96 protein-coding genes, 1 tRNA gene and 3 pseudogenes (1 of these 100 running past the window's edge) are annotated in these 115343 nt (G+C 38.3%); 59 read left to right on the forward strand and 41 right to left on the reverse strand.

The annotated features are described in order from the left end of the window. Positions 1-151 precede the first annotated feature (151 nt). Positions 152-1441 carry a serine--tRNA ligase gene (serS, locus tag ABW51_RS01745; protein ID WP_053465311.1) on the reverse strand — a complete coding sequence of 430 codons (1290 nt, stop codon included), beginning with the start codon at positions 1439-1441 and terminating at the stop codon, positions 152-154. A gap of 171 nt (positions 1442-1612) precedes the next feature. On the opposite strand from serS, the gene ABW51_RS01750 reads away from it, so the two are divergent. Both ABW51_RS01750 and ABW51_RS01755 read left to right on the forward strand, forming a co-directional pair. Continuing rightward, positions 1613-2377 (forward strand): hypothetical protein, encoded by a 765-nt coding sequence (locus ABW51_RS01750; protein WP_053465312.1) that lies wholly within the window; start codon positions 1613-1615, stop codon positions 2375-2377. Between the two features lie 114 nt (positions 2378-2491). After that, positions 2492-2710, forward strand: coding sequence for a YdcH family protein (locus ABW51_RS01755; RefSeq protein ID WP_005628252.1), 219 nt, complete (start codon positions 2492-2494; stop codon positions 2708-2710). Positions 2711-2756: 46 nt separating this feature from the next. Here ABW51_RS01755 and ABW51_RS01760 read toward each other — a convergent pair whose 3' ends face one another. Continuing rightward, complete coding sequence (locus tag ABW51_RS01760; RefSeq protein WP_005628250.1) at positions 2757-3236, reverse strand: threonine/serine exporter family protein; 480 nt, start codon at positions 3234-3236, stop codon at positions 2757-2759. 1 nt (position 3237) lies between these two features. After that, positions 3238-4008: a threonine/serine ThrE exporter family protein gene (locus tag ABW51_RS01765; protein ID WP_053465313.1), complete on the reverse strand. Its 771-nt coding sequence runs from the start codon at positions 4006-4008 to the stop codon at positions 3238-3240. 203 nt (positions 4009-4211) lie between these two features. Between ABW51_RS01765 and ABW51_RS10515 the strand changes: the two are divergent. From ABW51_RS10515 to ABW51_RS01780, 3 genes and pseudogenes are all read left to right on the forward strand, one after another. After that, positions 4212-7461 (forward strand): annotated as a pseudogene (locus ABW51_RS10515) (TonB-dependent receptor domain-containing protein). 99 nt (positions 7462-7560) lie between these two features. After that, entirely contained in the window at positions 7561-8379 is an 819-nt protein-coding gene (locus ABW51_RS01775; protein ID WP_053465314.1) for a Slam-dependent surface lipoprotein, read from the forward strand. Positions 8380-8433: 54 nt separating this feature from the next. Continuing rightward, positions 8434-9873 (forward strand): porin family protein, encoded by a 1440-nt coding sequence (locus tag ABW51_RS01780; RefSeq protein ID WP_053465315.1) that lies wholly within the window; start codon positions 8434-8436, stop codon positions 9871-9873. A gap of 65 nt (positions 9874-9938) precedes the next feature. Here ABW51_RS01780 and ABW51_RS01785 read toward each other — a convergent pair whose 3' ends face one another. Continuing rightward, positions 9939-11201 carry an HlyC/CorC family transporter gene (locus tag ABW51_RS01785; protein ID WP_053465316.1) on the reverse strand — a complete coding sequence of 421 codons (1263 nt, stop codon included), beginning with the start codon at positions 11199-11201 and terminating at the stop codon, positions 9939-9941. Between the two features lie 279 nt (positions 11202-11480). Between ABW51_RS01785 and ffh the strand changes: the two genes are divergently transcribed. Beyond that, positions 11481-12869 (forward strand): signal recognition particle protein, encoded by a 1389-nt coding sequence (gene ffh, locus ABW51_RS01790; protein ID WP_053465317.1) that lies wholly within the window; start codon positions 11481-11483, stop codon positions 12867-12869. Between the two features lie 55 nt (positions 12870-12924). Here ffh and ABW51_RS01795 read toward each other — a convergent pair whose 3' ends face one another. Next, a complete protein-coding gene (locus ABW51_RS01795; RefSeq protein WP_053465318.1) occupies positions 12925-13680 on the reverse strand; it encodes a Nif3-like dinuclear metal center hexameric protein in 756 nt (251 codons plus the stop codon). A gap of 376 nt (positions 13681-14056) precedes the next feature. Here ABW51_RS01795 and ABW51_RS09710 point away from each other — a divergent pair, with 376 nt between their 5' ends. Continuing rightward, complete coding sequence (locus ABW51_RS09710) at positions 14057-14200, forward strand: hypothetical protein (protein WP_005630689.1); 144 nt, start codon at positions 14057-14059, stop codon at positions 14198-14200. Between the two features lie 105 nt (positions 14201-14305). Here ABW51_RS09710 and ABW51_RS01800 read toward each other — a convergent pair whose 3' ends face one another. Continuing rightward, positions 14306-14689, reverse strand: a complete 384-nt coding sequence (locus ABW51_RS01800) for a helix-turn-helix domain-containing protein (RefSeq protein WP_053465319.1) — start codon at positions 14687-14689, stop codon at positions 14306-14308. Positions 14690-14882: 193 nt separating this feature from the next. Between ABW51_RS01800 and ABW51_RS01805 the strand changes: the two genes are divergently transcribed. Then, entirely contained in the window at positions 14883-17807 is a 2925-nt protein-coding gene (locus tag ABW51_RS01805; RefSeq protein ID WP_156262538.1) for an autotransporter outer membrane beta-barrel domain-containing protein, read from the forward strand. A 79-nt stretch (positions 17808-17886) separates the two neighbouring features. Here the strand turns inward: ABW51_RS01805 and ABW51_RS01810 are convergent, their stop codons facing one another. Further along, entirely contained in the window at positions 17887-18918 is a 1032-nt protein-coding gene (locus tag ABW51_RS01810; RefSeq protein ID WP_005626306.1) for a branched-chain amino acid aminotransferase, read from the reverse strand. Positions 18919-19394: 476 nt separating this feature from the next. Between ABW51_RS01810 and ABW51_RS01815 the strand changes: the two genes are divergently transcribed. The 7 genes from ABW51_RS01815 (at position 19395) to cysB (ending at position 26305) form a co-directional block, all read left to right on the forward strand. Next, the gene (locus ABW51_RS01815; protein WP_053465320.1) at positions 19395-20288 is read left to right on the forward strand and encodes a transcriptional regulator GcvA; all 894 of its coding nucleotides are present in this window, start codon (positions 19395-19397) and stop codon (positions 20286-20288) included. Beyond that, the gene (rlmM, locus tag ABW51_RS01820; RefSeq protein ID WP_053465321.1) at positions 20281-21372 is read left to right on the forward strand and encodes a 23S rRNA (cytidine(2498)-2'-O)-methyltransferase RlmM; all 1092 of its coding nucleotides are present in this window, start codon (positions 20281-20283) and stop codon (positions 21370-21372) included. The genes ABW51_RS01815 and rlmM overlap by 8 nt, the downstream gene beginning before the upstream one ends. 35 nt (positions 21373-21407) lie before the next feature. Beyond that, on the forward strand, positions 21408-22577 hold the full coding sequence (sucC, locus tag ABW51_RS01825) for an ADP-forming succinate--CoA ligase subunit beta (RefSeq protein WP_053465322.1): 1170 nt from the start codon (positions 21408-21410) through the stop codon (positions 22575-22577). Continuing rightward, on the forward strand, positions 22577-23458 hold the full coding sequence (sucD, locus tag ABW51_RS01830; protein WP_053465323.1) for a succinate--CoA ligase subunit alpha: 882 nt from the start codon (positions 22577-22579) through the stop codon (positions 23456-23458). The genes sucC and sucD overlap by 1 nt, the downstream gene beginning before the upstream one ends. A gap of 120 nt (positions 23459-23578) precedes the next feature. Further along, on the forward strand, positions 23579-24202 hold the full coding sequence (locus tag ABW51_RS01835) for an L-threonylcarbamoyladenylate synthase (RefSeq protein WP_005638700.1): 624 nt from the start codon (positions 23579-23581) through the stop codon (positions 24200-24202). Between the two features lie 47 nt (positions 24203-24249). Then, the gene (gene rluB, locus ABW51_RS01840; RefSeq protein ID WP_053465324.1) at positions 24250-25323 is read left to right on the forward strand and encodes a 23S rRNA pseudouridine(2605) synthase RluB; all 1074 of its coding nucleotides are present in this window, start codon (positions 24250-24252) and stop codon (positions 25321-25323) included. A 10-nt stretch (positions 25324-25333) separates the two neighbouring features. Continuing rightward, a complete protein-coding gene (gene cysB, locus ABW51_RS01845) occupies positions 25334-26305 on the forward strand; it encodes an HTH-type transcriptional regulator CysB (RefSeq protein WP_053465325.1) in 972 nt (323 codons plus the stop codon). 56 nt (positions 26306-26361) lie between these two features. Here cysB and ABW51_RS01850 read toward each other — a convergent pair whose 3' ends face one another. The 3 genes from ABW51_RS01850 to prmB all read right to left on the reverse strand — a co-directional run bounded on the left by ABW51_RS01850 (position 26362) and on the right by prmB (position 28980). Next, the gene (locus tag ABW51_RS01850; protein WP_053465326.1) at positions 26362-26754 is read right to left on the reverse strand and encodes a hypothetical protein; all 393 of its coding nucleotides are present in this window, start codon (positions 26752-26754) and stop codon (positions 26362-26364) included. Positions 26755-26866: 112 nt separating this feature from the next. Beyond that, a complete protein-coding gene (locus ABW51_RS01855) occupies positions 26867-27931 on the reverse strand; it encodes an MFS transporter (RefSeq protein WP_053465327.1) in 1065 nt (354 codons plus the stop codon). Between the two features lie 104 nt (positions 27932-28035). Beyond that, positions 28036-28980 carry a 50S ribosomal protein L3 N(5)-glutamine methyltransferase gene (prmB, locus tag ABW51_RS01860; RefSeq protein ID WP_053465328.1) on the reverse strand — a complete coding sequence of 315 codons (945 nt, stop codon included), beginning with the start codon at positions 28978-28980 and terminating at the stop codon, positions 28036-28038. A 129-nt stretch (positions 28981-29109) separates the two neighbouring features. Here prmB and smrB point away from each other — a divergent pair, with 129 nt between their 5' ends. Further along, entirely contained in the window at positions 29110-29613 is a 504-nt protein-coding gene (gene smrB / locus ABW51_RS01865) for an endonuclease SmrB (RefSeq protein ID WP_053465329.1), read from the forward strand. 75 nt (positions 29614-29688) lie between these two features. Here smrB and pta read toward each other — a convergent pair whose 3' ends face one another. Both pta and ABW51_RS01875 read right to left on the reverse strand, forming a co-directional pair. After that, the gene (gene pta, locus ABW51_RS01870) at positions 29689-31824 is read right to left on the reverse strand and encodes a phosphate acetyltransferase (protein ID WP_053465330.1); all 2136 of its coding nucleotides are present in this window, start codon (positions 31822-31824) and stop codon (positions 29689-29691) included. A gap of 67 nt (positions 31825-31891) precedes the next feature. Then, positions 31892-33097 (reverse strand): acetate kinase, encoded by a 1206-nt coding sequence (locus ABW51_RS01875; protein ID WP_053465331.1) that lies wholly within the window; start codon positions 33095-33097, stop codon positions 31892-31894. 220 nt (positions 33098-33317) lie between these two features. On the opposite strand from ABW51_RS01875, the gene yfbV reads away from it, so the two are divergent. From yfbV to purF, 3 genes are all read left to right on the forward strand, one after another. Beyond that, a complete protein-coding gene (yfbV, locus tag ABW51_RS01880) occupies positions 33318-33761 on the forward strand; it encodes a terminus macrodomain insulation protein YfbV (protein ID WP_053465332.1) in 444 nt (147 codons plus the stop codon). Positions 33762-33847: 86 nt separating this feature from the next. Further along, positions 33848-34339 carry a CvpA family protein gene (locus ABW51_RS01885; RefSeq protein ID WP_005670590.1) on the forward strand — a complete coding sequence of 164 codons (492 nt, stop codon included), beginning with the start codon at positions 33848-33850 and terminating at the stop codon, positions 34337-34339. Positions 34340-34349: 10 nt separating this feature from the next. Continuing rightward, complete coding sequence (purF, locus tag ABW51_RS01890; RefSeq protein ID WP_053465333.1) at positions 34350-35867, forward strand: amidophosphoribosyltransferase; 1518 nt, start codon at positions 34350-34352, stop codon at positions 35865-35867. 65 nt (positions 35868-35932) lie between these two features. Here purF and ABW51_RS01895 read toward each other — a convergent pair whose 3' ends face one another. Both ABW51_RS01895 and argR read right to left on the reverse strand, forming a co-directional pair. Continuing rightward, on the reverse strand, positions 35933-36823 hold the full coding sequence (locus ABW51_RS01895; protein WP_053465334.1) for a TIGR01777 family oxidoreductase: 891 nt from the start codon (positions 36821-36823) through the stop codon (positions 35933-35935). After that, a complete protein-coding gene (gene argR / locus ABW51_RS01900) occupies positions 36823-37278 on the reverse strand; it encodes a transcriptional regulator ArgR (protein WP_053465335.1) in 456 nt (151 codons plus the stop codon). The genes ABW51_RS01895 and argR overlap by 1 nt, the downstream gene beginning before the upstream one ends. Before the next feature lie 207 nt (positions 37279-37485). Here argR and mdh point away from each other — a divergent pair, with 207 nt between their 5' ends. Beyond that, the gene (gene mdh, locus ABW51_RS01905; RefSeq protein WP_005691178.1) at positions 37486-38421 is read left to right on the forward strand and encodes a malate dehydrogenase; all 936 of its coding nucleotides are present in this window, start codon (positions 37486-37488) and stop codon (positions 38419-38421) included. Between the two features lie 86 nt (positions 38422-38507). On the opposite strand, the gene lysS is transcribed toward mdh, so the two are convergent. Together lysS and prfB are read right to left on the reverse strand one after the other, a co-directional pair. After that, positions 38508-40016: a lysine--tRNA ligase gene (gene lysS, locus ABW51_RS01910; RefSeq protein WP_053465336.1), complete on the reverse strand. Its 1509-nt coding sequence runs from the start codon at positions 40014-40016 to the stop codon at positions 38508-38510. A 148-nt stretch (positions 40017-40164) separates the two neighbouring features. Beyond that, positions 40165-41263 (reverse strand): peptide chain release factor 2 gene (prfB, locus tag ABW51_RS01915; protein WP_156262539.1). Its coding sequence is split into 2 segments (ribosomal slippage): positions 40165-41187 and positions 41189-41263, totalling 1098 coding nucleotides; the frame shifts between segments, so codons are not numbered across the junction. 132 nt (positions 41264-41395) lie between these two features. On the opposite strand from prfB, the gene dsbC reads away from it, so the two are divergent. The 11 genes from dsbC (at position 41396) to yciH (ending at position 50748) form a co-directional block, all read left to right on the forward strand. Further along, positions 41396-42085, forward strand: coding sequence for a bifunctional protein-disulfide isomerase/oxidoreductase DsbC (gene dsbC, locus ABW51_RS01920; protein ID WP_053465338.1), 690 nt, complete (start codon positions 41396-41398; stop codon positions 42083-42085). Positions 42086-42160: 75 nt separating this feature from the next. Next, a complete protein-coding gene (gene recJ, locus ABW51_RS01925) occupies positions 42161-43888 on the forward strand; it encodes a single-stranded-DNA-specific exonuclease RecJ (protein ID WP_053465339.1) in 1728 nt (575 codons plus the stop codon). Beyond that, positions 43881-44585 (forward strand): thiol:disulfide interchange protein DsbA/DsbL, encoded by a 705-nt coding sequence (locus tag ABW51_RS01930; protein WP_053465340.1) that lies wholly within the window; start codon positions 43881-43883, stop codon positions 44583-44585. The genes recJ and ABW51_RS01930 overlap by 8 nt, the downstream gene beginning before the upstream one ends. Continuing rightward, positions 44585-45277, forward strand: a complete 693-nt coding sequence (locus ABW51_RS01935; protein ID WP_053465341.1) for a 5'-methylthioadenosine/adenosylhomocysteine nucleosidase — start codon at positions 44585-44587, stop codon at positions 45275-45277. Before ABW51_RS01930 ends, ABW51_RS01935 begins: the two co-directional genes overlap by 1 nt. A gap of 38 nt (positions 45278-45315) precedes the next feature. Beyond that, entirely contained in the window at positions 45316-45993 is a 678-nt protein-coding gene (gene cmk, locus ABW51_RS01940) for a (d)CMP kinase (RefSeq protein WP_053465342.1), read from the forward strand. Positions 45994-46089: 96 nt separating this feature from the next. Beyond that, the gene (gene rpsA, locus ABW51_RS01945; RefSeq protein WP_005630739.1) at positions 46090-47739 is read left to right on the forward strand and encodes a 30S ribosomal protein S1; all 1650 of its coding nucleotides are present in this window, start codon (positions 46090-46092) and stop codon (positions 47737-47739) included. Positions 47740-47860: 121 nt separating this feature from the next. Further along, positions 47861-48142: an integration host factor subunit beta gene (locus ABW51_RS01950; protein WP_005629286.1), complete on the forward strand. Its 282-nt coding sequence runs from the start codon at positions 47861-47863 to the stop codon at positions 48140-48142. 80 nt (positions 48143-48222) lie between these two features. After that, entirely contained in the window at positions 48223-48516 is a 294-nt protein-coding gene (locus ABW51_RS01955) for a LapA family protein (RefSeq protein WP_053465343.1), read from the forward strand. Continuing rightward, on the forward strand, positions 48516-49706 hold the full coding sequence (gene lapB, locus ABW51_RS01960; protein ID WP_053465344.1) for a lipopolysaccharide assembly protein LapB: 1191 nt from the start codon (positions 48516-48518) through the stop codon (positions 49704-49706). The genes ABW51_RS01955 and lapB overlap by 1 nt, the downstream gene beginning before the upstream one ends. A gap of 23 nt (positions 49707-49729) precedes the next feature. Continuing rightward, positions 49730-50422, forward strand: a complete 693-nt coding sequence (pyrF, locus tag ABW51_RS01965) for an orotidine-5'-phosphate decarboxylase (RefSeq protein WP_005634817.1) — start codon at positions 49730-49732, stop codon at positions 50420-50422. Positions 50423-50427: 5 nt separating this feature from the next. Beyond that, entirely contained in the window at positions 50428-50748 is a 321-nt protein-coding gene (gene yciH, locus ABW51_RS01970) for a stress response translation initiation inhibitor YciH (RefSeq protein ID WP_053465345.1), read from the forward strand. A 28-nt stretch (positions 50749-50776) separates the two neighbouring features. Here yciH and hda read toward each other — a convergent pair whose 3' ends face one another. From hda to aceE, 8 genes are all read right to left on the reverse strand, one after another. Beyond that, complete coding sequence (gene hda / locus ABW51_RS01975; protein ID WP_053465346.1) at positions 50777-51472, reverse strand: DnaA regulatory inactivator Hda; 696 nt, start codon at positions 51470-51472, stop codon at positions 50777-50779. 65 nt (positions 51473-51537) lie between these two features. Then, positions 51538-52782 (reverse strand): nucleobase:cation symporter-2 family protein, encoded by a 1245-nt coding sequence (locus ABW51_RS01980; RefSeq protein WP_053465347.1) that lies wholly within the window; start codon positions 52780-52782, stop codon positions 51538-51540. A 104-nt stretch (positions 52783-52886) separates the two neighbouring features. After that, entirely contained in the window at positions 52887-53513 is a 627-nt protein-coding gene (upp, locus tag ABW51_RS01985) for a uracil phosphoribosyltransferase (RefSeq protein ID WP_013525717.1), read from the reverse strand. A gap of 139 nt (positions 53514-53652) precedes the next feature. After that, entirely contained in the window at positions 53653-55719 is a 2067-nt protein-coding gene (gene dnaX, locus ABW51_RS01990; RefSeq protein ID WP_053465348.1) for a DNA polymerase III subunit gamma/tau, read from the reverse strand. A gap of 11 nt (positions 55720-55730) precedes the next feature. Beyond that, complete coding sequence (apt, locus tag ABW51_RS01995) at positions 55731-56273, reverse strand: adenine phosphoribosyltransferase (protein ID WP_005650156.1); 543 nt, start codon at positions 56271-56273, stop codon at positions 55731-55733. Between the two features lie 158 nt (positions 56274-56431). Continuing rightward, positions 56432-57856: a dihydrolipoyl dehydrogenase gene (lpdA, locus tag ABW51_RS02000; RefSeq protein ID WP_053465349.1), complete on the reverse strand. Its 1425-nt coding sequence runs from the start codon at positions 57854-57856 to the stop codon at positions 56432-56434. Between the two features lie 100 nt (positions 57857-57956). Further along, the gene (aceF, locus tag ABW51_RS02005) at positions 57957-59846 is read right to left on the reverse strand and encodes a pyruvate dehydrogenase complex dihydrolipoyllysine-residue acetyltransferase (protein ID WP_053465350.1); all 1890 of its coding nucleotides are present in this window, start codon (positions 59844-59846) and stop codon (positions 57957-57959) included. A 63-nt stretch (positions 59847-59909) separates the two neighbouring features. Continuing rightward, the gene (gene aceE, locus ABW51_RS02010; protein WP_053465351.1) at positions 59910-62570 is read right to left on the reverse strand and encodes a pyruvate dehydrogenase (acetyl-transferring), homodimeric type; all 2661 of its coding nucleotides are present in this window, start codon (positions 62568-62570) and stop codon (positions 59910-59912) included. Positions 62571-62872: 302 nt separating this feature from the next. Here aceE and mgsA point away from each other — a divergent pair, with 302 nt between their 5' ends. The 3 genes from mgsA (at position 62873) to ABW51_RS02025 (ending at position 66234) form a co-directional block, all read left to right on the forward strand. Continuing rightward, positions 62873-63331: a methylglyoxal synthase gene (gene mgsA / locus ABW51_RS02015; RefSeq protein WP_053465352.1), complete on the forward strand. Its 459-nt coding sequence runs from the start codon at positions 62873-62875 to the stop codon at positions 63329-63331. A 320-nt stretch (positions 63332-63651) separates the two neighbouring features. Continuing rightward, positions 63652-64647: a hypothetical protein gene (locus tag ABW51_RS02020; protein ID WP_053465353.1), complete on the forward strand. Its 996-nt coding sequence runs from the start codon at positions 63652-63654 to the stop codon at positions 64645-64647. Between the two features lie 96 nt (positions 64648-64743). After that, a complete protein-coding gene (locus ABW51_RS02025) occupies positions 64744-66234 on the forward strand; it encodes a surface lipoprotein assembly modifier (RefSeq protein ID WP_053465354.1) in 1491 nt (496 codons plus the stop codon). A gap of 44 nt (positions 66235-66278) precedes the next feature. On the opposite strand, the gene ABW51_RS02030 is transcribed toward ABW51_RS02025, so the two are convergent. Next, on the reverse strand, positions 66279-67718 hold the full coding sequence (locus tag ABW51_RS02030; RefSeq protein ID WP_053465355.1) for a YdgA family protein: 1440 nt from the start codon (positions 67716-67718) through the stop codon (positions 66279-66281). 252 nt (positions 67719-67970) lie between these two features. Between ABW51_RS02030 and dnaK the strand changes: the two genes are divergently transcribed. Together dnaK and dnaJ are read left to right on the forward strand one after the other, a co-directional pair. Then, a complete protein-coding gene (gene dnaK / locus ABW51_RS02035) occupies positions 67971-69878 on the forward strand; it encodes a molecular chaperone DnaK (protein WP_053465356.1) in 1908 nt (635 codons plus the stop codon). Positions 69879-70105: 227 nt separating this feature from the next. Then, a complete protein-coding gene (gene dnaJ / locus ABW51_RS02040; protein WP_053465357.1) occupies positions 70106-71254 on the forward strand; it encodes a molecular chaperone DnaJ in 1149 nt (382 codons plus the stop codon). A gap of 95 nt (positions 71255-71349) precedes the next feature. Here the strand turns inward: dnaJ and proA are convergent, their stop codons facing one another. Continuing rightward, positions 71350-72603 (reverse strand): glutamate-5-semialdehyde dehydrogenase, encoded by a 1254-nt coding sequence (gene proA, locus ABW51_RS02045; protein ID WP_053465358.1) that lies wholly within the window; start codon positions 72601-72603, stop codon positions 71350-71352. Positions 72604-72623: 20 nt separating this feature from the next. Next, positions 72624-73286 (reverse strand): trimeric intracellular cation channel family protein, encoded by a 663-nt coding sequence (locus ABW51_RS02050; RefSeq protein ID WP_005652973.1) that lies wholly within the window; start codon positions 73284-73286, stop codon positions 72624-72626. A gap of 97 nt (positions 73287-73383) precedes the next feature. On the opposite strand from ABW51_RS02050, the gene ABW51_RS02055 reads away from it, so the two are divergent. Both ABW51_RS02055 and ABW51_RS02060 read left to right on the forward strand, forming a co-directional pair. Next, entirely contained in the window at positions 73384-74184 is an 801-nt protein-coding gene (locus ABW51_RS02055) for a hypothetical protein (protein WP_053465359.1), read from the forward strand. Continuing rightward, positions 74166-75050, forward strand: a complete 885-nt coding sequence (locus ABW51_RS02060) for a DMT family transporter (protein ID WP_442902632.1) — start codon at positions 74166-74168, stop codon at positions 75048-75050. Before ABW51_RS02055 ends, ABW51_RS02060 begins: the two co-directional genes overlap by 19 nt. A gap of 50 nt (positions 75051-75100) precedes the next feature. Here the strand turns inward: ABW51_RS02060 and ABW51_RS02065 are convergent, their stop codons facing one another. The 3 genes from ABW51_RS02065 to ABW51_RS02075 all read right to left on the reverse strand — a co-directional run bounded on the left by ABW51_RS02065 (position 75101) and on the right by ABW51_RS02075 (position 77724). Further along, positions 75101-76303 carry a Bcr/CflA family multidrug efflux MFS transporter gene (locus ABW51_RS02065; RefSeq protein WP_053465361.1) on the reverse strand — a complete coding sequence of 401 codons (1203 nt, stop codon included), beginning with the start codon at positions 76301-76303 and terminating at the stop codon, positions 75101-75103. Between the two features lies 1 nt (position 76304). After that, positions 76305-77003: a 16S rRNA pseudouridine(516) synthase RsuA gene (rsuA, locus tag ABW51_RS02070; protein WP_053465362.1), complete on the reverse strand. Its 699-nt coding sequence runs from the start codon at positions 77001-77003 to the stop codon at positions 76305-76307. Positions 77004-77100: 97 nt separating this feature from the next. Beyond that, a complete protein-coding gene (locus ABW51_RS02075; RefSeq protein ID WP_053465363.1) occupies positions 77101-77724 on the reverse strand; it encodes a DUF1919 domain-containing protein in 624 nt (207 codons plus the stop codon). Positions 77725-77921: 197 nt separating this feature from the next. Here ABW51_RS02075 and ABW51_RS02080 point away from each other — a divergent pair, with 197 nt between their 5' ends. Together ABW51_RS02080 and ABW51_RS02085 are read left to right on the forward strand one after the other, a co-directional pair. Next, entirely contained in the window at positions 77922-80192 is a 2271-nt protein-coding gene (locus tag ABW51_RS02080) for an NADP-dependent malic enzyme (RefSeq protein WP_053465364.1), read from the forward strand. A 284-nt stretch (positions 80193-80476) separates the two neighbouring features. Continuing rightward, positions 80477-82402: an LTA synthase family protein gene (locus ABW51_RS02085; protein ID WP_053465365.1), complete on the forward strand. Its 1926-nt coding sequence runs from the start codon at positions 80477-80479 to the stop codon at positions 82400-82402. A 30-nt stretch (positions 82403-82432) separates the two neighbouring features. On the opposite strand, the gene uvrB is transcribed toward ABW51_RS02085, so the two are convergent. Then, positions 82433-84472 carry an excinuclease ABC subunit UvrB gene (gene uvrB, locus ABW51_RS02090; RefSeq protein ID WP_053465366.1) on the reverse strand — a complete coding sequence of 680 codons (2040 nt, stop codon included), beginning with the start codon at positions 84470-84472 and terminating at the stop codon, positions 82433-82435. A 436-nt stretch (positions 84473-84908) separates the two neighbouring features. Here uvrB and ABW51_RS02095 point away from each other — a divergent pair. Next, positions 84909-84984 (forward strand) — tRNA-Asn (locus ABW51_RS02095). 102 nt (positions 84985-85086) lie between these two features. Here the strand turns inward: ABW51_RS02095 and zevB are convergent. Both zevB and zevA read right to left on the reverse strand, forming a co-directional pair. Continuing rightward, a complete protein-coding gene (zevB, locus tag ABW51_RS02100) occupies positions 85087-86055 on the reverse strand; it encodes a zinc transporter permease subunit ZevB (protein WP_053465367.1) in 969 nt (322 codons plus the stop codon). Between the two features lie 2 nt (positions 86056-86057). Continuing rightward, entirely contained in the window at positions 86058-86678 is a 621-nt protein-coding gene (gene zevA / locus ABW51_RS02105) for a zinc transporter binding subunit ZevA (protein WP_005629791.1), read from the reverse strand. A 324-nt stretch (positions 86679-87002) separates the two neighbouring features. Between zevA and ABW51_RS02110 the strand changes: the two genes are divergently transcribed. The 8 genes and pseudogenes from ABW51_RS02110 to tnpA all read left to right on the forward strand — a co-directional run. Beyond that, positions 87003-87308, forward strand: a complete 306-nt coding sequence (locus ABW51_RS02110) for a type II toxin-antitoxin system RelE/ParE family toxin (protein WP_053465368.1) — start codon at positions 87003-87005, stop codon at positions 87306-87308. A 10-nt stretch (positions 87309-87318) separates the two neighbouring features. Next, positions 87319-87642 (forward strand): HigA family addiction module antitoxin, encoded by a 324-nt coding sequence (locus ABW51_RS02115; protein WP_053465369.1) that lies wholly within the window; start codon positions 87319-87321, stop codon positions 87640-87642. A gap of 164 nt (positions 87643-87806) precedes the next feature. Further along, a complete protein-coding gene (gene ettA / locus ABW51_RS02120) occupies positions 87807-89477 on the forward strand; it encodes an energy-dependent translational throttle protein EttA (RefSeq protein WP_046950035.1) in 1671 nt (556 codons plus the stop codon). A 61-nt stretch (positions 89478-89538) separates the two neighbouring features. Continuing rightward, a complete protein-coding gene (locus ABW51_RS02125) occupies positions 89539-89880 on the forward strand; it encodes a SirB2 family protein (protein WP_053465370.1) in 342 nt (113 codons plus the stop codon). A 4-nt stretch (positions 89881-89884) separates the two neighbouring features. After that, complete coding sequence (locus ABW51_RS02130) at positions 89885-91855, forward strand: tRNA(Met) cytidine acetyltransferase TmcA (protein ID WP_053465371.1); 1971 nt, start codon at positions 89885-89887, stop codon at positions 91853-91855. Next, positions 91852-92025, forward strand: a complete 174-nt coding sequence (locus ABW51_RS10135; protein ID WP_179854398.1) for a DUF5363 family protein — start codon at positions 91852-91854, stop codon at positions 92023-92025. Before ABW51_RS02130 ends, ABW51_RS10135 begins: the two co-directional genes overlap by 4 nt. A 102-nt stretch (positions 92026-92127) precedes the next feature. Then, positions 92128-95568 (forward strand): transcription-repair coupling factor, encoded by a 3441-nt coding sequence (mfd, locus tag ABW51_RS02135; protein WP_053465402.1) that lies wholly within the window; start codon positions 92128-92130, stop codon positions 95566-95568. 175 nt (positions 95569-95743) lie between these two features. After that, positions 95744-95959: pseudogene (tnpA, locus tag ABW51_RS02140) on the forward strand (IS200/IS605 family transposase); the annotation flags it as partial. A 49-nt stretch (positions 95960-96008) separates the two neighbouring features. On the opposite strand, the gene gyrA reads toward tnpA, so the two are convergent. From gyrA to ABW51_RS02160, 4 genes and pseudogenes are all read right to left on the reverse strand, one after another. After that, on the reverse strand, positions 96009-98651 hold the full coding sequence (gene gyrA / locus ABW51_RS02145; RefSeq protein ID WP_053465372.1) for a DNA topoisomerase (ATP-hydrolyzing) subunit A: 2643 nt from the start codon (positions 98649-98651) through the stop codon (positions 96009-96011). 568 nt (positions 98652-99219) lie between these two features. Next, positions 99220-100983, reverse strand: a complete 1764-nt coding sequence (gene ycaO / locus ABW51_RS02150) for a 30S ribosomal protein S12 methylthiotransferase accessory factor YcaO (RefSeq protein ID WP_053465373.1) — start codon at positions 100981-100983, stop codon at positions 99220-99222. A gap of 118 nt (positions 100984-101101) precedes the next feature. After that, a pseudogene (locus ABW51_RS02155) lies at positions 101102-103094 on the reverse strand (TonB-dependent receptor plug domain-containing protein). 24 nt (positions 103095-103118) lie between these two features. Continuing rightward, positions 103119-103595 carry a hypothetical protein gene (locus ABW51_RS02160; protein WP_053465374.1) on the reverse strand — a complete coding sequence of 159 codons (477 nt, stop codon included), beginning with the start codon at positions 103593-103595 and terminating at the stop codon, positions 103119-103121. Positions 103596-103749: 154 nt separating this feature from the next. Between ABW51_RS02160 and ABW51_RS02165 the strand changes: the two genes are divergently transcribed. The 5 genes from ABW51_RS02165 to gloB are packed head-to-tail and all read left to right on the forward strand — an operon-like array spanning position 103750 to position 108090. After that, entirely contained in the window at positions 103750-104742 is a 993-nt protein-coding gene (locus tag ABW51_RS02165; protein WP_053465375.1) for an iron ABC transporter substrate-binding protein, read from the forward strand. Continuing rightward, a complete protein-coding gene (locus tag ABW51_RS02170; protein WP_420920775.1) occupies positions 104742-105755 on the forward strand; it encodes a FecCD family ABC transporter permease in 1014 nt (337 codons plus the stop codon). The genes ABW51_RS02165 and ABW51_RS02170 overlap by 1 nt, the downstream gene beginning before the upstream one ends. Continuing rightward, a complete protein-coding gene (locus ABW51_RS02175; protein WP_082318359.1) occupies positions 105755-106519 on the forward strand; it encodes an ABC transporter ATP-binding protein in 765 nt (254 codons plus the stop codon). The genes ABW51_RS02170 and ABW51_RS02175 overlap by 1 nt, the downstream gene beginning before the upstream one ends. Continuing rightward, positions 106516-107322 (forward strand): methyltransferase domain-containing protein, encoded by an 807-nt coding sequence (locus ABW51_RS02180; RefSeq protein WP_053465377.1) that lies wholly within the window; start codon positions 106516-106518, stop codon positions 107320-107322. Before ABW51_RS02175 ends, ABW51_RS02180 begins: the two co-directional genes overlap by 4 nt. A gap of 51 nt (positions 107323-107373) precedes the next feature. Then, a complete protein-coding gene (gene gloB, locus ABW51_RS02185) occupies positions 107374-108090 on the forward strand; it encodes a hydroxyacylglutathione hydrolase (protein ID WP_053465378.1) in 717 nt (238 codons plus the stop codon). 42 nt (positions 108091-108132) lie between these two features. Here the strand turns inward: gloB and tehB are convergent, their stop codons facing one another. Together tehB and metG are read right to left on the reverse strand one after the other, a co-directional pair. Next, the gene (tehB, locus tag ABW51_RS02190) at positions 108133-108993 is read right to left on the reverse strand and encodes an SAM-dependent methyltransferase TehB (RefSeq protein WP_053465379.1); all 861 of its coding nucleotides are present in this window, start codon (positions 108991-108993) and stop codon (positions 108133-108135) included. Positions 108994-109105: 112 nt separating this feature from the next. Beyond that, the gene (gene metG, locus ABW51_RS02195; RefSeq protein WP_053465380.1) at positions 109106-111154 is read right to left on the reverse strand and encodes a methionine--tRNA ligase; all 2049 of its coding nucleotides are present in this window, start codon (positions 111152-111154) and stop codon (positions 109106-109108) included. A 149-nt stretch (positions 111155-111303) separates the two neighbouring features. Between metG and apbC the strand changes: the two genes are divergently transcribed. The 3 genes from apbC to ABW51_RS02210 all read left to right on the forward strand — a co-directional run bounded on the left by apbC (position 111304) and on the right by ABW51_RS02210 (position 113260). Then, positions 111304-112416, forward strand: a complete 1113-nt coding sequence (gene apbC, locus ABW51_RS02200; RefSeq protein ID WP_053465381.1) for an iron-sulfur cluster carrier protein ApbC — start codon at positions 111304-111306, stop codon at positions 112414-112416. Positions 112417-112640: 224 nt separating this feature from the next. Continuing rightward, on the forward strand, positions 112641-112910 hold the full coding sequence (locus ABW51_RS02205) for an AbrB/MazE/SpoVT family DNA-binding domain-containing protein (RefSeq protein WP_053465382.1): 270 nt from the start codon (positions 112641-112643) through the stop codon (positions 112908-112910). Beyond that, positions 112910-113260, forward strand: a complete 351-nt coding sequence (locus ABW51_RS02210; protein ID WP_053465383.1) for a type II toxin-antitoxin system PemK/MazF family toxin — start codon at positions 112910-112912, stop codon at positions 113258-113260. Before ABW51_RS02205 ends, ABW51_RS02210 begins: the two co-directional genes overlap by 1 nt. A 113-nt stretch (positions 113261-113373) precedes the next feature. Here the strand turns inward: ABW51_RS02210 and ABW51_RS02215 are convergent, their stop codons facing one another. Both ABW51_RS02215 and ABW51_RS02220 read right to left on the reverse strand, forming a co-directional pair. After that, positions 113374-113571 (reverse strand): hypothetical protein, encoded by a 198-nt coding sequence (locus ABW51_RS02215; RefSeq protein WP_053465384.1) that lies wholly within the window; start codon positions 113569-113571, stop codon positions 113374-113376. Then, positions 113559-114221 carry an NAD(P)H-dependent oxidoreductase gene (locus ABW51_RS02220; RefSeq protein WP_053465385.1) on the reverse strand — a complete coding sequence of 221 codons (663 nt, stop codon included), beginning with the start codon at positions 114219-114221 and terminating at the stop codon, positions 113559-113561. The genes ABW51_RS02215 and ABW51_RS02220 overlap by 13 nt, the downstream gene beginning before the upstream one ends. A gap of 113 nt (positions 114222-114334) precedes the next feature. On the opposite strand from ABW51_RS02220, the gene ABW51_RS02225 reads away from it, so the two are divergent. Further along, the gene (locus tag ABW51_RS02225) at positions 114335-115009 is read left to right on the forward strand and encodes an acylneuraminate cytidylyltransferase family protein (protein ID WP_005646563.1); all 675 of its coding nucleotides are present in this window, start codon (positions 114335-114337) and stop codon (positions 115007-115009) included. A 291-nt stretch (positions 115010-115300) separates the two neighbouring features. After that, positions 115301-115343 carry the beginning of a YadA-like family protein gene (locus ABW51_RS02230; protein WP_053465386.1) on the forward strand. The gene runs 11657 nt beyond the window's last position, so 43 of the gene's 11700 nt are visible here — the first part of the coding sequence; it begins with the start codon at positions 115301-115303; its stop codon lies beyond the right edge, outside the window.

A 115343-nucleotide genomic window follows, 5' to 3' on the forward strand; every position in this document is an offset into this window, starting at 1 on the left:
AAAAAAAAAAAAAAAATACAAGATGCCGAAGAAAAAAATTTGGCAGCCAAATGGCGTGTTTTAAACCACAATAACGACTTAACGCCCTATATTTTCCATAAAAAAAAGCGTGGAAATTTTAAAATCCACGCTTTTTTATTTTATAGAAGGATTATTTGCCGATAACTTCTAATCCGCCCATATATGGACGTAGCACTTCTGGCACGGTGATTGAACCATCAGCATTTTGATAGTTTTCAAGCACAGCCACTAAAGTACGACCAACAGCCAAGCCAGAACCATTTAATGTGTGCACTAAGCGAGTTTTCTTATCGCCTTTTGCTTTACAACGTGCTTGCATACGGCGAGCTTGGAAATCCCACATATTTGAGCAAGAAGAAATTTCGCGATAAGTATTTTGTGCAGGTACCCAAACTTCTAAGTCGTAAGTTTTGCAAGAACCAAAGCCCATATCGCCTGTGCAAAGTAAAACTTTGCGGTATGGTAAATTTAATAATTGCAATACTTTTTCTGCGTGACCAGTTAATTCTTCAAGTGCTTCCATTGATTTATCTGGATCAACGATTTGTACCATTTCCACTTTATCAAACTGGTGCATACGAATTAAACCGCGAGTATCACGACCGTAAGAACCCGCTTCTGAACGGAAACATGGCGTATGTGCGGTCATTTTTATTGGTAATTCTGTTTCATCAATAATTACATCACGCACTAAATTAGTGACTGGCACTTCTGCGGTTGGAATTAATGCGTAAGGTTGTTCGCCTTCTAAGGCTAAAGTATGGAATAAATCTTCACCGAATTTTGGTAATTGACCTGTGCCATAAAGTGTGGCGTGATTTACTAAATAAGGCACATAGGTTTCTAAATAGCCGTGTTGTTCAGTATGAAGATCTAACATGAATTGCGCTAATGCACGGTGCATTTTTGCGATTTGACCTTTCATTACGGCAAAACGCGCGCCCGCTAATTTAGCCCCTGCGGCAAAATCTAAGCCATTTGCTTCCTCACCTAAAGTGACATGATCTTTCACTTCAAAATCAAATGTACGCGGTGTACCCCAACGTAAGATTTCTTTATTTTCGGTATCATCTTTACCTAATGGCACTTCGTCTGCTGGTAGATTTGGAATACTTAATGCAATTTGATTGATTTCTGCAAGTACCGCATCTAATTGTGCTTTTGCTTCAGTCAATTGATTGCCCATATTATCCACTTCAGCCAATAATGGTTCGATATTTTCACCACGTGCTTTCGCAGCACCAATAGCTTTTGAACGAGTATTACGTTCCGCTTGTAAATTTTCGGTGGTGACTTGTAAGTTCTTGCGTTGTTCTTCTAATGAGGTGAGTTTTTCTGTATCAAGAATAAAGTTACGTTTTACTTTTAATTTTTCTGCGACTTCCGCTAAATTATTACGGAGCAAATTTGGATCGATCATAGAATTTCCTTACTTTTTTCGTTGAAATGAAAATGACTTTATTCTAGCGTGCTTTATTCAAATAAACCAGTTAAAAGCCAAGGGAAAAGCGAGATTCTGAAAATAAAGCAAAAATAAACCGCACTTTGTGTTAGAATCCACACCTCATTTAGTCTGAATTTTAGGTAAATTATGAGAAAATTTATTCTTTCTTTTCTGTTTATGCTTATCGGTGGTGGACTTGGTTTTGCGGGGGCGCATTTTCACCCGACAAAATGGCAGGTTAGCGCGCAATTTGAAGCGCCAAAAATGAATGAATTGGGTAATTATTTTTCTCTTTTTTCTACATATAGTTTAGTTAGCGGTGATGCTGATGCCGTTGATATGGTAAAAATTGAGCGTAAGGCGACAGATTCTGCGTATCATGAATTTACAAAAATTCTTAATTCACCTGCTCAATTAATGGCTTTTTTAAATCAATCTGATTTTGTGAAAGCGAGAGCTAAAGTTGAAAATCAAACCGTTCAGCAAATTGCCTCACATTTTAAATTTTCCCAAGAAAATAATCTTGATCAATTCATCCTGTCTTCTTTTGATCGTGAAGAAGTGGATCAACTTTTTGTGGAATACATTCGTTATGTGAATAATCAAGCGCGCCAAACATTAAATAATGAATTGATTACAAAATGGAAATCGTTATTTGAACAAGTGAAAAATGCAGCGGACGCTAAAATTGACGTTTCTTGGGAAAACAAATTGAAAATGATGCAATCTGTTCAACCGTTAGATAATAATTTGGTGGCATTTCATTTTGTTCAACAGCCTAATCTTGTAATGGCAGAGAAACCTTATGTTATCTCAACGGGTATTGGTGCTGGCTTTGGAATTATGCTTAGTTTGTTAGCTATGTTGGTTTTAGGTGCAGGAAGAAATAAAAAGGTAAATGAGCAAAAATAATTCGTTCAGAATAAATTTTTGTGATCGCGGTCAAATTTTTAAGATTGAATTTTGTTTCTTTGTAAAGAAAAGCGTAAACTCAAGATCGATTTTAACTAACACAGGAGCGATTTTATGTTTCCAGAATACAGGGAATTAATCACCAAACTTAAAAGTAATGATGCTTATTTTGATCGTCTTTTTGAAAAGCATAACGAATTAGATCATGAAATTAAGAATATGCAGGAAAACATTCAGCTCGCTACTCATATGGAAATTGAGGCTTTGAAAAAAGAAAAATTACGGATTAAAGATGAGCTTTATGAATACCTCAAGAAAAAATCACAAGAATAGTAGAAAGCCGACAAAATGTCGGCTTTTTTGTTGCACTGTTTTAAGGTTACACCACGGGTTTTTGTCGATAAAACAATAATCCTGGTAAAGCTAATCCAAATACAATCGCACCTAAGATAAAACTGGTATTAATAAAGGAGCTAATCATTTGTTCAAATAAAGCATCAGAAAAACCAAAATGATGGATTTGTACCATTGAAATCATTGCTTTATAAGCATGAACACCGGGGATCATAGGGATAATTGCGGCAACGGTGAAGGCTTTGGGATGGGCTAAATAACGATGGGAAAGATGCACGCCTAAAAATCCAATTACGCAAGTGGCAAAGAAGGTGGCAAATACAATAGGCATATTAATATGCAGTAATAATGTGCGTGTCACATGCCCAAGTGCGGCTAAAATTGCGCAATATTTTAAGGCTTTTGGCGGCACATTAAATACTAAAGCAAAGCCCACTGCTGGAATCGCGGCAAATAACATATCATCGAGTAATTTCAAGATAAATATTGTGATATCTAATAACATTTTAATGCCCCCAAGTTGTAATATGTAATAGGCTTAATGCGAATACAATGCCAAGACATGCGCCAAAAGTGAGAATAGTCGCAATCGTCCAACGGCCTAATCCCATATTCACATAACCTTTTAATATATCCGCCAAAGAATTAATTAGAGGAAACCCTGGCACAAGTAATAAAACACTAGATGCTAAGGCAATTTGAGGATCGTTACCTAAGTTATATTTTAAGCTCACGCCAGAAATCAGCGAGGCGACAAAAGAGGTGATGGAAAAGACGATAAGGGGATTATAGTGCCGTTTAGAAAATTCTTGTCGCACAAACATGGCGATGGCTGCCGCCACAAAGGTGATGCCACAAATCACCCCGTCTCCGCCAGATAAATGGGCGAATGCTGCACAAGATAAGCCAATCATAAACACCACTAACCATCGGTTGTATTTAAGCGGTTTTAATTGATCCAGTTTTTTTTGTGCGATTTCTAAGTCATACAAATGGTGTTCAACGGCAATCACAATGCGCTGAACATCAGTGACCATTTGCATATTAATGCCTTTATCTGTATTTTTTCGTGCGGTGGTGATGCAATGATTATCTGATAAGGTCGTCAGCACCACTGCATTTGCCGTGAGCGCACATTCCACGCTTTCTACACCAAGTGCTACGCCTAAACGCTGCGCCATTTGCACTACCACAGTGCTTTCTGCCCCATGTTGTAACAAGAGCAGTGCCGTTTGTACGCACACGCGAGTCACCTCACGTTGATATTCGTGTTCCATATCTTTCTTCTTCTATCAAAATATACCTAGAAAGAATTATAAAAATGTTTTCTGAAAAATGCGCAAAAAAGAACCGCACTTGTGATTTAAGTCAAAACTTTTTAGTGAAAAATTTTGTTACATCGATCACAAAATAAACAATTTTTCTTTGCTGATATAAAAAAATAGGACTAGTATTTAAATGATAATTGTTATCGTTAAATATGGAGATTAAAAAAATGAAAAATAAATTTTCCTTTATACTATGCCCTCTCGCCTTGCTTATTCATCAAACTATCTATGCTTCCCCACAAATAAATCAGCTTGATACGATCTCTGTTTTGGGTACTTCTGAAAGTAAAGCCGAAGCAGGTAAAGATAAAATGTTTTCAGAAAACCAAGTAACTGAATATAAAAGCAAAAAAGAAATTGAAACTTACAAAGGTCATTCTGTAGCGGATTTATTAACAGGCACAACGGGCGTATATAGTGGTGATGCACGCAATAGCGGTGCATTGGATCCTAATATTCGTGGAGTACAGGGACAAGGTCGAATTCCCGTTTTAGTTGATGGCACAGAACAAGCGATCACTGTTTGGCGTGGTTTTGCGGGGGTGAGCAACCGTAACTATCTTGATCCATTTTTAATTAGCAGTGTCACTGTTGAAAAAGGCCCAAATTTAAACCGCACTTTAGATAGTGGCGCAGCGGGCACTATTCGTTTAAGCACATTAGAACCTGATGACATTATTAAAAAAGGTGAAAAATTTGGTATCGAATTTAAAGCTGAAACAGCTAACAATTCTATTAAGCAACGTGGTTATCCTATTCCTGTTGGTCAAGATTTCCGAAAACTCGATCATCCTGAAGATATGGGGTTAGGTGCTATTTCAGCTTATTTTAGAACATCCGATCGTTATCCTGCGCGTGCCAAAGGACGCAATAAATTTTTTAATGATAATGCCTATCGACTAGCTATAGCAACAAAAGATGAGCATTTTGAAGGATTATTTGCTTATGCTTATCGTAACAAAGGCAATTATTTTTCTGGTGGAAAGGGTGGTCATAATTATGGTGAGGGAAAAACTTTAGATGAATACGCAAAGGCCCATGATATTAATCCTGATTATTATCGAAGTGATGATCCTTATATTCCCTGGATAGCGATTGTTTATCATCCGAAAAAAGAAGTCCCAAATACGTCTTTTGAATCCGAGTCCTATTTAGGCAAAGCCACAATTAAATTTAATGATCATACAAAATGGAAATTTGGTTTGCGCCATAGCGATATGCATTATGGTGAGATAATGCCTTCTCGTTTATGGCAAACCAGCTATCAACAAGGCACAGTTCTACAATGGCCGCTTGCCAATGTAAAACAAACCGCAGTGAATACAGATTTTGAATATAACCCTGAAAATAATAAATGGGTGAATTTGCGCCTTGGAGCCTATGCTGTATTTAATCATGCCAAAACCAATACTTCAGGCGGAAGCCCTTCCGATATTATTTTTGATGATATGGGATTTAATTCTGTAGGAACTGATCTTGTTGCACCTGAAATTAAACAACCAGGGGAAGAAGGTTATGAAAAATATTTAATAGATAAAGCCGAATATATAAAACAAATGCGTAAAAAATGGAAAGAATACGCTAATTCCAATGATAAAACACCAAATATTAAGGGGGGTTTTTGATACCAAAGAAGCGCAAGCACAATGGTCAAAAGATAATCACTATGGTGTTTATGCCAGCAACCGTTTTGAAGTTACTCCAAAATTAAATTTTGATGTAATGAGTAATTACAAATGGGAGAATCTAAATTCTGAAAATGAATTTACTAAAAACACGCCACTTGCAAACGAGGTATGTGGTGGCTGGGTTGGTGGCGGTAAGAAGAACAGTAAAATATATTGCCCTAGTTGGGATTATTATATGAGTGGCGAACGTCACGGAAAACGTAAAGAATTAAATGTAGGCTTTAATTTCCAATATAGCCCTGTGGATTGGTTAGTGTTAGATGCAGGCGCGAAATATACTCATTATAAATCTCGTGATGATGGATTAAGAAAACAAATTCAAGATAAACAAAGGGAAGAAGTATTTTATCCTGCCGCTTTAGAATTAAGTTATTATGGTTTTGTGAAATTAGACGATGAGATAAGAAAGAGACTAAATACTTATAAAATAGCAAGCAATAAGAAACTAGAATATGAAGATGAATTTGAAGCAAAGAATCCACCACCTGATGATGACAGTGCTTATGACAATTGGCTTAATGAAATGGAAAAATATGTTGATAAAAAATTAGAAAAAGAGAATTTACATAGACCTACAGAAGAAGATCATGCGATCGATAAAGCAGTAAGAAATTCTGAGCCTATATACAGAAGTATATTCTTTGAGAGAGATGAATATGGAAACTTTAACTTTAATGAATCTACTATAAACAAGTATTTCCCAAAAGATAAACTTGATGAAGAAATATATAATAAAGATACAGGAAAAATGGAAAAAGTTATAAAAAATATTACTCTTTCATCAACTTTGGTTAAGAAAAATCCAACACCTGAACAATGGGAAAGAATGAAAAAGGCAAAACGAAGTGCTCATGCTTGGTCTCCATCTTTGGGGATAACTATTTTAGTGAAAGATAATATTCGTTTATATGCTCGTTATACTGAGACTAAAAGAATGCCAAGTATTTTTGAAGATACAATTGGCTATTCAATTATAGAACTCCATCCATTCTATAAGCGAAAACCAGAACATAGTAAAAATATTGAAGTAGGTTATGTACAAGATTTACGCAACTTATTATCTAACGCTCGTCGTGCAGATATTCGTTTAAATTATTTTCATAATTTAACTAAAAATGTATTTGATCGAGATATAAATTATGAACTAAAACAATTTGACAAACGAATTTTATCTGGGTTGGAATTACAAGCTCGTTATGATCAAGGAAATTTCTTTGCTAATTTAGGTGTAGTTTATAATCTAAAAAATAAATTTTGTGATAAAAACTCTACTATTTTAGATAGAGGAGGTTGGGATTATAACGGACTTACAGGAAAAAGAACTAGAGCATTTCCTGAATGTGTAAATGGTGGTAATAATAATGGATATTTAAAACATACAATTGCACCAAAATATTCTATTACTGCAAATTTAGGTATTCGAGCATTTGATGAGCGCTTAGAATTAGGTACTCGCTGGCTTTATCATTCTCAAGTAAAAGACAGCCGTGCAAAATCATTAAGAGATGCGGGCTTCTTAGGAAGCTCTGAAACCAATCGCTGGAATCCAGTATTAGTGGTTGATGCTTATGCTTCCTATAAAGTAAATGAAAACCTTCAATTAGAATTGGTGGGAACAAATATTACTGATCGTTATTATCTTGATCCACTCACACGTTCTAGTATGCCTGCACCAGGAAGAACGATCAAATTAGGTTTCACCGCAAAATTTTAAATGAAAATAATTATCATATTCGTTTTTGTGATATGATGACTTTGGCTCAAGACGATTAATGTCTTGATTTTATAAACCTTCTATAATAAGGAAATTATTATGAAAAAACTAAGTAAAATTGCAGTAGCAGTAATGGCTTGTGGGGTTGTTGGTTTTACACAAGCGCAGGTAGTGGGAAATGTATCAACTGATACAAATCAAACTCGATATATAAAAATCAAGGCAGGAGAAAAAGATGGAAAGGCTGGCGTTGAAATATATGACAGTAGTATTCCTAATGATCCCGCTGTCTTAAGTAAAACAGCAAATAATAAAGGTCAATCAATGGCTTTAATGGCTGAGCGTGCAGACAAATGGATTTCGCATATTACTGGCGTTGCTAAAAAAGATTCCAATGGCGTAGTTGTGGCAAAATTATACAAAATGCCTAAATTGACTTTAATTATGCCAGATCATACTGGGTTAGGAAGATTGTCCTTTAAACAAGTTGGTAATCTAGATACCTACTATGGTGAATGGGAAAATGTGAGTGGTCAAACTACCCAAGAAAAAAATGTCAGTGTTTATTATGCTGGTTCTAATCCGACAAAACGTTTACCAAAAGGTAAAGCTGTTTATCAAGTTAAAGGTATTAATCAATATAATGACTTCAATAGGGCACTAATGACAGGTAAATTCAATGTTGATTTTGATGCTGGAACTATTGAGGGTTCTCTATCTAAACCTGATTTAAAACTCTCTATTCAAAGCCAAATCAATAAATCTAAAGCCACTTTTGAGGGTGAAGCTACAGCAGAAGGTATCACTGGTAAATCAGAAGGTCGTTTCTATGGTGCTAAAGCTGAAGGCTTGGCAGGTATGGCAACCTTTGCTTCAAAACCTGAATACAACACAGCCTTTGGCGGTACTAAAAATTAAGTTTAATAAACAAAAGGCTTGCGAAAGCAAGCCTTATTGTAAACAGGATGTTTTATGTCGAAATTCCCTTTTATTTTTCTTTTTATTCCTTTTTTGGTTCTTGCCGAAAATCAAGAAAAAGATTTCCGCTTACAGCAACAATCTCAATTAAATCAACAACGACAAGAACAACAATTTATTCAACAAGATAAATTCTTTACTACATTAACAATAAACAACCAAGAATTTAAGGTGAGTGATAATATAGAAGAAATAATGACCGCTCTTTTTCTCGCGATTAATCACAAACAAACGAATGATATTGAACATTTATTAATCCGTTATAAACAATTTCCACAAGCAGAACGAGGAATGATTTTATTTGCAGAAGCGAATATTGCATTTAATCAAGGAAATACCAAAAAAGCCATTCAACTTTACGAGCAACTTGTTCAACAAGAACCTGATTTCACACGCGGAAAATTAGATTTAGCTAAACTCTATTTTCTAAACTGGCAAAACAATCAATCTAAAATTCTTTTTAATCAGATAGCATTGCCGCAACAACCAAATGTAATGGCACGTGTAAACCAATATTTATCACAACTTGATTATCGCCAATCGTGGCAAGGATCTTTTTCTTTTGGCACAATTTATAATTCTAATTTAAATCAATCTGGTAATGAAACTAGTAAAGAAATTGTCGAAAATCCTTATCTTGGTACATTAGAATTTACACGAACTAGACCAACTATTCAAAAAAGCACAGGATTTAGTTATGAAGCGGTATTAAATAAATATACTGAAATATTAAATAATCAAGGTATTATTTTTAAAGGATTAGCTTATGGTGAGTTTTATCCGAAAAAATCAGAATTTACTGAACATAATATTTCACTTGGATTAGGATACCGTTTTAAAGATCAAAAAAATCAATTAGATCTCTATCCTTTAGTTGAAAAAACAAGAGCCTATCACCATTGGTATAGCGAAAGAAAAGGGTTTAATATCTCTTATTCAACGATTTTAAATCCGAATTTATACTTTTCTTTGCAAACAGAATATAAATGGGAAAAATATCAAGATCGTAATTTATCTTATCAAGATGGAAAAATTCTCTCTTTCTTTTCTACTTTAGTTTATAGCTTACCAAATGATTGGATTTTATTTGGTGGATTGGATTATGCGAAAAAGTTTTCAACAGAATCAAAAATTGATCAATATGCTAGAAAGGGGATTAGAATAGGTATTAATAAAAGTTTTGAAAGCGGAATTGATATTACTGCGCAAGGTATTTTTAGAAAAATAGATTATCAAGATTATAATGCTCTTTTAGGAAAAACAAGAAAAGACAATGAACAAAAATATTTGTTTACCTTTGCTATTCCTAAATTCAAATTTTACGATATTGTGCCTAGTATCAATTTTATTCATACAAATCATCAGAGTAACGTAGAAATGTTATATCGCTATAAACAGAATGAAGTGGTATTGAAATTTGAAAAAAACTTTTAAAAACAAACCGCACTTTGAGAGATATTTAACTCTAAGTGCGGTTCAATTTGGCGGAGTTTTTATGATTAAAGTTTGACGACTTTCGCTTGTTTAATCATATTATCACCCACTTCAAGAATGGTAATTTGCAAGCCATCAATTTCGCAAACTGTGCCTTCATCGGGAATTTCTTCTAAGTGTTCGAGGATTAAACCATTAAACGTGCGGGCATCTTCTGTATCCAATTCCCAGTTAAACATTTTGTTGAGATCGCGTAGGTTGGCAGAGCCATCGATAATCATGGAACCATCAGATTGTTGCGTTACTTCCTCATCAATGCTTGGGGCAGTGGAAGTGGTAAAATCACCAACGATTTCTTCCAAAATATCTTCCAATGTCACAAGCCCTTTAATATCGCCGTATTCGTCTACCACTAAGCCAATGCGTTCTTTATTTGCACGGAAATTTGCAAGTTGCGTTTTTAATGGCGTGCTTTCAGGAATGAAATACACTTCATCCGCGGCACGAATTAAGGTTTCTTTGGTAAATTCATTTTTTTCAAGGAGCAAGCGGAATGCTTCACGCATGCGCAAAATACCAAGTACTTGTTCATCAAGGCTGCCTTTGTAAAGCACCACTCGGTTATGTGCCGCATGATTGAGCTGGCGCATAATGGCTTTCCAATCATCATCAATATCAATGCCGCCGATTTCGTTGCGCGGAACCATAATGTCATCAACGGTGACGGTTTCCATATCTAAAATAGAAAGCAACATTTGTGGATGTTGTTCATCAGGCGTCGCTTCGCCCGCTTCTGATACGATACTACGAAGTTCCTCACGGCTAATTACTTGTTTTTGCATATCGGGTTTTAATCCCACCAAATGCATTAATGATTTTGTAAAAATATTCATCAGCCAAACGAGCGGATAGAAGATTTTAAGTAATACCGTCAAAATATGGCTGGAAACAAAACCGACTTTTTCCGCGTGCATTGCAGCCACAGTTTTGGGGAAAATTTCAGAAAAGACAAGCATCACGAAAGTGAGCAAACCCGTTGCAATCGCCACGCCGGCATCACCGTATAAACGCATACCAATCATGGTCGCAATTGCCGATGCGCTGATATTCACAAGGTTATTAAAAATAAGAATAAAGCTTAACAAGGTATCAGGCTTTTCTAGCAGTTTTTCTGCTTTTTGTGCGCCTTTATTGCCTTGTTCAGATAGAAAACGAAGACGATATTTATTGAGAGAGAGTAGTCCGGTTTCTGAGCCGGAAAAATAGGCAGATAACACTAAACAGATAATGAGAATAATAAATAAAGTACTAAGGGGAATACTGTCCAAGGGAAAATCCTTTTGTTCGTTAATCAACAAAAAGTGCGGTCATTTTCACCGCACTTTTTACCTGTTATTTAATTTTGCTAAATCAAATGGCTACTAAAATAGCCAAGAGTGAGCAGAATGATACCCGAAATTGGCTAAATAATCATTCTTTTTCCTTATCTCCTATGCTTTCTTTATGAAATCGCCTATTCAAAAAGCCATTTTCATTTGAAATGATGAAAAACGCCTAAATTTCGGTATAATCAGCGCAATTTTTTAAGAAAAACAGGATTGTTAGCCATGTTTGAGAATTTATCGGATCGCCTTTCCAAAACTTTACGTAATATCACAGGAAAAGGCCGTTTAACGGAAGATAATATTAAAGAAACCTTACGCGAAGTGCGTATGGCATTACTTGAAGCAGATGTTGCTTTACCTGTGGTGCGTGAATTTATCGCAAAAGTAAAAGAAAGTGCGCTTGGGGAAGAAGTCAATAAAAGTTTAACGCCGGGGCAAGAGTTCTTAAAAATCGTTCAGCGTGAGCTTGAAAAAGCCATGGGCGAAGCGAATGAGAGTTTAAACCTTGCAACCCAACCACCTGCAGTTATCTTAATGGCAGGTTTACAAGGGGCGGGTAAAACCACCAGCGTAGGTAAATTGGCAAAATTCTTGCGTGAACGCCATAAAAAGAAAGTGTTAGTGGTGTCTGCCGACGTATATCGCCCAGCTGCGATTAAGCAACTTGAAACCTTGGCTCAATCCGTTGGCGTGGATTTTTTCCCATCGGATGTCAAACAAAATCCAGTTGATATTGCTAAAGCGGCGCTTGCTGATGCAAAACTGAAATTCTATGATGTGTTGATTGTGGATACGGCGGGTCGCCTACACGTTGATACGGAAATGATGGATGAAATCAAGCAAGTCCATGCAGCATTAAATCCAATCGAAACTCTTTTCACTGTTGATGCGATGACTGGTCAAGATGCGGCAAATACAGCAAAAGCCTTTAATGAAGCATTGCCGCTTACAGGGGTTATTTTGACGAAAGTGGACGGTGATGCGCGCGGTGGTGCAGCGTTATCGATTCGCCAAATCACAGGTAAACCAATCAAATTCTTGGGTGTGGGTGAGAACACAGAAGCACTTGAGCCTTTCCATCCCGATCGTGTCGCTTCCCGTATTTTGGGCATGGGCGATGTACTTTCCCTTATCGAAGATCTTGAACGTTCTGTTGACCGTGAAAAAGCAGAAAAAATGGCACAGAAATTCAAGAAAGGCGATGATTTCACTTTAGATGATTTCCGCGAGCAGCTTATTGAAATGAAAAAAATGGGCGGAATGATGTCTATGCTTGAGAAATTACCGGGTGCCAAAAATTTGCCTGATCATGTTAAAAATCAAGTAGATGACAAAATGTTTATCAAAATGGAAGCGATCATTAATTCCATGACCTTAAAAGAACGCGCCAATCCAGATATTATCAAAGGATCTCGCCGTCGTCGTATTGCATTAGGTTCTGGCACTCAAGTGCAAGATGTTAATAAATTACTTAAACAATTCGATGAAATGCAACGTATGATGAAGAAAATGCGTAAAGGCGGCATGGCTAAAATGATGCGTGGAATGCAAGGCTTAATGGGCGGAGGCTTAGGCGGTCTTGGTGGTTTAGGCGGAATGTTTAAACGATAATTTCAGAAGATAAAAGTGCGGAAAAAAATAAATATTTTTACCGCACTTTTGTATTTTATGCTGGATTATCTATATCTTTAAATTCTACATCAAAGCCATATTCTTTTGCCAACCATTCGCCTAATGCCTTGATGCCATATCGTTCTGTTGCGTGATGGCCGGCAGAGAAGAAATGTAATCCTTGCTCACGGGCAGAATGAATCGTTTGTTCTGACACTTCACCAGTAATAAATGCGTCGCAGCCTTGTTCTGCCGCAAGATCAATATAACCTTGTCCGCCACCGGTACAGATGCCAATTTTTCGGATTAAGTGCGGTCCGTTTTCAATGCAAATTAATGGTTTTCGATTTAACACTTTTTCTATTTTTTCTGCAAAGTCTTTACCTGTAATAGGTTCTTTTAATTCGCCCCAAACAGGGATACTCACAGAGCCTTTTTCTAATGGTTGTAAATTTTCAATGTCGAGCAGTTTGGATAATTGCGCATTGTTGCCTAATTCTGGGTGCACATCTAATGGCAAATGATAGCCATATAAATTAATGTCGTTCACTAAAAGGGCTTTAATTCGCTTGCCTTTCATTCCTCGAATACAAGGGTTTTCACTTTTCCAAAAATAGCCGTGATGAACCAAAATCGCATCGGCGTTTTGACTGATTGCGTAATCAATTAGAGCCTGACTCGCCGTTACGCCAGTAATGATTTTTTTGATTTCTGTTTTACCTTCGACTTGTAAGCCGTTGGGCGCATAGTCATTGATTTTATCGGAAGAAAGTTTTTGATTAATGAGTTGTTCAAGTTCGAGATTATTCATAATTGATCGTTAATTGGAAAAAGTTGAGATATGGTACAAAATTCCAAAAAAAATGGCTAGTGCGAAGGAGTGGGGGAATGCACTAGCCAAGTTTCATTACTATTAAATTACTATCTAGTATCTAAAACAGGATTCATTATATACATAAATTTATAGCGATCAAGGGGAAATAAGAAATTTTTTATTTTATTTAAAGTGCGGTTTAAATTTCTTACGTTTTTTAATAGTTCAATAAGTCAAATTTATCAGCAAAGAAGAGAAGCTTGGCTTTGGCGAGAGGTGTTAATGATGGTAAGGAAAGCAAAATATTTCGTTGGGATGTGGCGTCGTTGTGCTACAATTCACAGGTTTTTTAATTTAGCAAAAAGGTTTACTTATGAAAAAATGGTTATTCATTATCGCAGGCGCATTGATTATTTCAGCTTGCGCAAATAAGGATGTGTATTTTAACGGCGCAGAAGGTTCTCATTCAGGTGTTAAATTTGATAAAGATTCTCGTCAATGGGGACTAAATCAATAAAAAGTGCGGTTATAAAGAAGCCTATTTTACATTGTAGATAGGCTTTTATTATTTAGATTTTTTAGTTTTCGCACTTATTGCGGCTATCAATAAAATTTCATAATTTTATTTTGATTTTAATAGCTCAATAATCTCTTTTAATGCCTTAATTTCATCGTCTTTTTGAGCTAATAAGGTATCTTTCATTGCCAGTAAACTATTTAATTTTTTATTTTCTGCTGCAAGAATATTACTTACACCAAAATAACTATTATTATTTGTGTGATCACCAATACTAAAGAAAAATGATTTATCTTGGGCAGTAATCAACTCGCCCATATCAATATTAAACACATTCGCAATTTGCTGTAATTTATCTAAATTAATGCTGCTTTGTCCACGCTCAATTTTGGCATATCCATTCGGTGACATTGAAAGCTTCTCCGCCATTTCTTCTTGCGACCATTGATTGATTTCTCTCATTACGCGAATTTTATCGTAGACTTCCATTTTATTTCCTTAAAGTGCGGTTTTACACATTGTTAGGTTAGTTTTTAATATTACTTGTTTATGGTAAAAATTTCCTTGAAGTATATCATTTAGACAATTTTTATCCAAAATTTTATGGAGTCTTTGATGATTAATAATCAGGGTAAGGTAATTCTATTCCACCTGAAAAAATTTCATCTTTAAGTAAAAAATAATGAAACATTGTAAAAATTCCCTTCTTATGAGAAATCGAAAAATCTTATTTATTCTTTTAATTCCTTTAGTTGCACAAGGAAAAGTCATTGAAGAGTCGGGCTATACCTTAGTACATTCACAAACAGGGGATACAATAGAATATACCTACGATGCCGCTACCAAAGACAAACCCTTAAATTCCCTCATCATTGCCGCCAACGGCGGTACGAACAACATTACGATAAAAGGCAAATTGGCAGACGGCTCTGCCGATGCCCCGCCGACGATTGACAATAACTCGATTGGAGGAAATATAAATAAAAACAGTTACAGGTACACATTGGGGTCGCGTCATATCGGCGCGGTGATCTTGGTGGATCAAAGCTATGAGGGCGAAAACAAGGTTACTTTTGAAAACGTAACCATAGCCGCCCATAACGCGAATGTCGGCATTTTGTCTGATGATAAGAGTGAATCCGCAAGCTTGGCGCCGGCGACGCTTACCTTTAAAGGGCGCAACACCATCAATGTAGATGCGGACTTAAATGCCAACTCTAGTAACGACGGTATCCTATTGTTTAATAATGGTGAAAAAATGGGGAACTATCATTTTGTCTCCGAAGAAGGCTCGACGCTGAATATCAACATCAAATCAGGAAAAGATAGAGGACAGGGCATTACCGCCAACCACTATAGTAGCACCAAACCCAACCCTGATTTTCCAAGCATCACCACGATGGAGTTCAAGGGCGATGTGAATATTAAAATCGATAGGAACGGACAGGACGAGGCGGAAAACAACGGTTTTGGCTTCTATTCAAGCAACAGCAGAGGCAATAAGAAGCAGATTCCGCAAGGCTCCAAAATGGAAGCGATTTTCCGTGGGAATGTCGATATCGTTGCAACGCCGGTTTATGACGGGCAAGGCAGACCGAAAAGCATAGGCAGCGCGTTTGCGATTGACGGGAAATACAGCAAAGTCGAGGTTGTCGGTGGGGAAGACAAGGTTGTCAAAATCAAAGGCGATATTTTCGCCTACAACGGCGGCAGCGTGAGCGTAAACCTCGCCAACAAAGATTCTTATTTTGAAGGGGAAGCCCATATCGGGAAAAGGAGCTTTGCCAAAGGGAAAGATATGTTTGCCTTAACCGTGGATGCGGACGGATATGAATTAGCCCCCGATACAGAGTCGATTGAAAAGAAAAAGAAACTGCTGAATTCTAGGCAGAAAGCATTGCCACAAAGAAAAAAATCTTTGGATAACGTAAATAAAAAATTGGATGAAGAAAATAAAGAATTGGATAAACTAAAGAAAGAATTGGCTGAATCAGGTGAAAATGAAAAGAGAAAAGAACTAGAAAAAAAAGTAGCATTGCTAGAGCACAGAATTCAGAACAGAAAAAGGCAAATAGAACGTCTAAAAGAAGACATAGAAGCGGTTGCGGTACTCGAAGAAGAAATCAAAAGATCTGAAGAGTTCTTCGATGAAAACGGTTGGATTAAAGACAGCGCAATCGACGACAAAACAAAAAACACCGTCAACCTCAAAATGAGCAACGGCGCGCGCTGGACGGTTACCAATGATTCGATGCTGAAAGAGTTGGATTTGTCGGAAGACGCGCAGGTCGAATTTAGCGACAACAATAAATTCGTCAAAGTGTCCGTGAGCAATCTCAAGGGCGACGGCGGCGTGTTCAAAATGTACGGCGACATCGTCAAAGGCGAATCGGACAAGCTGATTACCCGAAAAGGCAGCGAAGGGACGCATATTATTGAATATGAAGATAAAGATAAAGCGACTGCGAAAACAACAGGAAAGGAATACCTTAAACTTGTTGAAAATAGAGGCGATAAAAAAGATAACAAAGCGATTTATAAACTGAATGTCCGCTGTACCGAACAAGGGGCTTACTGTTTTTCCATAGGCGAATCTACAGATTCTAAAATAGTCGATATTAAGGCTGACAATAAATACGATTTCTATCTTTATCCAGCCACTTTGAGTTCATGGGCTCAGGCTGCAGTGGTGTTGAATGATTTAATCTATCAATCTAATTTAACTTTAACTGAAAGTTTACATCAACGTTTGGGAGAGGTTCATTTCAATAAAGAGATTGTTAAACAACAAAATGTTTGGGTTAAATCTCTTGGTGGCGAATATGTCGGAACAGAAACTGTGAAAGTGAGAGGATACACAAATCGTTATCGTGGATTAAAAGCAGGTTATGATTGGATTAAAGCAAGAGGAAATTGGATTAATTACAACGGGCTCTCATTTGGATACATCAATTCAACTGCACGATTGAACACATTTGGTGGAAAAATTCATATTTATGGTAAAGAGTTAGGTTTATATTCTGCTTGGCTAAACAAAGAAAACGATCTGTATTTGGATTTTTGGGCAAAAGCTATTAGATATCGTGGTGGCTATAATGTAATTAATTATTCAAATAAAGACATTACATCTCCAAACATCATGGCGTCTACATACATTTTTTCTTCTGAAATGGGGAAACGTTTTAACCTAAGCCAAAATGCTGAACGTGTTATTTATTTCCAACCAGAAGCACAATTAAGTTATCACGCTACGAATGGCTATTCATTTAAAACCTCACATGATGCAAGCGTTAAAACAGAAAGAATGCGTAGTTTAGTGGGGAGAATTGGTTTTCGTGCGGGGATAGATTATTTCAAAGAAAAAAATCTACATCCTTATGTCAAGCTAATGTATGAAAGAGAATTTTTAGGTGAAATGCAACACACATTTAATGAAGTTGCAGTTGAGAGATTCAGTAATAAAGGGAGTTGGTGGGTTTATGGTTTTGGGCTCTCTTATATGAATAAAGCGAAAAATACGCAACTCTATTTCGAGGCACAACGTTCTTCAACGCATAACTTTAAACAAAATTGGCAAGCTCATCTTGGTGTAAGATACTTGTTCTAATTAATGTTTCATATTTACGTTCCATAAAAATAGAGCGATAACTTTTAGGAGAGTTATCGCTTTTTTATTTCAGGAAAAATTATTCTACTTTCACAATCCAGCCTTCAGGGGCTTCGACATCACCGAATTGGATGCCTGTGAGTTCTTCATAAAGGCGACGTGTTACTGGACCCACTTCAGTTTCAGAATAGAATACATGGAATTTGCCTTTATGTTGGATTCCGCCAACAGGTGAAATGACTGCAGCAGTACCACAAGCACCAGCTTCAGCAAATTGATCTAGCTGATCGATATAAACATCACCTTCAATTGCTTCCATACCTAAACGCTCTTTTGCGATATGTAAAAGAGAGTATTTGGTAATACTTGGTAAAATAGATTCTGATTTTGGTGTGATGAATTTATTATCTTTTGTGATCCCAAAGAAGTTTGCCGCACCGACTTCTTCAATTTTAGTGTGAGTTTTTGGATCTAAATAAATCGCATCAGCGAATTTACGTTCTGGCGTACCTTGTTCTGCCGCTAATACATGTGGCAGAAGGCTTGCAGCGTAGTTACCACCGACTTTTACGCCACCGGTTCCCATTGGTGCAGCACGATCGTATTCAGTGGTAATAAAGTTAGATGGAGTTAAACCACCTTTGAAATAGGCACCCACTGGGCAGCAGAATACAGAGAAAATAAATTCTGGCGCAGCTTTCACACCGATGTTTTCACCTACGCCAATTAAGAATGGACGTAAGTATAGGGTTGCGCCAGAGCCGTAAGGTCCGACCCATTCTTCGTTCGCTTTCACCACTTCTTTACATGCACGGATAAATAATTCAGTGGGCACTTGTGGCATGAGTAAACGATCTGAAGTATGTTGCATACGTTTTGCATTTTCTTGTGGGCGGAATAAGTTGATTGAGCCGTCTTTGCAACGATAAGCTTTTAAGCCTTCAAAGCATTGTTGACCGTAGTGAAGTGCGGTAGAACCTTCGTGAATATGTAAGGTATTGTCTGTTGTGAGTTTGCCTTCATCCCATTTGCCATCTTTCCAGTGAGCAATGAAACGGTAATCTGTTTTAATATAACTAAAACCAAGGTTATTCCAGTCTAAATCTTTCATTTTACTTCCTTAATATTATTTTTTTGAATGAAATGCTGTTTAATCTACACCATTCCAGAAGTGATTTAAATAATAAATTCTCGAAATTATGCAATTTTTAGCCAATTAAAAAGGAATAATGAAATTTTGGAAACAGGGCAGGAAATAAAGATATAGTTATGCTAAAATCGGGATGAAAAAAACGCCACTCAATGAGAGCAGCGTTTAACCAAATCGGTTTAATAATATACAGGAAGTAAATGAGTAACATATTTGTTACTCAAGTTCGGTTACCCGAACTATATGCAAACACAACATCATACTTAAGTCCGAAACTCATTAACTAGTAAGGAATTACCAATCATTAAGTATGGTTGTATTGTAAGGAAAAAGGGTAGGAAAGGACAAATGACGTTTTTTTATTTGAAGTATTAGAAAAACTAATCCGAATTAAATCTTGTCTATTATAGACAAAAATTTTATGAATGGAAATACTTATGTATAAACGTTTGCCACCATTGAATTCGCTAAAATCTTTTGAGTCGGCTGCTCGTCATTTAAGTTTTACTAAAGCGGCAGATGAGCTTTGTGTGACACAAGCGGCAGTTAGTCATCAAATTAAATTATTAGAAGAGTTCTTAGGAATTGAATTATTTAAGCGAAAGAATCGTTCCTTAGAATTAACAGAGCTTGGAAAAGCTTATTTTGTTGATATTAACAAAATTCTGCGCCGCTTAAATGAAGCAACAGAGCGATTGTTAACGTTAAAAACGGATCCGCATTTAAATATTAGCGTGCCACAAACTTTTGGTATCCAATGGCTCGTGCCACATTTAAGTGAATTTAATCAGCTTTACCCGCAAATTGAGGTGCGTTTAACTGGCGTGGATCAAGATGAAGGCTTGTTAAATAAAGAAATTGATCTTGCTATTTATTATGGTTTAGGAAATTGGCAGAATCTTCAAGTGGATCGCCTTGGCGAAGAAAATTTATTGATTTTAGCGTCGCCTGAATTACTAGATAAAAATCCAATTATTCAGCCTGAAGATTTAAAAAAACACACATTAATTCATATTCATACACGTGATAATTGGCAAGTGATGGCAAATCATTTACAGTTAGATGATTTAAATATTCAGCAAGGGCCGTTATTTAGCCATACATTTATGGCATTACAGGCAGCGATTCATGGGCAAGGCATTGTATTAGCTAATCGTTTATTAGCCTTGCAAGAAATTGAAAATGGCTCATTAAAAGTGGTGTTGCCAACCAATTTACCTGATCCAAAATCATTTTATGTGGTCAATCATCTTGATCGCCTTGATGACCAAAAAATTCAAGCATTCCGTCAGTGGATTATTAACTCAATTAAACAAGAAGAAAATGAATAAACTCGCATTATATTGTCGCCCAGGTTTTGAGAAAGAAGTCGCCGCAGAAATCACCGATCAAGCAAGTAATTTAGGTGTATTTGGTTTTACACGAGTACAAGATAATTCGGGCTATGTCATTTTTGAATGTTATCAACCTGATGAGGCTGATCGCCTTGCCCGAGAAATTCCTTTTAACCGTTTGATTTTTGCTCGTCAGATGATGGTTATTTCCGATTTATTGGAAGATTTAGATCCCGTTGATCGTATTAGTCCCATTGTGGTGGCGTTTGAAGAATTATCACAACAAGTTAATTTTGCTCAATCTAGCGAGCTTTTTGTAGAAACTGCAGACACAAATGAAGCAAAGGAGCTTTCCACTTTTTGTCGTAAATTTACCGTGCCTTTACGTCAGGCATTGAAAAAACAAGGTTGGCTTTCGGCAGAGGCGAGTCAAAAGAGCGGTCAATTTTTACATTGTTTTTTTGTAAAATCGAATTGCTGTTATGTGGGATATTCTTATGTGGATAATCATTCTCCCCATTTTATGGGAATCCCTCGTTTAAAATTTCCGGCAGATGCACCGAGTCGATCTACGTTAAAACTAGAAGAAGCTATTTTGACTTTTATTCCGCGTAAAGAAGAGAATAAACGTTTAAATGAAAATATGATTGGCGTTGATTTAGGGGCTTGCCCTGGCGGTTGGACGTATCAATTGGTCAAACGAGGTTTATTTGTTTATGCAGTTGATCACGGAAAAATGGCGGCGAGTTTGCATGATACGGGGCGTATTGAACATTGCGCGGAAGATGGGTTTAAATTTCAGCCTCCTAAAAGGAAAAAAGTGGATTGGTTAGTCTGTGATATGGTGGAACAACCAAGTCGTATTTCTTTATTGATTGGTAAATGGTTGTTAAATGGTTGGTGCCGAGAAACGATCTTCAATTTAAAATTACCCATGAAAAAACGTTATCAAGAAGTTATATTATGTTTAGAAAACTTGGCTGTTATGTTGGCTGAGCAGAATTTAAATTTTGATATTCAAGCAAAACATTTATATCACGATCGTGAAGAAATCACGGTACATATAGCATTAAAACCTTGAGTGAATTGTTTTCATAACCAAAAAGGACGTCGCGAATGAATTTACACGAATACCAAGCAAAACAACTATTTGAGCATTATGGATTGCCCGTAAAAAATGGGGCAGTCTGTCAATCTGTTGATGAAGTAGATTTGGTACTAGCTCAACTTTCAGGCGATAAGTGGGCGGCGAAATGCCAAGTTCATGCGGGGGGGCGTGGTAAAGCGGGTGGCGTTAAATTGGTACACGATATAGAGGAAGCAAGAGCTTTTGCAGAAAAATGGCTGGGACAACGTTTAGTCACTTTTCAAACGGATAAATCGGGTCAGCCAGTAAATCAGATTTATTTTGAAGAAACTTGCGATATTGATAAAGAATTTTACTTAAGTGCGGTTGTTGATCGCGCCTCTCAAAAAGTGGTGTTTATTGCTTCCTCTGCGGGTGGAATGAATATTGAAGAAGTCGCGCAAAACTCACCGCACTTACTACACAAAGTCACCATTGATCCTTTATTTGGAGGATTGCCTTATCAAGGGCGTGAATTGGCGTTTAAATTAGGATTAAGTGGTACGCAAAACAAACAGTTTACTGATATCTTTATGGGATTATCTCGGTTGTTTCTAGAAAAAGATTTATCTTTAGTGGAAGTCAATCCACTTGTTCTCACTAAACAAGGCAATTTGGTTTGTCTCGATGCCAAAATATCTGTTGATGATAACGCTTTATTTCGCCATAAAGATCTCTTTGCACTGCAAGATTTAACTCAAAATGATGCCCGTGAAGCAGAAGCTGAAAAATTCCAGTTAAACTATGTGGCTTTAGAGGGCGATATTGGTTGTATGGTAAATGGGGCTGGGCTGGCAATGGGAACGATGGATATTGTGAAACTCTATGGTGGGAAGCCTGCGAATTTTCTTGATGTTGGTGGTGGTGCAACGAAAGAGCGGGTTGCTGAAGCATTCAAAATCATTTTAACCGATCCTTCTGTGAAGGTGATTTTAGTGAATATTTTTGGTGGCATTGTTCGTTGTGATTTGATTGCTGAAGGCGTGATTGCTGCAGTAAATGAAGTGGGCGTGGGAGTGCCAGTGGTTGTGCGATTAGAAGGTACCAATGCTGAAATCGGTCGCCAAATTTTAGCGGAAAGCGACGTTAATATTCTTACCGCACACAGCTTACAACAAGCCGCAGAATTAGCCGTGAATGCAGCAAAAGGAGAACACTAATGGCGATTTTAATTGATAAAAATACCAAAGTGATTTGCCAAGGTTTTACTGGTGGACAAGGGACTTTTCATTCTGAACAAGCATTAGCCTACGGAACGCAATTAGTCGGTGGCGTATCACCAAATAAAGGTGGAACCACGCATCTTGGTTTGCCTGTATTTAATACGGTTCGTGAAGCTGTCGAAAATACGGGGGCTACGGCGACAGTCATTTATGTGCCAGCACCATTTTGTAAAGATGCCATAATTGAAGCCATTGATGCAGGGATTCAGTTAATTGTCTGCATAACTGAGGGCATCCCTACATTGGATATGCTTAAGGTGAAACAAAAATTAAATGAAACAGGCGTTGTGATGATTGGGCCAAATTGCCCGGGAGTAATTACACCTGATGAATGTAAAATCGGTATCATGCCGGGACACATACATAAAAAAGGCAAAGTGGGGATTGTTTCTCGTTCTGGTACTTTAACGTATGAAGCGGTAAAACAAACCACCGATGAAGGCTTTGGACAATCGACTTGTGTGGGTATTGGTGGAGACCCCATTCCAGGCTCTAGTTTTATTGATATTCTCGAAAGATTTCAGCAAGATCCCGAAACTGAAGCCATTGTGATGATTGGCGAGATCGGCGGTTCCGCAGAGGAAGAAGCGGCAACCTTCATAAAAGATAACGTCACTAAACCAGTAGTTGCCTATATTGCGGGTATCACTGCGCCAAAAGGTAAACGGATGGGACATGCGGGGGCCATTATTAGTGGGGGAAAAGGCACTGCCGCAGAAAAAATTGCAGCACTTGAGGCTGCAGGTGTGACCTGTGTAAAAAGTCTCGCTGAAATTGGTGCAGCCTTGAGAAAGGTATTAAAATCATCTAAAAATTAACCGCACTTTAGTTTGACAAGGCGTAGATTGACTCTCTACGCCTTTATTTTTATATGCTCGCCATTATAAAGTGAGCGCAAAACTGCTATAATCAGCGCATACTTTTTAAGGAAGAAACACATGAGCCAATTTTTCTATATCCACCCTGAAAATCCACAAGCGCGCTTGATTAATCAAGCCGTAGAGATTTTACAAAAAGGCGGTGTGATTGTGTATCCGACGGATTCGGGATATGCCTTGGGTTGTATGATGGGCGATAAACATGCAATGGATCGCATTGTGGCGATTCGTAAATTGCCTGAAGGACATAATTTTACGTTGGTGTGTAGTGATTTGTCGGAACTTTCAACTTACGCAACGGTGAGCAATACTGCGTATCGTTTGATTAAAAATAATACGCCAGGGCGTTATACTTTTATTCTTACTGCAACGAAAGAATTACCGCGCCGTTTAATGACATCAAAACGTAAAACGATAGGTTTACGCGTACCAGATAATAAGATCGCTTTAGATTTACTTTCAGCCTTAGGTGAGCCGATTTTATCTTGTTCGTTAATGTTGCCAGGTGAAGAACATACTACGCAATCTGATCCTGAGGAAATTCGAGATCGTTTGGAGCACCAAGTCGATTTAATTATTCATGGTGGATATTTAGGGCAAGAGCCTACAACAGTGGTGGATTTAACGGAAGAATCACCAGTGATTTTGCGCGAAGGAAGTGGAAGTACTGCTCCTTTTATTTAACTTATAGACGCTTGTGAAAGCGACCTTTCCATTATTTAAGGAAAACAATGAAACCTAGTCAAAAACAAACTCAAAGACAACCGCACTTTTCCAAAGATTCAGCAAAGAAAAGTGATTTTTCGGCTAAAAATGATAGACGTTCAGTATCGCGTACTACACGAGTAGAAACGGCAAATACGAAAAAAAGTGCGGTTAATTCTGACAACAAATTTTTAGCTAAGCCAAAAGCGAAACCTGTTGTAAAAGCCTCGAATCAACCTAAAGTAGAGGGCGAAAAATTACAGAAAGTTTTAGCGCGTGCAGGGCAAGGCTCTCGTCGTGAAATTGAAACAATGATTGCCGCAGGCAGAGTGAGCGTAGAGGGTAAAATTGCGACTTTAGGCGATCGCATTGACGTACATTCTGGCGTGAAAGTGCGTATTGATGGCCAAATCATTAATCTTAGCCACGCACAAAAAGAAATTTGCCGCGTGTTAATGTATTACAAACCTGAAGGTGAACTTTGTACTCGTAGCGACCCAGAAGGGCGAGCCACAGTGTTTGATCGTTTGCCACGTTTAACAGGTTCTCGTTGGATTGCGGTGGGGCGTTTAGATATTAATACATCAGGTTTGTTGCTGTTTACCACTGATGGTGAGCTGGCAAATCGCTTAATGCACCCAAGCCGTGAAGTGGAACGTGAATATTCGGTGAGAGTATTTGGTCAAGTGGATGATGCAATGTTAGCGCGTTTACGCAAAGGCGTTCAGCTTGAAGATGGCCCTGCCAACTTTAAAGAAATTAAATTTACAGGTGGTGTGGGTATTAACCAATGGTATGACGTAACCTTGATGGAAGGACGTAATCGTGAGGTGCGCCGTTTGTGGGAATCACAAGGGATCCAAGTCAGCCGCTTGATTCGTATTCGTTACGGAAATATCAAACTGATGAAAGGTTTACCTCGTGGTGGCTGGGAAGAAATGGATCTTGAAAACGTCAATTACTTGCGTGAACTGGTGGGATTACCGGCTGAAACCGAAACGAAATTAGATGTCACACAGCCACGTCGTCGTCCAAAATCAGGACAAATTCGTAAAGCGGTAAAACGTTATTCTGAACTGAGCAAACGTTATAAAAAATAAGGACTTTTTTATGAAAATGCAGCAACTGCGCTATATTGTTGAAATCGCTAACCATAATTTAAATGTAACTGAGGCGGCTAATGCGCTTTATACATCACAGCCTGGAATTAGTAAGCAAGTGCGGTTGCTGGAAGATGAATTAGGTCTAGAAATTTTTGAGCGTCATGGCAAGCATATAAAGTCAATTACACCAGCAGGGAAAAAGATTATTTCTATTGCACGCGAGTTACTTGTTAAAGCACAAGGTATTCGTGCCGTTGCAGATGAATATACTCAGCCAAATCACGGTGTATTACGTATTGCGACGACAAATACTCAGGCACGTTATATGCTGCCAAGCGTGATTGAACGTTTTTCTAAAAAATATCCTGATGTGAGTTTGCATATTCACCAAGGTTCGCCAACACAAATTCATGATGCATTAATGTCGGGAGAGGTGGATTTGGCGATTACTACCGAAGCACCTTATTTATTTGATGATTTGGTTCAGATTCCATGCTATTGGTGGAATCGCGCAGTGGTTGTTACGCCAGAACATCCGCTTGCCAAAGTGAAAGAATTGACGATTGAGGAATTAGGCAAATATCCACTTGTGACCTACACTTTTGGTTTTACAGGTGTTTCTGATTTAGATTACGCATTTAATAGCGCAGGAATTTTACCGAATATAGTCTTTACTGCTACCGATGCCGATATCATTAAGACTTATGTGCGCTTAGGCTTAGGGGTGGGTATTATGGCATCTATGGCTCATACGCCATCAGATACAGATCTTGTGGCGATTGATGCAAGTCATTTATTCCGCCCGAGTATGACGAATATAGCATTTAAACATAGCACGTTCTTACGCAATTATATGTATGATTTCATGGAATATTTTTCACCGCACTTAACTCGTAGCGTCGTGGAAAAAGCCGAGCGTTTGCGTGATAACAATTCAGTGAAAAAATTATTTGATAACGTGAAATTAGACGTTAGATAAATTAATTGTTGAAATTAAGTGATAGAGAAAAGGACGTTAAACGTCCTTTCTTACTCTTATTGTTCATTCTGATTTTGAAGTTTTTCTTGTTTTGAATGATAAAAATAAAGATATATTAAACCAATTGGTGCAATAAAAATTGAGAATATGAAACAAATCGCCATTGTGATTAGTTTTGTTACAAGCATTAAAGGTGCATTAACGAAAAAAACATTATCACCTAAAATATATTCGATAATACTTTCATAAACGAATCGAGAATAAGGATATAATAATAAGCAGATTAATCCTAGGATTGCATTTGTTACAAGAATAGATATTTTCCCAGTGTGATTATATCCGTTATAGCTTATAGCAACTATAAATATAAAGAATATTAAACCAAATAGAAATTGTCGAGTATAGTAAGCTTTTGATAATCCACCAAGTGTCTTAGATAAAAATGACATGGTATCTCCTTATTCTTGAATTTATAGTCTTCCTCAGTCTAACTTACATCGTAAATAAGTGCAATTTATTTATGTATAAAGGTGTATTGTGCATATTTGATTAATGCACTTGTTACAATAAAAATAAATATGGTACCAAGTTCATGACGATCACTGTTGCGATAGAAAGTAACAATCTTGATGCGCCAAAAATAAAACCACGATTAGTGCCATTATCAAATTTTACTAATAAGTTTGCCATCGCCGTGAGGGCATATACTTCAATGACTGTAAAAATGACAAGATAGGCATAGGCTGAAAATACGGAAAGATAACGTAAGGTTATAAACCAAGGCACGATAATTCCAATAGCCAACAGAGGCGCAACCCATGCTGCTTGTTTGATTGTTAAATTAATTTTTCTTGAAAAATAGCTTTGTAATAGCACGGTGAGTAAGCCATTGCCAAATAATGCTATCGGCGAATGTTCAGGCATGCCAAGTTTATTGTTAAATAAAAATGGGAAAATGACAAAGAAAGAGCTCGCAATGGCAAGAGGTAAAAATAGCATTAAATGCACCATTAGAAATTCTTTTGTAATAATTTCTTTGATTTGTGTGAAACGAAATTTTACCAATGTTTGTATGGTTTGAATTTGATAGAAAGGCTTCACCATTAAGGCGAATAATACGGCTTCCATTGAAAAACAGACCCAAATGAGCAAGTCGATATGTTCGTATTTAATAAATGGGATGACTAAAAGCGGAGCAAACATGGATGACATGGAGGTCACTTTTAGATATTTCCCTTGCAAGCGCGTTTTTTCTTTGTATTCATCTCCAGCCAACACAAGTAAGCAGGCTTTGGCATTGGTTCCAAATAAGCAACTACCTAAACCAAAACAAGTGGTCGCAATAAGGAGCAATAAATAATTATCTGCTGCGAGAAAGAAAATATAAGCTATTACATCTAAAAAACAGCCGAGCAACATCATTTTGGCTAAACCATAGCGATCGCCCCAAATACCAGCAAGAATGGAAAGGGCTTGGTTTGAGAAAAAGAGTAGTGATAAGGAAAAGGCAATTTCGCTGTTGCTTAATCCTTTACTTTGTAGATAAATCAGAAATACCGTTTGCACAGAAAAAAAGGCAAGGGTGGAAAAGAAACGCCGAGTAAGTAAAAGTTTTTGTAAATTCATAGAGTCAAATGATAAAAAAAGAAAAGCACGCGTTGAATAACGCGCGCCATGAATTTTATAAGTGCGGTTGAAATTGATAGTAAAATTTTACCGCACTTGAAAGATTAAAACAGATCGTGATATTTCACTAAATCTTTACGCTGAATAGCAAATACGCCTAGCCCGCCATTTTTAAGTTCTACCCATTCAAATGGTACATCTGGATATTGCTCAATTAAGCTCACCATACTATTGCCCACTTCACACACCAACACGCCATTTTCGGTTAAGTAATCTGGTGCTTGTTTCAAAATTTGTTTGGTAATGTTTAAGCCATCATGGCCAGAACCCAAGGCTAACTCTGGTTCAAAATGGAATTCTTCCGGCATATCGGCAAGATCTTCTTTATCCACATAAGGTGGATTGGTCACGATAAGATCGTATTTTTGACCCAAAATATTTTCAAATAAGTTGGATTGAATCGGGTATACGCGATGCTCTAATTGATGGCGTGAAATATTGATCTCCGCGACATTAAGTGCATCAACCGATAAATCGACAGCATCTACTTCCGCATTTGGGAAAGCATAAGCACAAGCAATGGCAATACAGCCACTGCCTGTGCACAGATCGAGAATATGATTCGGTTCTTGTGAAATTAAATCTTCAAAGCGATCTTGAATTAAAGCACTAATTGGAGAACGCGGAATAATAGTTCGTTCATCGACATAAAATTCGTGACCACAGAACCAAGCACTATTTGTTAAATATGCCACCGGTACGCGTTGTTCGATTCGGGTTAATACAAGTTGAACTAAGGTTTCTTTTTCAGATGGGGTTAATCGACTGTTAAATAATTCGGTAGGTAAATCAATGGGTAAATGTAAGCCACTTAAAACGAGTTGCAGGCTTTCATCCCAAGGATTATCGTGCCCTTGCCCGAAGTAAATATCAGATCGATTGAGAATGCTATACGTCCAACGCAGAAAATCTTGGATGGTTTGCAGTTCGTTTGTAACATTATCTTCCAAGATAGTTGCAACTAATTCTTGGTTATGTGAAGTTTCCATCGCATTTCTCCATAAAAGTGAGTAGAAAAGTTAGCATAAAATTCGGCATGAAAATTTGGCGTAGTTATACCACAGATGAGAATGTAGAACTATGATATGATACGCAAAATTTGAAATTAATGAGAAAAAATGCAAGACGAATTTGATTTATTCCGTGCGGAAACCAAAGGTATTAAGCCAATTAAACAAGATACTTTTGTTGCCCCTCGCCAAAAACGCGATCAGAAAAAAATAGAATTGAACGAATTACGAGCGAAAGAAGACACATTGTTCTATTTTTCTGATGAATATGAGCCGTTACTGAATGAGCATGATGGTGTTGTGAAATATTTACGTGATGGGGAAGATTCCCATTTATTAAAACAACTTCGTCGTGGAGATTTTTCGCCAGAATTGTTTTTAGATTTACACGGTTTAACCCGTGAACAAGCTAAGCAAGAATTAGCCGCACTTTTACTGGCTTGTGAAAATGAGCATGTGGATTGTGCCAGTATCATGACGGGCTATGGCACCTTTACATTGAAAAAACAAATTCCACGTTGGCTAGTACAACATCCTAAAGTACGGGCATTACATCAAGCGCCAAGAGAATGGGGCGGTGAAGCCGCAATTTTGATTTTGGTTGATTTGTAAAAAACTTTATAAAAAATACCGCACTTTTACTGCCCAGGGCAAAGTGCGGTATTTTCTTTTATGTTTTTACTTGAACTATTGTGTCGCTTGAATTGCGGTTAAGGCAATTGTGTACACAATATCATCAACTAATGCTCCACGAGATAAGTCATTGACTGGTTTGCGCATACCTTGAAGCATTGGACCGATAGACACTAAATCTGCAGAACGTTGTACTGCTTTGTAAGTGGTGTTACCAGTATTTAAGTCAGGGAATACGAATACCGTTGCTTTACCTGCAACCGGAGAATTTGGTGCTTTAGAGCGAGCCACGTCTTCCATCACAGCTGCATCATATTGTAATGGGCCATCGATTAATAAATCAGGGCGTTTTTCTTTCGCAATACGGGTTGCTTCTTTCACTTTTTCTACATCAGCACCGCTACCAGATGTACCCGTTGAGTAAGAAATCATCGCCACTTTTGGATCAATACCAAATGCTTTTGCAGAATCCGCAGATTGAATTGCGATTTCCGCAAGTTGTTCTGCAGTTGGATCTGGGTTTACCGCGCAGTCGCCATAAACAAGCACTTGATCTGGTAATAACATAAAGAAGATAGATGAAACAATTGAACTACCAGGTGCAGTTTTGATGATTTGCATTGGTGGGCGAATGGTGTTTGCAGTGGTGTGAACGGCTCCAGATACCAAACCATCTACTTCATTTGCTTCTAACATCATAGTACCAAGCACTACAGTATCTTCTAATTGTTCACGTGCTGCGGTTTCGGTCATACCTTTCGCTTTACGTAATTCAACTAAACGATCAACATAGTTTTCACGAACATCTGCTGGGTTAATGATTGTAATGCCTTTACCTAATTTAACACCTTGTACTTCTGCAACACGTTGAACTGATGCTGGATCTGCTAAAAGTACACATTCCGCAATGCCACGTTCTGCACAAAGTACGGCTGCTTTGATTGTACGAGGTTCATCGCCTTCAGGAAGCACAATACGTTTTTTCGCCGCACGAGCAAGTTCAGTTAATTGGAAACGGAATGCAGGTGGGGATAAACGAGGTAAACGGCTGGAATCTGCAACTAAATTATTGATAAAGTCAGCATTAAAGTGTTGGCTAATGTATTGTTTAATATTTTCAATACGTTCTTTGTCATCAACGGGCACTTCAAGATTAAAGCTTTGTAAATTTAATGCTGTTTGCCAGGTGTTACCTTCAATACGGAAGATTGGCAATTTTGCTTTTTCAAAAGCTGGTTGGCAAAGTTTATTGATTTGAGCATCAATTTTGTAACCACCAGTTAATAAGAGACCGCCGATTTCAATACCATTTGACGCTGCGAGAGCGGCTGCCACAAGTACATCTGGACGATCCGCTGAAGCGACTAATAAGCTGCCTGCACGGAAATGCTCAACCATATTTGGCAAACTTCTTGCACAGAAAGTGATACCACGGATACGACGGTTAATATCTCCTTCAGTGATAATTGATGCACCTAAGTATTTCACTAAATCGATAGCACGTGTTGCGATTAAATCTGCAGACCAAGGCACGCAAGCTAATAATTTGATTGAGCTATTTGCAAATAATTTGCTCACTTCTGCTTCACAAGCATGGCTGTGTTGGAATGAATCAAAAATTTCAGCAAGATCAGGGCGTGTACGACCAGATTCATCAACGGGTGCATTAAATTTGTTTACAACTACGCCTAAAAGATTCGGATTGTTTTTACCGCCAAATAAAGAGGCTGCTGCTTCTACACGATCTTTTAATTCGGTTGGAGTTTCAGTTGCAGGTGCTGCAACTAGTACGATTTCCGCATCTAATGCTTGTGCGATTTCATAGTTGATGCTATTTGCGTAACCATGTTTTCTTGTTGGAATTAAACCTTCAACCACAACGATATCGTTGTTTTTAGTTAATTGTTGGTGATTTGCCACAATTTTTTCTAACAACACATCTGATTGATTTTGACCGATTAATGATTCCGCAACGCTTAACATAAACGGTTCAGAAGTTTCAAGGTTAGTGCTGGTACGAATGATAGAGGTTGTACGATCCAGTTTATCTTCACCTGTGCTTGGTTGAGAAACAGGTTTCATAAAAGCAACTTTTGCGCCTTTTTGTTCAAGAGAATGGATTAATCCCAGACTAATGCTAGTTAAACCCACGCCTGTGCTTACAGGGATAAGGATAATCGTGCGAGACATAGTTAAACCTTAATGTGTATATGTTATAAATAAAAACTGCCGAAAAATTCGGCAGCTTGTTGTTAAATTAGAAACAAAGTTTTGCGGTATCTTGTGCGATAACTAATTCTTCGTTAGTTGGAAGAACAATCGCTTTAAATGCGGAATCATCAGTAGTGATTACGCCATCTTTACCGAAACGTGCCGCAAGATTGCGTTCGTTATCCACTTTAATACCAAATAATTTTAAGTGATTTAATGCTAATTCACGAACGTGTGCTGAGTTCTCACCAATACCACCAGTGAAAGCAATCGCATCTAAGTGATCATCACCTAATACAGCCATATAAGCACCGATATACTTCGCTAAACGATAGCTATATACATCTAAAGCGCGTTTTGCTTCTGGTTTAGATGCATCATCGTAATTATCTTCAGCATAACGGCAGTCGCTCGTTACTTCAGTTAAACCTAAAAGACCAGATTTTTTCACTAAAGTCTCTTCGATTTGTTCCATAGACATACCTAAAGTTTTGTATAGGTAGAATACGATTGCAGGGTCGATATCACCACAACGAGTACCCATGACTAAACCTTCTAACGGAGTTAAGCCCATTGATGTATCGATACATTTACCATTACGCACAACAGAAACAGAACCACCGTTACCTAAGTGACAAATAATAGTATTGACTTGATCTGCAGGTTTACCGACATATTCAGCGACTTCACGAGAAACGAAGTAGTGGCTAGTACCGTGTGCACCGTAGCGACGAACGCCATGTTCTTTATATAAAGAGTATGGAAGGGCATAAAGGAATGCTTCTTCAGGCATGGTTTGGTGGAATGCCGTATCAAAAACTACCACGTTTTTATCTTTTAAGTGCGGGAATGCGTTGAATGCTTCGCGAATACCGATTAAGTGCGCTGGATTGTGAAGTGGCGCAAATTGTGCAGCATCTTCAATACCTTTAACGACTTCATCAGTTACGATAACAGATTGGGTGTATTTTTCACCACCATGTACGATACGGTGACCAATTGCCGCGATAGAGTTTTTAAGCTCATCTGTCATGATATTAGACGTGATAAAGTTAAGTGCTTCAGTATGAGCTGCACCTGCGCCTAAATCTGCGTTACCTTTCTCACCATTGAGTTTCCATTTGATACGAGCTTCTGGTAAGAAAAATGCTTCCGCTAAGCCAGATAATTTTTCTTCACCTGTTGCAGGATCAAGAATTGCAAATTTTAATGAAGAACTACCACAGTTAAGGATAAGAACAAGTTTTGACATGGGAACCCTATATTTGATTAAAGTTAATGGAAATCCACCTTGTAGATGGACTGTAAAAATCTGGCATAGGATACACCTTTTGACAAACAAAATAAATTCATCCCCGCATAAAAAGATAACGATTTATGGAACTTTTTGAAAAATTAAACTTTTTCAGCAAGGTGACAATTTCAGGCAAACTGGGGTATGATAAGTGCGGTTGTTTTTTAAAGGTGTTTTTATGGCGTTTTTTTCCATTTTTAAACAGGGACAAATTTATCTTAATACTTGGCCACTGGAGGCGAAGTTAGGGATTATTTTCCCTGAAAACCGTATTATGAAAGCCACGAGTTTTGCACAAAAATTTATGCCTTTTGTTGCTGTGTTTGCAGTGGTGTGGCAACAGATTTATGCAAAAAATGATTTGATGGCCTTTTCTATTGCAATTTTGACCGCACTTTTTGCTTTGCTTATTCCTTTTCAAGGTCTTTATTGGCTTGGTAAGCGTGCCAATACGCCGTTAGAAAATCAAAGTGCGGTATGGTTTTATGATATTTGCGAACGCTTAAAACAACGACATGAACCCTTGCCTTTTGTGCAAGATCAACCGACATACCAACATTTAGCAGAAGTCTTAAAGAAAGCTCAAAGCAAATTTGAACGTGCTTTTTGGCAGGAAATTTAGTTTACGCAAACGTTTTCTTTTGGGCTGTATTTTTGTAGAATACCTCGGTCGTTTTAAACGACCGTTTTTCATTGAGAGATTTTTTAATGATCGATTACATTATTATTGGCATTATCGCTTTTTCCATTCTTGTCAGTTTATTACGCGGTTTTGTGCGCGAAGTGCTTTCACTCGGTAGCTGGGTTGTGGCATTTATTGTAGCAAGCCAGTTCTATCCTTATCTTGCCGCTTATCTTACGCAAATTGAATCAATGTATATTCGTAATGGAACCGCAATCGGGATTTTATTTGTACTGACTTTAATCGTGGGCGCCATAGTAAATTATGTGATTAGTCAATTAGTAGATAAGACGGGTTTAAGTGGCACAGATCGTGTGTTAGGTGCGGCTTTTGGTTTAGTGCGCGGTGCGCTGATTGTGGCTGCGTTGTTATTTTTTATGGATACTTTTACCAATTTTGAACAAACTGATTGGTGGAAAGAATCACAATTAATACCGCACTTTGGTTTTATTATTGAATGGTTCTTTCAACAACTTCAGGCGAGTTCAAGTTTTTTAACTCCAACGCTTAATCAATAAGGAACACAAAATGTGTGGTATTGTCGGTATTGTTAGCCAAAGTCCGGTTAATGAATCTATTTATGCAGCATTAACTCTTTTGCAACATCGTGGGCAAGATGCTGCGGGCATAGTGACGGTTGATGATGAAAACCGTTTTCGCTTACGTAAAGCTAATGGTTTAGTGAGTGATGTGTTCCATCAAGAGCATATGCTACGGTTGCAAGGAAATGCTGGATTAGGGCATGTTCGCTATCCTACAGCGGGGAGTTCTAGCGTCTCAGAGGCGCAGCCTTTTTATGTGAATTCTCCCTATGGTGTCACTTTGGTGCATAACGGCAACTTAACTAACTCAGTCGAGTTAAAAGAAAAAGTCTTTAAAACAGCTCGCCGCCATGTTAACACGAATTCAGATTCCGAACTTCTTCTTAATATTCTCGCCAACCATCTCGATCATATTTCTCAAGCTCACCTTGACCCACAAGATATTTTCTATGCCATTCGTAAAACTCATAACGATGTTCGTGGTGCTTATGCTTGTTTAGCGATGATTATTGGGCATGGCATGGTTGCGTTTCGTGATCCTTTTGGTATTCGTCCCTTGGTGTTGGGTAAACGCGAAGAAAATGGCAAAACTGAGTATATGTTTGCCTCTGAAACAGTTGCTTTAGATATTGTGGGTTTTGACTTTGTTCGTGATATTGCCCCAGGTGAAGCCGTTTATGTGACGTTTGATGGTGAGCTTTATTCGCAACAATGCGCCGAAAGTGCGGTGCTAAATCCTTGTATTTTTGAGTATGTTTATTTTGCACGCCCAGATTCAACGATTGATGGCGTCTCTGTTTATGCTGCGCGTGTTCACATGGGCGAAAAACTCGGACAAAAAATTGCAAAAGAATGGGCGGATGAAATTGATAATATTGATGTGGTGATTCCCGTTCCTGAAACCTCCACAGATATTGCGTTACAAATAGCTCATGTACTAGGGAAACCTTATCGCCAAGGATTTGTGAAAAATCGCTATGTTGGCCGTACCTTTATTATGCCAGGACAAGCACAGCGTATTAGTTCTGTTCGCCGCAAATTGAATACCATTAAAGCTGAATTTAAAGATAAAAACGTCTTATTGGTGGACGATTCTATCGTTCGCGGTACAACCTCTGAGCAAATTGTTGAAATGGCTCGCTCAGCTGGCGCGAAGAAAATTTACTTCGCCTCTGCAGCTCCAGAAATTCGTTATCCGAATGTATATGGTATTGATATGCCGAGTCGCGATGAGCTGATCGCTTACGGTCGAGATGTTGATGAAATTGCGCATTTGATTGGCGTAGATAAACTAATTTTCCAAGATCTGACCGCACTTACTGAATCTGTTCAATTAGAAAATCCAGCCATTCAAGGATTTGATTGTTCAGTGTTCACAGGCGAATATATTACAGGCGACATCACGCCAGAATATTTAGAGAAAATCGCAAGTCAACGGAACGATAGTGCAAAGAAAAAACGTGAAAAACAAGCATCTAATCTTGAAATTTATAATGAACAATAAATTGCGATAAGGCGAGATATTTAATCTGATAAAAAATCACCGCATTAAAAAAGTGCGGTGATTTTTTATTTATTTTTTAGAATCTCTTCCAGATAGTTTTCGCAATCAGAATATTGAAATTGGAATCCTGCGTTGAGTAATTTTTCAGGCACAACATTTTGGCTTTCTAGTAATAGATTTGCTCGTTCGCCAAGAATGAAATGTAATATCCATTTTGGAATGCTTGCAAAGGCAGGGCGCTTTAATATTCGAGCCAAAGTGCGGTTAAATTTATGTTGTTTTATGGGATTCGGGGCGGTGAAGTTAAATGAGCCTTGGCACTTTGAATGATCGAGTAAAAATAAAATGCCATTGACCATATCTTCCAAAGCAATCCAGGGAAAATATTGCTCCCCATTGCCCAGTTTGCCGCCAAGTCCCCATTTGTATAAAGGCAACATTTGAGCAAGTGCGCCTCCTTTTTTAGAAAAGACCATGCCTGTTCGAATCAAACAAACTCTTGCATCAGCTTGTCGCGCAATATTTTCCCAATCTTGGCATAATTGTGCGGTGAAAGTTTTTGCGGTTTTGCTTGTTTCGGTAATTTTTTGTTCGTCTTGATCGCCGTAAATCCCAGTCGCTGAACCTGAAATAAAAATAGGGTGTTGCTGATATTGATTAATGAATTTAACCAGTTGGCTAGTGAGGCTTAAACGACTTTCTCGTAAAATAGATTTCTGGTTTTTCGACCAAGCTTTATGAAAAATCGGCTCACCAGCAAGATTGATGATGGCATCAAACTGTTCTTGTAAATTGAGTTCTGAAAGTGCGGTAATAAATTTGATGTTTTTTTGCTTTGAGATAGTGTGCGGTGTACTTGAGCGCGTTAAGATCGTCACTTGTTCATTGCGTAAGCAGAGTTGTTCGACAAGTGCTTTGCCGATAAGTCCTGTTCCTCCCGTTAATAGAATATTCATTACAATGCGTTTTCAAATAAACGTTGGATATTTTGCAATAATTCGTCGATAGGTTTATCGTTTGTGGGCGTGACAAAAATAGTATCATCGCCTGCGATAGTACCTAAAATGCCTTCTGATTTTCCAATGGAATCAAGTAATCGTGCAATTAATTGAGCAGCACCGGGCGTCGTTTTTATTACGATTAACATCGCATTGTGATCAACATCTAATACAAGATTTTTTAATGGGCTACTGGTATTCGGAACACTCAATTCACCTGGTAAGCAATAGACCATTTCCATTTTGGTATTACGGGTGCGAACAGCACCAAATTTGGTGAGCATTCTTGATATTTTTGATTGATTAATGCCTGTAAAGCCTTGTTTTTTTAAGGCATCGACAATCTCACTTTGAGAACCAAAGCGTTCTTGATTGAGTAATTCTTTAAAAGCGCGAGTTAAATTGTCAGTCATCTTTATTTTTCAATAGTCAAAAATTTGCATAAGAATTGCATAAAAATTCATTTTCATCAACTTGAATGTGAATAAAAGCAAAGAGAAGGAAAAAATTACCTCAGAAATGTGAACTAGATCATAGAATGATATTTCTCTGTTTGTAATTGTGAGATGAAAATTTTAAAATCAGGTCATCTTAAATTAACTAACACATAAGGAGTATTTATGAAAGTTGCAGTATTAGGCGCCGCAGGCGGTATTGGTCAAGCATTAGCGTTATTACTAAAACTTCAGTTGCCTGCTGGTTCAGATTTAGCATTATATGATATTGCCCCTGTTACCCCAGGTGTTGCAGTGGATGTGAGCCATATTCCAACTGCAGTGAATGTGAAAGGTTTTTCTGGTGAAGATCCAACTCCTGCACTTGAAGGTGCGGATGTTGTATTAATTTCTGCTGGTGTTGCGCGTAAACCTGGTATGGATCGTTCAGATTTATTCAATATTAATGCAGGCATTGTTCGTGGTTTAATTGAAAAAGTCGCGGTCACTTGCCCGAAAGCTTGTGTTGGTATCATCACTAACCCAGTAAATACTACCGTTGCGATTGCGGCCGAAGTATTGAAAAAAGCAGGTGTTTACGACAAACGTAAATTATTTGGTGTAACAACTTTAGACGTGTTACGTTCTGAAACCTTTGTGGCTGAATTAAAAGGTTTAAATGTTTCTCGTACAAGCGTTCCTGTTATTGGTGGTCACTCAGGTGTGACTATTCTTCCATTACTTTCTCAAGTTCAATATGCTAAATGGAATGAAGATGAAATCGAACCATTAACAAAACGTATCCAAAATGCAGGTACAGAAGTGGTCAATGCAAAAGCGGGTGGTGGTTCTGCAACGCTTTCAATGGCGCAAGCTGCAGCACGTTTTGCTCGTTCTTTAGTGAAAGGATTAAGTGGCGAGACAGTTGTTGAATGTACTTATGTTGAAGGTGATGGTAAATATGCTCGTTTCTTCTCTCAACCAGTTCGTTTAGGCAAAGAAGGTGTAGAAGAAATTTTACCAATTGGCCCATTAAGCAATTTTGAACAACAAGCTTTAGAAAATATGTTGCCAACTTTACGTGCAGATATTGAATTAGGCGAAAAATTTATTAATGGTTAATCGTTAAACAATAAGAAGGGAATATAAAATTCTCTTTTTATTAAAATAAAAAAGCCACCAAATGGTGGCTTTTGTTTGTATCTTTATTATTTCTGACGCATTGCAGGGAATAAGATCACATCACGAATTGACGGTGCATTTGCATAAAGCATCGCTAAACGGTCGATACCTAAACCTTCCCCAGCTGTTGGTGGTAAGCCGTGCTCTAATGCAACAACAAAGTCTTCATCTTTAAACATCGCTTCATCATCGCCCGCTTCTTTAGCAGCGACTTGTGCATCAAAACGTTCATTTTGGTCTTCCGCATCATTTAATTCAGAGAAACCATTACCGATTTCACGACCACCGATAAAGAGCTCAAAACGATCTGTTACATCAGGATTTTCATCATTGCGACGTGCAAGTGGAGAAATTTCCGCAGGATGAGCCATTAAGAATGTTGGTTGAATTAAGTGATGTTCAGCCACTTCTTCAAAAATTGCATTGACAATGCTGCCTAAACCCCAAGATTTTTGTACTTCAATACCTAAGCGTTCAGCCGTGGCTTTTGCACGATCAAAGTCATATAAATCTTCTTTTACGATACCTTTGTCTGCTCCGTATTTAATGGTTGCATCGTGTAATGTAATACGTTCGAATGGTTTACCAAAATCAAATTCGTATTCACCGTATTTAACAATAGTAGTACCAAGAATATCAATCGCTAATTTACGAAGAAGTTCTTCGGTGTTATCCATTAAATCATGGTAATCTGCATAGGCTTGATAGTATTCAAGCATAGTAAATTCTGGATTATGACGAACAGAAACCCCTTCATTACGGAAGTTACGGTTTAATTCAAATACTCGTTCAAAGCCACCCACTACTAGGCGTTTTAAATAAAGTTCAGGTGCGATACGTAAATACATATCCACATCTAATGCATTGTGATGGGTCACGAAAGGACGCGCAGATGCACCGCCTGGAATTACTTGTAACATTGGCGTTTCCACTTCCATAAAGCCTTTAGAAATGAAATATTCACGAATCCCCGCGACAACTTTAGAACGAATAATAAAAGTGCGGCGAGATTCTTCGTTAGAAATTAAATCTAAATAACGTTGGCGATAACGAACTTCTTGGTCGGTTAAACCATGGAATTTGTCTGGTAATGGGCGAAGTGCTTTAGTTAAAAGTTGAACTTCAGTGGTTTTAACGGTTAGTTCATCGGTTTTTGTTTTAAATAAAGTGCCTTTAACGCCAACGATGTCACCTAAATCCCAAGTACCAACGTCATCTTTATAAACACCTTCAGGCAAATTATCGCGTGCAACATAAAGCTGGATTTTACCGCTCATATCTTGAATAGTGATAAAAGTTGCTTTACCCATTGCACGGCGAGTCATAATACGCCCCGCAACTTGTACTTCAACGCCTTTCTCTTTTAAGATTTCACCATCTTCTGCATCATATTGATTGTGCAAATCTCGTGCGAGCGCATCACGACGAAATTTGTTTGGAAATGCATTACCTTTTGTACGTAATGCTGCTAATTTTTCACGACGAACGAGCATTTCGCCATTGAGATCTAATTCTTTAACTTCTTGTTCTGACATGTTGTTTACCTTTTTTATAAATTAATAAGAAATTTTCATTTTCTTTGTTTACTTGGGTGGTTGCTGATGGTTGAGTAGGGCAAGTTAAATATTCCCCCTTCCGTCACTTCGCGCCACCTTCCCCCGCGAGCAGGGGAAGGCAAAAATTTTATAATCCAGCTTTGAGACTCGCTTCAATAAATCGATCTAAATCACCGTCTAATACGGCTTGCGTATTACGGTTTTCCACGCCAGTCCGCAAATCTTTAATGCGTGAATCGTCTAATACGTAAGAGCGAATTTGGCTTCCCCAACCAATGTCAGATTTATTATCTTCCATTGCTTGCTTATCCGCATTTTTCCTCTGTAATTCAAGCTCATACAATTTCGCTTTTAATTGTTTCATCGCTTGATCTTTGTTCTTGTGCTGTGAACGGTCATTTTGACATTGCACAACTATGCCACTTGGCATATGGGTAATTCGCACCGCACTTTCAGTTTTGTTTACGTGCTGTCCACCAGCGCCCGATGCTCGATAAACATCAATACGTAAATCAGCAGGATTGATTTCAATATCAATATCGTCATCAATTTCAGGGTAGACAAATGCTGCGCTGAATGATGTGTGACGACGGTTATTGGAATCAAATGGACTTTTACGCACTAAACGATGAATCCCCGTTTCTGTTCGTAACCAACCAAAGGCATATTCACCGCTCACTTTAATCGTTGCCGATTTCAATCCAGCTACATCACCGTCAGATACTTCCATCAGTTCTGTTTTAAAACCTTTGCTTTCAGCCCAACGGAGATACATACGGAGCAACATTTCTGTCCAATCTTGAGCTTCCGTACCGCCAGAACCAGCTTGTAAGTCCACATAGCAATCGCAAGCATCATGTTCGCCACTAAACATTCGACGGAACTCTAATTTTTCGAGTTGTTGTTCGAGTTCATCTAATTCGGCTACCGCTTCATTGAAGGTGTCTTCGTCTTCTGCTTCGATGGCAAGCTCTAATAATCCATCAACATCTTCTAAACCTTGTTCTAAATTTTTGATGGTATTTACAACTTGTTCTAAAGATACGCGTTCTTTACCAAGCGTTTGGGCTTTATCTGGATCATTCCAAACATCTGGCTGTTCTAATTCCGCATTGACTTCTTCTAAACGCTCAACTTTGGCATCGAAGTCAAAGATACCCCCGAAGCACCGAAGTGCGGTCGGTTAAGTCGGTGATTTTATTTTTTACAGGATTGATTTCAAACATAATAAATTCACTGTGTGATAAAGTGTGGAATTATATGCTATTTTCTGATTTTTGGATAGTTTGACCTTGCAGAAATTAGCAATCTCTCTATAATTTCAGACTTTCTTACTCAAGCTAATTTAGGAACAAAAAATGAAGAAAATTTTTACCGCACTTTTGTGCATGACTGCGGCTAATGCAATGGCAAACGATGCCAAGATTAAAAGCAAATTACAGTCTCTTGGTGCATCCAATATTGATGTGAAATCCTCGCCAATTTCAGGTATCAAAACTGCCGTAACAGATCAAGGCGTACTTTATGTGACGGAAGATGGAAAATATGCTTTCCAAGGTAAACTTTATGAGCTCACAAATAATGGCCCTGTTGATGTAGCGGGTAAAATTTTAGTGGATAAACTTAATTCTTATAAAAACGAGATGATTGTTTACCCCGCTAAAAATGAAAAGCATGTTGTGACGGTATTTATGGACATTACTTGCCATTATTGCCATTTGTTACATCAGCAATTAAAAGAATATAACGATCTTGGAATTACCGTGCGTTATTTAGCTTTCCCTCGTGCGGGCATGAATAACCAAACTGCAAAACAAATGGAAGCGATTTGGACGGCTAAAGATCCTGTTTTTGCTTTAAATGAAGCAGAAAAAGGCAATTTACCGAAAGAAGTTAAAACCCCAAATGTTGTGAAAAAACATTATGAATTAGGGGCTCAATTTGGCGTAAATGGCACACCAAGTATTGTTACCTCAACTGGTGAGCTTATTGGCGGTTATTTAAAACCCGCTGATTTATTGAGCGCACTTGAAGAAACAACAAAATAATTCTAGCGATATTCATATTTATAAGGGCATATCTTATATGCCCTTTGAATATGATAAATTAAAACAAAATACACCGTGAAAAAACTTATCAAACGCCGTGAAATTCCAATTGGAAATTCTGTTTCAAACCATCCGTTATTAGATCGCCTTTATCGCGCACGCCATATTCAAAACACCGAAGAATTAGACCGCACTTTAAAATCAATGCTGAATCCAAATCTGCTATATGGTATTGAGCAAGCCGTAAATTTATTAGTGGAAGCTTACCAACAACAGCAAAAAATAGTGATTGTTGGGGATTTTGATGTAGATGGTGCAACTAGTACAGCATTGAGTGTGCTGGCTTTAAGACAACTTGGTTTTGCGTATGTGGATTATCTCGTACCAAATCGATTTGAACAGGGTTATGGTTTGAGTATTCCTGTGGCTGAAATGGCTATTGAAAAGGGTGTTCAGCTGTTAATGACTGTGGATAACGGCGTTTCATCTTTTGAAGGCGTTGCATTTTTGAAAGAGAAAGGCGTGCGTGTTTTAGTGACGGATCATCATTTACCACCCGAAACTTTGCCGCCAGCTGATGCTATTGTCAATCCTAATTTAAGCCAGTGTGGTTTTCCTTCAAAATCTTTAGCGGGCGTTGGTGTTGCGTTTTATTTGATGTTAGCCGTACGAGCAAAATTTCGTGAACTCGGTATTTTTACTGCAGAAACACAACCCAATTTTACTGACTTGCTCGATCTAGTGGCATTGGGTACTGTCGCTGATGTGGTGCCTTTAGATCAAAATAATCGTATCCTTGCTTATCAAGGCTTAATGCGGATTCGTGCACGGCGTTGTCGTCCCGGTATTGTTGCATTAGCAGAAGTGGCTAACCGTAATGTTGAACAGTTTACTTCAAGTGATCTCGGTTTTTGTATCGGACCTCGTTTAAACGCAGCAGGGCGTTTAGACAATATGTCGATTGGGGTAGAGCTTTTACTGGCGGACGATATGCTAAAAGCCAGAGAATTGGCTTTAGATCTTGACCAACTCAACCAAATGCGTAAAGAAATTGAAGCAGGCATGAAGCTTGAGGCGTTAGAAATTTGCCAAAATCTCACCGCACTTTTTAAAGAGTTACCTTCAGGGATTACACTTTATCAGCCCGATTGGCATCAAGGCGTATTAGGCATTGTGTCATCTCGGATTAAGGATCAATATCACCGTCCTGTGATTGCCTTTGCGAAAGATGGTGGGGGAATCTTGAAAGGTTCTGCTCGTTCTATCGAAGGTTTGCATATGCGTGATGTTTTAGAGCGTATTCATTCGCAACATCCTAATATGATTTTAAAATTTGGTGGCCATGCGATGGCTGCAGGATTAAGCCTTCGAGAAGAACACTTTGACGATTTCCAACATATTTTTAATCAAACTGTTGCCGATTGGCTTGATGAAGAACATTTACAAGGCGTAATCTGGACAGATGGCGAATTAAATTCAAATGAATTTAATCTTGAAACGGCAGAGCTGATAAAATCAGCAGGCCCTTGGGGACAAGCTTTTCCTGAGCCTTGTTTTGATGGCGAATTCAAAATTTTAGATCAGCGTGCAATTGGACAAAATCAAAATCATCTCAAAATGTTAGTGGAGCCAAAACAAGGCGGGCCTTTATTAGATGCGGTTGCGTTTAATATTGACACAAGATTGTATCCCGATTTTTCAATTAAACAGGCAAGATTTGCATATAAATTGGATGTTAATGAGTTTCGTGGTAACCGAAATGTACAGCTTTTAGTGGAATATATTGAAGCCATTGATGAGTAATGTTTTGAAATTTTATGGATTATTCGTATTAGGTTTATTTGGGTTTACATCATCGGTTCTAGCCGAAGTAAATCAAAAAGAATTTTCTACTCAAAATCCACCGCACTTACCATCTTCTGATGTCATGCATTTTGAAGATGGGAGGGATTATTTTTCTTATCAAGAGCCTATTGAACAAATGCCTAGAGCGGATAAAAAAATACGTATTCAATTCTTTTTTGATTACGATTGCCGCGTATGTTCGTCAGCGCAAGATATTTTAGAGCTTTATAGTCAAATGCGTACAAATAAAGTTGTGTTGGAACAATATCCTATTGCAACTGCGGATAGTCAGTTTAGCGCACGCATTTTTTATACCTTACAGGCACTAAGTGCGGGTGAACTATCTCATGTTTTGCTATTTGAAACCTCAGAAAAATCCCGTTATGCAGAATTGTCTTCGACAAATAAAATTCAACAATGGGCGGAAGAACAAGGTCTAGATAAACAGTCATTTATTCAGGCTGAAAATTCAGAAAGAGTAAAAGAACAAATTCAAGATGCGATTGAATTGACGGAAGAATATGGTGTGTTTACCTATCCTTACGTTGTTATTGGGGGAAAATATGTACTCACGGCGAGTACGCTTTATAACGATGATTATAGCGTGGCAGTGTTAGATTTTTTGGTAAATAAAATAGAACAGGAACAAAAGTGATGAAAATCGGAATTGTTGGCGCAATGGCGCAAGAAGTAGAAATTCTAAAAAATTTAATGACAGAAATAACCGAAACTCGAGTAGCAAGTGCGGTCATTTTTGAAGGCAAAATTAATGGTAAAGATGTTGCATTATTGCAATCTGGTATTGGAAAAGTGGCAGCTGCCATTGGCACTACGGCATTGTTGCAATTAGCCAAGCCAGATTTTGTGATCAATACTGGTTCTGCGGGTGGGGTAGCAAAAGGCTTGAAAGTGGGGGATATTGTGATTTCTGATGAAACCCGCTACCACGATGCGGATGTGACAGCTTTTGGCTATGAAAAAGGGCAGTTGCCCGCTAATCCCGTGGCATTTTTATCCGACAAAAAATTGGCTGACCACGCTCAAGAAATTGCAGAAAAGCAAGGACAATCAGTAAAACGTGGTTTAATTTGCTCTGGCGATAGTTTTATTAATAGTGAAGACAAAATTGCACAAATAAAAGCAGACTTCCCGAATGTGGTGGGGGTTGAAATGGAGGCCACTGCGATTGCACAAGTTTGCTATGCTTTTAATGTGCCTTTTGTGGTAGTTCGAGCTATTTCGGATGCAGGCGATGGCGAAGCGAGTATGTCTTTTGAAGAGTTCTTACCGTTGGCCGCAAAACAGTCTTCGGCGTTAGTGTTGGGGATGATTGATAGACTACTGTAGTTAATACGTCAGCTTTTGATAAGTAGAGGATAAGTTATATGGGAACGATTATTACTGTTGATGGCCCTAGTGGTGCAGGGAAAGGAACGCTTTGTTATGCGTTGGCTGAAAAGTTGGGTTATGCACTGTTGGATAGTGGGGCGATTTATCGCGTTACTGCATTGGCAGCATTGCAACGTAAAACTGATCTAACAAATGAATCGGCGCTAGCTGAATTAGCTCGTCACTTAGATATTCAATTTATTCCTCAAAATGGTGAGGTGAATATTTTGCTTGCTAGCATGAATGTAAGCCATTTAATTCGCACTCAAGAAGTCGCTGATGCTGCCTCTAAAGTAGCTGTGTTTCCCCAAGTGCGGTCAGCTTTATTACAACTTCAGCAAGATTTTGCGAAAAATGATGGATTAATTGCGGATGGTAGAGATATGGGGACTGTGGTATTCCCAAATGCACAAGTAAAATTATTTTTAGATGCAAGTGCTGAAGAACGTGCAAAAAGACGCTATAAACAGTTGCAAAATAAAGGAATAAATGGTAACTTTGCGCAGATTTTAGCCGAGATAAAAGAGCGTGATTTTCGTGATAGAAATCGTGAAGTTGCGCCGCTAAAACCGGCTGATGATGCTCTATTATTGGATAGCACAACGTTGAGTATTGGTGAAGTTATTGATCAGGCGTTAGCTTATATTCAAGAAAAGGTGTCAGTTTCGATTTAACTGTTTGTTCAAGGAAGAATAAGCATTTATCCTCAACCCCGCATTTTATGGATTTTAATGTGGATGTTATTAACTTAAATTAAGAAGATTATTTATATGTCAGAATCTTTTGCTCAACTTTTTGAAGAATCATTAAAAGGCCTTGAAACTCGTCAAGGTTCAATCGTTAGCGGTACTGTAGTAGCTATCCAAAAAGGCTTTGTGCTTGTTGATGCAGGTTTAAAATCTGAGTCTGCAATCCCAGTTGCTGAATTCTTAAATGCACAAGGCGAACTTGAAATCCAAGTTGGCGATACTGTAAATGTTGCATTAGATGCAGTTGAAGATGGTTTCGGTGAAACTAAACTTTCTCGTGAGAAAGCTGTTCGTCACGAATCTTGGATTGAATTAGAAAAAGCTTACGAAGAAAAAGCGACCGTTATCGGTTTAATCAACGGCAAAGTGAAAGGTGGCTTCACAGTTGAGTTAAACGGTGTTCGTGCATTCTTACCAGGTTCTTTAGTTGATACTCGTCCAGCGCGTGAAGCAGATCACTTACTTGGTAAAGAATTAGAATTCAAAGTAATCAAATTAGATCAAAAACGTAACAATGTTGTTGTTTCTCGTCGTGCAGTGATTGAATCTGAAAACAGCCAAGAACGTGAACAAGTATTAGAAAATCTTGTTGAAGGTTCAGAAGTTAAAGGTATCGTTAAAAACTTAACTGAGTACGGTGCATTCGTTGATCTTGGTGGTGTTGACGGTTTATTACATATCACAGATATGGCTTGGAAACGAGTTAAACATCCAAGCGAAATCGTGAATGTTGGCGATGAAGTTACTGTTAAAGTATTAAAATTTGATAAAGATCGTACTCGTGTATCTTTAGGCTTAAAACAATTAGGTCAAGATCCATGGGCTGCAATTGCCGAAAATCACCCAGTAAACAGTAAATTAACTGGTAAAGTAACTAACTTAACAGACTATGGTTGTTTTGTTGAGATCTTAGATGGCGTTGAAGGTTTAGTTCACGTTTCTGAAATGGATTGGACTAACAAAAATATCCACCCATCTAAAGTTGTTAGCTTAGGCGATACTGTAGAAGTAATGGTATTAGAAATTGATGAAGAACGTCGTCGTATTTCTTTAGGCTTAAAACAATGTAAAGCTAACCCATGGACTCAATTTGCTGAAACTCACAATAAAGGCGATAAAGTAACTGGTAAAATCAAGTCTATCACTGATTTCGGTATCTTCATCGGTCTTGAAGGTGGTATCGATGGTTTAGTTCACTTATCTGATATTTCTTGGAATGTATCAGGTGAAGAAGCAGTTCGTAACTACAAAAAAGGTGACGAAGTTTCTGCAGTAGTATTAGCTGTTGATGCAGTGAAAGAGCGTATCTCTTTAGGTATCAAACAACTTGAAGAAGATCCATTCAATAACTTCGTAGCGATCAATAAAAAAGGCGCTGTAGTATCTGCAACTGTAGTTGAAGCAGATGCAAAAGGTGCTAAAGTTGAATTAGCGGGCGGCGTTGAAGGTTATATCCGTGCAGCTGATTTAACAAATGAAGTTGCTGCAGGTGATGTGGTTGAAGCTAAATACACTGGTGTAGATCGTAAATCTCGTATCGTTCACTTATCAGTGAAAGCAAAAGATCAAGCTGAAGAAGCTGCTGCAGTTGCAAATGTGAATAACAAACAAGAAGAAGTTGCTATTCCAAACGCAATGGCTGAAGCATTTAAAGCAGCTAAAGGTGAATAATTAATTCACGTAATAAGGCTGGGCTCATGTCCAGCCTTATTTTTAGGGCTTATTGCTAATACATTGAAATAATGTATTAGCAATAAATCTTAATTTGAATAATATTAAGGGAGAAAAGACGATGACTAAGTCAGAACTTATAGAAAAATTATTAGCGAAACATCCGACTTTACCCGTAAAAGAAATCGAAAATATGGTAAAAGATATTTTGGAGTTTATTTCTCAATCTCTTGAAAATGGCGATCGTGTTGAGTTGAGAGGATTTGGAAGTTTTTCACTGCATTATCGTAATCCTCGTTTAGGGCGTAATCCAAAAACGGGTGATTCTGTTAAATTAGAAGCTAAATCTGTACCGCACTTTAAAGCAGGTAAAGAGTTAAAAGAGCGTGTAGATATTTATTAATAAAATTAAAATGTTCGAATATGCCTTTCCAACTACAACGTTTGCCATTATTTAGAAAAGCCATATTTTAAGGAAATGTTATGATTAAATATATTTTAGGTATTGTGATTTTTATCGCTATCGTGTTGGTTGCAATTACCGTTGGAGCAAATAACGATCAAGTTATTACATTTAATTATATTGTGGCGGAAAGTCAGCTCCAACTATCGAGTCTTGTTGCTATTTTATTTGGATTAGGTTTAATTCTTGGCTGGTTAATCACCGCTTTTTTCTATCTTAAGTTAAAACTTAAAAATATGGCATTAGCTCGTCAAGTTAAGCGCCAAACTTTGCAAATCAACGAGTTGACTACTGTGCGCGATAAGGTCGCCTGATGCTAGAATTACTCTTTCTACTATTGCCTATTGCTGCAGCCTATGGTTGGTACATGGGGCAGCGTAGTGCAAAGAAAGATCAAGATGACATTAGTAATAAACTCTCCCGAGATTATGTTACGGGGGTAAACTTCTTACTTTCCAATCAAACCGATAAAGCTGTAGATTTGTTTTTGGACATGCTTCAGAAGCAAGAAACCGAAAATGAAATCGAAAGCCACTCCCAATTTGAAGCTGAGCTTACACTTGGCAATCTATTCCGCTCTAGAGGCGAAGTTGATCGTGCATTGCGTATTCACCAAGCTTTAGACCTTAGTCCTAATTATACATTTGAGCAAAAATTACTCGCAAAGCAGCAGCTTGCTCGAGATTTTATGGTGGTTGGTTTTTTTGACCGCGCTGAAAATCTTTATATTTTACTAGTGGATGAACCTGAATTTGCAGAAAATGCTTTACAGCAACTTTTAGTGATTTATCAAAAAACTAAAGAATGGAAAAAAGCGGTTAATATTGCTGAAAAACTCGCTAAAATACAACCACAAGAGAATAATATTGAACTTGCGCAATGTTATTGTGAATATTCACAAAGTTTAGAGCCTGAAAGTGCGGTTGAAAAACACAGTTTTTTACAAAAAGCTTTGTTAGTTTCTCCTACTTGTGTTCGTGCTTCTTTATTACTCGCAAATTTAGAAATGCTCGAAGGTCAATATCAACAAGCAGCAAAAATACTAGAACATGTTTTAGAGCAAAATCCAGATTATACTGGTGAAATTTTGTCACCTTTAAAACATTGTTATGAAGAATTAAATCAGTTAGATAACTTTGAGTTATTCTTAATTCGTGCTGGCCAAATTACTAATAATGACGAAGTAGAGCTAGCTTTGGTCAAATTAATTGAAGAAAAAGATGGCAAGTCTGCTGCTCAAGCTAAGCTTTATCAGCAACTCACGAAAAAGCCAAGTACTTTAATTTTCCATCGTTTTATGCAGTATCAAATTGATGATGCAGAAGACGGAAGGGGAAAAGAAAGCCTAATTTTATTACATAAAATGGTTGGTGAAAGAATTAAGCAAACATCGGCCTATCGTTGTACAAATTGTGGTTATCAAATCCATAAGCTATTGTGGAATTGCCCATCTTGCCGTCAATGGGAAAGTATTAAACCAGTTTCAAGTCAAGAACATAATTAATTGATACTCAGTGAGGTAACATTATGACAAGCAAAATTATTGTGGCATTGGACTATGAGAAAGAAGCAGAGGCTCTTGCTTTAGTTGATCAAATTGATCCGAGTTTGTGCCGATTAAAAGTGGGTAAAGAAATGTTTACTACACTTGGTATTAATTTTGTAAAACAATTACATCAACGTAATTTCGATGTTTTCTTAGATCTTAAATATCATGATATTCCAAATACGGTGGCAAGAGCGGTCAGATCCGCAGCTGATTTGGGTGTATGGATGGTAGATTTGCACGCAAGCGGTGGGCTACGAATGATGGAAGAAGCTAAGAGAATTCTTGAACCTTATGGGAAAGATGCGCCATTGCTTATTGCTGTGACGGTATTAACCAGTATGGAAGATTTGGATTTATTACAAATTGGGATTAATGCATCGCCAATGGAACAAGTTTTACGCTTAGCTCATTTAACCCAACGTGCAGGTTTGGATGGTGTGGTTTGCTCTCCGCAAGAGGTTGAAATTTTACGTAACGCTTGTGGAGAAGAGTTTAAATTGGTGACCCCAGGTATTCGTCCAATTGGAGCGGATTTTGGTGATCAAAGACGAGTGATGACACCTACAGCTGCGATTCGTGCTGGTTCAGATTATTTAGTGATAGGGCGTCCTATTACTAAAGCTGATAATCCAGCAGAGGTTCTTCGTTCTATTAATGCATCTATTGGGTAATTATGATGTCAGATTCTGTTTTAGTGTATTCAACAGATGTGGGTCGAATTAAAGAGGAAAAGGCTTCTGTAGTTCGCCCAAAAGGAGACGGCGTTGTACGTATCCAAAAACAAACGAGTGGTAGGAAAGGTGCGGGCGTATCGGTTATAACGGGTTTAGATTTATCTGACGAGGATTTGAAAAAATTAGCGGCTGAATTAAAAAAACGTTGCGGATGTGGCGGATCAGTTAAAAATGGCATTATTGAGATTCAAGGTGAAAAGCGTGATTTACTCAAGCAATTGTTAGAGCAAAAAGGGTTTACCGTTAAATTATCAGGTGGATAATTAAAAAGGCGCATTAGCGCCTTTTTTGTTAGAGATTCAAAATTTCTTTGACGAAAGGAATCGTAAGATTTCGTTGTGCTTGCAATGATGCTTTATCTAGTAGATCAAGTGCTTCAAATAATGTGTGCATGTCTCGTGCTAGTCGTGTAAGTAAAAAATTAGCCGTCTCATCGGGTAATTGAATTCCTCGTTGATAAGCGTTATGTTGCAGTACACTAATTTTTTGCTCGTCAGTTAAGGAATTTAATTGATAAATTTCGCCCCAAGTTAAGCGAGAGTTTAAATCAGGTAATTTTACAGAAAGTGCGGAAGGCGATTTATCTGAACTAATAAGTAAAATTGTTTTTCCGCTTGCTTTAATTCGATTAAACAGATCAAAAATAGCTAGTTCCCATTCATCATTTCCTATGACGCTTTGTAAATCATCTAAGCATACCAATTCTTGCTGTTCTAAATTTTCCAGAACTGCGGTAGAAAAATATTGAGATTTGCTAAGAGGAACATAGATCGCAGTGCGCTGTTTGATTAAATATTCGTTACTGAATGCTCTAAGTAAATGGGTTTTACCAGAGCCTTTATCTCCCCAAATGTAGAAAAACGGTTGTTTTAAATCAGATGAATTTTTGCGTAAAGAATCAAGCAATAAAAGATTATTATCGCCGTAAAAGTTTTCTAATGTGGCATCATCAATTTGATGAATGGGTAAGGGAAGCTGCTTATTCAAATGTTTATGTATTACAGATTAAGTAAGAAAGGGCTAAATGATAATTTAACCCTTTGAAATGGGGATTATTCTACTTCATTTTTTGCTTTCGGTAAAACAAGGTTTAAGATGATAGCAACAATCGCACACAAGCTGATACCTTTTAGTGATACGTTACCCACATCTACAAACATATTGCCGATACCAAATGTCATGACGACAGAAATAATACACAGATTACGCGCTTCGGTAACATCAACTTTGCCACGAATTAAGGTGCTCATGCCCACGACTGCGATTGAACCGAAAACAAGCATCATAATTCCACCCATTACAATCGTTGGAATGGTTGATAGGAATGCGCCTACTTTTCCACAGAATGAAATCGCAATAGCCCAAACCGCAGCCCAAGTCATAATATTTGGGTTAAAGTTGCGTGTTAGCATCACAGCACCAGTAACTTCCGCATAAGTTGTATTAGGCGGGCCGCCCACTAAAGAAGCTGCAGCAGTAGCGACGCCATCGCCTAATAAAGTGTGGTGTAATCCCGGTTTTTTTAGAAAATCTTTACCTGTTACTGAGCTAATCGCCATAATGCCGCCCACGTGTTCTACGGCAGGGGCAATAGCAATTGGTAACATATAAAGAATGGCTTCTAGGTTAAATTCAGGTGCAGTTAATTTTGGTAAGCTAAACCAAGGCGCATCAATAACTGGTTGGAAATTAATTAAACCCAAGAATAAACATAAAATATATCCCGCAGTAATACCAAACATAATTGGGATGAGTTTCATCAATCCTTTGGCAAACACTGCTACAGATAAAGTAGTGAGAAGTGTTACCATTGAAACTAATACTGCATCGTTATACGCATAAGCACTGTTTTTGCCTAAGGACATATCAACTGCCACAGGTGCAAGCCCCATACCAATGATAATGATCACAGGACCTACAACTACAGGCGGAAAAAAACGTTGTAGTGCTTCTGCTCCCCGTAATTTTACTAGCGTACTTAAGGCGAAATAGACAAGCCCAGTGAATGCTAAGCCGCCCATCGTGGTTGCAATTCCCCAAGTTTGTACGCCATATTGAATAGGGGCAATAAAGGCAAAAGATGATGCCAAGAAAATAGGCACTTGCTTGCTTGTGCAAAATTGGAAGAGTAGAGTGCCAACGCCTGCGGTTAATAATGCCGTATTGGAATCAAGTCCTGTAATTAATGGCACGAGTACTAGCGCACCAAATGCGACGAAGAGCATTTGTAGGCCAACAAAAGATTGTTTTAATTTGCTTTGATTTTCCGAAGGGAAAGAAGAAGTTTGGTTTGTCATTTAGTTTCAACTCTCTGTTTGAATTAACTTAAAAAGTGCGGTCAGTTTTTCTTGTGTTTCACGCACGGAAAAAAGACGGCTTAAATGCCGTCTTGTTTTGGGGATTATTTTGTCCCAAAAATTTTATCGCCCGCATCACCAAGACCCGGAATAATGTAACCTTGTTCATTTAAATGGCTATCAATAGAAGCGCAGTAAAGTTCAATGTCAGGATGTGCAGCCTCAAGAGCTTTAATTCCTTCTGGTGCAGCCACTAATACTAATACTTTGATATGTTTACAACCTTTTGCTTTTAAAAGATCGAGGGTTGCAATCATAGAACCGCCTGTTGCAAGCATTGGATCCACCACAATTGCAAGACGTTCTTCTAAATCGCTGGCTAATTTTTGGAAATAAGGGACTGGCTCAAGGGTTTCTTCATTACGGTAGATACCCACTACACTGATACGTGCGCTTGGTACATGTTCAAGTACACCATCCATCATTCCTAAACCTGCACGTAAAATTGGCACAACCGTTACTTTTTTACCTTTAATTCGATCGATTTCTACAGGGCCATTCCAACCGTTGATCGTTACTTTTTCAGTTTCTAAATCAGAGGTTGCTTCATAGGTTAATAAGCTACCGATTTCTGTTGCCAGTTCACGGAATTTTTTCGTATCAATTTCAGCTTCACGCATCACACCTAGTTTGTGTTTTACAAGTGGGTGTTTTACTTCAACCAGTTTCATTTTTACTCTCCTTTTGGCTCTTAAAAAACAAATTGACGAATTTTAGATTAAAAACATACAAAATGGTAGAGCTTAATAAAAATATTCTGATGATTTTATAAATTTGATAGGGAAATTGTGAGGGGAAAACACAATATTTTTAAACTGGTCGAATACTCTCTATATCTAATTTTGCATCAAACTCATTGAGCAGAATTTGTAATTTACTATCTTTTTGCAACTCATTTTGAGCCTTTTCTCGCAATGCTTGATAAATATTACGGCGATATTCAATTGGCGTCGTGACATTGCTATCATCAATATTAATTGTTAATCGAATATCTTTACCTTGCAATTTACTCAAAGCTTCAACCAAATTTTTTATGCTTCTGTCTTGGCGTAAATGGGATTTTTCTGAATGTAGTCCAAGATTGATTTCATTATCAGTTTTGCTTTGTAAGAAACAATTTAACGCTAATTCTTTGCTAAATCCTGTTACGCCAGAACGTTCAACTATATCTGCCCACTCATCTTGTTGTTGAGTTTGGGTAATGATTTTTAAACGTAATTCAGGCGTAATATCTTTCAAAATAGCCTGTTTTATATCGGAAGGACGAACGCCTGTATCGGCTTTAGCAAGTTCTGGATTGCTCCATTCCCAACGATAGGTGTCAGCACTCAAGATTTCTTGCTCATCTTGAGCAATTTCTACATTATCATCACTTGAATTTTCTTCAGTGGTATTTTCTTGTAGAGCCTGTGCGGCATTTAGTACTGATATAGGCTTTTCTATGTGCTTGGGCTTCGGCTCAGTCATTTCTCGCACGGGAAGTGCGGTCATTTTTTTATGGGATTTTTCTTCATCCAGTTCTTGGATGTGATGTAAAGTTTCACTTACTACAGCTACAGATTCAGCTTTTTGAACTTGACGTTCTTGGTTTTCCAGTTGTGTTAAATGTTCAAGCGCATCTAAAGCCGAAAGGCTTGCTAAATTTGGAATGCTCGTTTTATTTGGTTTTGCTTGAGAATAAGCAGATTTGATACTTTGCGACAGTACCGGAACATCTACATAATTACCTGTATTTTCAACCGCACTTGGCGTTGATGGTGGTGGAGTAATTGTAGTGTTAGCCTTTGGTACTGCCGTAAGGAACTTTGGGTGGAATGCCAATGCCCTCAATAATGTCATTTCTGCACCAATACGACGGTTTGGCGCATTTGATAAATCTTTTCTACCAGAAACAATAACTTGATAAAAAAACTGAACATCTTCTGGGGAGATATGTTTGGCTAAAAATGAAAAATGTTCATTGTCATCTGAAGATTTTTGTGGAAGAAGTTGCATGAGTGCAATTTGATGTAATTTTTCTGCACATTCGCCAAGTAATTTGTCCCAATCGCCTGCCGCATCTGCAACTCTTTGCAGTGTTCGCATTAAGAGTTCGCCATTGCCTTGGTGTAAGGCGTATAAAATATCAACAGAATAGTTATCATCAAGCAACCCTAACATATTGTTTACAACACTATTTGTAACTTGTCGGTCGCCCATTGCAATGGCCTGATCCGTTAAACTTAAGCTATCACGAATACTTCCTTGCGCCGCTTTTGCAAGTTTAACTAATGCAGGCTCTTCAAAAGGAATATTTTCTTGCGTCAAAATATGGGCAAGATGCTGGGAGATTTGGGTTTCATCTAATGCTTTGAGATGAAATTGTAAACAGCGAGAAAGAATAGTTACAGGTAATTTTTGTGGATCCGTTGTCGCGAGTAAGAATTTTACATATTCTGGCGGTTCTTCCAATGTCTTGAGCAACGCATTAAATGAATGACGAGATAGCATATGGACTTCATCGATTAAGTAAACCTTAAATCTTCCCACAACAGGTTTATATTGCACGTTATCCAATAATTCACGCGTGTCTTCAACTTTTGTGCGAGATGCCGCATCAATTTCAATTAAATCAATGAAATTGCCTTGCTCAATGGCTTTACAATTTTCACATTCGCCACAAGGTGTTGCGGTTACCCCGTGAACACAGTTTAATCCTTTTGCAAATAATCTGGCAATAGAGGTTTTTCCTACACCACGCGTGCCAGAAAAGAGATAGGCGTGATGTAGTCGATTATCTTTTAATCCATTTGCTAATGCCGTGATAATGTGTTCTTGCCCAACGACATCAGCAAATGTTTTTGGTCGCCACTTTCTGGCTAAGACTTGATAGCTCATCTAATCCTTAATTAATGACCTTCAAAATTGACGAGTGTATAGCAATCAACGCCTAAATTATTTAAGCGTTTTTCGCCACCTAATTCAGGTAAATTAATCACAAATGCAGCGTGTTTTACCGCTCCACCTAAACGTTGTACTAATTTTACCGTCGCTTCAACGGTGCCACCTGTTGCTAATAAATCATCAATGATTAAAACATTGTCACCTTCTGAAATTGCATCAACGTGCATTTCCAAAGTATCTTGACCATATTCTAATTGATAAGATTGAGAAATAGTTTCACGTGGTAATTTTTTAGGTTTACGTACTAATTCAAAAGGCAAACCTAAGGCTAAAGCTACAGGCGCACCAAAAATAAAACCACGAGATTCAGTTCCAAGCACTTTGGTAATTCCTTTATCGCGATATTGTTCCACAATAAGATCTATTGTTGCTTTAAAAGCTGCTGGAACTTCTAAAAGGGTAGTAATGTCGCGGAAGATAATGCCTTCTTTTGGATAGTTAGGAATTGATTTGATAGAAGATTTAATTAAATCAAGTTGTGTAGTCATAAATAATGCTCAAAAGTGCGGTAAAAAAATAAACGTTTTTAGGACGGTATCTTATCATAAAAAAATAAAAAGGTAGGAAAATAAAAATCCCCTATTGGGGATTTTTATTTAAGTTTGAATTTACAATTTAAGATGAATTAAAACTTCTTAAATAGAAATTATTTTTTCTTTGCTTTTGCATTTGGAAGGTCAGTGATTGAGCCTTCAAATACTTCCGCGGCTAAACCAACAGACTCGTGTAACGTTGGGTGTGCGTGGATAGTTAATGCGATATCTTCTGCGTCGCAACCCATCTCGATGGCAAGACCGATTTCACCTAATAATTCACCACCGTTAGAACCTACGATTGCACCGCCAAGTACGCGATGTGTATCTTTATCAAAGATTAACTTCGTCATACCTTCTGAACATTCAGACGCAATCGCACGACCTGATGCTGCCCAAGGGAATTTGGCCACTTCGTAGTTTAAACCTTCTTGTTTACATTCTTTCTCAGTTTTACCTACCCAAGCTACTTCTGGTTCAGTATAAGCGATTGATGGAATAACTTTAGGATCGAAGTAGTGTTTTTGTCCCGCAATGACTTCTGCAGCAACGTGGCCTTCGTGAACACCTTTGTGTGCTAACATTGGTTGGCCAACGATATCACCGATTGCAAAGATATGTGGCACGTTTGTACGCATTTGTTTATCAACATGAATGAAACCACGATCATCAACTTCAACGCCAGCTTTACCTGCATCAATCAATTTGCCATTTGGTACACGACCGATTGCAACTAGAACCGCATCATAACGTTTAGTATCGTTGCATGCTTTACCTTCCATTGAAACGTAGATACCGTCATCTTTCGCTTCAACTGCAGTTACTTTGGTTTCAAGCATTAACTTGAATTTTTTCTCGATTTGTTTGGTATAAATTGCAACAACATCTTTATCCGCTGCAGGGATAACTTGGTCGAACATTTCCACAACTTCAATTTCTGAACCTAATGCGTGGTAAACCGTACCCATTTCTAAACCGATGATACCGCCACCCATAATGAGAAGTTTTTTAGGTACTTCTTTTAATTTAAGTGCATCCGTTGAGTTCCAAATACGCGGATCTTCATGTGGAATAAATGGTAATTCAATTGGGCGAGAACCTGCTGCAATAATAGCATTATCAAATTTGATTGTAGTTGGATGGCCATCGCGATCACGTGCGACTAAAGTATTAGGATCAGTAAATGCAGCTAATCCTTCAACAACAGTAACTTTGCGTGCTTTTGCCATACCCGCTAAACCATCAGTTAATTTAGCGACAACCGCTTCTTTACCTGCACGAACCTCATCTAAATCAATTCGTGGCTCGCCAAAGTAAATACCATTTTTACTTGCGTGTTTTGCTTCTTCAATCACTTTTGCTACGTGTAACAATGCTTTAGATGGAATACAACCTACATTTAAACATACCCCACCAAGGGTTGAATAACGTTCAACTAATACAGTTTCTAAGCCTAAATCCGCACAACGGAATGCTGCAGAGTAACCTGCCGGACCTGCACCAAGTACCACTACTTGGGTTTTGATTTCTTTACTCATTTTTACCTCGTAAAAACGTTTAAATAATTGACCGCACTTTTTGCGATCATAATGGATTTGCTAAAACGCCCTTTCTTCTAATTAGAAGAAAGGGGCGTTATTACATAATCAAACGGCGTAAATCCGCTAATACAGCGCCGATATAGCTGATGAATCGTGCACCATCTGCACCATCGATTACACGGTGGTCGAAGGATAATGACATTGGTAGAATTAAGCGTGGCGCAAATTCTTTACCATTCCATACTGGTTCCATCGATGATTTAGACACACCAAGGATGGCAACTTCTGGCGCGTTTACGATTGGTGCAAAGTGAGTTGTACCAATACCACCAAGACTTGAAATGGTGAAACAGCCACCTTGCATATCAGAAGCAGTTAATTTACCTTCACGTGCTTTTTTCGATACTTCCATTAACTCACGAGAAAGTTCGATAATGCCTTTTTTGTTCACATTTTTAAACACAGGCACAACTAAGCCGTTTGGTGTATCTACTGCCACACCGATGTTAATGTATTTTTTCAAGATCAGGCGTTGTGCATCTTCGGTAATTGAGCTATTGAAACGTGGATACGCTTCTAATGCTTTTGCCACCGCTTTCATAATGAACACAACTGGCGTGATTTTTACGCCGAGTTTTTGTTTTTCTGCTAACGCATTTTGTTCTTTACGGAATGCTTCTAAATCCGTGATATCTGCTTTATCGAAGTGAGTAACATGTGGAATCATGACCCAGTTACGATGTAAGTTAGCACCTGAAATTTTGTTGATACGACTTAATTCAACTTCTTCAATTTCGCCAAATTTACTGAAATCAACTTTTGGCCATGGTAATAAGCCTAAGCCAGCGCCATTTGCTACACCGTTGCTAGCAGCTTGTGCTGTTGCACCGTTTTCATAAGCTTTAACCGCTGTCTTCACATAAGCTTCGATATCTTCTTTAACGATACGACCTTTACGACCTGTACCTTTTACTTTATCTAAGTTTACGCCAAATTCACGTGCTAAACGACGAATAACTGGGGTAGCATGCGCATAGCCAGCACTTGCCACCACTTGTTCTTGACTTAAGCCAGATACATTGCCAGATTGAGCAGGTTGTGCAGCCGGCGCAGGTGATGTAACTTGTGGCGCTGGAGCAGATGTTTCTGCAGCTGGCACTGCACCAGCTACTTCAAAGCGCATAATTAATGAACCAGTCGATACTTTATCACCTGATTTCACGAGAATTTCTTTTACTACACCGCCGAATGGAGCCGGAACTTCCATTGACGCTTTATCACCTTCAACGGTAATTAATGATTGATCTTCTGAAACAGTATCACCAACGGCAACCATAATTTCAGTCACATTGACTTCATCGCCACCAATATCTGGCACATTCACATCTTTAATTGCAGATGTTGTGGCTGTTACAGGCGCAGCTGTTTGAGCTGGTGCTGATGCAGCAACTGGAGCAGCTGATGCAGTTTCAAATTTCATGATGAGTTTTCCAGTTGAAACTTTATCACCGACATTGATTAAAATTTCTTTTACTACACCTGCGATTGGTGCCGGAACTTCCATTGAAGCTTTATCGCCTTCAACATTGATGATTGATTGATCAACTTCAACGCTATCGCCCACTTTAACCATAATTTCAGTAACGTTTACTTCATCAGAACCGATGTCTGGTACGTTTACTTCAATAACAGCCGACGCAGTTGGCGCAGTAGCGGCTACTGGTGCAGCAGGTGCTTCAGCTACTGGCGCAGTATTTGCAGCTTCTAATACGAGCATTGGGGTGCCAGTTGTGACTTTATCACCGACTTTGACTAAAACCTCTTTAACAACACCCGCTTCTGGTGCAGGTACTTCCATTGAAGCTTTATCGCCTTCAACGTTAATGATAGATTGATCAACAGAAATGGTATCGCCTACGTTTACCATGACTTCTGTTACTGTAACTTCATCACTACCAATATCAGGAATTTGAATTTGTTTTGACATTTTTTTGTTCCTTTTAAAGTGCGGTCATAAAACACGATGTTTTTTGACCGCAGTTTTCATCAATTACGCGTAAAGCGGATTGATACGATCTACATTCAAACCGAATTTCGCAATCGCATCTGCAACAACTTGGTTAGATACTGTACCTTCTTTCGCTAATTGAGAAAGTGCAGCAACCACAACATAACGTGCATCAACTTCGAAGTGTTCACGTAAGTTTGCACGGCTGTCTGAACGACCGAAACCATCTGTACCTAACACATGATAATGACGACTTGGTACGAATGCACGGATTTGATCTGCGTATGCTTTAACATAGTCAGTTGAAGCAACGGTTGGTAAATCAGCTAATACTTGAGCAACGTATGGCACGCGTTGTGTCTCTGTTGGGTGTAATAAGTTCCAACGTGCAGCATCGTGACCTTCACGGGCTAATTCATTGAATGACGGTGCAGAAAATACATCTGAAGTCACACCGTAGTCATTTGCAAGAATTTGTGCTGCTTCATGAACGTGACGCATAATCGCACCAGAACCTAATAACTGAACGTGACCTTTGCCTTTTTTACCTTCCACTGTTTCAAATTTATATAAACCTTTACGGATACCTTCTTCCGCACCAGCTGGCATTGCAGGCTGATCCATGACTTCATTTAATGTTGTCATGTAATAGAATACATCTTCTTGTTTTTCGCCGTACATGCGGTTAATACCGTCTTGCATAATTACAGCAACTTCAAATGCAAATGATGGGTCGTAAGTGACACAGTTCGGAATGATACCTGCTTGAATATGGCTATGGCCATCTTCGTGTTGTAAACCTTCACCATTCAGGGTTGTACGACCAGAAGTACCACCCACCATGAAACCACGAGCTAATTGGTCGCCTGCAGCCCACATCATATCGCCCACACGTTGGAAACCAAACATTGAATAGTAAATGAAGAATGGAATCATTGGTTGGTTATTGACAGAGTAGGAGTTCGCTGCTGCTAACCAAGATGCGGTTGCACCTAATTCATTGATACCTTCTTGTAGAACTTGACCATCTTTTGCTTCACGATAGTAAGCCACTAAATCACGATCTGAAGGAACATAGTTTTGACCATGTGGGTTATAAATACCTACTTGACGGAATAAACCTTCCATACCGAAAGTACGTGCTTCATCAGCAATCATTGGAACGATAGTTTTACCAATGTTTTTATCTTTTAATAAGATGTTTAATGCACGAGTAAACGCCATAGTGGTTGAAATACCACGAGGTTGTTCTTCTAATAATGCTTTAAACTCTTCTAATGCAGGAACTTTATATTCAACATCAAATTTAGTACGACGAGCAGGAACATAACCGTTTAATGCTTTACGGTGTCCATGTAAGTACTCATACTCAGGCGTGCCTTCAGCAAATTTAATGTATTCTAATTTTTCTACTTGCTCATCGGTTAATGGTAATTCAAAGAAGTCACGGAAACCTTTAAGGCTTTCGTAAGACATTTTTTTAGATTGGTGAGCGGTGTTTTTACTTTCCGCTTCAGGAATTTTATAACCTTTAACTTGATGCGCTAAAATTACAACTGGTTTCGTTGCATTTTGTGCTTTTGCATAGGCTGCATATAATTTTTCGCTATCGTGTGCACCACGGCGTAATGCCCAAATTTCATCATCAGTCATATCTGCAACTAATGCAGCGGTTTCTGGATAACGACCGAAGAAATGTTCACGCACATAAGCACCATCTTTAGATTTGAAAGTCAAATAATCCCCATCAACCACTTCCATCATTAACTGAGTTAATTTACCTGAAGTATCTTTAGCGAATAATTTATCCCAATCGCTGCCCCATAAAACTTTAATGACTTCCCAGCCAGCACCAGTAAATAATCCTTCTAATTCTTGAACGATTTTACCGTTACCATTAACCGGGCCGTCTAAACGTTGTAAGTTACAGCTGATAGTGAAGATTAAGTTATCTAATTTCTCACGAGCCGCAAAAGTTAATGCACCTTTAGACTCAATTTCATCCATTTCACCATCGCCTAAGAAAGCATAGACTTTTTGATCTTTGGTATCTTTTAAGCCACGATTATCTAAGTATTTCAAGAAACGCGCTTGGTAGATGGCGTTCACAGGGCCTAACCCCATAGAAACCGTAGAGAATTGCCAGAATTCAGGCATTAATTTAGGGTGTGGATATGAAGATAAACCATCGGTAAAGGCTTCTTGACGGAAGTTATCCATTTGTTCTTCAGTTAAACGACCTTCTAAGAATGCACGCGCATACATACCCGGAGCAGCATGGCCTTGGAAGAAAATTAAGTCACCACCGTTTTTCTCGGTTGCGGCTTTGAAGAAGTGGTTATAGCACACTTCATACATGGTTGCTGCAGCTTGATAAGTTGAGATATGACCACCTAAGTCAAGATCTTTCTTCTGACTACGCAATACCATAGCAATAGCATTCCAACGCACAGCAGAACGAATACGACGCTCAATAACATGATCACCTGGGTAAGCAGGTTGTTCAGAAGCAGGGATAGTATTGACATAATCGGTCGTTACACCTGTCGGTAATGAAACACCGTTAGTGCGTGCTTGGCCGATAACTTGCTCAATAATATATTGTGCACGCTCTACGCCTTCTTCACGAATCAAAGAATCTAATGATTGTAACCAATCTTGAGTTTCGATTGGATCAACGTCATTTTTTAAAATCTCAGACATAGGTTTTCCTTATCTGTTAATTAAGTGAACATTAGTTTAGTAAACACTAAACACGAATATCAGAAATGCTTGCCTTTTTACAAACATTTAACAAATCTTGTAAATTTTAGAAGATTTTTTGAGATAAAGATAGTAAATTTTCATCAAATCTCCCTGTTGAGGGGCTTGTTAATCGGTAATCTTTTGAAAGTGCGGTAATTTTTTCGTGTGTTTTTTATGCTCACCGAAATCATCAGTAAAACATTGCATTCTGTAGGGCTTTGTTTTAAAGTTTTTCAAACTTATTTCAAAAGGAATCAATAATGCATACAACCACACGAACCCTCACTCAACACAAACGTATTGCACTTGTGGCTCATGATAGCTGCAAAAAAAATTTACTGAATTGGACTCAAAAACATAAAGATGCACTTAAGCCTCATATACTTTATGCAACAGGTACGACAGGGCATATCTTAGAACGAGAAACAGGTTTAAGCATTCAATCTTTATTAAGTGGTCCAATGGGCGGCGACCAGCAACTTGGCGGATTAATCGCAGAAAAGAAAATCGACATGATGATCTTCTTTTGGGATCCAATGAATGCCGCACCACATGATCCAGATGTGAAGGCCCTCATGCGTATTGCAACAGTGTGGAATATCCCTGTTGCGATTAATCAAAGCTCTGCAGATTTTCTTTTAACTTCAGTTTTATTTGAACAAGATGTCGAAATTGACGTGCCAGATTATGAAGGGTATTTAGAAGAGCGTTTAGCTTAAACTGCAACGAAAATTTACCGCACTTTATAGTTGTAGGGTGGGCGTTAGCCCACCAATAACCATCAAAAATGAATAAAAAAGGTGGGCTGAAGCCCACCCTACAATACTTTTCTTCTTCCCTCTATTTTATCAATTCGCCCAAATCGTCATAAATAAATAAAAAATTTTTTATTTTTAATCGTTTTCGCTTGCGTTTTTTTTTTTTTTTTTACAATCGGAAAGTTTTTATTGGTGTTTTTGTAAATAGATTTTTTATTTATAAAACCTCTCCTTTTCAATAAAAACATTCCTCTATTTTTATTTATTCCAAAGGAAAAATTATGAAACCAACCTTTAAAACAACCGCACTTGCGATTTTAGTTTCATTGGGTGCAACGGCTTGTCTTTCTAATTCTGATAATTCGCCAGCAAAACCAACACCCGTTCAACCGCAAAATTCATCAGATGCGCCAGCTATTACGCTTGCAACACCTGAAGACTATAATTATGAGGAAGCATCTAAAACGTCAAATGGAACGAAGTGGCGTACATTAGATTTAAATAATACAGCTTCAGATAATAATCCATCAGGCTCTAATGAACGTTTTGGAATTAATATCGTCGGGTCTGATTCTTTAGTGGCTGGTACTTTAGATTTAAACGAAATTTCAGGGAATAAATTAGGTTCTCATGAAGGGAAAAAAACAATAAACAATACAGAAGTGACATATGATGTAGTCAATTTGCCATATGCTAGCTATGGAATGGCAACGACTGAGGTTGATCCCGATCCAAGGAATCGTGCAAGAGAATCCAAAGAGCATGTAAAATATGTACTATATTTTGGGGGAGCATATTTACCTCAATCTGATGGACCTGGTTTGGGGGGGATTGGCAATGGTAAGTTTGCATATGAAGGAAATGTTAAGGCAATGGTAAAAGATATTCAGGGTGAGGTAATTGCTTATAATAAAAATGATGGTGTAGTAAAGCTAACTATAGATTCTAGTAAATTCTTAGCGGGGCGATCGAAAATACTTGATTTCTCTGGTGAAATGAGTAGTAAGCTATTAGGGCGTACAATTCAACTTAAGACTGATAAACCAGAGGACTTTATAACTTATCAAGATTATAAGGTTACTGGCGATGCAATCTATAACACTGATACTGATGGACGGTTTAAATTAGAATTTTATGGTAAGAGCGGTTTTTCTGATATGGCAGGTACAGCCACTATTTATAGCAACCCTCGTTCACCAAATGGTGATTTAGGTAGTATTGATGGCAAAAAAATTAGTAGTTATGAAGCAGTATTTGGCGGACAAATACAACCATAATAATTTAGCTATCACATTGTCGGCGGACTTTAGTCCGCCATTTTTATCTTCTTTTATAATGAGCTAATGTTCGCTTCAAATAACATATTGACCATAATGAAAAAAACATTCCTATTTCTCACCGTTCTTTTTCCCATTTTTGCCTCGGCAGAAATCTTAGTGCAAGATGTTCGTCAAATCCCAGTAAATACTGACTTTGATAATAAAATTAATATTGCGAAACCTGAAAAACGAGAACCAAATTTACCGCACTTAGGTACAGAACAAGCCGAACAAATTCAAATTACCCTTGAGCAACTTAAACAAAACCCAGTTTTAACCCACGAATTATTAACTCGTGCCATTTATGCCCGCAATCCAGAAATGATTAAAAAATTGCTGGAAATTTACCGCACTTTTCCAAATCGTGACCCGATTATGGAACGCTTTGCGGAAGGGAAATTGGCTGCGATAACGGAAAACTATACTGTAGCCATTGATAAATATCGTGAAATTTTAGCCAAAAATCCAAATTTAAATCCTGTGCGAATTGAACTGGCTATCGCTTTATTCAATCAAAAACAAGATGGTGCTGCCAAAGACCAATTTGAAAAAGCGCAAACTGCAGGGAATTTACCGCCTCAAGTTAAGCGTTTAATGGATGCTTATTTAGAGGCTTTAAAAGAACGTGATAGCTGGAATGTGGATTTTTCTTTTAACTATGTGCGAGATACCAATGTGAATAATGTCGGCAGTGGACGCCGTTTAGTTCTACGTAATGGTGGGGTAATTACTCGCCCTGAATCAATGTTGCCTCAAACTGCACACGGATTGGCGTATTCACTGGATATTTCGAGAGATTTCAATTTATGGCGTTCTCATTACCTCACAGTGGGTAATGCGTTCGGGGGCAAGAGTTATTGGGATAATCATGAATTTGATGATATTTCCAACCGCACTTTTGTTGGCTATGCGCATAAAACCACGAAGCAAAATTTCCGTATTAAACCTTTTTATGAAAAACGTTGGTATGGTGGCGAAAGTTACCGTTGGTCTAACGGGGCAAGGGTAGAATTTTCTCGTTGGTTAAGCCCGAATTGGCAGATTTCTACGGCGGGAGAATTTTCCAAACAACGTTATCTCGACAGTACATCACAAAACGGCAATAACAAACTAATTTCAGCAACCTTACTTTGGGCAAGAACACCAAAACAGTTTTTCTATCTCGGTTCTGATTTTATGGCAGAAAGAACGAAGGTTCGTCAATATAGTTCAGACACTAAAAGTTTACGTTTAGGTTGGGGACAAGAGTGGGGATGGCTTGGTTTTTCTTCTCGTTTAAATTTATCTTTTACGCAAAGGCAATACAAAGATGTATTAACTTTGGGTTCATACCAAACCCCGTTAGGCTTGCTTGATCTTTCCGTAGGTAAAAAACGAAAAGATAAAATTTACGGTGTGAATTTATCCCTATGGAAACGTGACTGGCATATTTGGGGGATTACGCCAAAACTCCAATTAAGCTGGCGTAAACAAGATAGTAATATTCCAGAAATGTATTCTTACACTCAGAAGAATGTGAATGTGTTATTTGAGAAAACCTTTTAATTAAATACAAAACAGGGCGATAATTTATCGCCCTGTTTTTGTTATCATCCAAATCCCCCCATCACAAGCATAAAGAGTACCATTTTTAACTGTTCTTCTGGGATTGGCTTACCATTTAGTTTCAATTCGTTATTCTCTAAAGCAAGCGTTAATGTGACGGTTTTATCGGTGTTTACGATAATGCCATTTGCTTCGTCTTCAGCAATTAATTCGTCCATTCTGTAAACTAAATCTTGTTTTTGATTTTCTGGTGTAAATTTAGATAATAATGAAATTGCAGTTTCTTTATTCACATCAAAATTGATCGAAAAATCTTTGAATTGTTTGTATAAGCCACTGCGCATTAAATCAAATTTAGGGTTTGGCACTAAAGCAATGTTCAGATCTAATGCCACTTTGCCTTTTTCATCAGAAATAGAAAGAGGGGCTAATTTAATTTGAGGCTGATTATTCGCAATGACCATGCCTGCTTGTTGTAATTTTTGCACCAATGGTTTAGGTAACGGCATATCTGAATCAGCCTTGCCTATTGCCACTAAAATGTTTAAAAGTTCTTGTAAAGCATTGCCATCAATATGGTTGAATTCTACATTGTTGGTCACTTTACCTAAGTTATTGCCATTAATATGTAATTCATCCAGATTTGTTTTATTTATGATATTTACTGTATCACCCTCAACTTGTGTAGTTAAATTTGCTTGGCTGTTTTTCTGAATAAGAGAGAATTTTTCGCCAGTCTCTGCAGATTCGGTATTTTGCTCAAAATAGCCTATTTTACTATTGATATTCCCACTATAAATAAATGGCCATTTTGTGCTTTGCAACGAGCCTTGTACGACAAGATCTTTTATTTTAATTGATGAAGCGATTGAAACTGCATGATTTGGGTCATTTGAATTAAATGCATCTACAGATAGTGTATAATTGCTTGGTTCATTTTTGTCTAAATCAACATTTAATACGACATTTGACCAATCAAAGTCAGCCTTAGATTGCTCATTGTGATATTGCCCCGATGTAAGTTTTAATTCCGCATTACCGTTTAAGGCATAATTCATTGCGAAATTAAGTTGTAACGGTTTCTCTGATTTTGTGATGTCAAAGAGTGCTTGAGTTGTTTCATTTTTTCCTAACAAGGTTTGGCTTGAGAAAATGGTTGGAACGAAATTCAGTTTTGCCACACGATCAAGCGGCAAAGGCCCGTGATAAAGTATTGATGATAAAGGAATAATGATCGTTTCATTTGCCTTGTGGATTTCTATTTGATCTTGAATATGAGACGCAAATAATCCTCTATCAAATTTTATATTTTTATAAAAAATTTTACTTTCTTCTAATGCATCTGTTTTGGCAAATAGTTGATTTAACTGGTTGAGTTGATGTAAATATTCTTCTTCCGCTTTTTTCCCTGTAAACCATGCACCTGTACACCAAACGGCAGCAAGAGCAACGATTACGCCTGCAGCAATTTTTGATTTTTTCATTTATTTCTTTCCTATTTTAAAGTAAAAATTTTCGCCAAATTTATCACAAATCCCTTTTTCTTGCCTGAAAATTTTTGTTTTCCCCTTGAAGTTCATTATTTGAGACTTATCTTGAAAAACAAGAACGGAAATCACCGCACTTTAAGAAATAAAAAATTTTTAAAATTTTCTCTTGAAATGCGAAAGAATATCCACATCTTACAATTCGTAACAAATTACCCCGAATTTTAAAATTTTTACTAGGAGTACAAAATGGGAAAAATTATTGGTATTGACTTAGGTACAACAAACTCTTGTGTAGCAGTAATGGACGGCGACAAAGCGCGCGTAATTGAAAATGCAGAAGGTGCACGTACAACCCCTTCAATTATTGCTTATACAGATAATGAAACCTTAGTTGGTCAGCCTGCAAAACGTCAAGCAATCACCAACCCGAAAAATACATTGTTTGCGATTAAACGTTTAATTGGTCGTCGTTTTGAAAGCGAAGAAGTTCAACGCGATATTAAAATTATGCCTTTCGAAATCGTGCGTGCAGATAACGGCGATGCGTGGGTAAATGTAAAAGGCGATAAGTTAGCGCCGCCACAAATCTCTGCTGAAGTATTGAAAAAAATGAAAAAAACTGCAGAAGATTTCTTGGGTGAATCTGTAACAGAAGCGGTAATTACTGTTCCTGCATACTTTAACGATGCACAACGTCAAGCAACGATTGATGCAGGTAAAATCGCAGGTTTAGATGTTAAACGTATCATCAATGAACCAACAGCGGCTGCGTTAGCATTCGGTTTAGGTTCAAGCAAAGAGAACCAAGTGATCGCAGTTTACGACTTAGGTGGTGGTACATTCGATATTTCAATCATCGAAATTGATAACTTTGATGGCGAACAAACTTTCGAAGTATTAGCAACTGGTGGTAACACTCACTTAGGTGGTGAAGACTTCGATAACCGTGTAATTGATTACATTATTGATGAGTTCAAAAAAGAACAAAACATCGATTTACGTAATGACCCAATGGCATTACAACGCGTAAAAGAAGCAGCAGAGAAAGCTAAAATTGAACTTTCATCAGCTCAATCTACTGAAGTGAACCTTCCGTACATCACTGCAGATGCTACAGGCCCTAAACACTTAGCATTAAATATCACTCGTGCAAAATTAGAAGCATTAGTAGAAGATTTAGTGGCAAGCTCAATTGAGTCTTTGAAAGCTGTATTAAAAGATGCAGGTAAAAGCGTAAGTGAAATCCACGATATTATTCTTGTGGGTGGACAAACTCGTATGCCACTTGTACAACAAAAAGTTGCTGAGTTCTTTGGTAAAGAAGCTCGTAAAGATGTTAACCCTGATGAAGCGGTAGCAATCGGTGCGGCAGTTCAAGGTGGTGTATTAAAAGGTGATGTGAAAGACGTTCTTTTATTAGATGTTACTCCGTTATCACTTGGTATCGAAACCATGGGCGGTGTGATGACCACTTTAATTGAGAAAAACACAACGATTCCAACCAAAAAATCGCAAGTGTTCTCAACAGCAGAAGATAACCAAAGTGCAGTAACCATTCACGTTCTTCAAGGTGAACGTAAACGTGCATCAGACAATAAATCTTTAGGTCAATTCAACCTAGAAGGTATTAATCCTGCACCGCGTGGTATGCCACAAATCGAAGTAACATTTGATATTGATGCAAACGGTGTAATCAACGTATCTGCAAAAGATAAAAATACGGGTAAAGAACAACAAATTCGTATTCAAGCATCATCTGGTTTATCTGATGAAGAAATTCAACAAATGGTGCGTGATGCAGAAGCAAATGCTGATGCAGACCGTAAATTTGAAGAACTTGTTCAAGCACGTAACCAAGCAGATGGTATCGCACATGCAACTCGCAAACAAATTACCGAAGCAGGTGATGCGTTAGCTGCTTCAGACAAAGAGAAAATTGAAGCAGCAGTCGCTGAGCTTGAAACAGCGGCAAAAGGTGAAGATAAAGCAGAAATTGAAGCAAAAATTGAAGCGGTAATTAAAGCCTCTGAACCATTAATGCAAGCTGCTCAAGCAAAAGCTCAACAAGCTGGTGGCGAGCAACCACAACAATCATCAGCAAAAGATGATGGCGTGGTAGATGCTGAATTTGAAGAAGTGAAAGATAATAAATAATTCACCGCTCTTCTTAGCATAAACAAAGGGCGTGGAAACACGCCCTTTTGGTGTATATAAATGATCCCCCTCTTTAGAAAAGAGGGGTTAGGGGAGATTTGATAGCGATATCAAATTTTCTTATGAGCTAAATTTACTTCTGCCAAATCTCCCCCCGCCCCTCTTTGCTAAAGAGGGGAGTATGTTACAAGTGGTCAAATTTCTATAAAATTTACAAACGAAACATTATGGCAAAAAAAGATTACTACGAAGTCCTTGGCCTACAAAAAGGGGCGAGTGAGAATGATATTAAACGTGCGTATAAACGTTTAGCATCTAAACATCATCCTGATAAAAACCAAGGCAGTAAAGAAGCGGAAGAAAAATTCAAAGAAATTAATGAAGCTTATGAAGTATTAGGCGACGATCAAAAACGCGCAGCCTACGATCAATATGGCCACGCAGCCTTTGAACAAGGTGGTGGCGCTGGTGGTTTCGGTGGCGGCTTTGGCGGTGCTGATTTTGGTGATATGTTCGGCGATATCTTTGGCGATATTTTTGGTGGCGGTGGCCGTGGTCGTCAGCGCGTTGTTCGTGGCGAAGACTTACGCTATGACTTAGAAATCACTTTAGAAGAAGCTGTAAAAGGTACAACGAAAGATATTCAAATCAATACTCTTGCCCATTGTGATAGTTGTGGTGGTTCTGGCGCAGAACAAGGCTCTAAAGTTGAAACCTGTCCACATTGCCACGGTTCGGGTCGAATTCGTCGTCAACAAGGTTTCTTTGTATCTGAAAGTATTTGTCCAACTTGTCATGGTAGCGGTAAGAAAATTGAAAAACCTTGTCATAGCTGTCATGGAGAAGGGCGAGTTCATAAGAAAGAAAATCTTTCAGTAAAAATTCCTGCAGGTGTAGATACGGGTAACCAACTTCGTTTAGCAGGAAAAGGCGCAGCAGGCGAAAATGGCGCGCCAGCTGGGGATTTATATGTTGTGATTCACGTGAGAGAACATAATATTTTTGAACGTGACGGTAACAACTTATATTGTGAAGTACCAATTAGCTTTGCCACAGCTGCACTTGGTGGGGAAATTGAAGTGCCAACCTTAGATGGCCGAGTGAAGCTTAAAATCCCAGCTGAAACGCAAACTGGAAAATTATTCCGCATGCGAGGCAAAGGTGTCGCCTCTACACGTAGTGGCTATGCGGGCGATTTGATTTGCCGTATCGTGGTCGAAACGCCAGTTAATTTAACCAGCGAACAAAAAGAATTACTTCAAAAACTTGAAGAAAGTTTACAGGGTAAAGATTTAAGTAAACACGCACCAAAATCTTCAGGATTTTTAGACGGTGTGAAAAAATTCTTTGATAACTTGGGTAAATCTGACAAATAAAGGTAATGAAAAAGTCCGCATTTCGCGGACTTTTTTATATGCAAATAATCTCTTCTAAAAATTACCGCACTTTTTGTGCTTTTTGTTCAATGGCACTATTTGCGGATAGTATATTCGCCTTCACACACCCATTTATAACTTGTTAATGCTTCTAATCCCATTGGGCCGCGAGCATGGAGTTTTTGGGTACTCACGGCAACTTCTGCGCCTAATCCAAATTGTCCGCCATCAGTAAAGCGTGTGCTTGCATTCACATAAACGGCAGCAGCATCGACTTGATTAATAAATTGACGGGCTAGGATTTGTGAGGAAGTTAAGATACTTTCAGAATGTTGCGTACCATATTGGCGGATATGCTCAATAGCAGCATGAATATCTTCCACAACAACCACATTCAAATCCAATGATCCCCATTCTTCGCGCAATTCTTTTTCTGTCACTTCGCAGACGTTCGCACCCGCTTGTTTCAATATATTAAGTGCGGTGGATTTTGCGTGATATTTTACGTTTTTGACAGCGAGATGAGAGACCAGTTTGGGTAAAAATTCTTCAGCAATAGAACGTTGTACTAACAACGTCTCTAAAGTGTTACAAGTGCTTGGACGTTGTGTTTTAGCGTTATCAATAACAAAAATCGCTTTATTTTGATCCGCACTTTCTTCAACGAAAGTATGGCAAACACCTACACCACCCACAATAACAGGAATAGTCGAATGTTGTTTACACAATTCATGTAAACCCGCACCACCGCGAGGAATAATCATATCCACATAGCGATCTAGTTTTAATAATTGCATAACGAGTTCACGGTTTGGATCGGTAATGGCTTGCACAGCAAATTTTGGTAAGCCTGCTTGCTCTAAAGCATTTTGCACAACTTCGATTAAGATCTTGTTAGAAAACTGCGTTTCTTTACCACCGCGTAAAATCACTGCATTACCGGTTTTAAGGCAAAGACTTGCCACATCAATGGTTACATTTGGGCGAGCTTCATAAATTGTACCAATGACGCCGAGCGGAGTGCGTATGCGTTCGATTTTAAGTCCGCTATCCAATGTACCGCCGTCTATGATTTTACCCACAGGATCTGCAAGTGAAATAACATGGCGTACATCATTAGCAATGCCTTGCAAACGTTCTTGCGTGAGCAGTAGGCGATCAATCAAAGCATCGGATAATCCATTTTGTTTGGCAAGGTCAATATCTTTTGCGTTTTCGGCTAAGATAAGAGGGGATTGTTGTTCGAGTTGTTCTGCAATAATGGATAATGCACGATTTTTTTCAGCAGTGGTGAGTTGAGCCAAGATAAATGCTGCATCTTTGGCTTGTTTACCCATTTGTTCTAACATAATTATTTCCTTTATTGTATTTATTTCTTTTTATTTGGCAGCTTATCTTGTTCTTCCGATGTGAGTTCTTGGTAATTAAACACTGGCAACCCCCATTCGAAATGAATAGCTAAAAGACGTAAAGTAAAGCTGCTAATAAGTGTGAGTAACACAGCAAGTGTATGTTCTACTTGAAGTGTGCTTAATGCGTAATAAGTCAGCGTGGCAAATAGCGCAATGCTGGCGTAGAGTTCTTTTTGGAACACGAGAGGAATTCGATTGCATAGCATATCGCGTAAAACACCGCCAAAAGCACCCGTAATACAGCCTGCAATACAAACAATAGTGAGGCTATGTCCCATATCCATTGCAATTTGCGCGCCAATAATGGAATACACCACTAACCCCATCGCATCGAGCACCAAGAAAATAGTGCGGAAATAGCGCATAAAATGATTGATGAATGGCGCAACATATACGGTAATTACCGCCGCACTTGCCACCATTAAAAAATATTCTGGGTGCTTAACCCAGCCGAGAGGATAATGCCCAAGCAGTACATCACGCACAGAGCCACCGCCAATGGCAGTGACGGATGCGATAATAATCACGCCAAAAATATCCATTTTTTCACGACCAGCCGCAAGTGCACCTGTCATTCCTTCAGCGGTGATACCGATGATATATAAAATACTAAGTAACATTCATGTACCTAAGTGCGGTTAAAATTGGTTTCATTCTACTTTAAAATTTAATGAATTTTTAGCATAATGGCGCATTATTTTTTCAGACGTCAAAATTATGTCAGAACAATCTTCTAAATATATCGCAGCATTGCTTGCGGTATTATCAATCTTAATGGTGCTTGGCATCGATCTATTTATTTTTTCTTTGCAATCTGAAAAGCAAACAATGCCTCACTTAGGTGTAGGTGTGTTGGTTGCCCAGTTAATTTCTTTATTGGTGTTTTATCGCGGCGAAATTTGCCCGGGACAACGTGGTCGTTTAATCAAAGTGAATCTGACTTTTGCCATTTATTGGGCAGTATGGTTGGTGATAAGTTTATTGCAGAATAATCACACTCTTACTAACGTGATGAGCGTATCTGGTCTTTCTGTCGTGTATTTTATTTGGAAACAACCAAAAACTGAAAAAATCCGTAATAGCTTTTTATTGATGGCTGCATTAATTGCGGGTTTAGGTTGCTTGAGTTATTTAATGATTTTTACCGTGCTTCCTGCGAGTGATTTTGCTGAATATAACCCGTTTGCACCGATTTTATCTGGCGTGATTTTGACAAATCTTGCGCTTGTGATTGCACGAAATCGTTTACAAGGTTTTATTGCATTGTTTCCGTTAGCCATGATTATATTGCTCGCCTTAAATGCTTTGGCAATGTTTTTATTTTTACTTTTAAATGGCATGGAAAGTGCGGTTAATTTTGACAGTATTTTCGCTTACATCATTTATTTTGTTTGCCATTTTGTTATTGCGGCTATTCTGATTTTACATAGTTTCCAAAAGTGGAAATTATCTGCCAATAGTTTATTTATCCTATTATTTATTGCTGTTTGCTTGCCGTTATGGATGGTCTTCGCTTAATGGAAAAGCAGAATAATATTGCCTCTTTGATGTTGGTGGTAGGCTGTATTTTATTTGGCTTAGGTAGCTTGATTGTTAAGTTTGTGCCTGTCGGTGCTTATGCAATTGCTTTTTGGCGATTATTAATTGCATCGGGCATTTTCTATTTTTTAGTGAAACTAAAACGCCAACATTTTCCAAAAAGTAAAAAAGCCTTATTTTTTGCCGCACTTTCTGGAGTATTTTTAGCGTTTGATCTTGCCTTTTGGCATGAAAGTATTTACGCCGTAGGTCCAGGCATTTCTACTTTATTAAATAGCTTGCAAATTTTTTGTTTGGCTGCCATTGGTTTTGTCTTTTTTGCCGAACGTCAAAGTAAACTACAAATATTAAGTTTGTTTTTGGCGATAGTTGGCGTAGCGTTAATTTCTGTCGAAGAATTACAGCATAATATTGACGGAATTTATGGCATTGTGATTGGTTTAATTTCAGCGGTAATGTTGGCTGGTTCTATGGTGATGGTGAAAAAAGTTCATCAAGAAGAGCAAACAGCATTATTTCCATTGATGTTAATTATCAGTTTGACTGGTGCTTTAGTGCTGCTTGTCCCATCTTTAATTTTCAATTCAAATAATCTTTATCCAACAACATGGCAGGATTGGGGATTAGTCGTGATTTATGGTGCGGTGATGCAGTGCGTAGCTTGGGGTATGATTGCTTATTCAATCCCTTTGCTTTCGCTAAGTGTTACTGGATTATTGTTACTCACGGAGCCAGTAGCTGCATTGTTGATTGATTATTTCTATTTGGATAAAGCGATTAATCTTTGGCAATGGCTTGGTGCATTGCTCACTTTATTTGCGATTTATTTAGGATCGAAACGTTAGAAATTAATGTTCCCTCACAAATATTGAGGGAACAATGATGAATTGCGAGCTTATTTTCTCTCAGATTTTTTAAGATTTCGGCTGGTTAGAAAGTAATACGCCAACACGGAAATTGCGACACATGCCCCCATAGTAAATAGCATTGGGGCAGCGGTATCCATCTTCATTGACGCGACTAAACTTCCCATAATTGCACCCACTGCAAAACGTACGCTACCAATCAAAGAATTTGCCGTTCCCGCCATTTGAGGACATCTTTCTAAAGCTGATGCCATTGCATTTGATGAAATCACTGGGTTTGGACCGACGAAAAAGGCGACGCCAATTGCCATAGGCCAAAAACCGAGATCTAAAAGTGCGGTCAAAATTAGCCACATTCCAGAAAGGAATTGAATTATGAGGGCTATCCGTAACATTGTTTCTGCGCCCACTTTAGTGACAAATCGGCTATTCAAAAAGGAGGCAAAGATCATCGTAACGATATTCATCATGAAGAAGTAACCGAACTGATCGACGGGAACCCCATAAATACCGATATAGACAATTGATCCTGCAGTCACAAAAGCAAACAGCCCGCCAAATCCAAAAGAGGCGGTAAACATATAGCCGAGCACTTCTTTTTGCTTCCAAAGCAGAAGGAAATTGCGAGCGATAATATTTAAGCGTAGCGGAATGCGATTTTCTTTTTTATGGGTTTCTGGAATGATGAAAAAGACCAATGCTGCGGCTAATAATCCCACCAGCGAAATAACGTAAAAAATTGCGTGCCAGTGGAAAAATTTAACGATGTAACCCCCAATAATTGGCGCAACTAAAGGTGCAAGCATAAATACTAAGGTGATGGTGGACATCACTTTAGATAGTTGATCTTTACTAAATAAATCACGCAATAATGCGCCTGAAAGCACAACAGGTGCAGCACCAAAGAAACCTTGCACAAAACGAAGTGCGGTGAAATTTCCGACTGAATTTATTTCAGTGAGTACTAAAGCTGTTAGCGCGCCTACAATGACACCGAGTAAAATGATCGGTTTTCGTCCGAAACTATCACCAAAAGGCCCCCAAAAAAGCTGACCAAACGCCATGCCATAAGCAAAAGAGGTGAGAGTGTGTTGTACTTGTTCTGGACTCACGCCGAGATCTTTCGCAATTTCTAAGAAAGACGGCAAATACATATCCACGCCAAAAGGCGGTAGCATAGCGAGAATACCGAGCGTAAGAATAAAGATGAAAGTAGATTTTTGCTGACTCATCTTATTTCACCAAACTTTCGATTTCGTTTTGAGTCAATGGGCGGTATTCGCCTTCTCCTAAGGATTCATCTAGTACAACATCACCAATTTTCCAGCGATGTAACCCAACGACTTTATTCCCAAGTGCGGCAAACATACGTTTTACTTGATGATAGCGACCTTCAGAAATGGTTAGATTCACGTTGTAATCATCTAAGATTTCTAATTTTGCTGGTTTAGTGGGCTCTTTTTCTCCGCGTAATAAAATGCCTTCCGCACAAGCGGTGGAATAATTTTCTTCTACGGGATCAGCTAATGTCACCAAATAGGTTTTTTCACAATGATGTTTTGGGGAAGTGATGCGATGTGACCATTGTCCATCATCGGTAAGCAATACGAGACCTGTCGTATCCACATCTAAGCGACCCGCGCTATGTAATTTGCCCGCCAAAGGGTAATCAAAAAATTGATAAATTGTTGGACAGTCGCCGTCATCATTGGAACAAACACAGCCTTGTGGTTTATTCAACATAAAATATTGACCTTCTTCCACCCAAGTTAATAATTCATCTTCAAAATAAATTTCGTCTTCTTGTGAAATTTGTACTGAGCCACTTTTGACAATTTCACCATTAATTTTTACCGCACTTTGGCGGATTGCTTTTGTTGCTTGAGAGCGAGTTAATCCCACATTTTCAGCAATAAATTTATCTAATCTCATTATGTTTTCTCTTGTTAAAATTCGCTAGGCATTGTACAGGTTTTTGCTTTTAGAACGAAACAAAAAAGGCTGCAATGCAGCCTTTATTCGTTGTTTATTATCTAGTTTGATTAAACCACTTCACGTAATCGAATTGATCGTAATATTTTTTCCCATTCCAGCCAGAAAATTCAAAAATATCACCCACCTGATTTTGCTTTTCGAAGCCTTTTATATAACAAGCCGATTTAAAAGCTGGGTAGGGCTTGTGAGTAAAAATTACTTTATTTTTGAAAGGGAGTTGATCAAAAAGTTGAATGTCTTTTTCGGTTACACCATCTCGATCTGTCATCATAATAAAAAGATTATCGAAATTCATTCGTGACGTTCGAAGTTGCCATTTTTCATTGGCTTCTTGCTCACTGTGATAATGCATAAAATGAATTTCAAGATCGGCAAGTTTCCCCACTGGATAACTTTTTTCTGTTTGTACGAATGTGAGAGGTTGAGTACGGTAGAAATCCATATTTTGTAAATAACGCAAAAAATCCTGTGGCGAGAGATAGAGATTCACAAAAGGGGAATTAAACGGCTGGTGTAAATCATGTAAGATAAAAGCCCCCACGCAATTGGCAGAAATGACAGTCATACCTTGATTTGTTAGTTTACGTTGCAGAGTGCGATTAATGAAAAATCTTTGGCATTTATTCACCGCACTTTTAATTTTTTGAAATGGATTCATTTTCTCATCCTTTATGCTTTTGTTGCGAAAATCCTACCTTTTTTGCTGAAAAATGAAAAGTCTAGCTAATGCCTCGCATCAAAAAAATTTTGTTATAAAGTTGTAAAAATTTGCAGTTCGTCACAATTTTTTGAATAAAAAACAGATATAATCGACGCAATATTTCAATCCTGTTTCAAGAAAATGGAGCACTTATTATGACCGAACAATTACGTCAAGCAGCCTTAGATTTCCACGAATTTCCAATTCCTGGAAAAATCGAAGTTACCCCAACAAAATCACTCGCAACACAACGTGATTTAGCCTTAGCTTATTCGCCAGGTGTGGCAGAGCCTTGTTTAGAAATTGAAAAAGATCCTGCCGCCTCTTACAAATATACGGCGCGTGGCAATTTAGTGGCGGTGATTTCCAATGGTACAGCGGTACTTGGTCTTGGTAATATTGGCGCGCTTGCGGGCAAACCGGTAATGGAAGGAAAGGGAGTATTGTTTAAAAAATTCGCAGGTATCAACGTATTTGATATTGAAGTGAATGAACATGATCCCGATAAACTTGTTGATATTATTGCTTCGTTAGAGCCAACTTTTGGTGGGGTAAATCTTGAAGATATTAAAGCACCGGAATGTTTCTATATTGAACAAAAATTGCGTGAGAGAATGAATATTCCTGTATTCCACGATGACCAACATGGTACGGCGATCATCAGTGCTGCCGCGATCATCAATTCTCTTCGTATTGTAGGTAAAAAAATTGAAGATGTCCGACTTGTTGCCTCTGGTGCGGGTGCTGCATCTATTGCGTGCTTGAACTTATTGCTTTCTTTAGGTATGAAACGTGAAAACATCACAGTTTGCGACTCGAAAGGCGTGGTATATAAAGGCCGTGATGACAAAATGGATCAAACCAAAAAAGATTATGCAATTGAAGATAATGGCTGGCGTAAACTTGGCGATGCGATGCCAAATGCAGATATTTTCTTAGGTTGTTCTGCGGCGGGTGCGCTTACACAAGATATGGTGAAAACCATGGCTGCGCATCCAATTATTCTTGCTTTAGCTAACCCAAATCCTGAAATTACCCCGCCAGAAGCGAAAGCAGTTCGTCCTGATGCAATTGTATGTACAGGCCGCTCTGATTATCCAAACCAAGTAAATAACGTGCTTTGTTTCCCATTCATTTTCCGTGGCGCATTAGATGTGGGTGCAACGACGATTAATGAAGAAATGAAACGTGCGGCAGTTTATGCCATTGCTGACCTTGCATTAGAAGAGCAAAACGAAGTTGTAACTTCTGCTTACGGTGGTGAAGGCGCGACTTTTGGTGCAGATTATGTGATTCCTCGTCCATTCGATCCTCGCTTGATTGTGCGTATTGCACCAGCGGTAGCAAAAGCTGCAATGGAATCTGGTGTGGCAACTCGTCCAATTCAAAATTGGGATACTTATGTTGAAAAACTAACTCAGTTTGTTTACAAAACTAGCTTGTTTATGCGCCCTATTTTCAGCCAAGCAAAAGCGGCAAAACAACGTATTATTTTGGCAGAAGGGGAAGAAAATAAAGCATTGCATGCCACCCAAGAAGTGATTTCAATGGGCTTGGCAAATCCAATTTTAATTGGTCGCCGCAGCGTGATTGAAGAAAAAATTAAAAAACTTGGTTTACGTTTAACTGCAGGTGTGGATTTTGAAATTGTGGATAACGAAGATAATCCTCGCTATGAAGAATGTTGGAAACATTATTACGAGCTTACCAAACGTAAAGGCATTACACCTGCAATCGCAAAACGTGTCGTGCGTTCTAACACCACCGTATTAGCTTCTACGTTACTGAGCTTAGGCTATGGAGATGCTTTAGTATGTGGTTTATTTGGTTCATACGGAAAACACCTTGCATCTATTCGCGATATTATTGGCTTAAAAGATGGCGTGAAAACTGCCGCTGCTTTAAATAGCCTTGTATTACCGACTGGTAACGTATTCTTAACGGATACTCACGTAAACAGTAATCCAACAACAGAAGAATTAGCTGAAATTACCTTAATGGCAGCGGAAGAAATTCACCGTTTCGGTATTGAACCTGCTGTTGCATTGCTTTCTCATTCTAATTTTGGTTCCTCTAATTCATTAGGTGCACCAAAAATGCGAGAAGTATTACAGATCGTCAAAGAGCGTAATCCACACTTAATGATCGATGGTGAAATGCGTGGCGATTTAGCGATGAATGAAGCTCACCGAAAAGAAGTCATGCCTGATAGCCCATTGAAAGGAAGCGCAAATTTATTAGTATTCCCTGATTTGAGCTCATCACGTATTAGTTATAGCTTATTACGCGGCACCACTACGGCAATTACCGTTGGCCCGATCTTAATGGGTATGAACAAATCTGCGCATATTCTTAATCCAGGGGCATCTGTTCGCCGTATTATTAATATGATTGCGTATGCTGCGGTGAAAGCACAACAAGAGTAGTTGAAAAAGTGCGGTGAATTTTTATTAAATTTCCGCCGTTTACTTAACAAAGCCTCGATTTTTCTCGAGGCTTTATTTTTTGTAATTCTATTGAATGTGATTAGCTAAAATTGTTCTACACAGAATTCGGCATATTGTTTGCATTTGAGATTAACTAAAACTATGCGAAAATTGACCGCACTTTAAGACTTTTGTCGTGTCGAAAAGGAACCGACCGATAGACAGTTGCCTATCTTTCTTCAATTTAATACGGCTTGGATGCCGTTTTGTTAGTGGTTTTTACAATGAAAAAAGCGCATTCTCCTTTATTCCCAATCTTCACCTTCGTGTTGATTAATCTCATCATCCTTTCCTTATCTCGTTTGGGACTTGCCGTATGGCAATCAGAGCGTGTATCCGCCGTAGATGGCTGGTTGCAATTATTTTTGCAAGGCGTACGAATGGATGTGGTGGCACTCTGTTATTTATTTGGCGTACCAGCATTGCTCACAACATTGTTCCATAGCAACAAAGTTTGGGTAAAAATTTTACGAATTTGGTTAACGCTTGGTAGTGTGTTTATTATCTTTATGGAAATTGCCACACCTGCCTTTATTGAAACCTACGATTACCGTCCAAATCGTTTATTTATCGAATACCTGATTTATCCGAAAGAAGTTTTTTCAATGCTTGCTGAAGGGCATTTAAGTGCGGTTATTTTTAGCCTTGTTTTCACAGTTTTAGCTGCCGTGATTTATTGGAAAATTTCTGGTTGGGCAGTCAAAAATTTACGTTCAATGAGTTGGAAACTTCGCCCTGTGATTGCTTTGCTTGTTATTGTCGTGAGCTTCCTTGGCGCGCGCTCAAGTTTTCAACACCGTGGTATTAATCCTGCCATGGTGGCATTTTCTTCTGATGCGTTAGTGAATTCTCTAGTGCTTAATTCGGGCTATTCCGTGATTTATGCCGCGCAGCAATTTAAAGATGAAGAAAAATCTTCAGAAATGTACGGAAAAATGGATGCAGATGAAATGTTTCGTATTGTTAAAGCCAGCCGTGGCCGCCCAGACAGCGATTATATTTCAGATAAATACCCAACTTTAACGAAAAATGTCGCGACTTATCAGGGTAAACCTAAAAATATCGTGATTTTGTTACAAGAAAGTCTCGGTGCTCAATTCATTGGTACACTCGGTGGCAAACCACTTTCTCCAAATGTGGATCAGCTCGCAAAAGAAGGGTGGTTGTTTGAAAATCTTTATGCAACAGGCACACGTTCAGTACGCGGTATTGAAGCAACCACCGCAGGTTTTACGCCAACGCCAGCTCGTGCAGTGGTGAAACTTAATAATGCCCAAAGTGGTTTCTTTACTATTGCAGATTTATTACATAAACAAGGCTATAACACTTCCTTTATTTATGGTGGCGAAAAGCACTTTGACAATATGGCGAGCTTTTTCTATGGCAATGGCTTTAAAGATATTTGGGATCAACAAGACTATCAGAATCCAACATTTACTGGCACTTGGGGTGTGAGTGATGAGGATTTATTTGATAAAGCCAATGAAACTTTCACGAAATTACAAAATGAAGGTAAACCGTTTTTTAGTTTAGTGTTTAGCTCTAGCAATCATGATCCATTTGAATATCCAGATGGCAAAATTGAGCTTTATGAGCAACCAAAAGCCACTCGTAATAATGCGGCAAAATATGCAGATTATGCGTTAGGTCATTTCTTTAAAATGGCAAAACAGTCTAATTATTGGAAAGATACGATTTTCTTAATTGTTGCGGATCACGATTCTCGTGTAGGCGGAGCAAGTCTTGTGCCAATTAAGCATTTCCATATTCCAGCCTTGATTCTTGGTGATGGAATTGCGCCACGTCGTGATAGCCGTCTTGTGAGCCAAATTGATATGCCAACCACATTACTTTCTTTAGCAGGCGTAAGTGGCAATTATCCAATGATTGGGTTTGATTTAACGCAAGATGTAAATCCAGATCGTGCCTTTATGCAATACGATCAAACTCAAGCAATGATGAAAGGTAATAATGATGTGGTGATTCAAATGCCAAATAAAGCGGCACAAGGTTATCATTATGATAAAGCTTCAGAAACTTTAACGCCAAAAGATGTGTCTGATGCAATGAAAAAAGAGGCATTGGCTCACGCTTTATTAGGCAGTTATTTATATAAAAATCGCTTGTATTCTTCAGGTGAAAATAAATAAACAGAACGCCAGCTTAAGCTGGCGTTTCTTTTAGTTTTCAAAAACAAACTGTTCACGTAATTGATGTAATTGATCGCGAATTGCTGCGGCTTTTTCAAATTCCAAATCTTGGGCAAATTTATACATTTGTTGTTCCAGTTTTTTGATTTGTTGTTGATATTCTTTGGCATTTTTCGGTGTATTATAAAGTGCGGTTGGTTCTGCTGCCATTTTTCCACGTTGTTTATTGGCTTTCGCTTTTTGATTTGCTCCTTGTCCAATATCTAACAATTCACCGACTTTCTTATTTAATGCTTGTGGCACAATACCATGTTCTTCATTGTATTTACTTTGTTTTTCACGACGACGGTTGGTTTCGGTAATGGCTTTCTCCATTGATTTGGTGATGCTATCCGCATATAAAATTGCTTTACCGTTTAAGTTTCGTGCAGCTCGGCCGATGGTTTGAATTAAAGAACGTTCGGAGCGCAAAAATCCTTCTTTGTCCGCATCTAAAATCGCCACAAGAGACACTTCTGGAATATCTAAACCTTCACGCAATAAGTTAATTCCAACCAATACATCAAATTCGCCTAAACGCAAATCACGGATAATTTCGACGCGCTCCACGGTATCAATATCAGAATGTAGATAACGCACACGAATCCCGTGTTCATCTAAATAATCCGTTAAATCTTCCGCCATTTTTTTAGTGAGTGTTGTCACTAAAACTCGCTCATTTTTATCCGCTCTTTGGCGAGCTTCGGAAAGTAAATCATCTACTTGAATTGAGACTGGACGAATTTCAATGAGCGGATCAAGCAAACCAGTCGGACGAACCACTTGATCGATGATTTCACTACCTGATTTCTCTAATTCATAAGGCCCTGGTGTTGCGGAAACATAAATGGTTTGTGGGGCTAAGCGTTCAAATTCTTCAAAGCGTAACGGACGATTATCTAATGCTGATGGTAAACGGAAACCATATTCGACTAAGGTTTCTTTACGTGAACGGTCGCCACGATACATTCCGCCAATTTGAGGCACAGTCACATGAGATTCATCAATAATTAAAATAGCATCAGAGGGCATATAATCAAATAATGTCGGTGGTGGTTCGCCCTCATTTCTTCCCGATAAATAGCGAGAGTAGTTTTCAATGCCCGAGCAATAGCCCAATTCATTCATCATTTCAATATCAAATTGGGTTCGTTGGCTGATACGCTGTTCTTCTAAAAGTTTATGTTCTTTAATGAAGTATTCACGGCGTGATACCAGTTCTTTTTTGATGTTTTCTATCGCATCTAAAATACGTTCTCTTGGCGTCACATAGTGAGTTTTTGGATAGATCGTAAAACGTGGGACAGCACCAAAACTACTGCCAGTGAGAGGATCAAATAAACTTAATCGTTCAATTTCATCATCAAATAACTCAATACGCACCGCACGATCATCGGATTCCGCAGGGAAAATATCAATAATTTCTCCACGAACACGGAAAGTTCCACGCTGAAATGCTTGATCATTGCGGGTATATTGCAATTCCGCTAACTTCGCTAAAATTTGACGCTGATCGATAATGGCACCTTGTTGTAAATGCAACATCATTTGTAAGTAGCTATCAGGATCACCCAAACCATAAATAGCTGAAACAGAAGCCACCACGATGGTGTCTCGACGTTCTAAAAAAGATTTCGTCGCTGAAAGACGCATTTGTTCGATTTGATCATTAATGGACGCATCTTTTTCAATAAAGGTATCACTGCTAGGCACATAGGCTTCTGGTTGATAATAATCATAATAAGACACAAAATATTCCACCGCATTTTCTGGAAAAAAGGCTTTCATTTCTGCATAAAGCTGGGCTGCAAGGGTTTTATTCGGTGCAAGTAACATCGCTGGGCGATTTAATTGAGCGATTACATTGGCAATAGTAAAGGTTTTCCCCGAGCCTGTTACCCCGAGTAAAGTTTGGTGAGCTAATCCATCCGTTAAATTTTCAGCCAGTTTTTCGATAGCTTGTGGCTGATCGCCAGAGGGACGAAAGTCGGAATGTAGAATGAACGGTTTTGTGTTGATTTTTTCAGACATAAAGTGCGGTCGGTTTTTTCATAGTTTTGAATAATGTCTATTTTAGCATATTTAATGTGTAAAATTGATCAGGCAAAAATCTAAGTTTTACACAGACTTAGCGATGTCAAGAGGAAGATGTCACAAATTCATAAAAAAAACTTTAATTTTTTACTAGACAAAACTTAACCTGTTGATTTTAAATTAAAATTTAATTTTAGGCTAATCTGTAATCAAGATCGAACAATCCTTGTAAGAACAAGGGATCCGCAAAATTTTAAAAAGTTAATCCACAAAGTTATCCACAGGCTCTGTGGATAGAAAAATAAATATTAGGTGGTATATAAAAAATGAGGAAATTTTTTATTTTTTTATGAAATTTTTTTAAATTTTGCATTGACAAGCTAACTATCGACCATTAAAATTCGCGCCCTATTCCTTGTGATACAAAGTTTATTCCTCCTTAGTTCAGTCGGTAGAACGGTGGACTGTTAATCCATATGTCGCTGGTTCAAGTCCAGCAGGAGGAGCCAATTTTTCTTTTGGTTTAGAGTTTGTTTGTCTCCTTTTACAAATTCTAAATTAGCAACCAAAAGATTTTGAGCCCATCATGTTGATGGGCTTTATTTTTAACTTCAAAATAGGATTTTGCTTCCGCCAGTTGAGATGGTTGTGCCATATAACAAGCTCAAGGCAAAAAATAGCATTATTCCACCTGCTATTAATTTCACGATACTTTCGCTTTTTCCTTTTGTATTTTTTGAACTATACCAATGCCCTAAGTGAATCGCAGTATTTCGCGCATAACGTACAATTCCCGCGAAGGCTGACAGCATAAGTCCTGTGCCGAAAGACATGGCCAATACAGCTAAAATTCCCCAGCTATAAAGATCAAGCATATAAGCTAAAAATAAAACGAAAATTGCACCGCTACATGGGCGCATGCCAATTGTTAGAATCACGAGAAATTGTGATTTTAGATTGGTTGCTTGTGCAGTTTGCGTGGGGCTTGGCAAATGTTGGTGTCCACAACTACATGTGTTTGGCTGAAAAGTGCGGTTATTTTTCACCGCACTTTTTTCGTGTAGGGGGAGGGGATTTAGGGATTTAATGGCTAATTTAGCTTTTTTACGATAGGTACGTAAACCTTGCAAAATCCAATAACAGCCGAGAAATACCAATAATAGCAAGGCAGTTCGTTCTAACCAAAGTTGACTTAATTTGAAATAACGTGATGAAAGATTTAGCACTACAACAAGCAATGTTGTTGCTGTAATCGCGATAATGCCTTGCATTAAGGAAGAAAGTAAGCTCAAGATAGTACTTTGTTTTAATTGGCTTTCATGAGTAGAAAGATAGCTGGCGATAATAAATTTGCCGTGTCCCGGACCGAGCGCGTGTAATGCCCCATAAATGAAACTAGCAAAAATAAGCGTGATGCCTGCCTTGATGCTATTATTTTGAATTTGGTGTAAATTTTCCGAAATAAGCTGATTAAAATCTTTTTGCCATGCAGCAATATGTAAGAAAAACCAAGGGGAAAAATAGCCAAATAAGGCGAGTGCAATCACTAATATCACGAGACCAGTTTTATATTTTTTCATTTCTACTCACATTGAATTATTATTTTTTGCGCGAACATTACGCCTAAGGAATCATCTTCGTTCTTTTGGGATTTATCAAGTGAAGATGCGTAGGATTGGATTTTTTCATCCACATTAGGTTCAATTAATTTTCCTTGGCAATTTTTCGGAAGTGCGGAAAAATCTACCGCACTTTTTGAGGCGTAAGTCATTGCCACATAATAAGTGGGATCGTAAGTTTGTAAGCTAAATGTGTTTTTTTCTAACTTTTGAGAATGGGCGAGTGGCACATCAAAATAATATTGAAGTTGTAAGCTTTGAACGTTAATGCCGTAATTTTTTGGGTGAGGGGAATATTTGATTTTATTATTCTGAGCATCATATAGATAGCTAAAATAATGTTCACTGACGATATTTCCCATGACATCATCAAGAAGTTTTTGTTTCTCCGCTTTAGTTCTAGCTTGTTTCATATCATAAATAATCGCAGACGAACTTGGTTCATCCAACGTCCATTTCATTGAAAAGCCAGTAAGTTGATTATTTTCTATAATGGGCGTGCTTTGCATATCAATAAATGCGTGAGGGTGAGCTAAAACACCACAACTAATGAATAGACCGAGTAATAATGAATACGTTTTCACAAAAAATCCTAATTATTTTGAATGATAGAATTTGAAGTTGTTTATTCTACACGCAAAAACGAATTTTTCTGTCAAAAATGTTGATGTAAATCAAAAAAACTCTCAATAGCATTTCCTTTACCTTTCAATATTCAGTAACATAGCCTCGTCAAGTGATTGCTTGATATTCATAAAGTTCCTAAATAAAATAATCATAAATATAGCTAAACTACTTTCCTGCCACCCGTTTCGGGTGGTTTTTTTTATCTAAGTCGAAATATGCACTCTTGCATTGTGCATTTATTCTTATTATGATCAACTCGAGTATAACCAAGAGAATAATAGATGTTTAATTTAAAGCGTGAGCATTTTAGAGATGATTATCTTTATAGGTTTTATCAATATGGCGATACTCATAGTAAGATCCCTTCTAATTTATCTAAAGTATTGGCAAGAAAATTGGATATGATAAGTGCTGCGGAAGACATCAATGATTTACGTTCTCCGCCAGCTAATCACTTAGAGTTGCTTGAGCCAAAAGAAAATAAAATTTATTCCATTCGAGTAAATAAACAATATCGCCTAATTTTTAAATATGAGAATAACGAAGTAAATAATTTATATTTAGATCCACATTCTTATAATTTATAAGGAAGATAATATGATGACGAGAAAACCCACCTCTGTTGGTGAAATTCTACAAGAAGAGTTTTTAGAACCTTTAAGTCTTAAAATTAATGATTTAGCTCAAATTTTAGATGTACATCGTAATACGGCAAGCAATATTGTTAATAATAGTTCACGAATTACGCTAGAAATGGCAGTTAAACTTGCTAAAGCATTTGATACTACGCCTGAGTTTTGGCTTAATCTGCAAACACGTATTGATTTATGGGACCTTGAACACAATAAACGTTTTCAACAAAGTCTTGCAAATGTTAAGCCCGCTCTACATCGGCGTGGTACTTCTACATTTGCAATGTAATTTAAGTCCTAAAGTGTCTATTTAATTTAGGGAGCTGCTTTATCCCTAAATATTTACAAGCGGTCAATTTTCGCAAAACTTTCCTAAAATCCTACCGCTTGTTTCCTATATTTTCGCCCTATTTTCCAGTAAAATAGAGCGTCATTTTTAATGAGGAATAATTAATGTCAACGCAATTTGTATATACGATGCACCGTGTCGGCAAAGTGGTGCCGCCGAAGCGTCATATTTTGAAAGATATTTCTTTGAGCTTCTTCCCGGGGGCGAAAATCGGGGTGTTGGGCTTAAATGGTGCGGGTAAATCTACCCTTTTGCGCATTATGGCAGGTGTAGATAAAGAGTTCGAAGGTGAAGCACGTCCGCAACCGGGAATTAAGATCGGTTATCTTCCGCAAGAACCAAAATTAGAACCGCAACAAACCGTGCGTGAAGCAGTGGAAGAAGCAGTTTCTGAAGTGAAAAATGCACTGACTCGTTTAGATGAAGTGTATGCGCTTTATGCGGATCCTGATGCGGATTTTGATAAATTAGCTGCAGAACAAGCCAATCTTGAAGCCATTATTCAAGCACATGATGGACATAATTTAGATAACCAATTAGAGCGCGCCGCAGATGCGTTACGTTTACCTGATTGGGATGCCAAAATCGAACATTTATCTGGTGGTGAGCGTCGTCGTGTAGCACTTTGTCGCTTATTACTAGAAAAACCAGACATGCTCTTATTAGACGAACCAACTAACCACTTAGATGCAGAATCGGTGGCATGGTTAGAGCGATTCTTACATGATTATGAAGGCACCGTTGTGGCGATTACCCACGACCGTTACTTCTTAGACAACGTAGCGGGTTGGATCTTAGAGCTTGACCGTGGTGAGGGTATTCCTTGGGAAGGCAACTATTCTTCTTGGTTAGAGCAAAAAGAGAAACGTTTAGAGCAAGAACAAGCAGCTGAAAATGCGCGTCAAAAATCCATTGCGAAAGAATTAGAGTGGGTTCGTCAGAACCCGAAAGGTCGCCAAGCGAAAAGCAAAGCACGTATGGCGCGCTTTGATGAGTTGAATTCTGGCGAATATCAAAAACGAAACGAGACTAACGAACTCTTTATTCCACCTGGTCCACGTTTGGGTGATAAAGTGATTGAAGTACAAAACTTAACTAAGTCTTATGGCGACCGCACTTTAATTGATGATTTATCATTCAGCATTCCAAAAGGTGCTATCGTGGGTATTATCGGAGCGAATGGTGCGGGTAAATCAACCTTATTCCGCATGTTGTCAGGTCAAGAACAACCAGATTCAGGTTCTGTAACCATGGGTGAAACCGTTGTGCTTGCTTCGGTGGATCAGTTCCGTGATTCAATGGATGACAAGAAAACTGTGTGGGAAGAAGTGTCTAACGGACAAGATATTCTCACTATCGGTAACTTTGAAATTCCAAGCCGTGCGTATGTGGGCCGTTTCAACTTCAAAGGTGTGGACCAACAAAAACGTGTGGGCGAATTATCGGGCGGTGAACGTGGTCGTTTACACTTAGCGAAACTTTTACAACGTGGCGGAAACGTCCTGTTATTGGATGAACCAACCAATGACTTAGACGTTGAAACCTTGCGTGCCTTAGAAAATGCGATTTTAGAATTCCCAGGCTGTGCAATGGTGATTTCCCATGACCGTTGGTTCTTAGACCGTATCGCAACACATATTTTAGATTATGGTGATGAGGGTAAAGTCACGTTCTATGAAGGTAACTTCTCAGACTACGAAGAGTGGAAAAAGAAAACCTTAGGCGATGCAGCGACTCAGCCACATCGTATTAAATATAAACGTATTGCGAAGTAATTTATATTGAGAAAGTGCGGTTGATGTTGACCGCACTTTTCTTACTTTTTTGGGAGTGATTATGCTAGTTTATTTACATATTTTTTTCGCCTTTTTAAGTTTTGCCTTGTTGGTGATTCGTGGCGCAATGCAGCTTACTGGCAAAAACTGGCGTTCGATAAAATTATTAAAAATTTTACCGCACTTATCAGATACCTTGTTGATTGTTTCTGGTGTCGTCATTTTATATCTCTTTGCTTTTGATATTGAATGGTGGTTGATAGCGAAATTCGCATTATTGATTTTGTATATCCTGTTTGCTGCGAAATTTTTCAGTAAAAAAGTTTCTCAACCCAAAAGTATTTTCTTTTGGCTTGCTTGCGTAAGTTTTATTGGTGCGATGTTAATTGCCTATCTGAAATAAAACGATGTCATCTCGCCATCTTCAAATTTTAATCAGCAAAACTTTGCCGCTTGTGCCTGATAACGTGTTAATTATCGGTGAAAGCGGTATTGCTTTTTCTAAAGCAACGAATTTGCTCGGACAAGAATTTGAACATATCTTATTTGATGGACGAAATGGCATTCATCTTGAAGCGCTAGCTATTGCAGCTGGAACTCTGAAAATGGGCGGCACACTTTGTTTAGTGTTGTCCGATTGGGAAAATTTATCTCAGCAGCCTGATCAAGATAGTTTACGTTGGAATGGAAATCAGTCAGCAATCGCCACGCCTAATTTTATTTATCATTTCAAACAGTGCATTGAACGCTATCATTTCCCTATTTTCAGAGAGGAAAGTGCGGTTGAATTTCCTGCGGTTTTTTATTCTAACGAGCATCACAAAAATGCCACGTTAGCGCAACAACAAATTATCGAGACTATTTTACAGGCCGAGCAGGATATTTATTTTCTAACTGCCAAGCGGGGAAGAGGGAAATCCGCATTATTGGGGATGCTTGCTAATCAAATTCAGGCAGCAGTTTATCTCACCGCACCGAATAAAAGTGCGGTACATTCAGTTATTGAATTTTCAGAACGAGAGATAGAATTTATCGCCCCCGATGAACTGGCTATTAGGTTACAAAATGAACCTGAATTTAGTCAATCTGCTTGGTTGCTCGTAGATGAAGCAGCGATGATCCCATTGCCATTATTGCAAGAATATTCTCAATATTTTCAACATATTGTCTTTAGCACAACAATTCATAGCTACGAAGGAACGGGGCGTGGTTTCGAATTAAAATTTAAACGGAAAATTCACCGCACTTTTCAGCATTTTGAGCTTAAACAGCCCCTACGTTGGCAAGAAAATGATCCGTTAGAACATTTTATTGATGATCTTTTGTTGCTAAATGCCGAAGATGATTTTCAGCACTTTGACTATAGCAATATTACTTATAATATAGAGGAAAACGCTAAAAATCTTTCCTTCCCCTGCTTGCGGGGGAAGGTGCCCGAAGGGCGGAAGGGGGATTTAGATATAGCCAGTCTCCCTCAAGCTTTGGAAGCTCCCCTCACAAGTAAGGGTAGTAAAGGAAAATATAATCGTCAATTTTTCTTTCGAGATTTTTATGGGCTAATGACGATTGCTCACTACCGAACATCGCCACTTGATCTTCGTCGTTTACTGGATGGGGAAAATCAACGTTTTTATTTTGCCGAATATCAACAGAATTTGCTCGGTGCAATTTGGGCATTAGAAGAAGGAAATATGGCAGATGATGAGTTGATTATTCAAATTCAACAAGGCAAACGTCGCCCGAAAGGGAACCTTGTTCCACAGGCATTATGTTTCCATGAAAATCTGTCCCAAGCCTGTAAACTGCGTTCACTCCGCATTTCACGTATCGCCGTGCAACCAAATTGGCAGCAAAAGGGCATTGGGCAAAATTTGATGCAAGCCATGGAAAATGCCGATGTGGATTTTCTTTCGGTGAGTTTTGGCTACACCGACGAACTGGCAAAGTTTTGGCAAAAGTGCGGTTTTATTTTGGTGCATTTAGGCGAGCATCAAGAAGCGAGCAGTGGTTGTTATTCAGCGATTGCCCTTAAAGGTCTTTCCAAAGAAGGCTTGGCTTTAGTTGATACTGCGAACAAACAATTTCAGCGTAATATCCCTTTATCTTTTCATCCGCTCGCCATAAATTTTGAGCAAAATCAGCTTGATTGGCAGCTTGATGAGTTCGATTGGGCGGGCTTAAAAAACTTTGCTAATTTTCACCGCACTTTATTTTCGAGCCTTCCTGCGATGAGGCGTTTATTAAAATTAGTGGGCAAAGAAAATTTCCCATTAATTTCCGCTTATTTAACAAAAAAACAACTTCCCATTAACAAGAAAAAAGGCGTAGAATGGCTACGTTTAGAAATTAAACAATATTTAGAACGAGGAACTTTATGACAGAACAAACTGAGAAACCAAAATGTTGGTTTAAGCGTGCACTTGAAAAATATGATAATTTCATTAAAGAGTGGGGGTTAGATCAACCTAATTGTAGCTGCGTGCCTATGTCAGCAACAGAAGATGAAAATGGTAATTTGAAGAAAGAAGAATCTTCTTTAAAGAAATAAATATTAACTGTTTTTTTAAACAGTAAGTTTATTGAAAGATAATTCAAATTCCAGTACACTATGCGTCAATTTTTATACAAGATTGGCGCATTATTTATATTTATGAAAACGGCTTTTTTCCAACCTGATATTCCTACCCAACCCAATGATCACAAAATTTTAGGCAATGTATTACCCGGCGCAGATGCACTGGCGATCAGTGAAATTGCAGAGCAAAATCAAAATTTAACCGTCGTGGTGACACCAGATACGCGAAGTGCGGTGCGTTTATCACGTATTTTATCGGAATTAAGCAGCCAAAATGTATGCCTTTTTCCTGATTGGGAAACGTTGCCTTATGATACCTTTTCTCCCCATCAAGAAATTATTTCCTCGCGTTTAAGTGCGCTTTTCCATTTACAAAATGCGAAAAAAGGCATTTTCTTATTGCCGATTTCGACATTAATGCAACGCCTTTGCCCACCGCAATATTTACAACACAATGTGCTTCTGATTAAAAAAGGTGATCGTTTGGTTATTGATAAAATGCGCTTACAATTAGAAGCGGCGGGCTATCGTGCTGTGGAGCAAGTATTAGAACACGGCGAGTACGCTGTTCGTGGAGCCTTGTTGGATCTTTTCCCAATGGGAAGTGCGGTGCCTTTTCGCCTCGATTTTTTTGATGATGAAATTGATTCCATTCGCACTTTTGATGTGGATACGCAACGCACTCTTGATGAAATTAACTCAATTAACCTTTTGCCAGCTCACGAATTTCCAACAGATGACAAAGGGATTGAATTTTTCCGTGCACAATTTCGTGAAACCTTTGGGGAGATTCGTCGAGATCCCGAACATATTTATCAGCAAATCAGTAAGGGTACCTTGATTTCTGGAATTGAATATTGGCAGCCACTTTTCTTTTCTGAAATGGCGACTTTGTTTGATTATTTGCCAGAACAAACGCTGTTTGTAGATATGGAAAACAACCAAATGCAAGGCGAGCGTTTTTATCAAGATGCAAAACAGCGTTATGAACAACGTAAAGTGGATCCGATGCGTCCGCTTTTACCGCCTGAAAAATTATGGCTTAATGTTGATGAAGTCAATCGTCGATTGAAATCTTATTCAAGCATTACATTTAAAGCGGAAAAAGTGCGGTCATCTGTACGCCAGAAAAATTTACCTGTTGCCGCTTTACCAGAAGTGACTATTCAATCCCAGCAAAAAGAACCATTGGGGCAATTACGACAATTTATTGAGCATTTTAAAGGAAATGTACTGTTTTCCGTGGAGACGGAAGGTCGCCGAGAGACTTTGCTTGATTTGCTTTCACCGTTAAAACTCAAGCCAAAACAAATTCAATCTTTGGAACAGGCTGAAAATGAAAAATTTAGCTTGTTAGTCAGCTCTCTTGAACAAGGTTTTATTATTGAACAATCGCTTCCTGTTGCGATTATTGGTGAAGCTAATTTACTTGGCGAACGGGTTCAACAACGTTCTAGAGATAAACGTAAAACGATTAATCCTGACACGCTTGTGCGCAATCTTGCCGAGCTGAAAATAGGACAACCCGTTGTTCATCTTGATCACGGTGTGGGGCGTTATGGCGGTTTGGTCACCTTAGATACAGGCGGTATTAAAGCAGAATATTTGCTGTTAAATTATGCAAATGAATCGAAACTTTATGTGCCAGTGACTTCATTACATTTGATTAGCCGTTATGTTGGTGGCTCTGATGAAAGTGCGCCATTATATAAATTGGGTAACGAGGCTTGGGCGAAATCACGCCAAAAAGCAGCGGAGAAAATTCGTGATGTAGCGGCCGAGTTATTAGATGTTTACGCACAACGTGAAGCGAAGAAAGGCTTTGCCTTTAAATATGATCGTGAAGAATTTCAACAATTTGCCGCAACTTTTCCTTTTGAAGAAACTTACGATCAGGAAATGGCAATTAATGCGGTGATTTCGGATATGTGTCAACCAAAAGCAATGGATCGTCTTGTTTGCGGCGATGTAGGTTTTGGTAAAACTGAAGTGGCAATGCGGGCCGCATTTTTGGCTGTGATGAATCATAAGCAAGTAGCAGTGTTAGTGCCAACCACACTGTTAGCCCAACAGCATTATGAGAACTTTAAAGATCGTTTTGCGAATTTGCCTGTGAACGTAGAAGTATTATCGCGTTTCAAAACTGCAAAAGAACAAAAACAAATTCTGGAAAATCTTGCAGAAGGGAAGGTCGATATACTGATTGGTACCCATAAATTAATTCAATCAGATGTCAAATTTAACGATCTTGGCTTGTTGATTATTGATGAAGAACACCGTTTTGGTGTGGGGCAAAAAGAGAAAATCAAACAGCTTCGTGCGAATATTGATATTCTTACGCTAACGGCAACGCCAATTCCGCGTACGCTCAATATGGCGATGAATGGTATTCGTGATCTTTCCATTATTTCTACGCCACCTGCTCGCCGATTAAGTATTAAAACCTTCGTCCGCCAGAATGACGATCTTGTTGTACGAGAAGCGATTTTGCGTGAAATCTTACGTGGCGGACAGGTTTATTATCTCCATAATGATGTCGCAAGTATTGAAAATACAGCAGAAAAACTGACCGCACTTGTGCCAGAGGCGCGAGTGATAGTGGGGCACGGACAAATGCGAGAACGTGAGTTAGAACGTGTGATGAGTGATTTTTACCATCAGCGTTATAACGTATTAGTTTGTTCAACCATTATCGAAACGGGTATTGATGTGCCAACGGCAAATACCATTATTATTGAACGAGCGGATCATTTTGGTTTGGCTCAGTTGCATCAATTACGTGGACGAGTCGGGCGTTCACATCATCAGGCTTATGCGTATTTGCTTACGCCACCGCCAAAAATGATGACAAAAGATGCCGAACGTCGTCTAGATGCCTTGGAAAATCTTGATAATCTTGGGGCTGGTTTTATCTTGGCAACTCACGATTTAGAGATTCGTGGCGCTGGCGAATTACTCGGAAATGAACAAAGCGGACAAATCGAAAGCATTGGTTTTTCGCTTTATATGGAATTATTGGATGCAGCGGTTAAAGCGTTAAAAGAAGGGCGAGAGCCATCATTAGAAGAATTGACGCAACAACAAGCGGATATTGAATTGCGCATACCTGCTTTATTGCCAGATGATTATTTAGGTGATGTGAATATGCGTTTATCCTTTTATAAACGTATTGCCGCAGCAGAGAGTAAATCAGAATTGGACGAGTTAAAAGTTGAGTTAATAGATCGGTTCGGACTATTGCCAGATGCGACAAAAAATCTATTGCAAATTGCAGAGTTGCGTTTATTGGTTGAGCCGTTAAAAGTTGTGCGAATTGATGCTGGAACGCAAGGCGGTTTTATTGAGTTTTCAGCAAAAGCACAAGTGAATCCCGATAAATTTATTCAATTAATTCAAAAAGAACCTATTGTGTATCGCTTTGATGGCCCATTAAAATTTAAGTTTATGAAAGACCTATCTGATAACAAAGTGCGGTTAGAATTTGTGGTGGATTTGTTAAGAACGATTGCGGCATAAAAAGAAGTCCGATCATTGTGATCGGACTTTTTTCTTATAGCCAGACGAAAGTCTGGCTATAAAAACCATACGCTATGCGTATGGAGCCAAATAGCTTAAGCGATGAACAGAAAAAAATCCTCGCCATATAATGAACAAGGCTGACAACCAAAATTCAACATATAGGAGGATTATCATGGTAAGTAAAACCAGTAACGATTTAAGTCTATCACACACAAAATGGAACAGTAAGTATCACATTGTATTTATCCCGAAGTACAGAAGAAAAGCAATTTATGGAAAGTTAAGAGCAGATATAGGTCAAATATTGAGGCAGTTATGTGACTATAAAAATGTGGAGATAATAGAAGCGCATGCAATGCTAGACCATATCCATATGCTCTTAAAGGTTCTACATAAAAACCGCACGTTTTACGTGCGGATTGTTATTTTATAATAGGTTATTCTTCAGAACTGCTTTCTTCCAAAGAATCTTCTTCATCTGCATCACAAACACGTTCTAAACTGACTACATGTTCATCATCTGCAGTACGAATTAAACGAACACCTTGAGTGTTACGACCAACGATGCTCACTTCGCTTACGCGTGTGCGAACAAGAGTTCCTGCATCAGTGATCAACATAATTTGGTCTGTTTCTTCTACTTGAGTTGCAGCAACCACTTTACCGTTACGCTCGCTTACTTTAATGGAGATTACGCCTTTTGTATTACGTGATTTAGTTGGGTATTCACTTAATTGTGTGCGTTTTCCATAGCCGTTTTGCGTTGCGGTTAAAATGGCACCTTCGCCTTTTGGCACAACTAGAGAAACCACTTTATCGATATTTAAGTCTAATGCTGTTTCAGTGTTGTCATCAGAAATATCTTCAATTTCTACCGCACTTTCATCATCAGAAATATCGTTTGTTAAAGCTAGTTTGATACCGCGAACCCCTGTTGCTAAACGCCCCATTGCACGCACAGCATTTTCTGCAAAACGTACCACACGACCTTGTGATGAGAACAACATAATTTCGTTGCTACCATCAGTAATATCCACGCCGATTAATTCATCTTCATCACGTAAATTCAATGCGATGATACCGTTTGAACGTGGACGGCTAAATTCGGTTAAGGCGATTTTCTTCACAATACCGCCAGCAGTTGCCATAACTACGAATTTATCTTCTTCGTAAGCAGAAACTGGCAAGATTGCAGTAATACGCTCGTTTTCTTGTAACGGAAGAATATTCACAATTGGACGACCGCGTGCGCCACGGCTTGCTTGCGGAAGTTGATATACTTTTAACCAATATAAACGGCCACGGCTAGAGAAGCAGAGGATCGTATCGTGAGTATTTGCCACCAGTAATTTTTCGATGAAATCTTCTTCTTTCATCTTCGTCGCAGATTTGCCTTTACCGCCTCGACGCTGTGCTTCATAGTCAGTTAGTGGTTGGTATTTCACATAACCTTCGTGAGAAAGCGTCACCACCACGTCTTCTTGTGCGATTAAATCTTCTAAATCAATATCGCCAGATGCGGTGGTAATTTCAGTTAAACGATTATCTCCGAATTGTGTTTTCACTTCTTCTAATTCTTCACGAATCACTTCCATTAAGCGTTCTGCACTACTTAAAATATGAAGAAGATCCGCAATTTTAACTAATAATTCTTCATATTCTTTTACAACTTCTTCAAAGGCAATGCCAGTTAAACGGTGTAAGCGAAGTTCTAGAATTGCGTTTACTTGCGCTGGCGATAAGTAATATTGTTCGCCTTGAATACCAAGATTTTCTTCTAAATCATCGGGACGCGCAGAAACATCAAGCAGATTAATAATATCGCTATGTAACGTCCAAGAGCGTGAACTGATTGCTGTTGCAGCTTCTTCACGGTTTTTAGAGTTGCGAATAATCGCAATCATTTCATCGATATTAGAACGAGCAACCGCTAAACCTTCCAAAATGTGCGTACGTTCACGCGCTTTGCGAAGCTCAAAGATAGAACGACGTGTAACCACTTCACGGCGGTGTAAAACGAAGGATTCAATGATTTCTTTAAGATTAAATAAACGTGGCTGACCGTGATCCAATGCCACCATATTGATACCAAAGGTCACTTGCATTTGAGTAAGTGAGTAAAGATGGTTTAATACCACTTCCCCTACTGCATCACGTTTAATATCAATTTCAATACGGATCCCTTCTTTGTTTGAAAGGTCAGTAATATTGCTGATGCCTTCGATTTTTTTCTCGCGAATTAATTCGGCGATTTTCTCGACTAATTTTGCTTTATTTACTTGGTATGGCAATTCAGACACGATAATTTGCTCGCGTCCTTTTTCGTTGGTTTCTACCGTTGCACGAGCGCGAACATACACTTTACCACGACCAGTGCGATAGGCTTCTTCAATTCCTTTACGACCATTAATTAATGCAGCAGTCGGGAAGTCAGGCCCTGGAATATGTTGCATTAATTCATCAATGGTAATTTCATTGTTGTCGATATAAGCCAAACAACCATTTAATATTTCATTTAAGTTGTGTGGAGGAATGTTAGTTGCCATCCCCACCGCAATACCTGAAGAACCATTTGCTAAAAGTGCTGGAATACGAGTCGGCAATACATCTGGAATCATTAATTCGCCATCATAGTTTGGCGAGAAATTGACGGTTTCTTTATCCAAATCCGTGAGTAATGCTTGCGTAATTTTTTGCATACGTACTTCGGTATAACGCATTGCAGCTGGCGCATCACCATCAATTGAACCAAAGTTACCTTGCCCATCAACCAACATATAGCGAAGTGAGAATGGTTGCGCCATACGAACGATTGTATCGTACACAGCGGAATCGCCGTGAGGATGATATTTACCGATTACATCCCCCACAACACGCGCTGATTTTACGTATTTTTTATTGGCGGTATTGCCTTCGCGATCCATTGAGAACAACACGCGGCGATGAACTGGTTTTAAACCATCTCGAACGTCAGGTAATGCACGCCCAACGATAACCGACATCGCATAGTCAAGGTAGGAAGATTTGAGTTCTTCTTCGATATTGACAGGGGTAATAGATGATTGGATTGAATCCGTCATTGGTATTCCTTTTTTGATCAAAAATTGTGGCGGATTATAGCATAAAGGTATGTTTTTTACATTAGGATTTCGCCTAATGGCGACTTACTTTCTTTTGCTTGTACAAAAGAAAGTAAGCAAAGAAAAGTACCCCCAGTTAAATCGCTGATCTTTGCTTTGTTTCAATTTTCTTTACGGCAATTTTCTAAACTCGCAACTACGTTGCTCAAACAGACGAAAATTGCCTAAAAATTGAAAGTCGCAAAGGCGATTTATATAGGGCTCGAGTTTATCGGAGGATCATTTAAAAAGTGCGGTTGGTTTTAGGGAGGTTTTTATAGGTCGTTTTATTTGTAGGTAGAATTAAATGGGTTCCCTTCTTTTCCGCCTTTGTTTCATAGAATTTGTAGGAAATTTTCGTCTGTTTGAGCCGTTTGCGGCGAGTTCAGAAAATTTCCGTTAAGCAAATTGTATGAAACAAAGGAAATAAGGAAAAGCAGGGGCGCTTTTCTTTTGCCTACTTTTCTTTGGCGAAGCAAAGAAAAGTAGGTCGTACTTTCAAGAATTGAAAGTACGAAATAAGCCTAATTTATTTTTGATGTGTTTGCTTCGCTTTCTGCAACTTCCCATAAGCCTCTAGCAACGCCTGATGCTCCTTAAAGTTTTCCAAATTTTCATCACTTGCTGGAAGATTGTAGAACGGATTGCCATCTTCAGAGACAGCAGCCCAAGCTTGTTTAACCGCATCTTTACCATACATTTTCTCAAACACTGCACGATATTGTGCTGGGTCGCGATTTTGATCTAAATGTAATTCAATGATGGAAATTAATGCACGGTAATAATTCACACGTTCTACAGTAAATACAGAACTATTCATATTCAGCGTCCAGTTTGCCCAATCTAATGCCTGTTCTAATTCGCCTAATGCAAGATGGAGCATTGATTTTAATTCGCCCACGCGTAAGGTTGTCCAGCCGCTATTTTTAGGAGCAACGATACCGATAAATTCACGCACGCGAGTTGCATCGTCAATATCTTGTCCGTCTAATTCTTCTAATAATTCTTGATAGGTTTCCGCATCGTGATGCCAGTTTGGTAAATCGAGTAAAATTTCGCGCCAGTCCATGCCCATATTGTTGTTGGCGTAAATTAAATCGTCTGCAGGATAAATATCAGACATACCTGGCACAATAATACGGCACGCATAGACATCTAAATGGTTGTAATCCATTACGTAAACTTCTTTTTCATCCGCACGGAAAATTGCCATTAAATTATTGTATTCTTCCTGCGTTGTACCACTGAAATCCCAATCAGCAAATTCATAATCTGGTGTTTGTTTAAATAAATCCCAAGAAATTAAACCGCTAGAATCAATAAAGTGGGTTTCTAAATTAGCGTGTTCAGCCACATCATCATTATTGAAAGATGGCGGAGAGAAAACATCCAAATCTTTCAAGCTACGACCTTGTAAAAGTTCAGTCACCGTACGTTCTAATGCTACTTGGAAATTTGGATGTGCACCGAAAGAGGCAAAGCACGTACCGTTATTTGGATTTAATAATACGACGCAAATAACAGGGTATTTTCCGCCAAGTGAAGCATCAAACGCATAAATAGGGAAACCTTCTTCCTCTAATTTTGCAATGGAAGCCTTAATAGATGGATAGCGATCCATCACCGATTTTGGAATTTCTGGCAGACTAATTGCTTCAGCGATAATTTTGTTTTTCACATAACGCTCAAAGACTTCTGACAAGCCTTGCACGCGTGCTTCAAATTTTGTATTGCCCGCAGACATCCCATTTGAGACATAAAGGTTGGCAATAATACTTTGTGGAATGTAAACGGTTTGTTCGTCCGATTGACGAATATAAGGCATAGCAACGATCCCACGATCATAATTGCCAGATTGTAAATCGACTAATAATTCAGGCGTAAGCTCGGCATTAGGATCAAAATAATCCAATAAATAATCATCTAAAATGCCATTAGGCAGTAAAGCATCATCTTCAATCGGGAACCATTTTTCATTGGGGTAATGTACAAAATCGCTGTTTGCAATCTTTTGCCCTAAATAGAAATCAGCAAAAAAATAGTTGGTGGAAAGACGTTCAAAATATTCGCCAAGAGCGGAGGCTAACGCCGCTTTTTTGCTAGCCCCTTTACCATTAGAAAAACACTGTGGGCAGTCTTTATCGCGAATATGCACAGACCACACATTTGGCACCGGATTCAACCAAGATGCTTCTTCAATATTAAAACCAAGTGCGGTCAATTTTTGCTGAAATTTTGCAATACTATCTTCCAATGCGGCATCTTTGCCAGGGATAAAAGTTTGTTCTGTCATTTTTGTTCCTAAATGAGAAAAAAGTGCGGTGAATAATAGGGGAGTTTTAATGGCTGGGCAAGATTTTTTCGGCAAAAATGAACCCCGAAAAATGTCGGGGTTTTCTACCGCACTTTTCTTAGAATTGATAGCGCATATTTGAGAAGAATAGACGACCTTCTTCTGGATAACCGGCTTGATAGTAGTAGTTTTTATCAAAGATATTTGACACACCCGCTTCTAAGCTAAGTTGTTTGGTGATGTTATAAATCACTTTAGCATTTGTGTTACCAAAACCTGAAAGTTTTACCGTTTTAGCATCATCTAAATAATAGCGACCGTGTTCCGCTTCTTGACTGATATAAAACGCAATACTTGGTACAATTCTCCAATCTACATAAGCAAAGAATTTGTGTTTTGGAACATCTGTGACGATAAGATGTTTCGTTTTATTTTTTGCTTGAGTGTAGGTGTAGTTTGCACCAAGAGTTAAATTATCAGTAGCAAAAATGGACGCGGCAAGTTCAGCACCTCTAAAGATTTCTTTACCAACATTTTGCTCTTGGCTGACGCTATGAGTAATTGCCACTGTATCAATCGCATCTTTCACTTCAGAATAGAATAATGCACCATCTAATCTTAACCAATCACCAAAAGTACGCATATAACTGGCTTCATTCATAATGGTAAGCTGTTTCAGGGCTTAAGAATGGATTGGGTTCTGTTTTACCAAAACGACGAGAATAACGTTCTTTCATTGTGGCAAAGCGAGTTTTTTTCGCGAAGCTAAGTGAAAACTCGTCATTTTTATCAAAGTTATGTACGAGTTTAACTTGATAATTAAGTGCCTGTTTATTGCCAATATCAAAAGGACAAATTGCGTTATTTTTGCCTGTTTTCGTACATTTTTTTTCATACTGTTCTGCACGATTAGATTGGCGATAGTCGTAGCTTACGCCTGTGACCAATTTTGTTTGATCAGTAAAAGCATAAGCATTTTCTAAGCCAAAACTATAAGTGCGGTCTTTATCAACTTCAACCGGATCATTGTTGTTATGCGCACGGTGAACATCATATTTCACAATGGCAGAAAATTTTAAGCTATCTTTTGTCGTTAAATCACCGCCTAAGTCAAAACCCGCGCCATAGGAATAGTCTCGGTAAAAACTATTGAAAGCATATTTTTTAGTCTGTTTGGTGAATGTTTCATCATCAAAAGAGCGTAAATCATTTTTGAATGAATCGTAGAAGACTTTTGTATTCAAATAGAGATTGTGTGCATCAAATTCAGTATGGGATAGGAAATACATACTATCTTTATCCCATATCGGCCAACGCCAGTATCTTCCTGAACCATCTTTACCTGAATAAAGCGGTGACTGCTTATTCCCTTTTTGCGTAGAAAGTACCAAGGCATATTCATCAGATTTGTTTGGCGTAAAGGCCATTTTTAGGCTTAGTTTTTTATCTCGTTGAATAGAGTTTTCAGCTCTGCCGCCGTCATCGCCTTTTGGATTAATTTGTTGATAATGACGAGAGAGTTGAGCACCTTGTTTTTCAAGGAATGAGCCACTTAATTGTGCGTAGAACAATTCTTGTTTAGTGCCTAAGTTAAAATAAGTTTGGTTTGTTCCCGTATTGCCACTTTTACCATGGGAAAAACCATATCCAATAGCGCCTTCCAATTCTTTTGTTGGTTTTTGAGTGATAAGGTTTACTGCACCACCTAAGGTATTGGCGCCATATAATACGGAGCTTGCGCCTTTGGAAATATCAATACGAGATAAGTCAAAAGTTGTAAAACGACCAATATCCATATTGCCATCATAGGGGACATAAACTGGGATACCATCAATAAAGACTGGTACTCGTCGCGCATTAAAACCACGTACGAGTAAATTGTGTTCGTTACGCCCGCCACTACGTTCTAAAAAAACACCCGGAGTGGATTTTGCAACATCCGAAACACGAATTTGATTGTTTCTTTGTAAATCAGATTGCTCGATTCTGCTGGTACTTAGGTCGGTGCTGTTTTCACCAATTACTTCAATTTGACCAAGAGTGAAAACATTATCTGCATAGGCAGGTAAACACGCCAAACCAATGGCGGTGCAAAGTAAGGTTTTTTTCATATTAAGATCCTTCTTTGATTAGGGTTACAGTAACGTTGGATTGAACCGCACTTTCAATGCAATCGTAATTGCGGCGAAAATTTTTTCATCGTTGAGAGGAAAGTTTTCGCGTAAAGTGCGGTGGGAATCAGTTATGTTTATTTGAGCTTGTGATAATTCATTTAATAAAATCGGGAGAGAAAGATTAAGTTGCTCGGCGATTTGTTGAATAGAGAAATGCTCGAAAGTCATCATCAAGCGATCTAAATTGCAGTAAGAGGGCATGCGATTATGTGTGATAAGATCGGCAAATTGAGTGTTGATTTTTACCCATTTCTTCTTACGGCTATAAAAATGCAGTAACAAACCAAATACGGTAAATCCAGCAAAGAAAAGATGAATGTCTAAGGCTTGACTAAAAGGAAATCCTAGCCACATTGAAATGCCACTTGCAACAACGAAAAGTAAACTTAAGGCTAGTCCCCACACTAAGAAAAATTTATAAATCACTTCAAATTTCATTGAATTATCCTTTATCTACGGAATAAATCTATATAATAAAATATATAACGTTAAATATTATAGAACTATTTTGCCTATTTTTGCTACGTTATATTTAAATAAATATAGCGATGTTGTAAAATTAGCCATTATTTCTCATTTTTAAGGAGCTAAAATGAAAAAAATGTTCACGATTTTCACCGCACTTTTTGCTTTGCAAGTGAGTGCTCAAGATTTAACTTACCAAGCAGGCAGCTTGCCTGAACCAGCCAAAATTGAAAAAGTATTAAGCGCGGGGAACCCGAGTGATGTGTTGTTACTTGCTGTTGCACCTGAAAAATTAGCAGGCTTTGCTGGCTTTAAAATGGAATCAAAAGCAGGTGCGTTGTTTGATGGTGAGATTAAAAAATTACCCACACTCGGTAAAATTGCGGGAAAAGGCAGCACGCTTTCTGCAGAAAAAATCGTTGCGTTAAAACCTGACTTGATTATTGATGTGGGGAATATTGCGCCGAATTATAAAGATCAAGCTGACCGCACTTTTGCTCAAACTCAAGTGCCTTATTTGTTGTTAGATGGCAGATTAAGTGAAACGCCTGCTTTGTTACGTAAATTAGGTAAGTTGCTTGGTAACGAAAAACAAGCTGAAGCACAAGCCAAATATGCGGAAGAAACCCTTAAACAAGCACTCTATTTTGCTAAACAACATCATAAAACTGCCTATTTAGCGCGTAATGCGGATGGTTTGCAAACCGGTCAAAAAGGTTCGATTCATACGGAAGCAATGGAATTGATTGGCTTGGAAAACGTCGCAGAGGGAGATCAAAAAGGCTTAACTCAAGTTTCAATGGAACAACTTTTATTGTGGAATCCTCAAATGATTTTCACCCAATATGATGAGTTTTATAAAGCGCTTGAAAACAATCCGCAATGGAAAGAATTAAGTGCGGTGAAAAATCAGCAAGTTTTCTTTGTGCCGCATACACCATTTGGTTGGATTGATTCACCACCAAGTTTAAACCGTTTATTAGGCGTGCGTTGGTTACAACATATGTTGAGTGGTAGGGCGAATGCTGACTTTGTGCCTGAAATTCAACGTTTTTATAAATTGTTCTATCACATTGACTTAAGCAATGAACAAGCACTTAAGTTGTTTCAAGTAAAATGATGAGCTCGACTTTTCTTTTACGTTCGCCTCGTTTGTTTTTTATCTTGTTAGTTGGATTGTTGTTTGGCAGTATTTTACTTGCTTTGAATGTGGGAAAATACCCGCTTTCCCCTAGCCAACTTTGGGAGACAATAAGCTGTTCGTTTAGCGGGCAATATGAAGGAAACACGGAACAAACAGTATTGTGGCAAATTCGTTTGCCACGTATTTTTGCCGCTTGTTTTGTCGGGGCTGCGCTTGCTTGTGCGGGCGCAACTTATCAAGGTATGTTTAAAAATCCGCTTGTTTCGCCAGATATTTTGGGTGTTTCAGCGGGCGCAGGTTTTGGGGCAAGTTTGGCAATTTTTTATAATTTGCCAATGATTTATATCCAACTCTTTGCTTTTAGCGGTGGTATTTTAGCTGTGTTATGTGTATCGCTCATTGCCTCGCGTAGTCGTACACAAGATCCTATTTTGGTGTTAGTACTTTCTGGGATTGCAATTGGTTCTTTACTTGGCGCAGGCATTTCTTTGTTAAAAATTCTTGCGGATCCTTTCACTCAATTACCTTCAATCACTTTTTGGCTACTTGGTAGCCTGACGGCTATTAATCAACAAGATTTAATTCAACTGATCCCGATGTTGTTGCTAGGGATTGTTCCCATTTTTTTATTGCGTTGGCGGTTAAATTTACTGTCTCTTGATGAAGATGACGCACAAACGCTAGGTGTACCAATTAAACGTACTCGCTGGATTTTAATTGTGTTCACCACACTTTGTACGGCAAGTGCGGTGGCAATGACAGGAATTATCGGCTGGGTTGGTTTGTTGGTACCGCACATCGCACGCTTGTTGGTGGGGGCAAATTTTATTCGTTTATTGCCGACATCCTTATTGCTTGGTGCGTCTTTTTTATTGCTTACTGATACGCTGGCTCGCACGATTGCGCCGATTGAACTGCCACTCGGTATTTTGACTTCTGCGTGTGGTGCACCATTTTTCCTTTATTTATTAGTGCGAGGGCAAAAATAATGTTACTCGAAACACAAAATCTTGCCATTGGCTATGAAGGAAAAACGCTTGTTCAACGTATCCGATTTACCCTAGAGGAAAATCAAATTTGTTGTTTACTTGGTGCAAATGGCGCAGGCAAAAGTACGTTTTTGAAAACCTTATTAGGGTTACAGCCACCAATTAACGGTGAGATTTTTTGGCAAGGAAAATCACTTTCTCATTATTCACCAACAGAATTGGCTCGTCATATTGCTTATGTGCCACAAGCACATTCTCATTTATTTCCTTTTTTAGTGCAGGATATGGTGATGATGGGAAGAAGTGCTTTTTTGAAGTGGTATCAAACTCCGAAAAAATCTGATTTGGATTTGGCATTAATGGCGTTGCAAGAGTTAGAAATTGCTCATCTTGCGCAGCGTTATTATCATCAATTAAGTGGTGGTGAAAAACAGCTTGTGTTGATTGCCCGCGCGATCGCTCAACAAGCCAAACTTTTAATTATGGATGAGCCGACTTCCAGCCTTGATTTTGGTAATCAAATTCGAGTGTTAGAAAAAATAAAACAACTGCAAAAGCAAAATATTGCGCTTATTATTAGCACGCATAATCCACAACAAGCGGCATTTTTAGGGGATAATATTGTTTTGCTTGATCAACAATTTGGCTTTCAACAAGGCGATAAAAAACATTTATTAACCTTAGAAAACTTGGCGAAAATTTACCGCACTTCGCCCGAACTTTTACATCAACATTTGAATAACTACATTGAAAAATCACTATGACTATTTACGACATCAATTTTGCTGAACTGTATCAACAACACTTAATCGCTTGTAATCATTACAACTTACCTCCGACAAAATGGGATAAAAAAGCCGTGAAAATGGCAGAAAATTTGGTCGGCAAGCCTTCAGCATATAATCAGCAATTATTGCAAGCTATGAATGTGCAAACCGATGAAACTGTGTTGGATATTGGCTGTGGCCCCGGTACCTTTGCTGTGCCACTCGCACAACAAGGCTCAACCGTATATGCCTTAGATTATAGCAATGGAATGTTAGATTGCTTGGCGCAGTTCAAACAGAAATTTGGTTTGCATCATCTCACGACATTTCATAAATCTTGGGCGGATAATTGGGATGATGTACCACAAGCTGATGTGGTGTTGGCATCTCGTTCGACATTGGTGGATGATTTGGACGATATGATCGAAAAACTCTGTGCCAAAGCGAAAAAACGTGTGTTTTTGACTTCTGTCACACAACGTCATTTTTTAGATGATGGCGTATTTGAGGCGATTGGCCGTGAGGATATTGGTTTCCCGACTTATATTTATTTACTCAATCGGTTGTATCAAAAAGGCATTCAGGCAAATTTGAATTTTATTGAAACAGAATCAGGTTGTTTTCAAGGTGAAAGCTACGAGGATTTATTAGCTTCGGTGGAATTTTCTTTAGGCGAACTTTCCGAAAAAGAAAAACAGGGTTTAAAAGCCTTTTACGATCATAAACAAGCCAACAACGAACCAATTTCTCACGGACAGAAAAAATGGGCGTTGATTTGGTGGAATGTGGAACGCATCTAATGTTTTAAGCGGAATCAATTTATTTTTCTATCACTAATTAAAAGGACGATTATGTTATTTGCTTTGCCTGCGCTGAATGATAACTACATTTGGCTTTATCAACGAGAAAATCTGCCTCTTATTATTGTCGATTTGCCTGAAACGGACAAGCTGTTTGCATGGCTAGATAAGCAAAACGCAACGGTTGAAGCGGTGTTGCTTACTCACGAACATGATGATCATACACAAGGTGTGTCGGCATTTAAAAAACGTTATCCAACGGTGCCGATTTATGGGTCGCAAGAATGTGAGAAAAAAGGAGCAACTCAAATTGTGAACGAAGGGAAGATCCTTACCACACATTATCAAATTGATGTAATTCCGACTGGTGGACACACTAAACAGCATGTTAGTTTTTTAGTAGATAATCATTTATTTTGTGGTGATGCGTTATTTTCTGCAGGTTGCGGACGTGTTTTCACCGGTAATTATGCGCAGATGTTTGAAGGTTTACAGCGTTTGAATGCATTGCCTGACGAGACGATTGTTTGCCCTGCTCACGAATATACCTTGGGAAATTTAGCGTTTGCGGAAACGGTGCTGGTGGATAAAAGTGCGATAGAAAAAAGTGCGGTAGAAAAACAACGTATTTTTGTTGAAACACAACGGGCTGAAAATAAACCTAGTTTGCCGACGACATTAAAACTAGAGCGAGAAATTAATCCGTTTTTACAAGCAAAAACACTTGAGGAATTTACCGCACTTCGCAAAGCCAAAGATATTTTCTAATATTGGGTGAGGACAAAGTGCGGTGATTTTTTTATTAGTGGGTTATTTCTTTCTCGCTAACATAGTGGCAAATTTCATTTTAATGCGATTGCCGTTTTCATCGGTTTTGTGTAATTCGCCCATATTTTCGTTATATTCTAAGAATTCCCAATCTTTGTAATAGTCTTTCAATTCGTTTTCAGCAAAAGTGAATGAGAACGGAAGTGGGCAAGGCACATCATCTGTGGACATCGCCGCAACGATTAAGTTATATCCGCCAACATTGGTGTGTTCTTGCATATTTTTAATGATTGACGGCACACGTTCACGATTTAAGAACATAAACACTACCGTTGAAACAATAAAATCATAGTTTTCTTGAATGTTGGCAGAGTTAATGTCGTAAAGTGCGGTAGAAATATTAAGGTTTTCTTTCTCTTTGGTTTCATTTAAAAAGGCAATGCTGTTTTCATTGTGATCCCAAGAGGTTACATCATAGCCTAATAAACTTAAATAAAGTGAATTACGCCCTTGGCCGCAACCTAAATCTAATACTTTACAAGGCGAGATAATTTTTGCTGCATCCACTACATCACCGTGAGTGGCAGTCATGTTGTATTTTTTACTGAAATAATCTTCTTTTTTGCAATAGAAACCTAGGGTACATTCTAAATCATCAGAAAGCGCTTCAACACGATGCCATGCTTGAGGTTCAACAAAAGGAATCTCGCTTTCTGGCGTAAAAATATGCTCAGCAACAATATCGCCATTTTCGGTTAGCTCATAAAATTTGAGCTTACCTTTTAATACGGTTAATTTCCCCCAAGTACCGACTTTTGTATTGTGCTTTTCTTGGAACATTTGTGGCAATTTGTCTTTTGTCCACACTGGCATTTGTTTATAGCAAATTAATTCGTTTTTCATAATATTCTCCAAACAGATAAATAGTTGAGTGTTATAGTAGGTTATAAGCCACCTATTTTCAACTAGAAAATAAAAGGGCAACGTAATGTTGCCCTCATTTAGATTGAATTGATTATTTTACTTGCATGCCCGCAGTGACACCGCTATCAGCGGATAACAAGAATAAATCACTACCACCTGTTCCTGCAGATAGAATCATTCCCTCAGATACACCGAATTTCATTTTACGTGGTGCAAGGTTTGCCACTATAATCACAAAACGACCTTCTAATTCTTCAGGCTTATTGTAAGCTGCTTTAATGCCAGAGAAAACTTGACGAGTATGATCGCCAAGATCTAATTCAAAACGTAAAAGTTTATTGGATTCTGGCACTGCTTCGCATTTCAATACTTTTGCTACACGCATATCAAGTTTAGCGAAATCATCAATGGTGATGGTTTCAGCAATAGGTTCAACGGCAGAAAGTGCGGTTGATTTTGCTTCTGTTTTTTCTGCTGCTTTATTGGCTGCTGCAAATAAGGCTTTGGTTTCTTCTACAACGGCATCAATTTGTTTTTTCTCTAAACGAGAGAACAGGGCTTTAAACGGCGCAAGAGTATGGCCAAGCAATGGTTGATGAATATTATCCCAACGTAATTCAGCTTGTAAGAAGGCTTCTGCACGTTCAGCCAGTTTTGGAAGAACAGGTTTTAAGTAAGACATCAACACGCGGAAAAGCTCAATTCCCATTGAACATACGGCTTGTAATTCTGCCTCTTTGCCTTCTTCTTTTGCAATCACCCAAGGGGCTTTTTCATCAATGTATTTATTGGCTTTATCCGTTAATGCCATAATTTCACGAATGGCTTTATTGTATTCACGGCTTTCGTAATAAGCAGCGATTTGCTCGGCTTGGGCAGTAAATTCTGCAAATAATGTTTCATCTTCCAGTTTATTTGCAAGTTTGCCTTCAAAGCGTTTCGCAATAAAGCCTGCATTGCGTGAAGCTAAATTCACTAATTTGTTTACAATATCCGTATTGACACGTTGTACGAAATCCTCAAGATTAAAGTCTAAATCTTCAATGCGATCATTTAATTTTGCCGCATAGTAATAACGCAAACATTCAGGATCGATATGATTCAAATAAGTGCTGGCTTGAATGAAAGTCCCACGAGATTTTGACATCTTCGCCCCATCCACTGTGACATAGCCATGAGTGAATACATTAGTCGGTTTACGATAGCCACTGCCTTCAAGCATTGCTGGCCAGAATAGACTGTGGAAATAAACGATGTCTTTACCGATGAAATGATAAAGTTCTGCATCGCTGCCTTCCGCCCAAAATTCATTGAAATCAATGCCTTCACGATTGCATAGATTTTTGAATGACGCCATATAGCCGATTGGTGCATCTAACCAAACATAGAAGAATTTATCTTTTGCGCCCGGAATTTCAAAACCAAAATAAGGCGCATCGCGTGAAATATCCCATTGTTGTAAACCACTCTCAAACCATTCTTGCATTTTGTTCGCAATTTCAGATTGAAGTGAGCCAGAACGAGTCCATTCTTTTAACATCCCTTCAAATGCAGGTAAGTCAAAGAAAAAGTGTTCAGATTCTTTTACCACAGGTGTTGCACCAGAAACCGCTGAACGAGGATTAATTAAATCCATTGGGCTATAAGTAGAAGCACACACTTCGCAGTTATCGCCATATTGATCTTCTGCTTTACATTTCGGGCAAGTGCCTTTCACAAAACGATCAGGCAAGAACATATTTTTTTCAGGGTCGAATAACTGAGAAATAACTTTACTCTTAATAAAACCATTGGCTTTGAGTTTATTGTAAATTTCTGCGGTGAGCTGTTTGTTTTCTTCGCTGTGAGTGGAATGGTAGTTATCAAAGCTAATATTGAAACCTGCAAAATCACGCACGTGATCGGCTTTTGCTTTAGCAATTAATTCTTCAGGTGTAATGCCAAGTTTATCAGCATTCAACATAATCGGCGTACCGTGCGCATCGTCCGCACAAACAAAATGGATTTTATTGCCACGCATACGTTGAAAACGCACCCAAATATCCGCTTGGATATGTTCTAACATATGACCTAAATGAATTGCCCCATTGGCATAAGGCAAGGCGCAAGTGACTAAAATTTTACGGGGTTGAGTTGTCATTTATTATTCTCTTTTTAGCATACAAAAATTGTGCTTATCTTACTTTAAATAGGGGATTTTTTCTAGTTTGAAAAACTTTAACTTAACATACCGCACTTTCCGTGATTAAATATGCCCGACAAATTTACTCTACTAAACAGGAAGTTATTATGGCAACCTACTTTTCTGATAATTTGACTGCCGAGCAACAACATCAAGTTCAGCAGATTATCCAACAATTTCAGCATCCAACCCTGCAAAAGGATCTGATTGCGCTTAATACTTTGAAAAAAGTGGAAAAGGGCGGTGATACTTTACGCATTGAATTGAAATTACCTTTTGCATGGAATTCTGGTGCAGAACAGTTAAAACAAGCGGTTTCAGATGCGTTGTTGAAAGCAACAGATTGTAAATCAATTAAATGGGCGGTGACTTATCAAATCGCCACACTTAAACGTGCAAATAATCAACCTGCTGTAAAAGGTGTGAAAAATATTATTGCGGTGAGTTCTGGTAAAGGCGGTGTAGGGAAATCATCAGTTTCCGTTAATCTCGCTTTAGCATTACAAGCACAAGGCGCACGTGTTGGAATTTTAGATGCGGATATTTATGGCCCTTCTATTCCACATATGTTAGGCGCAGCGAATCAACGACCAACTTCGCCAGATAATCAACACATCACCCCAATTAAAGCACATGGTTTATCTGCAAATTCCATTGGCTTTTTAATGAATGAAGACAGCGCAACAATTTGGCGCGGTCCGATGGCGAGTAGCGCATTAAGCCAATTATTAAATGAAACCCTATGGGATAGTTTAGATTATCTTGTTATCGATATGCCTCCGGGCACTGGCGATATTCAACTTACCTTATCACAACAAATTCCCGTGACTGGTGCCGTGGTAGTGACAACTCCGCAAGATATTGCTTTGCTTGATGCGGTGAAAGGTATTTCGATGTTTGAGCGAGTATCCGTACCAGTGTTAGGCATTGTGGAAAATATGTCGATGCATATTTGTAGCGAGTGCGGTCACCACGAAGCGATTTTTGGCACAGGCGGTGCAGAGAAAATGGCGGAAAAATACAATGTAAAAGTATTAGCTCAACTTCCTCTGCATATTCGTATCCGTGAAGATTTAGATGCAGGCAACCCAACTGTTGTGCGAGTGCCTGAAAATGAAATTTCACAAGCGTTCTTACAACTTGCAGAAAAAGTCTCTACAGAACTTTACTGGCAAGGTTCCGTAATCCCAAGTGAGATTTTATTTAAAGAAGTGAAATAATAGAAAAAAGATAGGGCTGCATTTGCAGCCCTTAGAATTTATTTTCATCTAATTTACATTGAATATGATGAAATGATCCTTTTATTTGATCATCAATAAATATCAAGTTACACTAGCAGAGTATCATTAAGTGATACATTATTGCCAATAGTTAATTAGTATAAGGAGAGGCTGATTTTTGACTTATTTTTTATTAAAAATAAACTTTTGTCAGCTATATAACGATGAATATGAGATTACAAGTAAAACAGTGGGGAAATAGTAAAGCAATCCGTTTACCTAAGGACTTTACGGATTCTATGAATTTAGATATGGGAGACTTTTTGGAACTAGAAAAAATTAGCGATAATACAATTAAAGTGATTGTTGTGCCTAATAATCCGAAAAAAAGGAAAAGATTAACCTTAGATGAACGCCTTGCAATGACCTCATCAAAACAATTACCCGTCATTCAAGAATGGGATTCACTTGAGCCAACAGGACAGGAAATTTGATGGCTAAACAACAATTTAAAAGAGGTGATATTATCACGGTGTGCTTAAATCCCGTTGTAGGAAATGAATTACAGGGTGAGAAACGTCCTGCATTAGTATTAAGCGATAATAAATTTCATAATTTGGGATTTATGATGATAGCACCGATTACACAAGGAAATGCGGCGCTTGCCAGAGAAAATGGTTTTGCGGTAACGTTAAGTGGAACAGGTTGTAAGACACAAGGTGTTGTTGCATATCAAGCCAGAATAATTGATTTTCGAGGTAGAGATGCGAAAAAAGTTGAATCTGTACCAGATTATGTTTTATTTGAAGTTCAAGACATTGTTGAAGCGATTTTAAGAGATTAGAAAAATTGCCCTAGTTTTTGCTAGGGCAATTTTTATTGTGGATCAATTAAATCGACAAGTTTCATAATAACTTCATCAATTAAATAATCTTCTGCTTTTGTAGCAAATTTTGCTCACCATACTTCTTTTCCCACGGATTTAGATTGAGTGAGTTCAGAGATTGACCTATTCAAACATTCAATTTCTTGACTATCAATATCTGTTAGCAATTCCGTAAGGCTTTTTCGTCCACGAACCTGTCGTTTATCGGAAGAAAGCACTATTTTTTCTCCTTGTGCTTTTAAATTATAGTAAGTATTTATTCTATCCATCTCACCACTTCATCCAACCCTTTACGGGATTTTTTCGCAATATCGCGTGAGCGGTAGCCGAAAGTTGCGGCAACAGAAACCGCATATTCTTGAGGATCGAATAATCCTTCTTTGGCGAGGCATTCATTCATTTTGTCGTAATGAAAACCTTCAATTGGGCAAGAATCAATGCCAAGGGCTGCGGCGCCAGTAAGCATATTGGCAAGGGCGATATAAGTTTGTTTACTGCACCAATCAAATAAAGTGCGGTCGCTTTCGAGCAATTTCATATCTTCTTCTTGCAAGGCTTTGTATTTTGCGAGAGCGGCTTGTTGTTGCTCGGCATTCAAGCCTTTACGCGCCATCACATCCACAAAAAATAGGCTGTCATAACGGGCATTTTTCTTCGCTAAAATCACTACAAGATGACTGCAATTATCAAGCTGATTCATCATTCCCCAGCTAAAAGGTTTCATTTTTTCGCGCAGGGTTTTATTTTGTATCACTAAAAATTTCCAAGGCTCGGAGCCTACAGAACTCGGCGATAATCGACCGCACTCTAAAATACATTCAAAATCTTCATCACTGATTTTTTTTGCGGGATCGTAATAACGTGTTGAGCTGCGTTGATGGAAGAGTTCAAGAACTTGTTCACGAGTAAGTTGAGTCATTTTATTTCCTCTTTTTTAAATAAAAATGTGCTGCCATATTAAAGATTAGTTTTTGCTAAAACAAGGGAAAGATTCTAGAATAGTCAGCACTTTTATCACAGAGGGTGAAAATAATGACAAGAATTGCAATTATTCCTGCGAGAGCAGGTTCTAAAGGAATTAAAGACAAAAATTTACAGCTTGTGGGTGGAGTTTCTTTGGTCGGGCGAGCGATTTTGGCGGCGCAAGAATCGGGCATGTTTGATCAAATTGTGGTGACATCAGACGGTGAAAATATTTTAAAAGAAGCCACAAAATACGGCGCAAAAGCAGTGGCACGCCCTGAAAGTTTGGCGCAAAGTGATACACGCACCATTGATGCTATTTTGCATTGCTTAGAAACACTTAATATTTCACAAGGCACCGCCGCACTTTTGCAGCCAACCAGCCCATTGCGTAATGCCTTAGATATTCGTAATGCGATGGAAATTTTCCTTGGCGGCAAATATAAATCCGTGGTTTCTGCTTGCGAATGTGAGCATCATCCTTATAAATCCTTCACTTTAGAAGGCACCGAAGTTCAGCCTATTCACGAATTAACGGATTTTGAAGCCCCTCGCCAAAAATTACCGAAATCTTATCGTGCAAATGGCGCAATTTATATTAATGACATCGAAAGTCTCTTTGAAGAAAAACGCTTTTTTATTGCGCCAATGCGTTTTTATTTAATGCCAACCTATCGTTCCATTGATATTGATTCCACACTTGATTTGCAATTAGCAGAAAGTTTAATTTCAAAAGAGTTTTAAAAAAATTGGCCGCACTTTGCGGCCTTTGTTTTTTGATACGCATATTTGCTTTTTTCCAATAAAAACTCACCTAAAAATCACCGCTCTTTTGATTACTTCTTGCGCAAAAAAAGCAAACGTTTGCTTTTTATTTTTATGATATTTTAAATGTAAATTATTGTAAATACTGCTTCTGAAAATTGAATTTTATAACTAAATCTATATAATTTTATCATTTTGTATACTTCAACCTCTTTTACAAATTGAATAGAGGTTGAGAATCATTTTTTGACATAGTTATAGAGATATTTTATGAACAAAATTTTCCGTGTTGTATGGAGTCAAGCGACTCAAT

The organism is Haemophilus sp. C1, from assembly GCF_001276515.1.
Taxonomy (GTDB): Bacteria; Pseudomonadota; Gammaproteobacteria; order Enterobacterales; family Pasteurellaceae; genus Haemophilus.

Bases quoted from the DNA above. Each gene is read 5' to 3' on its own strand.
- serS (WP_053465311.1), bottom strand. From the start codon at position 1,441: ATGATCGATCCAAATTTGCTCCGTAATAATTTAGCGGAAGTCGCAGAA.
- ABW51_RS01750 (WP_053465312.1), top strand. From the start codon at position 1,613: ATGAGAAAATTTATTCTTTCTTTTCTGTTTATGCTTATCGGTGGTGGA.
- ABW51_RS01755 (WP_005628252.1), top strand. From the start codon at position 2,492: ATGTTTCCAGAATACAGGGAATTAATCACCAAACTTAAAAGTAATGAT.
- ABW51_RS01760 (WP_005628250.1), bottom strand. From the start codon at position 3,236: ATGTTATTAGATATCACAATATTTATCTTGAAATTACTCGATGATATG.
- ABW51_RS01765 (WP_053465313.1), bottom strand. From the start codon at position 4,008: ATGGAACACGAATATCAACGTGAGGTGACTCGCGTGTGCGTACAAACG.
- ABW51_RS01775 (WP_053465314.1), top strand. From the start codon at position 7,561: ATGAAAAAACTAAGTAAAATTGCAGTAGCAGTAATGGCTTGTGGGGTT.
- ABW51_RS01780 (WP_053465315.1), top strand. From the start codon at position 8,434: ATGTCGAAATTCCCTTTTATTTTTCTTTTTATTCCTTTTTTGGTTCTT.
- ffh (WP_053465317.1), top strand. From the start codon at position 11,481: ATGTTTGAGAATTTATCGGATCGCCTTTCCAAAACTTTACGTAATATC.
- ABW51_RS01795 (WP_053465318.1), bottom strand. From the start codon at position 13,680: ATGAATAATCTCGAACTTGAACAACTCATTAATCAAAAACTTTCTTCC.
- ABW51_RS09710 (WP_005630689.1), top strand. From the start codon at position 14,057: ATGAAAAAATGGTTATTCATTATCGCAGGCGCATTGATTATTTCAGCT.
- ABW51_RS01800 (WP_053465319.1), bottom strand. From the start codon at position 14,689: ATGGAAGTCTACGATAAAATTCGCGTAATGAGAGAAATCAATCAATGG.
- ABW51_RS01805 (WP_156262538.1), top strand. From the start codon at position 14,883: ATGAAACATTGTAAAAATTCCCTTCTTATGAGAAATCGAAAAATCTTA.
- ABW51_RS01810 (WP_005626306.1), bottom strand. From the start codon at position 18,918: ATGAAAGATTTAGACTGGAATAACCTTGGTTTTAGTTATATTAAAACA.
- ABW51_RS01815 (WP_053465320.1), top strand. From the start codon at position 19,395: ATGTATAAACGTTTGCCACCATTGAATTCGCTAAAATCTTTTGAGTCG.
- rlmM (WP_053465321.1), top strand. From the start codon at position 20,281: ATGAATAAACTCGCATTATATTGTCGCCCAGGTTTTGAGAAAGAAGTC.
- sucC (WP_053465322.1), top strand. From the start codon at position 21,408: ATGAATTTACACGAATACCAAGCAAAACAACTATTTGAGCATTATGGA.
- sucD (WP_053465323.1), top strand. From the start codon at position 22,577: ATGGCGATTTTAATTGATAAAAATACCAAAGTGATTTGCCAAGGTTTT.
- ABW51_RS01835 (WP_005638700.1), top strand. From the start codon at position 23,579: ATGAGCCAATTTTTCTATATCCACCCTGAAAATCCACAAGCGCGCTTG.
- rluB (WP_053465324.1), top strand. From the start codon at position 24,250: ATGAAACCTAGTCAAAAACAAACTCAAAGACAACCGCACTTTTCCAAA.
- cysB (WP_053465325.1), top strand. From the start codon at position 25,334: ATGAAAATGCAGCAACTGCGCTATATTGTTGAAATCGCTAACCATAAT.
- ABW51_RS01850 (WP_053465326.1), bottom strand. From the start codon at position 26,754: ATGTCATTTTTATCTAAGACACTTGGTGGATTATCAAAAGCTTACTAT.
- ABW51_RS01855 (WP_053465327.1), bottom strand. From the start codon at position 27,931: ATGAATTTACAAAAACTTTTACTTACTCGGCGTTTCTTTTCCACCCTT.
- prmB (WP_053465328.1), bottom strand. From the start codon at position 28,980: ATGGAAACTTCACATAACCAAGAATTAGTTGCAACTATCTTGGAAGAT.
- smrB (WP_053465329.1), top strand. From the start codon at position 29,110: ATGCAAGACGAATTTGATTTATTCCGTGCGGAAACCAAAGGTATTAAG.
- pta (WP_053465330.1), bottom strand. From the start codon at position 31,824: ATGTCTCGCACGATTATCCTTATCCCTGTAAGCACAGGCGTGGGTTTA.
- ABW51_RS01875 (WP_053465331.1), bottom strand. From the start codon at position 33,097: ATGTCAAAACTTGTTCTTATCCTTAACTGTGGTAGTTCTTCATTAAAA.
- yfbV (WP_053465332.1), top strand. From the start codon at position 33,318: ATGGCGTTTTTTTCCATTTTTAAACAGGGACAAATTTATCTTAATACT.
- ABW51_RS01885 (WP_005670590.1), top strand. From the start codon at position 33,848: ATGATCGATTACATTATTATTGGCATTATCGCTTTTTCCATTCTTGTC.
- purF (WP_053465333.1), top strand. From the start codon at position 34,350: ATGTGTGGTATTGTCGGTATTGTTAGCCAAAGTCCGGTTAATGAATCT.
- ABW51_RS01895 (WP_053465334.1), bottom strand. From the start codon at position 36,823: ATGAATATTCTATTAACGGGAGGAACAGGACTTATCGGCAAAGCACTT.
- argR (WP_053465335.1), bottom strand. From the start codon at position 37,278: ATGACTGACAATTTAACTCGCGCTTTTAAAGAATTACTCAATCAAGAA.
- mdh (WP_005691178.1), top strand. From the start codon at position 37,486: ATGAAAGTTGCAGTATTAGGCGCCGCAGGCGGTATTGGTCAAGCATTA.
- lysS (WP_053465336.1), bottom strand. From the start codon at position 40,016: ATGTCAGAACAAGAAGTTAAAGAATTAGATCTCAATGGCGAAATGCTC.
- dsbC (WP_053465338.1), top strand. From the start codon at position 41,396: ATGAAGAAAATTTTTACCGCACTTTTGTGCATGACTGCGGCTAATGCA.
- ABW51_RS01930 (WP_053465340.1), top strand. From the start codon at position 43,881: ATGAGTAATGTTTTGAAATTTTATGGATTATTCGTATTAGGTTTATTT.
- ABW51_RS01935 (WP_053465341.1), top strand. From the start codon at position 44,585: ATGAAAATCGGAATTGTTGGCGCAATGGCGCAAGAAGTAGAAATTCTA.
- cmk (WP_053465342.1), top strand. From the start codon at position 45,316: ATGGGAACGATTATTACTGTTGATGGCCCTAGTGGTGCAGGGAAAGGA.
- rpsA (WP_005630739.1), top strand. From the start codon at position 46,090: ATGTCAGAATCTTTTGCTCAACTTTTTGAAGAATCATTAAAAGGCCTT.
- ABW51_RS01950 (WP_005629286.1), top strand. From the start codon at position 47,861: ATGACTAAGTCAGAACTTATAGAAAAATTATTAGCGAAACATCCGACT.
- ABW51_RS01955 (WP_053465343.1), top strand. From the start codon at position 48,223: ATGATTAAATATATTTTAGGTATTGTGATTTTTATCGCTATCGTGTTG.
- lapB (WP_053465344.1), top strand. From the start codon at position 48,516: ATGCTAGAATTACTCTTTCTACTATTGCCTATTGCTGCAGCCTATGGT.
- pyrF (WP_005634817.1), top strand. From the start codon at position 49,730: ATGACAAGCAAAATTATTGTGGCATTGGACTATGAGAAAGAAGCAGAG.
- yciH (WP_053465345.1), top strand. From the start codon at position 50,428: ATGTCAGATTCTGTTTTAGTGTATTCAACAGATGTGGGTCGAATTAAA.
- ABW51_RS01980 (WP_053465347.1), bottom strand. From the start codon at position 52,782: ATGACAAACCAAACTTCTTCTTTCCCTTCGGAAAATCAAAGCAAATTA.
- upp (WP_013525717.1), bottom strand. From the start codon at position 53,513: ATGAAACTGGTTGAAGTAAAACACCCACTTGTAAAACACAAACTAGGT.
- dnaX (WP_053465348.1), bottom strand. From the start codon at position 55,719: ATGAGCTATCAAGTCTTAGCCAGAAAGTGGCGACCAAAAACATTTGCT.
- apt (WP_005650156.1), bottom strand. From the start codon at position 56,273: ATGACTACACAACTTGATTTAATTAAATCTTCTATCAAATCAATTCCT.
- lpdA (WP_053465349.1), bottom strand. From the start codon at position 57,856: ATGAGTAAAGAAATCAAAACCCAAGTAGTGGTACTTGGTGCAGGTCCG.
- aceF (WP_053465350.1), bottom strand. From the start codon at position 59,846: ATGTCAAAACAAATTCAAATTCCTGATATTGGTAGTGATGAAGTTACA.
- aceE (WP_053465351.1), bottom strand. From the start codon at position 62,570: ATGTCTGAGATTTTAAAAAATGACGTTGATCCAATCGAAACTCAAGAT.
- mgsA (WP_053465352.1), top strand. From the start codon at position 62,873: ATGCATACAACCACACGAACCCTCACTCAACACAAACGTATTGCACTT.
- ABW51_RS02020 (WP_053465353.1), top strand. From the start codon at position 63,652: ATGAAACCAACCTTTAAAACAACCGCACTTGCGATTTTAGTTTCATTG.
- ABW51_RS02025 (WP_053465354.1), top strand. From the start codon at position 64,744: ATGAAAAAAACATTCCTATTTCTCACCGTTCTTTTTCCCATTTTTGCC.
- ABW51_RS02030 (WP_053465355.1), bottom strand. From the start codon at position 67,718: ATGAAAAAATCAAAAATTGCTGCAGGCGTAATCGTTGCTCTTGCTGCC.
- dnaK (WP_053465356.1), top strand. From the start codon at position 67,971: ATGGGAAAAATTATTGGTATTGACTTAGGTACAACAAACTCTTGTGTA.
- dnaJ (WP_053465357.1), top strand. From the start codon at position 70,106: ATGGCAAAAAAAGATTACTACGAAGTCCTTGGCCTACAAAAAGGGGCG.
- proA (WP_053465358.1), bottom strand. From the start codon at position 72,603: ATGTTAGAACAAATGGGTAAACAAGCCAAAGATGCAGCATTTATCTTG.
- ABW51_RS02050 (WP_005652973.1), bottom strand. From the start codon at position 73,286: ATGTTACTTAGTATTTTATATATCATCGGTATCACCGCTGAAGGAATG.
- ABW51_RS02055 (WP_053465359.1), top strand. From the start codon at position 73,384: ATGTCAGAACAATCTTCTAAATATATCGCAGCATTGCTTGCGGTATTA.
- ABW51_RS02060 (WP_442902632.1), top strand. From the start codon at position 74,166: ATGGATGGTCTTCGCTTAATGGAAAAGCAGAATAATATTGCCTCTTTG.
- ABW51_RS02065 (WP_053465361.1), bottom strand. From the start codon at position 76,303: ATGAGTCAGCAAAAATCTACTTTCATCTTTATTCTTACGCTCGGTATT.
- rsuA (WP_053465362.1), bottom strand. From the start codon at position 77,003: ATGAGATTAGATAAATTTATTGCTGAAAATGTGGGATTAACTCGCTCT.
- ABW51_RS02075 (WP_053465363.1), bottom strand. From the start codon at position 77,724: ATGAATCCATTTCAAAAAATTAAAAGTGCGGTGAATAAATGCCAAAGA.
- ABW51_RS02080 (WP_053465364.1), top strand. From the start codon at position 77,922: ATGACCGAACAATTACGTCAAGCAGCCTTAGATTTCCACGAATTTCCA.
- ABW51_RS02085 (WP_053465365.1), top strand. From the start codon at position 80,477: ATGAAAAAAGCGCATTCTCCTTTATTCCCAATCTTCACCTTCGTGTTG.
- uvrB (WP_053465366.1), bottom strand. From the start codon at position 84,472: ATGTCTGAAAAAATCAACACAAAACCGTTCATTCTACATTCCGACTTT.
- zevB (WP_053465367.1), bottom strand. From the start codon at position 86,055: ATGAAAAAATATAAAACTGGTCTCGTGATATTAGTGATTGCACTCGCC.
- ABW51_RS02110 (WP_053465368.1), top strand. From the start codon at position 87,003: ATGTTTAATTTAAAGCGTGAGCATTTTAGAGATGATTATCTTTATAGG.
- ABW51_RS02115 (WP_053465369.1), top strand. From the start codon at position 87,319: ATGATGACGAGAAAACCCACCTCTGTTGGTGAAATTCTACAAGAAGAG.
- ettA (WP_046950035.1), top strand. From the start codon at position 87,807: ATGTCAACGCAATTTGTATATACGATGCACCGTGTCGGCAAAGTGGTG.
- ABW51_RS02125 (WP_053465370.1), top strand. From the start codon at position 89,539: ATGCTAGTTTATTTACATATTTTTTTCGCCTTTTTAAGTTTTGCCTTG.
- ABW51_RS02130 (WP_053465371.1), top strand. From the start codon at position 89,885: ATGTCATCTCGCCATCTTCAAATTTTAATCAGCAAAACTTTGCCGCTT.
- ABW51_RS10135 (WP_179854398.1), top strand. From the start codon at position 91,852: ATGACAGAACAAACTGAGAAACCAAAATGTTGGTTTAAGCGTGCACTT.
- mfd (WP_053465402.1), top strand. From the start codon at position 92,128: ATGAAAACGGCTTTTTTCCAACCTGATATTCCTACCCAACCCAATGAT.
- gyrA (WP_053465372.1), bottom strand. From the start codon at position 98,651: ATGACGGATTCAATCCAATCATCTATTACCCCTGTCAATATCGAAGAA.
- ycaO (WP_053465373.1), bottom strand. From the start codon at position 100,983: ATGACAGAACAAACTTTTATCCCTGGCAAAGATGCCGCATTGGAAGAT.
- ABW51_RS02160 (WP_053465374.1), bottom strand. From the start codon at position 103,595: ATGAAATTTGAAGTGATTTATAAATTTTTCTTAGTGTGGGGACTAGCC.
- ABW51_RS02165 (WP_053465375.1), top strand. From the start codon at position 103,750: ATGAAAAAAATGTTCACGATTTTCACCGCACTTTTTGCTTTGCAAGTG.
- ABW51_RS02170 (WP_420920775.1), top strand. From the start codon at position 104,742: ATGAGCTCGACTTTTCTTTTACGTTCGCCTCGTTTGTTTTTTATCTTG.
- ABW51_RS02175 (WP_082318359.1), top strand. From the start codon at position 105,755: ATGTTACTCGAAACACAAAATCTTGCCATTGGCTATGAAGGAAAAACG.
- ABW51_RS02180 (WP_053465377.1), top strand. From the start codon at position 106,516: ATGACTATTTACGACATCAATTTTGCTGAACTGTATCAACAACACTTA.
- gloB (WP_053465378.1), top strand. From the start codon at position 107,374: ATGTTATTTGCTTTGCCTGCGCTGAATGATAACTACATTTGGCTTTAT.
- tehB (WP_053465379.1), bottom strand. From the start codon at position 108,993: ATGAAAAACGAATTAATTTGCTATAAACAAATGCCAGTGTGGACAAAA.
- metG (WP_053465380.1), bottom strand. From the start codon at position 111,154: ATGACAACTCAACCCCGTAAAATTTTAGTCACTTGCGCCTTGCCTTAT.
- apbC (WP_053465381.1), top strand. From the start codon at position 111,304: ATGGCAACCTACTTTTCTGATAATTTGACTGCCGAGCAACAACATCAA.
- ABW51_RS02205 (WP_053465382.1), top strand. From the start codon at position 112,641: ATGAATATGAGATTACAAGTAAAACAGTGGGGAAATAGTAAAGCAATC.
- ABW51_RS02210 (WP_053465383.1), top strand. From the start codon at position 112,910: ATGGCTAAACAACAATTTAAAAGAGGTGATATTATCACGGTGTGCTTA.
- ABW51_RS02215 (WP_053465384.1), bottom strand. From the start codon at position 113,571: ATGGATAGAATAAATACTTACTATAATTTAAAAGCACAAGGAGAAAAA.
- ABW51_RS02220 (WP_053465385.1), bottom strand. From the start codon at position 114,221: ATGACTCAACTTACTCGTGAACAAGTTCTTGAACTCTTCCATCAACGC.
- ABW51_RS02225 (WP_005646563.1), top strand. From the start codon at position 114,335: ATGACAAGAATTGCAATTATTCCTGCGAGAGCAGGTTCTAAAGGAATT.